Origin of the sequence: Pseudomonas sp. B23(2017) (genome assembly GCF_002113725.1) — a bacterium.
Classification (GTDB): domain Bacteria; phylum Pseudomonadota; class Gammaproteobacteria; order Pseudomonadales; family Pseudomonadaceae; genus Aquipseudomonas; species Aquipseudomonas putida_Z.
Map to the genome: position 1 here is coordinate 401669 of NZ_NEJM01000001.1, position 110425 is coordinate 512093.

General features: G+C 63.9%; 106 protein-coding genes, 1 other RNA gene and 1 pseudogene (2 of these 108 cut by a window edge). 36 read left to right on the forward strand and 72 right to left on the reverse strand.

Features of this window, described 5'->3' with window-relative positions; translation table 11 throughout:
- Positions 1-59: the start of a heavy metal translocating P-type ATPase gene (locus tag CAG46_RS01750; protein ID WP_085614579.1), read on the reverse strand. Its footprint begins 2155 nt before the window's first position; 59 of the gene's 2214 nt are visible here — the first part of the coding sequence; its start codon is at positions 57-59; the stop codon falls past the left edge of the window.
- Between the two features lie 84 nt (positions 60-143).
- Between CAG46_RS01750 and cadR the strand changes: the two genes are divergently transcribed.
- Complete coding sequence (cadR, locus tag CAG46_RS01755) at positions 144-587, forward strand: cadmium resistance transcriptional regulator CadR (RefSeq protein ID WP_085614578.1); 444 nt, start codon at positions 144-146, stop codon at positions 585-587.
- Positions 588-704: 117 nt separating this feature from the next.
- On the opposite strand, the gene CAG46_RS01760 is transcribed toward cadR, so the two are convergent.
- Genes CAG46_RS01760 through CAG46_RS01770 form a run of 3 tightly spaced genes read right to left on the reverse strand, consistent with a single transcriptional unit; the run spans position 705 to position 3333 of the window.
- Positions 705-1676, reverse strand: coding sequence for a thymidylate synthase (locus CAG46_RS01760; RefSeq protein WP_013974664.1), 972 nt, complete (start codon positions 1674-1676; stop codon positions 705-707).
- Between the two features lie 51 nt (positions 1677-1727).
- Positions 1728-2534: a prolipoprotein diacylglyceryl transferase gene (gene lgt, locus CAG46_RS01765; RefSeq protein WP_013974665.1), complete on the reverse strand. Its 807-nt coding sequence runs from the start codon at positions 2532-2534 to the stop codon at positions 1728-1730.
- A 16-nt stretch (positions 2535-2550) separates the two neighbouring features.
- Positions 2551-3333 carry a sulfite exporter TauE/SafE family protein gene (locus CAG46_RS01770; RefSeq protein WP_024087873.1) on the reverse strand — a complete coding sequence of 261 codons (783 nt, stop codon included), beginning with the start codon at positions 3331-3333 and terminating at the stop codon, positions 2551-2553.
- Positions 3334-3462: 129 nt separating this feature from the next.
- On the opposite strand from CAG46_RS01770, the gene CAG46_RS01775 reads away from it, so the two are divergent.
- The gene (locus CAG46_RS01775) at positions 3463-4209 is read left to right on the forward strand and encodes an NRDE family protein (protein WP_085592453.1); all 747 of its coding nucleotides are present in this window, start codon (positions 3463-3465) and stop codon (positions 4207-4209) included.
- A gap of 133 nt (positions 4210-4342) precedes the next feature.
- Here CAG46_RS01775 and ptsP read toward each other — a convergent pair whose 3' ends face one another.
- Together ptsP and CAG46_RS01785 are read right to left on the reverse strand one after the other, a co-directional pair.
- Entirely contained in the window at positions 4343-6622 is a 2280-nt protein-coding gene (gene ptsP, locus CAG46_RS01780; protein WP_013974668.1) for a phosphoenolpyruvate--protein phosphotransferase, read from the reverse strand.
- A 22-nt stretch (positions 6623-6644) separates the two neighbouring features.
- Complete coding sequence (locus tag CAG46_RS01785) at positions 6645-7124, reverse strand: RNA pyrophosphohydrolase (protein WP_003249017.1); 480 nt, start codon at positions 7122-7124, stop codon at positions 6645-6647.
- A 141-nt stretch (positions 7125-7265) separates the two neighbouring features.
- Between CAG46_RS01785 and CAG46_RS01790 the strand changes: the two genes are divergently transcribed.
- Positions 7266-7922 carry an HAD family phosphatase gene (locus CAG46_RS01790; protein WP_075046680.1) on the forward strand — a complete coding sequence of 219 codons (657 nt, stop codon included), beginning with the start codon at positions 7266-7268 and terminating at the stop codon, positions 7920-7922.
- A 130-nt stretch (positions 7923-8052) separates the two neighbouring features.
- Here CAG46_RS01790 and CAG46_RS01795 read toward each other — a convergent pair whose 3' ends face one another.
- Both CAG46_RS01795 and ilvA read right to left on the reverse strand, forming a co-directional pair.
- Positions 8053-8478 (reverse strand): DUF2269 domain-containing protein, encoded by a 426-nt coding sequence (locus CAG46_RS01795; protein ID WP_085592449.1) that lies wholly within the window; start codon positions 8476-8478, stop codon positions 8053-8055.
- A gap of 148 nt (positions 8479-8626) precedes the next feature.
- Complete coding sequence (gene ilvA / locus CAG46_RS01800; protein ID WP_013974671.1) at positions 8627-10141, reverse strand: threonine ammonia-lyase, biosynthetic; 1515 nt, start codon at positions 10139-10141, stop codon at positions 8627-8629.
- Between the two features lie 134 nt (positions 10142-10275).
- Between ilvA and rpiA the strand changes: the two genes are divergently transcribed.
- A complete protein-coding gene (rpiA, locus tag CAG46_RS01805; RefSeq protein ID WP_013974672.1) occupies positions 10276-10950 on the forward strand; it encodes a ribose-5-phosphate isomerase RpiA in 675 nt (224 codons plus the stop codon).
- A gap of 104 nt (positions 10951-11054) precedes the next feature.
- Here the strand turns inward: rpiA and CAG46_RS01810 are convergent, their stop codons facing one another.
- From CAG46_RS01810 to CAG46_RS01825, 4 genes are all read right to left on the reverse strand, one after another.
- Positions 11055-11957: an SdiA-regulated domain-containing protein gene (locus CAG46_RS01810; RefSeq protein WP_085614577.1), complete on the reverse strand. Its 903-nt coding sequence runs from the start codon at positions 11955-11957 to the stop codon at positions 11055-11057.
- A gap of 90 nt (positions 11958-12047) precedes the next feature.
- Positions 12048-12968: an SdiA-regulated domain-containing protein gene (locus CAG46_RS01815; protein WP_085614576.1), complete on the reverse strand. Its 921-nt coding sequence runs from the start codon at positions 12966-12968 to the stop codon at positions 12048-12050.
- A 182-nt stretch (positions 12969-13150) separates the two neighbouring features.
- A complete protein-coding gene (locus CAG46_RS01820) occupies positions 13151-13816 on the reverse strand; it encodes a fumarylacetoacetate hydrolase family protein (RefSeq protein WP_024087876.1) in 666 nt (221 codons plus the stop codon).
- 25 nt (positions 13817-13841) lie between these two features.
- On the reverse strand, positions 13842-15239 hold the full coding sequence (locus CAG46_RS01825) for an FAD-binding oxidoreductase (protein ID WP_085614575.1): 1398 nt from the start codon (positions 15237-15239) through the stop codon (positions 13842-13844).
- 170 nt (positions 15240-15409) lie between these two features.
- Here CAG46_RS01825 and serA point away from each other — a divergent pair, with 170 nt between their 5' ends.
- The gene (gene serA / locus CAG46_RS01830) at positions 15410-16639 is read left to right on the forward strand and encodes a phosphoglycerate dehydrogenase (protein WP_003258542.1); all 1230 of its coding nucleotides are present in this window, start codon (positions 15410-15412) and stop codon (positions 16637-16639) included.
- Positions 16640-16805: 166 nt separating this feature from the next.
- On the opposite strand, the gene CAG46_RS01835 is transcribed toward serA, so the two are convergent.
- A complete protein-coding gene (locus tag CAG46_RS01835; protein WP_025341008.1) occupies positions 16806-17282 on the reverse strand; it encodes a DUF4399 domain-containing protein in 477 nt (158 codons plus the stop codon).
- A 223-nt stretch (positions 17283-17505) separates the two neighbouring features.
- On the opposite strand from CAG46_RS01835, the gene CAG46_RS01840 reads away from it, so the two are divergent.
- Positions 17506-17994: an ABC transporter substrate-binding protein gene (locus tag CAG46_RS01840; RefSeq protein WP_085614574.1), complete on the forward strand. Its 489-nt coding sequence runs from the start codon at positions 17506-17508 to the stop codon at positions 17992-17994.
- A 122-nt stretch (positions 17995-18116) separates the two neighbouring features.
- Here the strand turns inward: CAG46_RS01840 and CAG46_RS01845 are convergent, their stop codons facing one another.
- The gene (locus tag CAG46_RS01845) at positions 18117-18620 is read right to left on the reverse strand and encodes a DUF523 domain-containing protein (protein ID WP_085707962.1); all 504 of its coding nucleotides are present in this window, start codon (positions 18618-18620) and stop codon (positions 18117-18119) included.
- Positions 18607-19239, reverse strand: coding sequence for a 2OG-Fe(II) oxygenase (locus tag CAG46_RS01850; protein WP_085616070.1), 633 nt, complete (start codon positions 19237-19239; stop codon positions 18607-18609). Before CAG46_RS01850 ends, CAG46_RS01845 begins: the two co-directional genes overlap by 14 nt.
- A 113-nt stretch (positions 19240-19352) precedes the next feature.
- On the opposite strand from CAG46_RS01850, the gene CAG46_RS01855 reads away from it, so the two are divergent.
- Positions 19353-20105: a DUF2059 domain-containing protein gene (locus CAG46_RS01855; RefSeq protein WP_003258544.1), complete on the forward strand. Its 753-nt coding sequence runs from the start codon at positions 19353-19355 to the stop codon at positions 20103-20105.
- Here the strand turns inward: CAG46_RS01855 and CAG46_RS01860 are convergent, their stop codons facing one another.
- Positions 20106-21032, reverse strand: coding sequence for an alpha/beta hydrolase (locus CAG46_RS01860; protein WP_085615843.1), 927 nt, complete (start codon positions 21030-21032; stop codon positions 20106-20108).
- A gap of 233 nt (positions 21033-21265) precedes the next feature.
- Here CAG46_RS01860 and CAG46_RS01865 point away from each other — a divergent pair, with 233 nt between their 5' ends.
- A complete protein-coding gene (locus CAG46_RS01865) occupies positions 21266-21835 on the forward strand; it encodes a DUF6436 domain-containing protein (protein ID WP_085615845.1) in 570 nt (189 codons plus the stop codon).
- Here the strand turns inward: CAG46_RS01865 and CAG46_RS01870 are convergent.
- Complete coding sequence (locus CAG46_RS01870) at positions 21814-22380, reverse strand: sugar O-acetyltransferase (RefSeq protein WP_085615847.1); 567 nt, start codon at positions 22378-22380, stop codon at positions 21814-21816. The two genes, CAG46_RS01865 and CAG46_RS01870, sit on opposite strands and share 22 nt — an antisense overlap.
- 86 nt (positions 22381-22466) lie before the next feature.
- On the opposite strand from CAG46_RS01870, the gene CAG46_RS01875 reads away from it, so the two are divergent.
- Positions 22467-24830 carry a penicillin acylase family protein gene (locus CAG46_RS01875; protein ID WP_085615849.1) on the forward strand — a complete coding sequence of 788 codons (2364 nt, stop codon included), beginning with the start codon at positions 22467-22469 and terminating at the stop codon, positions 24828-24830.
- Positions 24831-24989: 159 nt separating this feature from the next.
- Positions 24990-25808 (forward strand): alpha/beta fold hydrolase, encoded by an 819-nt coding sequence (locus CAG46_RS01880; RefSeq protein WP_085616072.1) that lies wholly within the window; start codon positions 24990-24992, stop codon positions 25806-25808.
- A gap of 129 nt (positions 25809-25937) precedes the next feature.
- Here CAG46_RS01880 and CAG46_RS01890 read toward each other — a convergent pair whose 3' ends face one another.
- From CAG46_RS01890 to CAG46_RS01980, 19 genes are all read right to left on the reverse strand, one after another.
- A complete protein-coding gene (locus CAG46_RS01890) occupies positions 25938-26810 on the reverse strand; it encodes a transporter substrate-binding domain-containing protein (protein ID WP_015272203.1) in 873 nt (290 codons plus the stop codon).
- A complete protein-coding gene (locus CAG46_RS01895; protein ID WP_054573408.1) occupies positions 26807-27580 on the reverse strand; it encodes an amino acid ABC transporter ATP-binding protein in 774 nt (257 codons plus the stop codon). The genes CAG46_RS01890 and CAG46_RS01895 overlap by 4 nt, the downstream gene beginning before the upstream one ends.
- Positions 27577-28236 carry an amino acid ABC transporter permease gene (locus CAG46_RS01900; protein ID WP_025341019.1) on the reverse strand — a complete coding sequence of 220 codons (660 nt, stop codon included), beginning with the start codon at positions 28234-28236 and terminating at the stop codon, positions 27577-27579. The genes CAG46_RS01895 and CAG46_RS01900 overlap by 4 nt, the downstream gene beginning before the upstream one ends.
- Positions 28217-28882, reverse strand: coding sequence for an amino acid ABC transporter permease (locus CAG46_RS01905; RefSeq protein ID WP_085616074.1), 666 nt, complete (start codon positions 28880-28882; stop codon positions 28217-28219). The genes CAG46_RS01900 and CAG46_RS01905 overlap by 20 nt, the downstream gene beginning before the upstream one ends.
- A 303-nt stretch (positions 28883-29185) precedes the next feature.
- Positions 29186-29971, reverse strand: a complete 786-nt coding sequence (locus CAG46_RS01910) for a MetQ/NlpA family ABC transporter substrate-binding protein (protein WP_025341021.1) — start codon at positions 29969-29971, stop codon at positions 29186-29188.
- 175 nt (positions 29972-30146) lie between these two features.
- A complete protein-coding gene (locus CAG46_RS01915) occupies positions 30147-30977 on the reverse strand; it encodes a sigma 54-interacting transcriptional regulator (RefSeq protein WP_025341022.1) in 831 nt (276 codons plus the stop codon).
- Positions 30978-31041: 64 nt separating this feature from the next.
- Positions 31042-31623 carry an alpha/beta hydrolase gene (locus tag CAG46_RS01920; RefSeq protein ID WP_085615851.1) on the reverse strand — a complete coding sequence of 194 codons (582 nt, stop codon included), beginning with the start codon at positions 31621-31623 and terminating at the stop codon, positions 31042-31044.
- Positions 31624-31895: 272 nt separating this feature from the next.
- Entirely contained in the window at positions 31896-32297 is a 402-nt protein-coding gene (locus CAG46_RS01925; RefSeq protein ID WP_025341024.1) for a biopolymer transporter ExbD, read from the reverse strand.
- 1 nt (position 32298) lies between these two features.
- Positions 32299-33018, reverse strand: a complete 720-nt coding sequence (locus tag CAG46_RS01930) for a MotA/TolQ/ExbB proton channel family protein (RefSeq protein ID WP_085615853.1) — start codon at positions 33016-33018, stop codon at positions 32299-32301.
- A 30-nt stretch (positions 33019-33048) separates the two neighbouring features.
- Positions 33049-33840: an energy transducer TonB gene (locus CAG46_RS01935; RefSeq protein ID WP_025341026.1), complete on the reverse strand. Its 792-nt coding sequence runs from the start codon at positions 33838-33840 to the stop codon at positions 33049-33051.
- Positions 33841-34242: 402 nt separating this feature from the next.
- Positions 34243-35232 (reverse strand): sulfate/molybdate ABC transporter ATP-binding protein, encoded by a 990-nt coding sequence (locus CAG46_RS01940; protein ID WP_013974693.1) that lies wholly within the window; start codon positions 35230-35232, stop codon positions 34243-34245.
- 3 nt (positions 35233-35235) lie between these two features.
- Positions 35236-36108, reverse strand: a complete 873-nt coding sequence (cysW, locus tag CAG46_RS01945) for a sulfate ABC transporter permease subunit CysW (protein WP_025341027.1) — start codon at positions 36106-36108, stop codon at positions 35236-35238.
- 11 nt (positions 36109-36119) lie between these two features.
- Complete coding sequence (gene cysT / locus CAG46_RS01950) at positions 36120-36938, reverse strand: sulfate ABC transporter permease subunit CysT (RefSeq protein WP_025341028.1); 819 nt, start codon at positions 36936-36938, stop codon at positions 36120-36122.
- Positions 36939-37122: 184 nt separating this feature from the next.
- The gene (locus tag CAG46_RS01955) at positions 37123-38130 is read right to left on the reverse strand and encodes a sulfate ABC transporter substrate-binding protein (RefSeq protein ID WP_025341029.1); all 1008 of its coding nucleotides are present in this window, start codon (positions 38128-38130) and stop codon (positions 37123-37125) included.
- 48 nt (positions 38131-38178) lie between these two features.
- A complete protein-coding gene (gene oscA, locus CAG46_RS01960) occupies positions 38179-38361 on the reverse strand; it encodes a sulfur starvation response protein OscA (protein WP_003258557.1) in 183 nt (60 codons plus the stop codon).
- A 249-nt stretch (positions 38362-38610) separates the two neighbouring features.
- On the reverse strand, positions 38611-41664 hold the full coding sequence (locus CAG46_RS01965) for an efflux RND transporter permease subunit (protein WP_085615855.1): 3054 nt from the start codon (positions 41662-41664) through the stop codon (positions 38611-38613).
- The gene (locus tag CAG46_RS01970) at positions 41661-42728 is read right to left on the reverse strand and encodes an efflux RND transporter periplasmic adaptor subunit (RefSeq protein ID WP_025341031.1); all 1068 of its coding nucleotides are present in this window, start codon (positions 42726-42728) and stop codon (positions 41661-41663) included. The genes CAG46_RS01965 and CAG46_RS01970 overlap by 4 nt, the downstream gene beginning before the upstream one ends.
- On the reverse strand, positions 42725-43813 hold the full coding sequence (locus CAG46_RS01975) for an efflux RND transporter periplasmic adaptor subunit (RefSeq protein ID WP_075046698.1): 1089 nt from the start codon (positions 43811-43813) through the stop codon (positions 42725-42727). The genes CAG46_RS01970 and CAG46_RS01975 overlap by 4 nt, the downstream gene beginning before the upstream one ends.
- A 215-nt stretch (positions 43814-44028) precedes the next feature.
- Positions 44029-44301 (reverse strand): DUF3077 domain-containing protein, encoded by a 273-nt coding sequence (locus tag CAG46_RS01980; protein WP_085615857.1) that lies wholly within the window; start codon positions 44299-44301, stop codon positions 44029-44031.
- Positions 44302-44810: 509 nt separating this feature from the next.
- On the opposite strand from CAG46_RS01980, the gene CAG46_RS01985 reads away from it, so the two are divergent.
- Entirely contained in the window at positions 44811-45266 is a 456-nt protein-coding gene (locus CAG46_RS01985; RefSeq protein WP_085615859.1) for a transposase, read from the forward strand.
- Between the two features lie 105 nt (positions 45267-45371).
- On the opposite strand, the gene CAG46_RS01990 is transcribed toward CAG46_RS01985, so the two are convergent.
- From CAG46_RS01990 to CAG46_RS02020, 7 genes are all read right to left on the reverse strand, one after another.
- Positions 45372-46265 carry an ABC transporter permease subunit gene (locus CAG46_RS01990; protein WP_003258560.1) on the reverse strand — a complete coding sequence of 298 codons (894 nt, stop codon included), beginning with the start codon at positions 46263-46265 and terminating at the stop codon, positions 45372-45374.
- A complete protein-coding gene (locus tag CAG46_RS01995; protein WP_013974703.1) occupies positions 46262-47182 on the reverse strand; it encodes an ABC transporter permease subunit in 921 nt (306 codons plus the stop codon). Before CAG46_RS01995 ends, CAG46_RS01990 begins: the two co-directional genes overlap by 4 nt.
- Positions 47179-48321 (reverse strand): polyamine ABC transporter ATP-binding protein, encoded by a 1143-nt coding sequence (potA, locus tag CAG46_RS02000; RefSeq protein ID WP_013974704.1) that lies wholly within the window; start codon positions 48319-48321, stop codon positions 47179-47181. The genes CAG46_RS01995 and potA overlap by 4 nt, the downstream gene beginning before the upstream one ends.
- Before the next feature lie 71 nt (positions 48322-48392).
- Complete coding sequence (locus CAG46_RS02005) at positions 48393-49487, reverse strand: polyamine ABC transporter substrate-binding protein (protein WP_085615862.1); 1095 nt, start codon at positions 49485-49487, stop codon at positions 48393-48395.
- A gap of 158 nt (positions 49488-49645) precedes the next feature.
- Positions 49646-50743: a polyamine ABC transporter substrate-binding protein gene (locus CAG46_RS02010; protein ID WP_085615864.1), complete on the reverse strand. Its 1098-nt coding sequence runs from the start codon at positions 50741-50743 to the stop codon at positions 49646-49648.
- 170 nt (positions 50744-50913) lie between these two features.
- Positions 50914-52275: an aspartate aminotransferase family protein gene (locus tag CAG46_RS02015; RefSeq protein WP_085615866.1), complete on the reverse strand. Its 1362-nt coding sequence runs from the start codon at positions 52273-52275 to the stop codon at positions 50914-50916.
- Positions 52276-52321: 46 nt separating this feature from the next.
- Entirely contained in the window at positions 52322-53680 is a 1359-nt protein-coding gene (locus CAG46_RS02020) for a glutamine synthetase family protein (RefSeq protein WP_085615868.1), read from the reverse strand.
- A gap of 574 nt (positions 53681-54254) precedes the next feature.
- Between CAG46_RS02020 and CAG46_RS02030 the strand changes: the two genes are divergently transcribed.
- Positions 54255-55631 carry a glutamine synthetase family protein gene (locus CAG46_RS02030; protein WP_085615870.1) on the forward strand — a complete coding sequence of 459 codons (1377 nt, stop codon included), beginning with the start codon at positions 54255-54257 and terminating at the stop codon, positions 55629-55631.
- A gap of 151 nt (positions 55632-55782) precedes the next feature.
- On the opposite strand, the gene argA is transcribed toward CAG46_RS02030, so the two are convergent.
- Positions 55783-57081: an amino-acid N-acetyltransferase gene (gene argA / locus CAG46_RS02035; RefSeq protein WP_013974710.1), complete on the reverse strand. Its 1299-nt coding sequence runs from the start codon at positions 57079-57081 to the stop codon at positions 55783-55785.
- Between the two features lie 124 nt (positions 57082-57205).
- Positions 57206-58348: an acetylornithine deacetylase gene (argE, locus tag CAG46_RS02040; RefSeq protein ID WP_085592402.1), complete on the reverse strand. Its 1143-nt coding sequence runs from the start codon at positions 58346-58348 to the stop codon at positions 57206-57208.
- 220 nt (positions 58349-58568) lie between these two features.
- Here argE and CAG46_RS02045 point away from each other — a divergent pair, with 220 nt between their 5' ends.
- Complete coding sequence (locus tag CAG46_RS02045; protein WP_085615872.1) at positions 58569-59936, forward strand: inorganic triphosphatase; 1368 nt, start codon at positions 58569-58571, stop codon at positions 59934-59936.
- 101 nt (positions 59937-60037) lie between these two features.
- On the opposite strand, the gene CAG46_RS02050 is transcribed toward CAG46_RS02045, so the two are convergent.
- Positions 60038-60508, reverse strand: a complete 471-nt coding sequence (locus CAG46_RS02050) for an Lrp/AsnC family transcriptional regulator (protein ID WP_015272225.1) — start codon at positions 60506-60508, stop codon at positions 60038-60040.
- Between the two features lie 126 nt (positions 60509-60634).
- On the opposite strand from CAG46_RS02050, the gene CAG46_RS02055 reads away from it, so the two are divergent.
- The 3 genes from CAG46_RS02055 (at position 60635) to CAG46_RS02065 (ending at position 63236) form a co-directional block, all read left to right on the forward strand.
- Positions 60635-60940 (forward strand): hypothetical protein, encoded by a 306-nt coding sequence (locus CAG46_RS02055; RefSeq protein ID WP_085615874.1) that lies wholly within the window; start codon positions 60635-60637, stop codon positions 60938-60940.
- Between the two features lie 206 nt (positions 60941-61146).
- Entirely contained in the window at positions 61147-62832 is a 1686-nt protein-coding gene (locus CAG46_RS02060) for a GspE/PulE family protein (RefSeq protein WP_085615876.1), read from the forward strand.
- An 89-nt stretch (positions 62833-62921) separates the two neighbouring features.
- Entirely contained in the window at positions 62922-63236 is a 315-nt protein-coding gene (locus tag CAG46_RS02065) for a DUF2388 domain-containing protein (protein ID WP_003259356.1), read from the forward strand.
- 119 nt (positions 63237-63355) lie between these two features.
- Here CAG46_RS02065 and gcvP read toward each other — a convergent pair whose 3' ends face one another.
- The 10 genes from gcvP to CAG46_RS02115 all read right to left on the reverse strand — a co-directional run bounded on the left by gcvP (position 63356) and on the right by CAG46_RS02115 (position 75869).
- Positions 63356-66229: an aminomethyl-transferring glycine dehydrogenase gene (gene gcvP / locus CAG46_RS02070; RefSeq protein ID WP_085615878.1), complete on the reverse strand. Its 2874-nt coding sequence runs from the start codon at positions 66227-66229 to the stop codon at positions 63356-63358.
- Positions 66230-66423: 194 nt separating this feature from the next.
- A complete protein-coding gene (gcvH, locus tag CAG46_RS02075) occupies positions 66424-66807 on the reverse strand; it encodes a glycine cleavage system protein GcvH (protein WP_046613622.1) in 384 nt (127 codons plus the stop codon).
- Positions 66808-66858: 51 nt separating this feature from the next.
- Positions 66859-67941: a glycine cleavage system aminomethyltransferase GcvT gene (gene gcvT, locus CAG46_RS02080; protein ID WP_085615880.1), complete on the reverse strand. Its 1083-nt coding sequence runs from the start codon at positions 67939-67941 to the stop codon at positions 66859-66861.
- Between the two features lie 125 nt (positions 67942-68066).
- The gene (locus tag CAG46_RS02085) at positions 68067-69689 is read right to left on the reverse strand and encodes an iron ABC transporter permease (protein WP_085615882.1); all 1623 of its coding nucleotides are present in this window, start codon (positions 69687-69689) and stop codon (positions 68067-68069) included.
- A gap of 160 nt (positions 69690-69849) precedes the next feature.
- Positions 69850-70851 (reverse strand): extracellular solute-binding protein, encoded by a 1002-nt coding sequence (locus CAG46_RS02090; RefSeq protein WP_085615884.1) that lies wholly within the window; start codon positions 70849-70851, stop codon positions 69850-69852.
- Between the two features lie 202 nt (positions 70852-71053).
- Positions 71054-72271, reverse strand: a complete 1218-nt coding sequence (locus tag CAG46_RS02095; RefSeq protein ID WP_167506578.1) for a 2-octaprenyl-3-methyl-6-methoxy-1,4-benzoquinol hydroxylase — start codon at positions 72269-72271, stop codon at positions 71054-71056.
- A gap of 9 nt (positions 72272-72280) precedes the next feature.
- Positions 72281-72766 carry a DUF4442 domain-containing protein gene (locus tag CAG46_RS02100; protein ID WP_085615886.1) on the reverse strand — a complete coding sequence of 162 codons (486 nt, stop codon included), beginning with the start codon at positions 72764-72766 and terminating at the stop codon, positions 72281-72283.
- Entirely contained in the window at positions 72763-73962 is a 1200-nt protein-coding gene (gene ubiH / locus CAG46_RS02105; RefSeq protein WP_085615888.1) for a 2-octaprenyl-6-methoxyphenyl hydroxylase, read from the reverse strand. The genes CAG46_RS02100 and ubiH overlap by 4 nt, the downstream gene beginning before the upstream one ends.
- Entirely contained in the window at positions 73959-75293 is a 1335-nt protein-coding gene (gene pepP / locus CAG46_RS02110; protein ID WP_025341052.1) for a Xaa-Pro aminopeptidase, read from the reverse strand. The genes ubiH and pepP overlap by 4 nt, the downstream gene beginning before the upstream one ends.
- Before the next feature lie 21 nt (positions 75294-75314).
- A complete protein-coding gene (locus tag CAG46_RS02115) occupies positions 75315-75869 on the reverse strand; it encodes a YecA family protein (RefSeq protein WP_003259367.1) in 555 nt (184 codons plus the stop codon).
- A 181-nt stretch (positions 75870-76050) separates the two neighbouring features.
- Between CAG46_RS02115 and CAG46_RS02120 the strand changes: the two genes are divergently transcribed.
- The 4 genes from CAG46_RS02120 to CAG46_RS02135 all read left to right on the forward strand — a co-directional run bounded on the left by CAG46_RS02120 (position 76051) and on the right by CAG46_RS02135 (position 77435).
- On the forward strand, positions 76051-76233 hold the full coding sequence (locus tag CAG46_RS02120; protein WP_029886233.1) for a TIGR02449 family protein: 183 nt from the start codon (positions 76051-76053) through the stop codon (positions 76231-76233).
- Positions 76230-76550 carry a cell division protein ZapA gene (locus tag CAG46_RS02125; protein WP_003259368.1) on the forward strand — a complete coding sequence of 107 codons (321 nt, stop codon included), beginning with the start codon at positions 76230-76232 and terminating at the stop codon, positions 76548-76550. The genes CAG46_RS02120 and CAG46_RS02125 overlap by 4 nt, the downstream gene beginning before the upstream one ends.
- Before the next feature lie 17 nt (positions 76551-76567).
- Positions 76568-76747, forward strand: a non-coding RNA gene (ssrS, locus tag CAG46_RS02130) — 6S RNA.
- A 79-nt stretch (positions 76748-76826) separates the two neighbouring features.
- On the forward strand, positions 76827-77435 hold the full coding sequence (locus tag CAG46_RS02135) for a 5-formyltetrahydrofolate cyclo-ligase (RefSeq protein ID WP_003259369.1): 609 nt from the start codon (positions 76827-76829) through the stop codon (positions 77433-77435).
- Positions 77436-77453: 18 nt separating this feature from the next.
- Here CAG46_RS02135 and CAG46_RS28850 read toward each other — a convergent pair whose 3' ends face one another.
- Positions 77454-77606, reverse strand: coding sequence for a hypothetical protein (locus CAG46_RS28850; RefSeq protein ID WP_013974724.1), 153 nt, complete (start codon positions 77604-77606; stop codon positions 77454-77456).
- Positions 77607-77784: 178 nt separating this feature from the next.
- On the opposite strand from CAG46_RS28850, the gene CAG46_RS02140 reads away from it, so the two are divergent.
- The 4 genes from CAG46_RS02140 (at position 77785) to CAG46_RS02155 (ending at position 83272) form a co-directional block, all read left to right on the forward strand.
- Positions 77785-78234 (forward strand): EVE domain-containing protein, encoded by a 450-nt coding sequence (locus CAG46_RS02140; protein ID WP_085615890.1) that lies wholly within the window; start codon positions 77785-77787, stop codon positions 78232-78234.
- A 247-nt stretch (positions 78235-78481) separates the two neighbouring features.
- The gene (locus tag CAG46_RS02145; RefSeq protein ID WP_085615892.1) at positions 78482-79441 is read left to right on the forward strand and encodes an HlyD family secretion protein; all 960 of its coding nucleotides are present in this window, start codon (positions 78482-78484) and stop codon (positions 79439-79441) included.
- On the forward strand, positions 79438-82158 hold the full coding sequence (gene rbbA / locus CAG46_RS02150) for a ribosome-associated ATPase/putative transporter RbbA (RefSeq protein WP_085615894.1): 2721 nt from the start codon (positions 79438-79440) through the stop codon (positions 82156-82158). The genes CAG46_RS02145 and rbbA overlap by 4 nt, the downstream gene beginning before the upstream one ends.
- A gap of 1 nt (position 82159) precedes the next feature.
- Complete coding sequence (locus tag CAG46_RS02155) at positions 82160-83272, forward strand: ABC transporter permease (RefSeq protein ID WP_085615896.1); 1113 nt, start codon at positions 82160-82162, stop codon at positions 83270-83272.
- A gap of 181 nt (positions 83273-83453) precedes the next feature.
- Here the strand turns inward: CAG46_RS02155 and CAG46_RS02160 are convergent, their stop codons facing one another.
- Positions 83454-83858, reverse strand: coding sequence for a flagellar basal body-associated protein FliL (locus tag CAG46_RS02160; protein ID WP_025341058.1), 405 nt, complete (start codon positions 83856-83858; stop codon positions 83454-83456).
- 169 nt (positions 83859-84027) lie between these two features.
- Between CAG46_RS02160 and CAG46_RS02165 the strand changes: the two genes are divergently transcribed.
- A complete protein-coding gene (locus tag CAG46_RS02165; RefSeq protein WP_075046718.1) occupies positions 84028-85005 on the forward strand; it encodes an NADPH:quinone oxidoreductase family protein in 978 nt (325 codons plus the stop codon).
- 114 nt (positions 85006-85119) lie between these two features.
- Here the strand turns inward: CAG46_RS02165 and CAG46_RS02170 are convergent, their stop codons facing one another.
- The 5 genes from CAG46_RS02170 to trxA form a co-directional block, all read right to left on the reverse strand.
- A complete protein-coding gene (locus CAG46_RS02170) occupies positions 85120-85770 on the reverse strand; it encodes a gamma-glutamylcyclotransferase (protein ID WP_025341060.1) in 651 nt (216 codons plus the stop codon).
- Between the two features lie 245 nt (positions 85771-86015).
- Positions 86016-86984 (reverse strand): CDP-6-deoxy-delta-3,4-glucoseen reductase, encoded by a 969-nt coding sequence (locus tag CAG46_RS02175; RefSeq protein WP_085615898.1) that lies wholly within the window; start codon positions 86982-86984, stop codon positions 86016-86018.
- Complete coding sequence (gene ubiD / locus CAG46_RS02180) at positions 86984-88450, reverse strand: 4-hydroxy-3-polyprenylbenzoate decarboxylase (protein ID WP_025341062.1); 1467 nt, start codon at positions 88448-88450, stop codon at positions 86984-86986. The genes CAG46_RS02175 and ubiD overlap by 1 nt, the downstream gene beginning before the upstream one ends.
- 205 nt (positions 88451-88655) lie before the next feature.
- Positions 88656-89915, reverse strand: a complete 1260-nt coding sequence (gene rho / locus CAG46_RS02185) for a transcription termination factor Rho (protein ID WP_003253661.1) — start codon at positions 89913-89915, stop codon at positions 88656-88658.
- 328 nt (positions 89916-90243) lie between these two features.
- Positions 90244-90570: a thioredoxin TrxA gene (gene trxA, locus CAG46_RS02190; protein WP_012274768.1), complete on the reverse strand. Its 327-nt coding sequence runs from the start codon at positions 90568-90570 to the stop codon at positions 90244-90246.
- A 256-nt stretch (positions 90571-90826) separates the two neighbouring features.
- Between trxA and ppx the strand changes: the two genes are divergently transcribed.
- Positions 90827-92329, forward strand: a complete 1503-nt coding sequence (ppx, locus tag CAG46_RS02195) for an exopolyphosphatase (RefSeq protein WP_085616076.1) — start codon at positions 90827-90829, stop codon at positions 92327-92329.
- Here the strand turns inward: ppx and ppk1 are convergent.
- Complete coding sequence (ppk1, locus tag CAG46_RS02200; protein WP_084785300.1) at positions 92316-94559, reverse strand: polyphosphate kinase 1; 2244 nt, start codon at positions 94557-94559, stop codon at positions 92316-92318. The two genes, ppx and ppk1, sit on opposite strands and share 14 nt — an antisense overlap.
- 213 nt (positions 94560-94772) lie before the next feature.
- On the opposite strand from ppk1, the gene CAG46_RS02205 reads away from it, so the two are divergent.
- On the forward strand, positions 94773-95417 hold the full coding sequence (locus tag CAG46_RS02205; RefSeq protein ID WP_085704029.1) for a DedA family protein: 645 nt from the start codon (positions 94773-94775) through the stop codon (positions 95415-95417).
- A gap of 549 nt (positions 95418-95966) precedes the next feature.
- On the opposite strand, the pseudogene CAG46_RS29010 reads toward CAG46_RS02205, so the two are convergent.
- A pseudogene (locus tag CAG46_RS29010) lies at positions 95967-96545 on the reverse strand (sterol desaturase family protein); the annotation flags it as partial.
- 112 nt (positions 96546-96657) lie between these two features.
- Here CAG46_RS29010 and elbB point away from each other — a divergent pair.
- Positions 96658-97317 (forward strand): isoprenoid biosynthesis glyoxalase ElbB, encoded by a 660-nt coding sequence (elbB, locus tag CAG46_RS02215; protein ID WP_025341066.1) that lies wholly within the window; start codon positions 96658-96660, stop codon positions 97315-97317.
- A gap of 179 nt (positions 97318-97496) precedes the next feature.
- Here elbB and CAG46_RS02220 read toward each other — a convergent pair whose 3' ends face one another.
- Entirely contained in the window at positions 97497-97949 is a 453-nt protein-coding gene (locus CAG46_RS02220) for a YaiI/YqxD family protein (RefSeq protein ID WP_013974739.1), read from the reverse strand.
- Between the two features lie 172 nt (positions 97950-98121).
- Here CAG46_RS02220 and CAG46_RS02225 point away from each other — a divergent pair, with 172 nt between their 5' ends.
- On the forward strand, positions 98122-100977 hold the full coding sequence (locus tag CAG46_RS02225; RefSeq protein WP_085615902.1) for a class I adenylate cyclase: 2856 nt from the start codon (positions 98122-98124) through the stop codon (positions 100975-100977).
- Between the two features lie 116 nt (positions 100978-101093).
- Here the strand turns inward: CAG46_RS02225 and rnk are convergent, their stop codons facing one another.
- From rnk to cyaY, 3 genes are all read right to left on the reverse strand, one after another.
- Positions 101094-101504 carry a nucleoside diphosphate kinase regulator gene (rnk, locus tag CAG46_RS02235; protein ID WP_025341069.1) on the reverse strand — a complete coding sequence of 137 codons (411 nt, stop codon included), beginning with the start codon at positions 101502-101504 and terminating at the stop codon, positions 101094-101096.
- Between the two features lie 146 nt (positions 101505-101650).
- A complete protein-coding gene (locus CAG46_RS02240) occupies positions 101651-101875 on the reverse strand; it encodes a DUF1289 domain-containing protein (protein ID WP_085615904.1) in 225 nt (74 codons plus the stop codon).
- 1 nt (position 101876) lies between these two features.
- Positions 101877-102209, reverse strand: a complete 333-nt coding sequence (gene cyaY / locus CAG46_RS02245; protein WP_004575827.1) for an iron donor protein CyaY — start codon at positions 102207-102209, stop codon at positions 101877-101879.
- 297 nt (positions 102210-102506) lie between these two features.
- Between cyaY and CAG46_RS02250 the strand changes: the two genes are divergently transcribed.
- From CAG46_RS02250 to CAG46_RS02275, 6 genes are read left to right on the forward strand one after another with little or no spacing between them, the layout of a single operon-like run.
- Entirely contained in the window at positions 102507-102713 is a 207-nt protein-coding gene (locus tag CAG46_RS02250) for a lipoprotein (RefSeq protein ID WP_075046725.1), read from the forward strand.
- 9 nt (positions 102714-102722) lie between these two features.
- A complete protein-coding gene (gene lysA, locus CAG46_RS02255) occupies positions 102723-103970 on the forward strand; it encodes a diaminopimelate decarboxylase (RefSeq protein WP_085615906.1) in 1248 nt (415 codons plus the stop codon).
- Positions 103971-103974: 4 nt separating this feature from the next.
- Positions 103975-104805, forward strand: a complete 831-nt coding sequence (gene dapF / locus CAG46_RS02260) for a diaminopimelate epimerase (protein ID WP_085615908.1) — start codon at positions 103975-103977, stop codon at positions 104803-104805.
- Between the two features lie 13 nt (positions 104806-104818).
- Positions 104819-105529 (forward strand): DUF484 family protein, encoded by a 711-nt coding sequence (locus tag CAG46_RS02265; protein WP_015272252.1) that lies wholly within the window; start codon positions 104819-104821, stop codon positions 105527-105529.
- The gene (gene xerC / locus CAG46_RS02270) at positions 105529-106428 is read left to right on the forward strand and encodes a tyrosine recombinase XerC (RefSeq protein ID WP_013974746.1); all 900 of its coding nucleotides are present in this window, start codon (positions 105529-105531) and stop codon (positions 106426-106428) included. Before CAG46_RS02265 ends, xerC begins: the two co-directional genes overlap by 1 nt.
- Positions 106425-107120: an HAD family hydrolase gene (locus CAG46_RS02275; protein WP_085615910.1), complete on the forward strand. Its 696-nt coding sequence runs from the start codon at positions 106425-106427 to the stop codon at positions 107118-107120. The genes xerC and CAG46_RS02275 overlap by 4 nt, the downstream gene beginning before the upstream one ends.
- A gap of 181 nt (positions 107121-107301) precedes the next feature.
- On the opposite strand, the gene sutA is transcribed toward CAG46_RS02275, so the two are convergent.
- The 3 genes from sutA to glnK all read right to left on the reverse strand — a co-directional run bounded on the left by sutA (position 107302) and on the right by glnK (position 109777).
- A complete protein-coding gene (sutA, locus tag CAG46_RS02280) occupies positions 107302-107631 on the reverse strand; it encodes a transcriptional regulator SutA (RefSeq protein WP_013974748.1) in 330 nt (109 codons plus the stop codon).
- Between the two features lie 429 nt (positions 107632-108060).
- Positions 108061-109392, reverse strand: a complete 1332-nt coding sequence (locus CAG46_RS02285; protein ID WP_025341075.1) for an ammonium transporter — start codon at positions 109390-109392, stop codon at positions 108061-108063.
- A 46-nt stretch (positions 109393-109438) separates the two neighbouring features.
- Positions 109439-109777 (reverse strand): P-II family nitrogen regulator, encoded by a 339-nt coding sequence (gene glnK / locus CAG46_RS02290; RefSeq protein WP_002555808.1) that lies wholly within the window; start codon positions 109775-109777, stop codon positions 109439-109441.
- 515 nt (positions 109778-110292) lie between these two features.
- On the opposite strand from glnK, the gene CAG46_RS02295 reads away from it, so the two are divergent.
- Positions 110293-110425, forward strand: the 5' portion of a protein-coding gene (locus CAG46_RS02295; protein ID WP_025341076.1) for an accessory factor UbiK family protein. The gene runs 134 nt beyond the window's last position; only the first 133 of its 267 coding nucleotides appear in the window; the start codon lies at positions 110293-110295; its stop codon lies off the right edge, out of view.

Below are 110425 nucleotides of genomic sequence, written 5' to 3' on the forward strand. Positions count from 1 at the left end.
CCACAGCAGCTGTGGGCGTGGTGATCGTGCTTGTGTTCGTGGCTGACAGGCTGGTTCATGGGGTCATCCTTAATTTGAGCCTGTTGCCAAGTGAACACCCTGTAGCCACTATAGGGTCAAGCCACTTGCTGGAGAATTTCGTGATGAAGATCGGAGAACTGGCCAAAGCCACCGACTGCGCCGTGGAAACCATCCGCTACTACGAGCGTGAACAGCTGCTGCCGCAGCCGGCGCGCAGCGACGGCAACTACCGGCTGTACACCCAGGCCCATGTCGAGCGGCTGACGTTCATCCGCAACTGCCGCACCCTGGACATGACCCTGGATGAAATCCGCAGCCTGCTACGCCTGCGCGACAGCCCCGATGATTCGTGCGGCAGCGTCAATGCGCTGATCGACGAGCATATCGAGCATGTACAGGCACGGATCGATGGTCTGGTGGCGTTGCAGGAACAGCTGGTGGAGCTGCGGCGGCGCTGCAATGCGCAAGGGGCGGAATGCGCGATCTTGCAGCAACTGGAGACGAACGGGGCGGTATCGGTGCCGGAAACCGAGCATTCGCATGTGGGGCGAAGCCACGGGCATTAAGCCAAAAGCTTCGCGGGTAAACCCGCTCCCACAGGTACTGCACAGGCCTGAGCTTTGTGCGGTCCCTGTGGGAGCGGGTTTACCCGCGAAGAGGCCGGTACAGGCAATAGAGATCTGTCACACCGCCATCGGCGCCGTCATCGGCGCATGGTGCTCATACCCTTCCAGCCAGAAATCGCTCGGCTCGATCTTCTCCAGCCACTCCGGCTCGTACTTGCCCGTCTCGGCAAACGCCGGCACGCGGTCGCTGATCACCAGCTTCGGCGCTTCCAGCGGCTCACGCTTGAGCTGCTCGTTGAGCATGTCCAGGTGGTTCTCATACACATGGGCATCGCCGATGAAGTAGGTGAACCAGCGCGGGGTGTAGCCGGTCAGGCGGCCGAACAGCGACAGCAGCGCCGCGCCTTCGGTGAGGTTGAACGGCGTACCCAGGCCCAGGTCGTTGGAACGGATGTAGAGGGTCAGGGAAATCTCCCTGGTCTCCACATTCGGGTGGAACTGGTACAGCAGGTGGCACGGCGGCAGGGCCATTTCGTCCAGCTGCGCGCAGTTCCAGCCGTGGAACAGGATACGGCGGCTGCCCGGGTCGTTGGCGATGGTGTCCAGGCACTGGCGCACCTGGTCGATGGCCTTGTACAGGATGACGAACGCGACGCCGTCCTCCTCGTCCTGGGCGATGCGGCGGAAGCCCGCCTTCTCGGCCATTTCGATGGCCGCCGGGTTGCTCAGCGGGATGCGCTTGTAGCCCGGCCACTGGCGCCATTGCACGCCGTAGATCTCGCCAAGGTCGTCATGGCCCTGACGGAACGGGTTGGCCAGCCACTGGGCGTTCTCGTTGGCGTTCTGGTCCCAGACCTTGCAGCCCAGTTCGCGGAATTCACCGGCGTTCTTCACGCCACGCAGGAAACCGACCATTTCGCCGATCGCCGACTTGAACGCCAGTTTGCGCGTGGTAATGGCCGGGAAGCCCTTCTGCAAGTCGAAACGCAGCATGGCGCCCGGCAGGCTGATGGTGCGGATGCCGGTGCGGTTGCCCTGCAGCGTGCCGTTGTCGATGACGTCGCGGACCAGGTCCAGATACTGTTTCATGGCTTACCTGTAGCAAAAACGGCAGGGGGATCGCCCCTGCCGTGGGATTAATCAGGCGGGTTTCGCCGTAGGCTTGCGATTATAAGCCCACCAGATCAGGCCAAGGCCAGCCAGGATCATCGGTACGCACAGAATCTGACCCATGGTCAGCCAGCCCCAGGCCAGGTAGCCAAGCTGGGCATCCGGTACGCGGACGAATTCGACGATGAAGCGGAAGATGCCGTAGAACAGCGCGAACATGCCGGATACCGCCATGGTCGGCCGCGGCTTGCGCGAGAACGCCCAGAGAATCAGGAACAGCGCCACACCTTCGAGTGCGAACTGGTAAAGCTGCGATGGGTGACGCGGCAGCTGCGCCGGGTCGCTGAACGGCGGGAAGACCATCGCCCATGGCACGTCGGTGGCCTTGCCCCACAGCTCGGCGTTGATGAAGTTGCCGATGCGCCCGGCCCCCAGGCCGATCGGCACCAGCGGCGCGACGAAGTCCATCAGCTCGAAGAACGACTTGTTGTTGCGCTTGCCGAACCACAAGGCCGCCAGCATCACGCCGATGAAACCGCCGTGGAACGACATGCCACCCTTCCACACCTCGAAGATCAGCGTCGGATTGGCCAGGTAGGCGTGCAGGTCGTAGAACAGCACGTAGCCCAGGCGACCACCGACGATCACACCCATCGACAGCCAGAACACCAGGTCGGAGAGCTTTTCGCGCGTCCAGGTGGGGTCGAAGCGGTTCAGCCGGCGCGAGGCGAGCAGCCAGGCACCGCCGATGCCGACCAGGTACATCAGGCCGTACCAATGGATTTTCAGCGGCCCGATGGCCACGGCCACGGGGTCTATCTGCGGGTAAGGCAGCATGGAACTTCCTCTCGATTCAAATCAAAAAGCTGAGGCCGACACAGAACAGCAGGGCTGCGAACAGGCGTTTCAACAAACGTGGCGACAGCTTGTGCGCCAGGCGCGCGCCGAAGCGGGCGAAAAACATGCTGGTCACGGCAATGCCGAGCAGCGCCGGCAGGTACACGTAACCCAGGCTGTGGGCCGGCAGATGCTCCTCGTGCCAACCCAGCAGCATGAAACTCAGGGCACTGGCCAAGGCAATCGGCAGGCCACAGGCCGAAGACGTGGCCACTGCCTGCTGCATGGGCAGGCTGCGCCAGGTCAGGAACGGCACGGTCAGCGAACCGCCGCCGATGCCGAAAATGGCCGAAGCCCAGCCGATCACCCCACCTGCACCGATCAGCGCGGGCTTGCCGGGGATGCCGCGACTGGCCTTGGGCTTGAGGTCCAGGGCCATCTGCGCGGCGATGACCAGGGCGAACACACCGATGATCTTTTGCAGCAGTGGCCCCTGGATCAGCGAGGCGGTCTTGGCGCCGACACCGGCCCCGAGGAGGATGCCGAGGGTCATCCAGGCGAAGATCGGCCATTGCACCGCGCCCTTGCGATGGTGCTCGAGCACGGCGTTGATCGAGGTGAAGACGATGGTTGCCAGCGACGTACCGACAGCCAGGTGGGTCAGCACCGAGGCATCGAAACCCTGCAAGGTGAAGCTGAACACCAGCACCGGCACGATGATGATACCGCCGCCCACGCCGAACAGCCCGGCCAGCACACCGGCGCAGGCGCCCAACAGCAGATAGAGCACGAATTCCATTCGTCTTCCCCGAAAAAACAATGCGGCATGGTAACGGAAGCCGGGCTCGGGGCTCTAGTGAACAGTGTGTCAGGATGGATCCTCCCCGCCGCTGTGGGTACAGTGGCAAAAAACCCAGAGGCCCGACCGATGTGCCTGATCGTATTCGCCTGGCGGCCGGGGCATGCCCTGCCGCTGATCGTGGCGGCCAACCGCGATGAGTTCTATGCCCGCCCCACCCAGGCCCTGGCGGCCTGGGAGGATGCACCCGGGGTATATGCCGGGCGCGACCTGGAGGCCGGCGGCACCTGGCTGGGCGTCGGCCCGCAGGGGCGGTTCGCGGCGCTGACCAATATTCGCGACCCGGCGCAGGCTTTGGGGCCGCGCTCGCGGGGCGAGCTGGTGGCGGCGTATCTGCAGGGGGAGTTGGGGGTCGAGGCCTATCTGGACCAGGTGGCCAGCCGCAGCAGGCAATATTCAGGGTTCAACCTGCTGGTGGGCGATGGGCGGCAGCTGGGCTATCTGCATGCCCGGGACGCAGCGCCGCGCTTGCTGGAGGCCGGGGTTTACGGGCTTTCCAATGCCGGGCTGGATACGCCTTGGCCGAAGCTGGTGAAGGCGCGCAGTGGGCTGGAAGGGTTACTGGAGACGCCAGAGCCACAGCGCTTGCTGGCGTTGCTGGCCGATGCCGAACCGGCGCCGGAGGGCGAGTTGCCGGAGACGGGCGTGGGGTTGGCGACCGAGAAGCTGCTGTCGAGTGTGTTCATTGCCAGCCAGAACTATGGGACGCGGGCGAGCACGGTGCTGATTGTGGATGATCAGGGGAAAAGGCGACTGGTTGAACGCAGTTTCGGGCCCTTTGGTGGGCATTTGGGGGAAGTTGAGTTGCTGGTCTGATAATTTGATGTTGCTTGCTCCGGCCTCTTCGCGGGTAAACCCGCTCCCACAGGTACTGCGCCGCATCTGAAGGCTGCGCTGTACCTGTGGGAGCGGGTTTACCCGCGAAGAGGCCGGAACAGGCACCCCACATTCAGAGGGTTTTATTGGCCCCAGGCCCGATCATCCGCGCCAACCCAAGGTTTTTCAGGGCCAGTTGCAGCGAGCTGTGGATAACCTGCGGGTTGTCATGACTCAAGGCCTCGACCAGCAGCTCCTTGGCCTTGCTCATATTCACCTGTCGCAGCATCCACTTCACCTTCGGCAGGTTGGTGGCGTTCATCGACAGGCTGTCGAAGCCCATGGCCATCAACAGGATCGCCGCTGCCGGGTCACCGGCCATCTCACCGCAGATACTCACCGGCTTGCCTTCGCCATGGGCGTCGCGCACCACCGTGTTCAGCGCCTGCAACACCGCCGGGTGCAGGTAGTCGTACAAGTCGGCGACCCGCGGGTTGTTGCGGTCCACCGCCAGCAGATACTGGGTCAGGTCGTTGGAACCGACCGACAGGAAGTCCACCTGCCGCGCCAGTTCCTTGGTCTGGTACACCGCCGCAGGAATTTCCACCATCACGCCAACCGGTGGCATCGGCACATCGGTGCCTTCGTCACGCACCTCGCCCCAGGCGCGGTGGATCAGGTGCAGCGCCTCTTCCAGCTCATGGATGCCGGAAATCATCGGCAGCAGGATACGCAGGTTGTTCAGCCCCTCGCTGGCCTTGAGCATGGCGCGAGTCTGTACCAGGAAGATTTCCGGGTGGTCGAGGGTGACGCGAATGCCGCGCCAGCCGAGGAACGGGTTTTCTTCCTTGATCGGGAAGTATGACAGCGACTTGTCGCCACCGATGTCGAGGGTACGCATGGTCACCGGCAGCGGGTGGAAGGCCGCCAGCTGCTCGCGGTAGATGGCCAGCTGCTCTTTTTCGCTGGGGAAGCGCTGGTTGATCATGAACGGCACTTCGGTGCGGTACAGCCCCACCCCTTCGGCGCCACGCTGCTGGGCACGGGCCACGTCGGCGAGCAGGCCGGTGTTGACCCACAGCGGCATGCGGTGGCCGTCCGGGGTAACGCACGGCAGTTCACGCAGGGCATCCAGGCCCTGGGCCAGCTGGCGCTCCTCCTCGACCACGTCGCTGTACTGCTTGCGCAGCACTTCGCTGGGGTTGGTGAACACCTCGCCCTTGTAGCCGTCGACGATCATCTCGATGCCGTCGACCTTGGAATAAGGCAAGTCGACCAGGCCCATCACCGTGGGGATACCCATGGCGCGAGCCAGGATGGCGACGTGGGAGTTGCCCGAGCCCAGTACCGAGACCAGGCCGACCAGCTTGCCTTCCGGCACTTCGCCGAGCATCGCCGGGGTCAGCTCTTCACTGACCAGGATGGTGTTGTCGGCATACACCAGCGACTGCGCGCGGGCTTCCTGCAGGTAGGCCAGCAGGCGCCGGCCCAGGTCCTTGACGTCGGAGGCGCGCTCGCGCAGGTAGTCATCGTCCATCAGCTCGAAGCGGTTGACGTGCTCGCCCACCACCTGGCGCAGTGCGCCCTGGGCCCACTGGCCGGTCTTGATGACCTCGGTCACCTCACCGCCCAGGGCCGCGTCTTCGAGCATCATCAGGTACACATCGAACAGTGCACGCTCCTCCGGGCGCAGCTGGGTGGCCAGCTTGGCCGACAGCTTGCGCATATCGTCGCGCACACCTTCGAGGGCGTTCTGGAACAGCTTCAGTTCGGCGTCGATGTCATCGACGGTCTTGTCCGGTACCACTTCCAGATCGGCTGGCGGCAGCATCACCACTGCGCGCCCCACGGCGGCGCCAGGCGAGCCCGGTACACCGACGAAGCGCGCCTCCTGGATACCCTTGCCCTGGCGGCCCAGGCCACGGATCGAGCCGGTGGCCTCGGCGTGGGCGATAACCCCTGCGAGCTGGGCGCTCATGGTGACCAGAAAGGCTTCTTCGCCCTCGTCGAACTGGCGGCGCTCCTTTTGCTGGATGACCAATACCCCGACCACGCGGCGGTGGTGGATGATCGGCGCGCCGAGGAAGGAGGCGAATTTTTCCTCGCCGGTTTCGGCAAAGTAGCGGTAACGCGGGTGGTCGGCAGCGTTTTCCAGGTTCAGCGGCTCTTCCCGGGTACCGACCAGGCCGACCAGGCCTTCGTTGGGGGCCATGCTGACCTTGCCGATGGAGCGCTTGTTCAGGCCTTCGGTGGCCATCAGCACGAAGCGGTTGGTTTCCGGGTCGAGCAGGTAGACCGAGCAGACCTGGCTGCCCATGGCCTCCTTGACACGCAAGACAATGATCCCCAACGCCGACTTGAGATCTTTGGCGGAGTTTACTTCCTGGACGATCTTGCGCAGCGTATTGAGCATGGCTCGGGGTCGAACTCCGTCGTCAGTCGCGCGTCAGCAGACGCGGTGCTAGCTCTTTCAGGGCGCGTCGGTAGACCTCGCGCTTGAATGTCACAACCTGGCCCAGCGGGTACCAATAGCTGACCCAGCGCCAGCCGTCGAATTCCGGCTTGCCGGTCAGGTCCATCCGCACCCGTTGTTCGTTGCTGACCAGACGCAGCAGGAACCATTTCTGCTTCTGGCCGATGCACAGCGGCTGGCTATGCGTACGCACCAGTCGCTGGGGTAAACGATAACGCAACCAGCCACGGGTGCAGGCAAGAATTTCCACATCATCGCGTTCAAGGCCAACTTCTTCGTTCAGCTCGCGGTACAGGGCATCTTCCGGCGTCTCGTCAGGGTTGATGCCACCCTGGGGAAACTGCCAGGCATCCTGGTTGATCCGTCGAGCCCATAGCACCTGCCCGGCATCATTCGTGAGAATGATCCCGACATTGGGGCGAAAACCATCCGGGTCGATCACGGCAGCAACCTCGCAAACGCATGTCACCGCATTGTTCCACAAAGCTTGCGAGCGCAGCAACGCGCCCGCCAAGCTTATGTGCAGCAGCGTGAAAACTCCGTATTCTGCGGGCCTACCCTGTGGCTTATGCGAGTGACCGCGATGCGCCTGGCTTTATTCGACCTGGACAATACCCTCCTCGGTGGCGACAGCGACCATGCCTGGGGTGACTACCTTTGCCAGCGCGGCATCCTCGACCCGGTTACCTACAAGCAACGCAACGATGGCTTCTATCAGGAATACCTGAACGGCACCCTGGACCTGCAGGCCTACCTGGCCTTTTCCATGGAAATCCTTGCGGCAACACCGGTAGCCCAGCTCGACGAATGGCACCGCGACTTCATGCGCGACTGCATCGAGCCGATCATCCTGCCCAAGGCGCTGAGCTTGCTTCAGCAGCACCGCGAGGCCGGCGACCAGCTGGTGATCATCACCGCCACCAACCGCTTCGTCACCGCACCGATTGCCCGGCGCCTGGGGGTTCGCGTGTTGCTGGCGACCGAATGCGAGATGCGTGATGGCCGCTATACCGGGCGTAGTACCGATATACCGTGTTTCCGTGAAGGCAAGGTGACGCGGCTGGAGCGCTGGATGCTGGAGAACGGCTTCGATCTTGAAGACAGCTATTTCTATAGCGACTCGATGAACGATTTGCCGTTGTTGCAGCGAGTGGCGCATGCGGTGGCGGTGGACCCCGACCCGAAGCTGCGGGCGGAGGCCGAGATGCGCGGGTGGCCGGTGGTTTCGCTGCGGGATTGAGGTTTTCCTGTGCCGGCCTCTTCGCGGGCATGCCCGCTCCCACAGGGATCACCACAAGCCTGGAGGGCTGCGCCGTACCTGTGGGAGCGGGCGCGCCCGCGAAGAGGCCGGCACATACAGCACAAGCCTGTCAGACCGGCTTGGCCCCCATCAGCCCGGCGATGGACAGGAAGCAAACCCCACTGAACACCGCCAGTGCCAGGGTAAAGCGCAACCCCACCACCTCGGCCTTGCGCAGCCGGTTCAGCCGCACCAGCAGCCACCACACGGCAAACGCGCCCAGCGTATAGATGACGCTGGACGCCAGCACCCAGGTCTGCCCCAGCGGCCAGCCCACCAGGTGCACCAGCCACCAGCCGGTAAATGGCATGCTCACCAGGCACAGGCCCATCACCAGCCAGACGAACACCAGCGGCCGACGCAGCAGCTTGGCGTAGGCCTCGGCATCGCCCTGGCGGCGGGCGCGCACGGTCCAGAGCGCCAGGCCCAGAGCACCCAGCAGCAGGAGCGCGGTGGCGAGGATATGCAGGGTCTTGAGGGTGGTCAGGTGTTCCATGTCTCGGTTGTCCTTAAGCAGGCCATTTTGTGCAGGCTTCTTCGCGGGCTTGCCCGTTCCCACAGGGATATCACAGGCCCTGAAGCCTGCGCATTACCTGTGGGAGCGGGCAAGCCCGCGAAAGGGCCATCAGCCCCAGCTTAGCCGCTCAGCCCAGGAACAGCTTGTAAGCCGGGTTGTCAGTCTCGTCCCAGTACGGGTAGCCGATCTTCGCCAGCGCCGCCGGCACCAGATGGCGCTCGTCTTCCGGCACCTGCAACCCCGCCACCACGCGCCCGTCAGCGGCACCATGGTTGCGGTAATGGAACATCGAGATGTTCCAGCGCCCGCCCAGCTTGTTGAGGAAGTTGAACAGCGCCCCCGGCCGCTCGGGGAACTCGAAGCGCAGCACCATCTCGTCACTGGCACCGGCCGAATGGCCACCGACCATGTGGCGAATATGCAGCTTGGCCAGCTCGTTGTCGGTCAGGTCGGTAACCGGGAAGCCCTGCTCGGTCAGTTGCTGTACCAGTGCCGCACGCGGGTCGTTTTCCGGGTGGGTCTGCACGCCGACGAAGATATGCGCCTCGTCGGAGGTGTGCTTGCGGTAGTTGAATTCGGTGATCTGGCGCTTGCCGATAGCCTCGCAGAAGGCCTTGAAGCTGCCCGGGCGCTCAGGGATGGTCACGGCGATGATCGCTTCGCGCTTTTCACCCAGCTCGGCACGCTCGGCCACATGGCGCAGGCGGTCGAAGTTGACGTTGGCACCGGAGTCGATGGCCACCAGGGTCTGCCCGGTCACGCCGTACAGCTCGACGTACTTCTTGATGCCCGCCACGCCCAAGGCGCCGGCAGGTTCGGTGATCGAGCGGGTATCATCGTAGATATCCTTGATAGCCGCGCAGATCTCGTCGGTACTGACGGTGACCACTTCATCCACATGATGGCGGCAGATATCGAAGGTGTGCTGGCCGATCTGCGCCACCGCCACGCCGTCGGCGAACAGCCCGACCTGCGGCAGCACCACGCGCTCGCCGGCCGCCATGGCCGCCTGCAGGCAGTTGGAGTCGTCCGGCTCGACGCCAATCACCTTGATTTCCGGGCGCAGGTACTTCACGTAGGCAGCAATGCCGGCGATCAGGCCGCCGCCACCCACCGGCACGAAGATCGCGTCCAGCTGGCCTGGGTGCTGGCGCAGGATCTCCATGGCCACGGTGCCCTGCCCGGCGATGGTGTGCGGGTCGTCGTAGGGGTGCACGTAGACGAAGCCCTTTTCATCGACCAGTTTCAGCGAATAGGCCAGCGCCTCGGGGAACGAGTCGCCATGCAGCACCACCTTGCCGCCCCGCGAACGCACGCCTTCAACCTTGATTTCCGGGGTGGTCTTGGGCATCACGATAGTGGCCTTGATGCCCATCTCGCGCGCTGCCAGGGCCAGGCCCTGGGCGTGGTTGCCGGCGGAGGCGGTGACCACGCCACGGGCCAGTTCTTCCGGGGTCAGTTGAGCCAGCTTGTTGTAGGCCCCGCGGATCTTGAACGAGAACACCGGCTGCAGGTCTTCGCGCTTGAGCAGAATCTGGTTGCCCAGGCGCTTGCTCAGCTGCCCGGCGCTCTGCAGCGGGGTTTCGACCGCAACGTCGTAGACGCGCGAGGTGAGGATCTTCTTGACGTACTGTTCGAGCATCGGGAATGCATCACTGGGCCGCGGGACAAGGGCTGGGAGTCTACCCCAGCGCTACGTCGGGCGACCACAGCAAAGCCGCCCGAGCCGTTATACTAGGCTCTTTTCAAAACCGCCCTGCCCCTCTCGGAGCCCGCATGACCCAGGACCAACTCAAACAGGCCGTCGCCCAGGCCGCTGTCGACTTCATTCTGCCCAAGCTGGATGAAAAGAGCGTCGTCGGCGTCGGCACCGGTTCGACCGCCAACTTCTTCATCGACGCCCTGGCTCAGCACAAGACCGCCTTCGACGGCGCGGTCGCCAGCTCCGAAGCCACTGCCCAGCGTCTGAAGGGCCATGGCATCCCGGTCTACGAGCTGAACAGCGTCAGCGAACTGGAGTTCTACGTGGACGGCGCCGACGAGAGCGACGCGCACCTGAACCTGATCAAGGGCGGCGGCGCAGCCCTGACCCGCGAGAAGATCGTCGCCGCCGTGGCCAAGACCTTCATCTGCATCGCCGACGCCAGCAAGCTGGTACCGGTGCTGGGCGCCTTCCCGCTGCCGGTAGAAGTGATCCCGATGGCCCGCAGCCACGTGGCGCGCCAGCTGGTCAAGCTGGGTGGTGACCCGGTGTACCGTGAGGGCGTGGTTACCGACAACGGCAACGTGATCCTCGATGTGCACAACCTGCAGATCACCAACCCGGTGGAGCTGGAAGCACAGATCAACGCCATCGTTGGCGTGGTGACCAACGGCCTGTTCGCGGCGCGTCCGGCGGATTTGCTGCTGCTGGGTACCTCTGAGGGCGTGAAGAGCCTCAAGGCCGAGTGACCTTCTTCGCGGGCGCGCCCGCTCCCACAGGTATTGCACAGGGTCCAAAACCTGTGGCGTACCTGTGGGAGCGGGCATGCCCGCGAATAGGTCCTCACAGGCACTCACTCCGCTGGCTGTTTGAACACATAGAACAAGTTCGGCTCACTGACCATATAGATGGTCCCTGCCTCATCCATCGCAATCCCCTCCGCCTGCGGCACCGTCTCCTGCAACCCCTGGAACCCCTTGCGCAACGACAAGGTACTCAGCGGCCGGCCCTCCACATCCAGCTCCAGCACCAGCCGCGACTCGTCCGACAGCGCCAGCAGGTGCCCGCTGCGCTCATCGAACTGCAAGCTCGACAGGTCCCGCACGAACAGCCGCGAATCGCGCTTGCGGTCCTGCACCACATGCACCGCATAGGGCTGCTCAGGGTTGTCGTGCGGGAAGCCATGCACCTCGTAGATCAGCATCGGGTCACGCTCCTTGGCCACGAACAGGCGCTTGCCCGCCGAATCGTAAGCCAGCCCCTCGAAACCCTTGTTGCCGTTCAGGCCAATGCCCAGGGTCAGCTGCTCGGCATCGCCGGCATCGAGGAACATCGTGTCGTCCTCCAGGCGCACGCGAATCAGCCGCTGCTGACGCTCGTCGGTGATCACATAGCTGTTGGGCCCGACGTACTCCACGGCTTCCGGGTCGCCGAAGCCGGTCAGCGGCACCCGGCGCAGGATGCGGCCGTCCAGCGACAGCTCGATCAGCTCCGAGCGGGCATTGGTGACGGTAAACAGGGTCTTGCGGTCGGGGTCGTAGGTCAGCGCCGATATGTCGTCATCCAGCCCTTCGACCGGCTGCGCCTCCACCACCACCCGGTAGCGGTCCAGGCCGATGCTCTGCTCGGCGGGCTGCCACCAGGCCTTGAGGTTGAACCAGCCACGCTCGAACAGGCGGAACTCCTGCCCGGCCAGGCCGAGCAGCAGCAGGCCGATGGCGGCCAAAACAAGGAACAGGCGAACAGAACGGCGCATGAGGGCAGACTCGACATAGGGGTGGCGAATCTAACCATGAACCACTGAATTAAAGCTTAATGCCAGCATCCGAAAAGTCGGATGTTGGGCTCAGTTCTTTCTGAAGCGATAGAACAGGGCCGGCTCGCTGACCATGTACAAATTGCCCTTGTCGTCCATGGCCACCCCTTCGGCACGCGGAATGGTGTCCTGCAGGCCGTTGAAACCGCCGAGCAAGGTCATGAAGCTGACCTGCTGCCCCTGCTCGTCCAGCTCCAGCAGCATGTTGGAATCGGCCGACAACGCCAGCAGGTGGCCGGTACGCGGGTCGACGCCCAGCGCCGAGAGGTTGCGCAGGTCCAGTTCATCGTTGGGCAACGGCTGCTTTTCGCCCGTGAGCGGGCTGCGGCCATCGGTGTTCCAGGTGTACAGCCTTGGCGGGCGCTCCTCGCCGATGACCAGGCGCTGGCGCAGCGGGTCCCAGGCCACCGCCTCGAAGCCCTTGTTGCTCTTCACCGACTGGCCCAGGTCGTGGCTCTGGAAATCATCATGGTTCAAAGAGGTGGTCTGCGCATCCACCTTGACCACGGTCAGGTCGTGCAGGCGCTCATCGGTGATTGCCAGGAAGCCGTCTTCCAACACGGCGACGCCTTCCGGGTTGTTCCAGCCATTGAGGGGGATCTTGCGCAGTACATCGCCATCCAGGCTCAGTTCGACCAGGATCGGGTTCTTGCCCATGACTGCGAACAGGGTGCGGGTACGCGGGTTGAAGGCCACATCCGAAGCTTCATCGTCGTCCATGCCCGGCAGCGGCTTGGCATCGATGTCGACCTGGTAGTCCGGCAGCCATACGCTTTCGCTGCGCTCGGCGGTGCTTTCGAAGCTTTCCTTGACCCACAGCGCGCCGCGGTCATCCCAGTGCATGGCCACGGCCACGCCATAGCCAATTACCGCCGCCGCGGCCAGGCCGAAGGGCCAGCGCAGGAAGAAACGACGCTTGGGGGTTGCCGGGGCGCTGGAGGGAGATGGCATGCAGGGGTCCTGGGGAAATGGGCGTAGGTTCGCGCATTATCCGGATCAGGTGTGAAAAATCGGTAAACAGGACCGGCCTCTTCGCGGGTGAACCCGCTCCCACAGGGTTCTCCACAGGTTTGAAGCTTGTGATATTCCTGTGGGAGCGGGCGTGCCCGCGAAGAAGGCGACGCGGTCTCGAATCAGAGCACCCGGCTTTCGAAGCGGCTCACACCCGGCAGCTCCAGCACCAGTTCGTCACCGACATTGAACGGCCCCACACCCGCCGGGGTGCCGGTGAGAATCACATCCCCCGCCTGCAGCGAGAAATGCGCGGCCATGTACTGAATCATCGGCACGATCGGGTTCAGCATCATCGCGCTGTTACCGTCCTGGCGAACTTCGCCGTTGACGGTCAGGCGCACCGGGATGTCGGTCACGTCCTCGAAGCTGGCGGCCGACACGAACGGCGGCAGTACGCAGGCGCCGTCGAAGCACTTGGCCAACTCCCATGGCAGGCCCTTCTCTTTCAGCTTGGCCTGCACATCGCGCAGGGTGAGGTCCAGCGCCGGGGCGTAACCGGAAATGGCGTCCAGCACCTCTTCCTCGCTCGGATGAGTCGACAGCGGCTTGCCCAGCAGCACGGCAATTTCCGCCTCATAGTGCACCGAGCCACGTTCCGTCGGAATCTTGAAGCCGCCCTCGGCCGGCACTACGCAGCTGCCCGGCTTGATGAATAGCAGCGGTTCGGTGGGGATCGGGTTGTCCAGCTCCTTGGCATGCTCGGCATAGTTACGGCCGATGCACACCACCTTGCCCAGCGGGAAGTGAATGCGTGTGCCGTCTACGTACTGGTGCTGGTAACTCATGGCCGACTCCTCTGGATACTGCTTTCTATTCAGGTGCGAAGATCTTACCCGGATTCATGATGCCGTTAGGGTCGAACACGGCCTTTATTGCCTTCATGCAGGCGATTTCTTCGGGCGAGCGGCTGTAGCCCAGGTAGTCTCGCTTGGTCATGCCCACGCCGTGCTCGGCCGAGATCGAGCCGTTGTAGCGTTTGACGATATCGAACACCCACTTGTTGACCTTGGTGCACGAAGCGAAGAAGTCATCCTTGCTCATGTGCTCGGGCTTGAGGATGTTCAGGTGCAGGTTGCCGTCGCCGATGTGGCCGTACCACACCACTTCGTAATCCGGGTAATGTTCGGCGACGATGGCATCGATATCGCGCAGGAACGCTGGCACTTTCGATACCGTGACAGAAATGTCGTTCTTGTACGGGGTCCAGTGCGAGATGGTTTCCGACAGGTACTCGCGCAGTTTCCACAGGTTTTTCAGCTGGGTCTCGCTCTGGCTCATCACCCCGTCCAGCACCCAGCCTTGCTCGACGCAGTGCTCGAAGGTGGCCAGGGCTTCGTTGGCCACCTCCTCGGTGCTGGCCTCGAATTCCAGCAGCGCATAGAACGGGCAGTCGGTCTCGAACGGCGCCGGCACATCGCCACGCGCCAGGATCCTGGCCAGGCCCTTGTCGGAAAAGAACTCGAAGGCGGTCAGGTCCAGCTTGCCCTGGAAGGCATGCAGCACCGGCATGATCGAGTCGAAATCCGGGGTCCCCAGCACCATCGCGGTGAGGTTGCGCGGCGCACGGTCCAGACGCATGGTGGCCTCGACCACAAAGCCCAGGGTACCTTCGGCACCGATGAACAGCTGGCGCAGGTCGTAGCCGGTGGCGTTCTTGATCAGGTCCTTGTTCAGCTCCAGCAGCTCACCCTTGCCGGTGACCACTTTCAGCCCGGCCACCCAGTTGCGGGTCATGCCGTAGCGAATCACCTTGATTCCGCCGGCATTGGTGCCGATATTGCCGCCAATCTGGCTGGAGCCGCTGGAGGCGAAGTCCACCGGGTAATACAGGCCCTGTTCTTCGGCGTAGGCCTGCAACTGGCGGGTAATCACCCCTGGCTGGCAGACCACGGTGCGGTCGAAGGCATTGAAGCCGAGAATCTGGTTCATGTAGTCGAAGGCGACCACCACTTCGCCATTGGCCGCCACGGCGCCTGCGGAAAGCCCGGTACGCCCGCCCGACGGCACCAGCGCCACCTTGTGCGTATTGGCCCAGCGCACGATCGCCTGCACCTGCTCCACCGTCTTGGGGAAGACGATGGCGCTGGGCGCCGGTGGGTAATGCTTGGTCCAGTCCTTGCCATAGGCTTCCAGGGAAGCTGCGTCGGTCAGGACCTTGCCAGGGTCGACAAAGGTCATCAGTTCATCAATAGCAGCGGGGTGGGTCATCGCTGGAACTCTCGACTTATTCATAGTCACCCTGAGCACTCTTCACCTGTCGGGATAAGCTCAGATTGTGTCGCGTATGCTAGCATAGCCCTCCCGCTGTTCATGCTAAGGCTGCCTTTGCGCCTGGCATCACCCTCGCCATTTTTTCTCCGGGATACAGGTTTACGCAGATGAGCAAGACTTCTCTCGACAAGAGCAAGATCCGGTTCCTTCTTCTTGAAGGTGTGCACCAGAACGCGGTCGATACCCTCAAGGCCGCCGGCTACACCAACATCGAATACCTCACTGGTTCGCTGCCGGAAGCCGAGCTGAAGGAAAAGATCGCCGATGCCCACTTCATCGGCATCCGTTCGCGCACCCAGCTGACCGAAGAGATCTTCGACTGCGCCAAGAAACTGGTCGCCGTTGGCTGCTTCTGCATCGGCACCAACCAGGTCGACCTGGAAGCTGCCCGCGAGCGCGGTATCGCCGTGTTCAACGCGCCATACTCCAACACCCGTTCGGTAGCCGAACTGGTACTGGCCGAAGCCATCCTGCTGCTGCGCGGCATCCCCGAGAAGAACGCTTCCTGCCACCGTGGCGGCTGGATCAAGAGCGCGGCCAACTCCTTCGAAATCCGCGGCAAGAAGCTGGGTATCGTCGGTTACGGCTCGATCGGCACCCAGCTGTCGGTCCTGGCCGAGAACATGGGCATGCAGGTGTATTTCTACGACCCGCTGACCAAGCTGCCACTGGGCAACGCCGTGCAGGTCACCAGCCTGCACGAGCTGCTGGGCCTGGCCGACATCGTTTCGCTGCACGTGCCTGAGCTGCCGTCCACCCAGTGGATGATCGGCGAGAAGGAAATCCGCGCGATGAAGAAGGGCGCGATCCTGATCAACGCCGCACGCGGCACCGTGGTCGAGCTGGACCACCTGGCCGCCGCCATCAAGGACCAGCACCTGATCGGCGCCGCCATCGACGTGTTCCCGGTGGAGCCGCGCTCCAACGACGAGCAGTTCGAAAGCCCGCTGCGTGGCCTGGACAACGTGATCCTGACCCCGCACATCGGTGGTTCCACCGCTGAAGCCCAAGCCAACATCGGCCTGGAAGTGGCCGAGAAGCTGGTCAAGTACAGCGACAACGGTACCTCGGTATCCTCGGTCAACTTCCCGGAAGTGGCCCTGCCGGCGCACCCAGGCAAGCACCGCCTGCTGCACATCCACGAAAACATCCCGGGCGTGCTCAGCGAGATCAACAAGGTCTTCGCCGAGAACGGCATCAACATCTCCGGTCAGTTCCTGCAGACCAACGAGAAAGTCGGTTACGTGGTGATCGACGTTGACGCCGAGTACTCCGACCTGGCGCAAGAGAAGCTGCAACAGGTCAAGGGCACCATCCGTTCCCGCGTCCTGTTCTAAGTTCGCTGGCGGCATGAAAAAGGGAGGCCCCGGTGGCCTCCCTTTTTTTGCCTGTGACATTGGTGTCGCTTGCTTCGCGGGCTTGCCCGCTCCCACAGGGTCCTCACCAGCCTTGAAGCCAGTGGTGATCCTGTGGGAGCGGGCAAGCCCGCGAAGAACCCGACACCTATTTCACGTCGACAGTAATCTTCTGCGACACGACGCTCGGCTTGAACGGCACGTGATACTGGTCACCCAGCACCAACTGCAGGGTGTGCTTGCCCGGGGTCAGCGTAATGCTGGTCTCGGTCTGCGCCTTGCCGAAGTGCAGCACTTGCGGGCCATCCGGCAATGCGGTGCCGGCCTGTGGCATAAGGCTGGATGGCAGCGCCATGTCGGCCACCGGCTCTTTATCCACGTCCACCAGCAGGTGGTGGTGCCCGGTGTGCGGGGTGCTGTCGCCCGCAGGCTTGAGCGCCATGCCCTCGATGCCGAACTTGACGGTGAAGGTCTTGTCGACCGTGGCGCCATCGGCGGGGGAAACGATGAAGACCTTGGCATCCTTGGGCGGCTCCTGGCTCTTCAGGGCATCTGCGGCACTGGCGAACATTGACGCTCCCATCAACAGACCAGCAACGGCAGCACGCGAAAATAGGCTGTTCATTCACTTCTCCTGTGATTCACTTATTGACCGCCGCCAGTATTCCAGTGGCGGCGGTGGTTCACCTTAGTTGATATGTTTGCCCAGATGTTCACATCGTCAGGCAGAAATATTTCAATCCGGGTTAAACAATGCCGAGGCTTCAAGGTCATAGGCTGCGCTCGACCACGGCGAGGAAGAAAGCCGTGGCGAAGGTTATTCATCTGCCAAAGAGAAAGGGGCTTTAATGCGTTCGATCATCGGAGTAATGCTGGCGGTACTGATCACGCCATTGGCTCAGGCCGAGCTGATAGACGAAATTGCCGACCGGGGCGAACTGCGCATTGCCGTACAGGCCGACAACTCGCCGTACGCATTCAAGGAAAATGACCACCTGACCGGTTTCGAGATCGAGTTTGGCCAGGACCTGGCCAAGGAACTGGACCTGCGCGCCGAGTTCATCGAAGCCCCTGCGGCAGAGGTACTGCCCGGTGTCGAGAGTGGCAAGTACGACATCGCACTGACCCCGTCGAGCGAATCGCCCAAAGGTGACGGCCAGCTCGATGTGAGCCTGCCGTTTGGCGAGAAGCAGCTGGTGATCCCGTTCCAGAAGGACAACCCGGCGTTCGAGAGCGCGGTGAACAATGCACTGCAGCGGCTCAAGGACAGCGGGCGGACTGCCGAGCTTGAGCAGAAGTGGTTCAAGGGTGTGCCTGAGACTGCGGCCGGGCAGTAAGCGCTTTATTGCCTGTACTGGCCTCTTCGCGGGCACGCCCGCTCCCACAGGTTAATCACAGGCCCGGGAGCGGGTGCTATCCCTGTGGGAGCGGGCGAGCCCGCGAAGAGGCCGGTACAGGCTCAAGCTGAAAGCCCGGCCAGAGCCTGCTGTGCCTCGTCCAGCTCCAGCTCGCTGAACACCAGCACCCCCGCCCGCCGCAGCAATGCCGTGGTCACCCCTTCCCCGGCCACCTTCACACCACCGAACGTGCCGTCATAGGTCAACCGGTTGCCACACGAAGGGCTTCCGGCCTTCAGCACGGCCACACGAATGCCATGCCGGCGCACCAGCTCCAGCGCCCGCTGCGCCCCGGCCAGGAACTCGGCGCTGACATCCTCGCCCGTCACCGTCAGCACCTGCGCGCCACCGTCGAGCACCTCCCCACCCTGCCCGCCCGGTATCTCTGCAGGCGGCCGTGGGGTCGGCAAGCCACCCGCCACTTCCGGGCACAACGGCACCACGCGCCCTTCGGCCTGCCAGCGCTGCAACAGGTCGGGGTGGCCACTGGCGCGGCCGTCATAGCGCACCGGTTGCCCCAGCAGGCAGGCGCTGACCAGCACCTTGGGCAGGTCAGAACGGGTCATTGCCACGGCGCCGGAACCAGCCGGTCAACGAAAGCCGCTCACGCCCTGCCGGCAGCACCTCATGGGGCAACTCGCCCGACAGGAACACTACCAGGCAGCCCGCCACCGGCTCGACATCATGCTCGACACCGTCCGCCAGGAACATGCGCAACTGGCCACCGTCCTGCGGCTGCCAGCCTTCATTCAGGTACAGGACTGCCGACACCATGCGCCGGTCATCGTCGCGGAAGCGGTCCAGGTGCCGGCGATAGAACGCCCCTGGCGGGTACAAGGCAAAATGGCACTCGAAGTCTTCCAGGCCGAGGAACAGGCCCTGGTTGATGGCCTGGCGCAGCTGGTCCATGGCGCTCAGGTACTGGTCGCAGGCCTCGGCCTGGCCAGGGTCGATCCACTGGATCTGGTCGCCGCGAATGGCCTCGCGCACCTCCTGGGCAGCACCGCGCCCAACCCCTGCAGGGTTGAGTTCGCCTTCGGCATCACGGCGCCGGCACTCAGCCGCGAGCGCGCGCACCAGGTCGGCAGGCAGAAAAAGCGCCTGCTGGGACCAGCCATGGGTGACCAGATCGTCGACGACGGCCGCAAGCATCGGGTGTTCAGGGGAGATGTGCATGGCGCGCATCATATCCATTAGCCATGCCGGCGCACAGCGCCACTTGGCCGAGAAGCACGCGGATATCTCGACAAACCGGCGCCCGGCCACGGACAATAGCCACCTGCCGACAGGAGTCCTGAATGCGCCGTCTGTTTTCCCTGATTCTGCTGATGATCTGCACCGTGCCTGTCTGGGCAGACAACCTGGATCAACTGTACAAGGCCGCCGGCTGGCCCGACCAGCGCGCCCATTTCAATGATGCCCTGACCGCTGCCCAGGAACGCTACCGCAACAGTTTGCCACCCGCCGTGTACCAGGCGCTGGTAAACAACAGCAACCAGCGCTTCCAGGCCCAGGCGGTGGACCGTCGCGCCCAGGCGCAGCTGCGCGCAACCCTGGCCAACCCGGCACCAGCGCTGGCCTTCTTCCGGTCGCCGCTGGGGCGCAAGGTGGTGGCTGCGGAGCTCAAGGCCACACGCAAGGACGAACTGGCCAGGAATGCCAAGGGCTTGCCGAAGATCCAGGCCAGCGATGACCGCCTGCTGATAATCGGCCACCTGGCCCAGGCCCTGCCGGCGCGCGAAGCCGGCGCCGAAGTGAGCCTGGCCATCGCCGGCGTGGCGGCCGACAGCCTCAGCTCGATGATCCCCGGCCTGTTCGGCGGCGGTCAGGCCCAGAACCTGCTCGACGGCCAGCGCCAGCGCCTGATGGGCCAGATCGGCGAAGACCTCAACAACACCCTGCTGTATGTCTATCGCGACCTGTCCGATGCCGAGCTGGAAGAGTTCGCCACCTTTGCCGAGTCGCCAGACGGCAAGGCTTACTACCAGGCCGCCCTGGCCGCCGTTCGCGCAGGCCTGGCGGTTGGCCAGAGCAGCAGCGACCTGAAGTGATCAGCCCAGGCGCTGGTCGATGAAGTCGAAGTAGCGCTGGCGAATGCCCGGCAGCTCGTTGGCCAGGTGGTGACGGGCCTCGGGCAGCATCAGAATCTGCGGCTCGGCAAACTTGGCCTTGAGCACTTCGAGGTTGTAGGGCCAATCCACTGTGCCATCCGCTTCTCCTTGCACGATCAACGGCCGCCGCGTGCTGCGCGGCGCGGCCTCGATGCGTTTGACCCAGGCAATCAAGGCACCCACCCAGGCTGTAGGCAGGCGGCGCGGTTGCAGCGGGTCGGCTTCGAGGAACGGCAGGAAGGTCGGGTCATTGGTGTTCTCGCTGAAGCGCCGCTCGATGCCATTCACGAAGTGACGCAACACGCGATAGCTCAGCTTCGACCAGCGCCAGGCACAGGGCCGCACCAGCGGCGCCAACAGGATGACCTGGCCATCGATGGGGCTGCGCGTGCCCTGGTACAACAGGTGGTCCACGGCGATGGCGCCACCGGTGCTTTGCCCGCACAGGTGCCAGGGGCGCGGCAGTTGCAGCGTGCGCGCCTGTTCGAACAAAGCCTCCAGCACTTGCTGGTAAACCGCGAAATCACTGATGCTGGCCCGCTCGCCGCTGGACAGGCCATGGCCGGGCAGGTCGCAACTGATCACGGCGAAACCCTGTTTGAGCGCCCAATCGATCACATGCCGGTAGAGGCCCATATGGTCGTAATAGCCGTGCAGCAGGAACAGCGTCGCGCTCGGCTGCTCGGGTAGCCAGGCCTGCCCGACCAGCTCGAAGCCTACGGCCTGGAAGCCGCCCAGCCAGCTGCGGGCCGACAGGTTCAGGCCATAGAAGCGCTGGTAGTCCTGCGCCTGCGCCGACAACGGCTGGCGAGCGGTCAACGGCGCCAGACTGGTGCGCAGGAGGTCGGGGTGAAAGGCAGCGGGCATCGGGTACATCCACAGTGAAGCAAGTATTGATCTGGGATATTCAGCTCTGGCTGGCGTCGTGGCAAGCTTGCTCACCATCGAACATCAACCACCGATCCCCTGTAGGAGCGGCCTTGTGTCGCGATAGGGCCGCACAGCGGCCCCGGCAATCTCAGCGTGGGGCACAAATCCTGGGGGCGCTTCGCACCCCATCGCGACGCAAGGCCGCTCCTACAGGGGGCCGCGGAACCTTCATGAAGACTCGGATCATCAAACCACTGTGCACGGCAATCGCCCTTCTGGTCGGCGTGGCCATCCTCTGGCAGGCCTACACCACCTTCCAGGCCCGCTACCTGCGCCCGTTCGACAATCAAACCACGCTGTTCGACGGCAGCCAGCTGCAGTTGCCCCCCGAGCTGGCCGGCCCCGGCCCGATCCGGGTAGTGCATTTCTGGGACCCTGCCTGCCCGTGCAACGTCGGCAACCAGCAGCACTTGGGCGACCTGGTCAACCAGTTCGCCAGCCAGGGCGTGACCTTCCACGTGCTGCAAAAGCCCGACAGCCACGGCCAGCTGCCCGCCAACCTCACCGCCCTCAAGCCACTCGCCGGCGTGCCCGGCAGCGAACACCTGCCCGCCTCCCCGGCCGTGGCCATCTGGGACCGGCAAGGCCACTTGGCCTACTTCGGCCCCTACAGCGAAGGCGCAGTGTGCAATGCCAGCAACAGCTTCATCGAGCCGATCCTCAAGGCACTGCTCGACGGCCGCCAGGTGAGTGCCTCCAATACCCTGGCGGTAGGCTGCTACTGCCCCTGGGCCGGCTGACGCACTCGCGCAGGGTTGCCCACCACCACCGCCCCAGCCGGCACATCCCGAGTCACCACACTACCGGCACCCACCACGGCGTTATCGCCAATGGTCACCCCCGGCAGGATGATCGCCGCGCCGCCGATCCACACGTTGTTGCCGATGGTCACCGGCCGGCCACTCTCCAGCCCAGTGCGACGCACCTCGGGGTCGAGCGGGTGGTCGGCGGTATAGATCTGCACGTTGGGGCCGATCTGGCAGTCATCACCGATACGCACCGGCAGCACATCGAGGATCACGCAGTTGAAATTCATGAAGGTGTTGCGGCCGACGCTGATGTTGTAGCCATAGTCGCAATAGAACGGCGGGCGGATCACCGCGCCTTCGCCGACCTGGCCAAAGTGCTCTACCAAAAGCCCATGACGTGCGTCGTTGAGCAATTCGATACTGCTGTTGTAGCGGTGCATCCAGTGCTTGTTGGCGATCTGCTCGGCCTGCAGCTCGGGGCAGCCAGCGTGATAGAGCTGGCCTGTAAGCATTTTCTGTTTTTCGCTGAGGGACATGGAAACTCCTTCCTGGGGCTATGCTCTGTTCGCGAATCCGCCGATCATCGGACCACATTTTTCGCTTGAACGCACAAGGAGCCTGCATGAAGCGCAGCCTGACCCTGTTGGCCGTGGTGGTTGCCGTGGCCGCCGGCGCCGGATACTGGTACGTGCAGGGCAAGCTGCCGCAACGCGAGGGCGAGGTGGCCATCGCCGGCCTGCAGGCGCCGGTCAGCGTGCGCTACGATGCCCGCGGCGTGCCGCACCTGCAGGCGCAGAGCGAGCCGGACCTGTACCGTGCCCTCGGTTACGTGCATGCCCAGGACCGGCTGTTCCAGATGGAGATCCTGCGCCGCCTGGCCCGGGGTGAGCTGGCCGAGGTGCTGGGCGACAAGCTGGTGCCCACCGACACCCTGTTCCGCAGCCTGCGCATTCGCGAACAGGCAGCACTGATGGCCAAGCGTCAGGACCGGCAATCGCCCGCCTGGCAAGCCCTGCAAGCCTACCTCGATGGGGTGAACAGCTGGCAGGCCAGCCACCCCAAGCCCATGGAATTCGACCTGCTCGGCATCACCCCGCGCCCATTCAGCGCCGAAGACACCCTGAGCATCGCCGGCTACCTGGCCTACAGCTTTGCCGCCGCGTTTCGCACCGAGCCCGCGCTGACCTACATCCGCGACCAGCTGGGCCCTGAGTACCTGAACATCTTCGATCTTGCCTGGCAGCCCGAGGGCGCCTTGAGTACACCGCTAGCCGCTGCCGACTGGCAAAGCCTGGAGGCCCTCGCCCGCCTCAGCCATGACGCGCTGGGCGATGCGGGCATCCCGCAATTCGAGGGCAGCAACGCCTGGGCCGTGGCCGGCAGCCGCACCCGCAGCGGCAGGCCGCTGCTGGCCGGCGACCCGCACATCGGTTTTGCGGTGCCGGCAGTGTGGTACGAGGCAGAGCTGTCGGCACCGGGCTTCAACCTGTATGGCTACTTCCAGGCGCTAAACCCGTTCGCCCTGCTCGGCCACAACCGCGACTTCGGCTGGAGCCTGACCATGTTCCAGAACGACGACGTCGACCTGATCGCCGAGCGCACCAACTCGGCCGACGCCAACCAGGTGATGGTCGATGGCAGATGGCAGGCGCTGGAAAAGACCGAGCAACAGATTGCCGTCAAAGGCGAAGCACCGGTCACCCTCAGCCTGCGCCGCTCGCCCCATGGCCCGATCGTCAACGACGTGCTGGGCGCCACTGCCGGGCCCACGCCAATCGCCATGTGGTGGGCGTTCCTGGAAACCGAAAACCCGATCCTCGACGGGTTCTACCAGCTCAACCGCGCCGATACCCTGGGCAAGATGCGCGAGGCCGCGGCCAAGGTGCATGCGCCGGGGCTGAACCTGGTGTGGGCCAATGCCCGTGGCGATATCGGCTGGTGGGCGGCGGCGCAGTTGCCGATCCGCCCCGACGGCGTCGACCCCGCGTTCATCCTTGACGGTGCCAGTGCGCAGGCCGACAAGCTCGGCTTCTATCCCTTCAGCGTCAACCCGCAACAGGAGAACCCGGCGCGCGGCTACATTGTCTCGGCCAACTACCAGCCTCCGGCGGCGGTGCCGATACCCGGTTACTACAACCTGCCGGACCGAGGCCGCCAGCTCGACCGCCACCTGGCCAACCCCGAGGTGAAGTGGGATACCCAAAACAGCCAGGCGCTGCAGCTGGACACTGCCAGCGACCATGGCCCGCGCACCCTTGCACCACTGCTGGCAACGCTGCGCGCAGTGGCCGAAGGTGACGAAGAGAAGGAGCTGGTCGAGCAACTGGCAGCCTGGAGCGGCGACTACCCGCTCGACTCGACCAGTGCCACGCTGTTCAACCAGTTCCTCTACGAGCTGGCATTCGCGGCCCTGCATGACGAGCTGGGCGACACCTGGTTCCCGGTGCTGATCAGTACCCGCGCCATCGACGCAGCCCTGCCGCGCCTGGCGGCGGATGCCGATTCGCCGTGGTGGAACACCCGCGGAGCCAACCAGCGCACCGACCGTACCGCCGTGGTGCGCACGGCGTGGCAGAACAGCTTGAAGCACCTGCGGGAGACCTTGGGTAGTGACCCGGCCAGCTGGCAGTGGGGCAAGGCCCATACCCTGACCCACAACCACCCGCTGGGGGTTAAAAAGCCGCTGAACCTGCTGTTCAACGTCGGCCCGTTCGCCGCACCGGGCACCCATGAAGTGCCGAACAACCTCTCGGCAAAGATCGGCCCGGCGCCATGGCCGGTGACCTATGGGCCGTCGACGCGGCGGCTGGTCGACTTTGCCGATGCCGGGCAGGCGCTGACCACCAACCCGGTCGGGCAGAGTGGCGTGCCGTTCGACAGGCATTTTGCGGATCAGGCCGAAGGGTATGTGCAGGGGCAGTACCAGAAGGCGCAGATGGGGGTGATTCCGGCGCAGAGTACCTTGCGTCTGGTGCCAGCACCGTAGGGGCTGCCTTGCAGCCCATCGCGACACAAGGCCGCTCCTACAGGCGGCCGCGCAACTCAAGGCGCATCCCTGTAGGAGCGGCCTTGTGTCGCGATGGGCCGCAAAGCGGCCCCCGACAATTTCGAATACCCTACAGCACTCCCAGCCGAGACCCATTCCATGCAAAGACACTTCATCGAAATCGACGGCGCCCGCATGAGCTACATCGACCAGGGCCAGGGTTTTCCGGTCCTGCTCGGCCACAGCTACCTGTGGTCCGCCGAGATGTGGCAGCCACAAATCGAAGCCTTGTCAGCACACTTCCGCGTCATCGTCCCCGAGCTGTGGGGCCACGGCAGCTCCGACGCTCCGCCTGCCACGACCATCGACATGAACAGCCTGGTCCGCCAGCACCTGACGTTGCTGGACAAACTGGAAATTACCAAGTGCCACCTGGTCGGGCTGTCGGTAGGCGGTATGTGGGGGGCACCGCTGGCTGCTACCCACCCTGAACGAATTGATCGCCTGGTGCTCATGGACACTTACCTGGGCGCCGAGCCGGAGGAGACTCGGCTCAAGTACTTCGCCTTGCTGGATGCCGCCAGCGAAGCCGGCGAATTCAGCGACCTGCTGCTCGACATCATCGTGCCTATTTTTTTCCACGCAGGCGGCCAGACCGTGCCTGAAATCCGTGAGCGGTTCCGTGCTCAGCTGAAGGCAAGCAGTGCAAAAACCATTCGCGAGAGCCTCGACCCCATGGGGCGGATAATCTTTGGACGACACGACCTGCTGGAGCAACTCGAGCAGCTGCCGAGCGAGAGAACCATCCTGATGTGCGGCGACCAGGACATTCCGCGGCCGCCGGAAGAGTCCAATGAAATGGCGCGGATCATTGGCTGCCTGGCGGCGCAGATTCCGTTTGCGGGGCATATCTCCAGCCTGGAGAACCCGCGGGTGGTGAATGAATTCTTGCTGAATTGGCTGCCGCGTAACCAGTGAGATTACCGGGGCTGCTTTGCAGCCCTTGTGGGAGCGGGTTCACCCGCGAAGCAGGCAACGCGGTGCATGGCACCGGCTTCGCCGGTGTTCGCGGGTGAACCCGCTCCCACAATGGCCTTATTTACCTGACTAACCCTGCCACTTGCCCCCTTCCACAATCACGCTTTCCGGCTTGGTGTCATCGCTCAGTTCCTTGCGCACATACTGGTCATACAGCTTCAGCAGAAACTTCTCCTCCCCCAGCTTGGCCAGCTCGGCATTCACCCAGTCACGCAGCTCGGTGTTGCCCTTTTTCACCGCCGGTGCAATCGGTGCCTCGTCACCCAGCAGCTCAGGCAGCACGCGGTACCCCGGGTTCTGCTTGGCCCAGCTGAACAGAATCAGGTTGTCCTGCGCATAGGCATCGCCACGCCCGGTGGCCAGCGCCTGCAGCGACTCGCTGTTCTTCTCGAACTTGAGCAGTTTCCAGTCCGGGTGGTTCTTGGTCAGCCAGATATCAGCGGTAGTGCCGGTGGTGACGATGATGGTCTTGTCGGCCAGGTCGTCGAGCTTCTGCACCGGGCTGCCATCCGCGACGATGGCCTGCACGGCAACGCGCAGGTTGGGGTTGGTGAAGTCCACCGCTTCCTTGCGCTCCGGGGTCACGGTCATGTTGGCGAGGATCAGGTCGACCTTGTCGCTCTGCAGGAACGGGATACGGCTGGCCGGCTCCACGGCAACGAACTCGACCTTGTTTTCATCACCCAGCAGGTCCTTGGCCAGGCGCCGGCCGATATCGGTGTCAAAACCCACGTAGCGGCCCTGCTCATCGACGAAACCGAACGGTGGCTTGTCGGTGAACACCCCGACAATCAGCTTGTCGCGGGCCTTGATGGTTTCCAGGTAGCTGGTGGCCGGCGAGGCCGCCGCGGGCTTGGGTGGTTCTTCAGCCTTGTTGCAGCCGGCCAGCAGGGCCAGGCCGAACAACGGCGCCAGCAGTTTGGTGAGGTTGGCAGTTTTCATGACAGTTCCTTGTGCAGTGTCTTCGGCAGGCTTTCTACGAAGGAGAATTTCTCCAGGAACTGCTGCGCGCGTGCGGTCCGCGGTCGTGTGAAGAAGCTCTCGGGGTCGCCCTGTTCAAGGATCCTGCCGGCCTCCATGAACACGATGCGGTCGGCCACCGCGCGAGCGAAGGCCATTTCGTGGGTAACGATGAGCAAGGTCATGCCGTCGCGGGCAAGGCCCTGGATCACCTGCAGCACCTCCTTGACCATTTCCGGGTCGAGGGCTGCGGTAACCTCGTCGAACAGCATTACCTCGGGGTTCATGCACAGCGAACGCACGATGGCGATGCGCTGTTGCTGGCCCCCGGACAACTGCCGGGGAAAGGCGTCGCGCTTGTCCAGCAGGCCGACCCGCGCCAGCAGCGCCTCGGCCTGGGCCTGGGCTTCGGCGCGCTCGCGCCTTTGTACCTTGAGCGGGCCAAGCAGCAGGTTGTCGATCACGCTCATGTGACCGAACAGGTGATAGCTCTGGAACACCATGCCGACCCGCTGGCGGATCTCGCGCCAATCGGTGCGCGGGTCGAGCAGCTCCTGCCCGGCCAGGCGCAGGTGGCCGCCGTGGGCCTGCTCCAGGCCGTTGAGGCAGCGCAGCAGCGTGCTTTTGCCACAACCGCTGGGACCGAGGATGACTACCACCTCGCCGGCCGCCACCTGGAGGTCGACGTCCTTGAGCACCTGGTGCTCGCCAAAGAACTTGTTGAAACCCTGGAATTCGATCAATGCGCTCATGAGTGGGCCCAGCGGCGTTCCAGCACGCGTGAAGCGGCGGACAGCGGATAGCAGACGATGAAGAAGAACAGGAACAAGGCGCCGTAGATCAGCACCGACTCATAGGTGCGCTCGATGATCTGCTGGCCGGCCTTGATCACCTCGACCACGCCGATCAGCACCGCCAGCGAGCTGGTCTTGATGATCCGCGTGTAGATGTTGATGGTCGGTGGGGTCATGCGCTTGAGCGCCTGTGGCAACAGCACGTAGCCATACAGCTGCCAGCCGGCCAGGCCGATCGACAACCCCGCCTCGCGCTGGCCGCGCGGCAGCGAGCGCAGCGCGCCACGCACCACCTCGCCCACCTCGCTGGCGCCCCACAGGCCCAGCACCAGCACCGCGCACCAGAAGCTGGGGATGCTCAGGGCCAGGAAGATCGGCAGGCCGAAGAACACCAGGTACAGCCAGACCAGCACGGGGATGGCACGGAACAGCTCCAGGTACACCTGCAAGGCAATGTTCAGGGCCCGGTTGCCCAAGGTTGCCAGCACGCCATAGAGCACACCGCCCAGCGTCGCGAAGAGGATGCCCAGCGCAGAGATGGCCAGGGTCTGCGCCGCGCCGCCAGCCAGCTGCGGCAATGCCTGCAGCAGCAGTTCAGACGCCGAACTGGCCATGTTGCAGCCTCCTTTCGACATAGCGCAGCAACAACGACAGCGGCAGGAACAGCAGCACACAGAGCAGGGTCAGCACGGTGAGCATTTCATAGGTCTTGTAGTACAGCGCGATGTAGTTCTTGGTGGTGTAGAGAATTTCCGGCACGGCCACCGCCGACACCACGGTGGTTTCCTTGAGCAGGAAGATGAAGTTGGCGAACAGTGCCGGCAGGCTGAGGATGCCGGCCTGGGGCAACACCACATGGCGCAGTAGCTGGCCTTCGGACAGGCCGATGGAGCGCCCGGATTCCAGCTGGGCACGGGGCACGGCCTCGATGCCGGCACGCAGCACCTCGGTGAGGTAGGCACCGCCCATGAAGGTCATGGTGATGATCGCTGCGGCAAAGCCGGAAATCTTCAGGCCCAGGCTGGGCAAGGCGAAGTAGACGAAGAACAGCTGGATCAGCAGCGGCGTGTTGCGGGCCAGCTCCACGTAGGCTTTTACCAGGCGCCACAGGTACGGGGTGCGTAATACCAGCAGTGTGGCGTTGACCAGGGCGACCAGCAGCGAGGTGGCGATGGCGATCAGACCGACCTGCAGGGTCACGCCCACGGCCTTGAGGAAGGCGGGCAGCGTGCCGAGGATGAATGCGGTGTCGAGGGTCATGGTGAAGCAGGTCTGCAGGGTGCGCGTGGGCACGATAGCTAGACTCTAATGATCTAAAAACTTTTTGATAAATACCTTTGTAGCATATGCATATCACTGAGAGTTCCGCGCTGGATGCATGTACTGACGGCGTACGCAGGACCTTGTGGGAGCGGGTTTACCCGCGAAGCAGACAACGCGGTGGATGGCACGGGCTTCGCCCGTGTTCGCGGGTAAACCCGCTCCCACAGGTAACTATGCCCACACATGAAAACGCCGACACAAGGGTGTCGGCGTTGGGTCATGCAAGGTAATGCAAGCGCATCAGAACGCCGGCAGCACCGCACCTTGGTACTTCTTGGCGATGAACTCCTTCACTTCCGGGCTGGTCAGGGCCTTGGCCAGTTTCTGGATGGCTTCGCTGTCCTTGTTGTCCGGGCGGGCGACCAGGAAGTTCACGTATGGCGAGTCGCTGCCTTCGATCACCAGCGCGTCCTTGGCCGGGTTCAGGCCGGCTTCCAGGGCGTAGTTGGTGTTGATCATGTCCAGGTCGACCTGGTCCAGCACACGCGGCAGCATGGCCGACTCAAGCTCGCGGAACTTCAGCTTCTTCGGGTTCTCGGCAATGTCCTTGGGGGTGGCCAGGGCGTTCTTCGGGTCCTTCAGGGTGATCAGGCCAGCCTTCTGCAACAGCAGCAGGGCGCGGCCGCTGTTGCTGCCCTCGTTAGGGATGGCAACAGTAGCGCCTTCTTTCAGTTCGCTCAGGCTCTTGACCTTCTTCGAGTAACCACCGAAGGGTTCGACGTGCACGCCGATCACGGTATCCAGGTGGGTGCCCTTGCCTTCGTTGAAGTTCTGCAGGTACGGCAGGGTCTGGAAGTAGTTGGCGTCCAGGCGCTTCTGGTCAACCTGCACGTTCGGCTGCACGTAATCGGTGAAGACCTTGATCTGCAGGTCCACACCTTCCTTGGCCAGGGTCGGCTTGATCAGCTCGAGGATTTCGGCGTGCGGTACCGGGGTGGCGGCAACCACCAGTTTCTCGGCGGCGGCAGCCAGGCCGGCAAACGACAGGGCAGCAGCCAGGGCAGTGGTCAGCAGGGTCTTTTTCATGGTGGTCCTTGTTCTGGTTCTGGGCCATCGACGATGGCGAATCGGGTGCCCAACCGGTTCACCAGCGGGCGTGAGGCGGACAATACCCAGATTTTTTATTCCGGAACAATATCTTTTATTTAGCTTCTTATTCCAAAAACAAACTGCCATCAGCCACTTTGCTTATGAGCGATGTCTAGCGCGCGGGGTTTGGCAGGTCGAGGTCTTCAGCCAGGATCTCTTCGCCGTCATTCACCAGCAAGGCGAAGTGGATGACGTTCTCCAGTTCACGGGTGTTGCCGGGCCAAGGGTGTGCCTCCAGCACCTGCTGCGCCGCCTCGCTCACCAGCGGCACAGGCCGTTGCAGGCGCACGCTGTAGATGCCCACGAAGTACTCGGCCAACGGCAGGATATCGCCCGGCCGCTCGCGCAGTGGCGGCAGCTCCAGCGCCCCCTCGCGCAGGTATTGGTACAGGCGCTCGTTGAAGCGCCCCGCGCGCACTACCCGCGCCAGGTCAATACTGGTAGCGGCCACAAGGCGCACGTCCACCGGTTGCGGCTGCTGCGCGCCCACCCGGGTAACCTCGCGGTTTTCGAGGGCGGCCAGCAGCTTGCCCTGGATGGCCAGCGGCAAGTCGGCGATCTCGTCCAGGTACAACGTGCCGCCGTTGGCCGAGCCGAACCAGCCGGCACGGCTGCTGGCTGTGCCGCCCTGGCTGCCGGCGCTGTAGCCGAACAGCTCGGCATCGGCGTAGGTGGGGCTGATGGCAGCGCAGTTGACCGACACGAACAACCCGCTGCGGTCACTGGCACGGTGGATCTGCCGAGCCAGCAGTTCCTTGCCGGTACCGGTTTCGCCACGGATCAGCACTGGCAAGGGTTGTGGCGCCAGGTGCTCGAGCTCCTCGCGCAGCTGCTGCGAACGTGGGTCGATGAACACCAGCGCCTTGGCGCGGATGCTCAGCGGGCTCTTGTCCAGCTCAGGGAAGGTCAGCAACGGCTGGCCAAAAGGGTTTTGAAAAGTCATGACGAACTCCCGCCCCAGGCCTTCAATGGCCGGGCGTCAGGCAAACGGTAAACAGTAAGGGCGATCAGGCGCGGCGCAGTGCGCGCTGCTCGACCCGGCTCTGCAAGCGATACAAGTAGGCGAAACCCTGTTCCCAGCGCTCATGGCCGGACTTGACGTTGATGTGCCCGGCGTTGGTCAGCAGCCCTGCTTCGGCGCCCCAGACCTGGGCCAGGTACAACGCCCTTGGCACACTTACGGCCGGGTCGTTGTCCGAGCTGACCAGCTGGCTGGGGAATGGCAGTGCTTCGGTCGGGATCGGCGCGAAGTTGCGCAGAGCCGGCGCGCAGGTTGGCCGCTCCACGTCAGCGGGCGCCACCAGCAGCGCGCCACGTACCCGCCGCAGCAGGGCCGGGCTGGCTTGCGCGGCCCAATGAGCGACGGTTATGCAGCCCAGGCTATGGGCAATCAGAATCACCGGCGAGCGCTCGGCGGCAATCGCCTGCTCCAGTGCCTGCACCCAGTCCTTACGTTGCGGGGTAAGCCAGTCGTGCTGCTCGACCCGGGCACTGTTGGGCAGGGTGCGCTGCCAGTGACTTTGCCAATGGTTGTCTGGCGATCCTTGCCAGCCCGGCACAATCAGGTAACGAATCGACTCATTGCGCATGGGGACGCCTCCAGTGAGTTTGCGTGCTTGGAGACAAGTATAGGGAGGGAGTTATATCAGTAAAGGAATAAGAAGCTATTTATTAATAACCAAAATGCAATCCTTGTGGGAGCGGGTTTACCCGCGAATGCGTCGGTGATGCCTACATCGCATTCGCGGGTGAACCCGCTCCCACAGGGGGCATTGATAGCCATGAAATCCGGCAAAAAAAAGGGCCATCCCCTGCCAAGAGATATGGCCCCTAAGCACTTGCCTGAAGAAAGTTGACGGGTTCAGCGCGCGGTAATCACCGCCAGCTTGCTGATCCCCGCACGTTCGATAGCCGCCATGGCCCGCGCCACTTCGCCGTAGTTCACGCCGTCATCGGCCTGCAGCTGTACGCGCACGTCCACGTCCTTGTCCTTGGCGGCCTTGAGGCTGGTTTCCAGCAGGTCGGGCTGGATCTCGTCCTTGTTGATGAACAACTTGCCGTCACCATCGATGCTGACCACCAGCGGGTCCTTCTGCTCCACCGGGGCCACGGCCTCGGTCTTGGGCAGGTTGATGGGGATGGCATTGGTCAGCAGCGGCGCGGTGACGATGAACACCACCAGCAGCACCAGCATGACGTCCACCAACGGCGTGACGTTGATTTCACTGAGGACTTCGTCGCTGTCCTGGGTCGAAAAGGCCATATCAGGACGCCTCCTTCACCGGTTGGGTGAAACCGGCCTGGGGCCTGTGCACGGCCGGGTGCACCAGCACGCGGAAGGCACTCTTCTGCGCCAGGCTGTAGAAGTCGTGGGCGAAGTCATCGAGGTCGGCCGCGGTGAGCTTGAGGCGGCGCAGGAAGTAGTTGTAGACCAGCACCGCCGGCACCGCGACGGCGATACCCACGCCGGTGGCCACCAGTGCCGCGCCAATCGGCCCGGCCACGGTTTCCAGGCTGGCGGAACCGGCCGCGCTGATGCCCTTGAGTGCTTCCATGATGCCCCAGACGGTGCCGAACAGGCCGATGAAGGGCGAGGTACTGCCAATACTGGCGACCACCGCCAGGCCGGTTTCCAGCGAACGGCGCTCACGCACGATCTGCTGGCGCAGGGCGCGCTCCAGGCGGTCCTGGTGGTTGATGGCGTGGCTCAGGTCATTGGCCTGGCTGTCACCTACGGCGATGGCGGCATAACCGGCCTGGGCAACACGGGCGGCAGGGCCAGGCAGGTCGTGGCTGGGCTCGGCAGCCGAGTCCAGGCTCGAGGCGGCCCAGAATTGCTGGTGGAAGCGTTTGTCCTGGTTCTTCAGCCGCACGAACTGCACGACCTTGACCAGGGCCAGGGCCCAGGTGGCGACAGAAAAACCGACCAGCAGCCAGATAACTGCGCTTTCAACGGATTCGAGGGGGGATGCCAGCAGGCTCATGATGATGTCTTCCTGTGTTCTGCGAAAAAGTTAGCGAAGCTTGAAATCGATCGGCACGCTGACCCAGCCGGTCTGGGCCACGTCGCCCTGCTTGGCAGGCACGAAACTCCAGCGCTTGACCGCGGCCAGTGCGGCAGCGTCGAGGGCATCACGGCCGCTGCTCTTCTGGATCTGGATCTGCCCGGGCTTGCCGCTGGGCAGCACCTCGACGCGCAGCAGCACTGTGCCTTCCCAACCGCGGCGCTGGGCCATCTGCGGGTACTCCGGCGCCGGGTTCTTCAGGTACGCCGCGTTGGCCGATGCCGGGGTGACCGGGGCCGGCGCGGGTGGCGCTGGCGGTGCCGGAGCGGCCACAGGCGCTGGCGGCGGCGCTTCGACCGGCTTGGGCTGCGGTTTGGGCTGTTGCTTGACCACCGGCTTGGGCACGGGCTTTGGCTTGGGTTTGGGCTTGGCGGCCAGTTCGTCGACCACGGGCGGCGGTGGCGGCTGGACCACCGGCGGTGCCGGGGCTGGTGGCGGTGGTTCGACCACAGGCGGTGCTGGCGCGGCGAACTCGATGGTCATCGGCGGTACTTGCGGTGGCACCACCGGCAGCTCGGGCGTTGGTGCCTGGCTGACCCAGTACGCTGCAGCGCCATGCAGGGCCAGCACCAGCAGGCCCAACACCAGCTTGTCGCGGCGCTTGAGCCCGCTGACAGGCGTGCGTTGCAGGCGCAGCTGGCCAAGCGGGAGGCGAAGCGTGCGTCCAAGGTCGACCAGGTCGCCCGGGGCCGGGCGCCATGGCTGGTCGTAGGCCCTGACGGCCGACTGGACATTACCCATTGATCAAACTCCTGGGACTCGATTCAGGTGTGTGGCTGAATCATCGGGGTCAGGGGCTTATCTCTAAAAGTAACGTTTAAAATTATGGTTAGAACTTTACCGAATATGTTTTTTTATGGATTGTGGCAAAGCCGCGGAATTCGCGGGCTGTGGCCGATCGGGTTTTCAATCATGCATTGCCGGCATGCGAAATATTCGCGCAAGGCATGAGATTGCCGCGAGGGCTGCGCCCTCGATCGCGACACAAGGCCGCTCCTACACGGACCGCGCAAGCCCCAGGCATTACGCGATCCCCTGTAGGAGCGGCCTTGTGTCGCGATGGGCTGCAAAGCAGCCCCGGCAATCCATCAGGCATAAAAAAGCCCAGGAGCAACCCCGGGCTTTTTCATCATCAAAGGCGACTCAGATATCCGCCACCTTCTGCCAAACCTTCGGCCGGAAGAACAATGTCTCCCCCCGCGCCAACCCGGTCAGGCTGTCATGGTCCTTGACCACCTCTGCCTCGATCAGCTCGCTCTGCCCTTCCACCTTCAAGGTCACCCGCGTGGTCGCGCCCAGCGGCCGGATATCCCGCACCTCGGCCGCATGGTGCCCTTCGGTCTCGTGCCGCGACAGCGACACTTCGTGCGGGCGGAACAGCACATGATGCCCTTCGCTCAGGGCCAGGCGGTTGGAATCACCGAGGAAGTGGTAGACGAAATCGTTGGCCGGGTGCTCGTACACCTCGCCCGGCGAGCCGATCTGCTCGATCACACCCTTGTTCATCACCACGATGCGGTCAGCCACCTCCATGGCTTCTTCCTGGTCGTGGGTGACGAACACCGACGTCAGGTTGATATCCTCGTGCAGGCGCGCCAGCCAGCGGCGCAGCTCCTTGCGCACCTTGGCATCCAGCGCACCGAAAGGCTCGTCCAGCAGCAGCACCTTGGGCTCCACCGCCAGCGCACGGGCCAGGGCGATACGCTGGCGCTGGCCTCCGGACAACTGCTCGGGGTAGCGGTCGGACAGCCAGTCCAGCTGCACCATGTTCAGCAGTTCATGCACCTTCTCGGCAATCTTGCTCTCGCTCGGGCGCTCGCCCTTGGGCTTCATGCGCAGGCCGAAGGCAACGTTGTCGAACACACTCATGTGGCGGAACAACGCGTAGTGCTGGAACACGAAACCGACGTTGCGGTCGCGCACGTCATGGCCGGACACGTCCTCGCCATGGAACACGATATTGCCCTGGTCGGGGGTTTCCAGGCCGGCGATGATGCGCAGCAACGTGGTCTTGCCGCAGCCGGACGGGCCGAGCAGGGCCACCAGCTCGCCGCTGTTGATGTCCAGGTTGATGTTGTCCAGGGCCTGGAAGCTGTTGAAGCGCTTGCTGACGTTACGAACTTCGATCGACATGAATCATTCCTCCGCGGCGCTGTGGCGCAGGCGGTTAATACGGTTCTCGCTCCACTGCTTGAGCAGCAGGATGAAGAGCGCCAGGATCAGCAGCAGGCTGGCCACGCTGAAGGCCGCGACGTGGTTGTACTCGTTGTAGAGGATCTCCACGTGCAGCGGCAAGGTATTGGTCACGCCGCGAATGTGGCCGGACACCACCGACACCGCGCCAAACTCGCCCATCGCCCGCGCAGTGCACAGCACCACGCCGTAGATCAGGCCCCATTTGATGTTCGGCAGGGTCACGTGCCAGAACATCTGCCAGCCATTGGCGCCGAGCAGGCGCGCGGCCTCCTCTTCCTGCGTGCCCTGCTCCTGCATCAGCGGGATCAGCTCACGGGCCACGAACGGTACGGTGACGAAGATGGTGGCCAAGACGATGCCCGGCAGGGCGAACACGATCTGGATATCGTGGTCCTGCAGCCACGGCCCGAACAGGCCTTGCGCACCGAACATCAGCACGTAGACCAGGCCGGCGATCACCGGCGATACCGAGAACGGCAGGTCGATCAGGGTGACCAGGATACTCTTGCCACGGAAGGTGTACTTGCTCACGCACCAGGCGGCGCTGACGCCGAACACCAGGTTCAGCGGTACCGAAATGACCACGGCGAGCAGGGTCAGCTTCAGCGCCGACAACGCGTCAGGCTCGAAGATCGCCTCGAAGAAGGTGCCAAAGCCGTTCTTCAGTGCCTGCGATACCACGATCACCAGTGGCAGCAGCAGGAACAGCGCGAACACCAGCCAGCCAAGGCCGATCAGGATACGCCGCGAAGTGGCACTGCCCCGGCGGGCGGCGTTGGCGGCGGCGGTTGCATTCAGGGATGAACTGGACATGCCGGCCTCCTTCAAGGGGTTTCGATGCGGCGCTGCAGCAGGTTGATCAGCAGCAGCAGGATGAAGGAAACCACCAGCATGAGCACGCCGATGGAGGTCGCGCCGGTGTAGTCGTACTGGTCGAGCTTGACCATGATCAGCAGCGGCAGGATCTCGGTCTTCATCGGCATGTTGCCGGCAATGAAGATCACCGAACCATACTCGCCCACGCCGCGGGCGAAGGCCAGGGCAAAGCCTGTCAGCCAGGCAGGCAGCAGCGCTGGCGCCAGCACATGGCGGAACACCTGCAGCGGCTTGGCGCCCAGGCAGGCGGCGGCCTCCTCCACTTCACGCGGAATGTCGGCCAGTACCGGCTGCACCGTCCGCACCACGAACGGCAGGGTGACGAAGGTCAGCGCCAGGGTAATGCCCAGCGGGGTGTAGGCGATCTTGAAACCCAGGTCGGTGGCGAACTGACCGACCCAGCCCGAAGGCGCGTACAGGGCGGTCAGGGCGATACCGGCTACGGCCGTGGGCAGGGCGAACGGCAGGTCGATCATCGCATCGATGATCTTGCGCCCGGGGAAGGTGTAGCGCACCAGCACCCAGGCCAGCAGGGTGCCGATTACTCCGTTGATGATGGCGGCGAACAGGGCGGTGCCGAAACTCAGCTTGAGCGCGGCGATCACCCGCGGCGCACTGATGACGTTCCAGAACTGCTCCCAGGTAAGCTGCGCGGCATGCACGAACATGGCGGCCAGCGGTATCAGCACGATCAGGCTGAGGTACACCAAGGTGTAGCCCAGCGTCAGCCCGAAGCCGGGTATGACGGGGGAAATGCGGCGTGACATAAATATCCCTGGTTGAACGCACTTGGCCCGGGAACGATCCCGGGCTGGTGCTAGCTTCTGAAATCCTGGGGCTGCTTTGCAGCCCATCGCGACGCAAGGCCGCTCCTACAGGGGTGCGCGTACCTCTGTAGGAGCGGCCTTGTGTCGCGATGGGCCGCATGGCGGCCCCGCTTTTCCTTGGCCCTTACTGTGCCTGATAGATCTGGTCGAACACACCGCCATCATTGAAAAATTTCGGTTGTGCAGTCTTCCAGCCACCAAAGTCCTTGTCGATGGTCACCAGGTCCAGTTTCGGGAACTGCTTGCCGAACTCGGCTGCGACCTTCTCGTCACGCGGGCGGTAGAAGTTCTCGGCGGCGATCTTCTGCCCGGCCGGGCTGTACAGGTGCTTGAGGTATTCGCTGGCAATCTCGGTATTGCCCTTCTTTTCGGCATTCTTGTCCACCACCGCCACCGGCGGCTCGGCGAGGATCGACAGCGACGGCACGACGATCTCGAACTTGTCGGCGCCACCGTCTTCCTTCAGTGCCAGGAAGGCTTCGTTTTCCCAGGCCAGCAGCACATCGCCCTGGCCGTTGTTGACGAAGGTGATGGTCGAGCCACGGGCGCCGGTGTCCAGCACCGGCACGTGCTTGAACAGCTCCTGCACGTAGGCCTTGGCTTTCTCTTCGCTACCGCCGGTCTTCAGGCCATAGGCCCAGGCAGCCAGGAAGTTCCAGCGGGCGCCGCCGGAGGTTTTCGGGTTGGGGGTGATGACCGACACGTCCTTCTTGATCAGGTCGCCCCAGTCCTTGATGCCTTTCGGGTTGCCCTTGCGCACCAGGAACACGATGGTCGAGGTGTACGGGGTGCTGGCATCCGGCAGGCGGGTCTGCCAGTTGTCTGGCAGGGTCTTGCCGAGCTTGGCGACTTCATCGATGTCGCCGGCCAGGGCCAGGGTCACCACGTCGGCACGCAGGCCATCGATCACCGCACGGGCCTGCTTGCCCGAACCGCCGTGGGATTGCTGGATCTTCACCTTGTCGCCCGGGTGGGCCTGTTGCCAGTGCTTGATGAACTCGGCGTTGTACTGCTGGTACAGCTCGCGGGTCGGGTCGTAGGACACGTTCAGCAGTTCGTAGTCCTTGGCGATGGCGGAACCGGCAAAAACAGCACTGGCCAGGGCGGCGAGCGCATAACGGCGGATGGACATGGTGAAGCTCCCGATTGGCATTTTTCTAGTTTTGAATGTGTGGTGCGATCAGCCGGTCTTGTTGCCGGGCTGCTGCAGGCGGAACTTCTCCTTGCGCTCGATCTGCACGACCTGAGCGTTGTGCACGGTAATCTCCACCGCACCGAATCGCAGGTCGCGCAGAGCGCTCTGGATTTCACGCAGAATGGTGGCTTCGTCCTGACCGTCGATGCTACGCAGAGATGCACTCATGCTCGTTCTCCTTGGAGTGAGGGTGCCGGGCTGAGGTTTGAAGGGGATTTGCGCCTGGCTTGAGGGCAATAGTAGTGAGGCGGGGTTATTCTTAAAAATACTGTTTAAGAATGTTTATATAACCAAAAACAAAAGACAATTTCGAAGGCGACGGAAGGCCCTGTGGGAGCGGGTTCACCCGCGAATGCGGCGGTGGTTCCACCATCGCATTCGCGGGTAAACCCGCTCCCCCAGGATCCGTGCAGGACTTCAGTTGTGTTTCTGTGGCTCGCGGATCTTGTACCAGGCCACATACAAGGCCGGCAGGAACAGCAGCGTCAGCAGGGTCGCCACGATGATCCCGCCAATCATTGCGTAGGCCATCGGCCCCCAGAACACTTCGCGGGCAATCGGGATCATGCCCAGGCTCGCCGCCGCCGCGGTCAGCAGAATTGGCCGGCGCCGGTGGTTGGTGGCCTCTACCACCGCATCCCACGGCGACAAGCCCTGGGCCTCGAACTCGTCGATCTGGGTCACCAGGATCACCGAGTTACGAATGATGATGCCCGCCAGCGCGAGAATGCCGAGAATCGCCACGAAGCCCATGGGCGTACCTGTGGGCACCAGCGCAATGATCACGCCAATCAGCCCCAACGGCGCCACGCTGACCACCAGGAACAGCTTCTGCACGCTGTGCAGCTGGATCATCAGGAACGTCGCCATCAGGAACAGCATCAGCGGGATGACCTTGCGGATCGGCCCCTGCGCCTTGGCGCTCTCCTCCACCGTACCGCCGGTGGCCACTTCGAAGCCCACCGGCAACTTGCTGGCGAACTCGTCGATCTTCGGCTTCAGCTGGGCCACCAGGTCGGTGGGCTGGATGTCGCCGTTGACCGAGGCCTTGATGGTGATGGTCGGCTTGCGGTCACGGCGCCACACCAGCGGCTGCTCCAGCTCGTAGCGCACGGTGGCGAACGCAAGCAGCGGGATCGAGGTGCCGTTGGGCGTCAGTATCTGCAGGTTCTGCAGGGTATCGGGCGAGCCACGCTCGCTGTCTTCGGCACGGGCGACCACGTCGACCAGGTAGATGTTGTCGTTGACCTGGGTGATCTGCACGCCGCTGACGATGCTGTTCATCACATTGGCCACGTCCTCCGACGACAGGCCCAGCTGGCGCGCCTTGTCCTGGGCGATTTCCACGCGCAGCACCTTACCCGGCTCGTTCCAGTCGTAGATCATCTCGCCGATGTGCTCGTTCTGGTCGAGCAAGGTGGCCAGCTCGATGGCGTGCTTGCGTACCTGGTCGATATTGGCGCCGCTGACCCGATACTGGATCGGCCGGCCCACTGGCGGGCCCATCTCCAGCGATTGCACGTTGGTGCCGACGCCAACGAACTCTTCATGCAGGATCTTCTGCAGGCGGTCCATCATGGCCTGGCGTTCCTCGAAGCCCTTGCTGACGATGACCAGCTGCGCGTAGTACGGGTTCTGCAGCTGCTGGTCGAGGGGCAGGTAGAAGCGGATCGCGCCTTGGCCGATGTAGGTACTCCAGTGCACAAGGTCCGGGTCGTCCTTGATCCGCGCCTCGAAGCGGTCGACCACCTTGCGCGTCTCCTCGATCGAGGCGTTCTGCGGCAGGTTGAGGTCGACGAGGATTTCCGGGCGGTCCGAGGACGGGAAGAACTGGTTCTGCACGAAACGCTCGCAGAAGATCGCCAGGGCGAACAGCACCACGGTGCCGATGATGGTCAGCCAGCGGTTGCGCATGCACCACAACAAACCATGCTCGAAGATTCGGCCGACACGGCCCGGCTCGGCTTCGTGGGGCTTGAGCTTGGCGCTGCTGAGAATGTGCACGCCGAGCACCGGGGCGAAGAACACCGCTACCACCCACGACACCATCAGCGCCACGGCAATTACCGCAAACAGCGTGTAGGTGTACTCGCCCGCCGAACTGGCGTTGAGGCCGATCGGCACGAAGCCGGCCACCGTCACCAGGGTGCCGGTAAGCATGGGGAAGGCTGTGGAGGTATAGGCAAAAGTCGCCGCCTGCTCCTTGCTTTCGCCCATCTCCAGCCGTGTGACCATCACCTCCACGGTGATCATCGCATCGTCCACCAGCAGGCCCAGGGCGATGATCAGCGCCCCCAGCGAAATCCGCTGCATGGTGATGCCGCTGTATTCCATGAACACGAACACCATGGCCAGCACCAGCGGGATCGAACAGGCCACCACCAGCCCGGCACGCACGCCGAGGCTGACGAAGCTCACCGCCAGCACGATCACCACCGCCTCGAACAGCGCACTGGTGAAGCCGCCCACCGCTTGCTTGACCACCACGGCCTGGTCGGAAACAGTGTGCACCCCGACGCCCACCGGCAGGTCTTCGATCACCTTGTCCATGCGCTTTTTCAGCGCCGCGCCGAACACCTGGATATTGCCGCCGGCCTTCATGCCGATGGCCAGGCCCAGCGCCGTCTGGCCGTTGTAGCGAAACATCGGCGAAGGAGGGTCGACGTAACCACGCTCGATATCGGCGATATCGGCCAGGCGGAAGAAGCGGTCGTTGATCTTCAGGTTGACGGTTTGCAGGTCCTTTTCCGAGGTGAACTGCCCGGAGGTACGCACCGAGATACGTTCCGGCCCGGCCTCGATCACACCGGCAGGGGTCACGGCGTTTTGCGATTGCAGGGCCTGCATGACCTGGCGCTGATCGATGCCCAGGGCTGCCAGCTTGCGGGTGGAGAAGTTCAGGTAAAGCACTTCGTCCTGGGTGCCGATCAGCTCGATCTTGCCGATGTTGGGCACATCGCGCACTTCGGCCCGCGCCTGTTCCACGTAGTCGCGCAGCTGGCGCAGGGTCAGGCCGTCGGCGGTGAAGGCATAGATAGAACCGAACACATCGCCGAATTCATCGTTGAACCCGGGCCCCTGGATGCCCGCAGGGAATTCACCGCGAATGTCCTGGATCTTCTTGCGCACCTGGTACCAGATTTCCGGGATGTCCTTGGCCTTGGTGGTGTCGCGCAGGTACACGTAGACCGTGGATTCGCCGGGGCGGGTGTAGCTTTTGGTGTAGTCGAGGGAGTCGAGTTCCTCGAGCTTCTTCTCGATACGGTCGGTGACCTGGTACAGGGTTTCGTCCTGGGTCGCGCCGGGCCAGCGGGTCTGGATGACCATGGTCTTGATGGTGAACGACGGGTCTTCCTCACGGCCCAGGTTGAAGTAGGAGAAGATCCCCATCAGCAGGCCAACGAACATCAGGTACCAGACGAACGATTGATGCTTGAGTGCCCAGTCGGACAGGTTGAAGCTTCCTTTCATTGCGCATCCTCGTCGAAGGTGACCTTCTGGCCAGGCTTGAGGCTGTTCACGCCCGCAGTCACCACCCGCTCGCCGGGCTGTACGCCCGAGCTCAGGACGACACTGTCGGCGGTGCGGCCGATCAGGGCCACGTCACGAGTGGCCACGGTCTTCTGCTGCGTATCGATCACCCATACCTGGGTCTTGCCGTCGCGCTCGAGCAAGGCACTCAAGGGCAGTTCGCTGCGCGGCGACACCTCCGAACTCAGGGTCACGCTGATGGCGGTGCCCAGGTGGAAGGCCGCCGGGGTGCTGGCCAGGGTCAGGCGCGCGCGACGGGTGCGAGTGGTGGCATCGGCCTGGGGTTCCAGTTCCCGCAGGCTGGCGGTGGTGTTGATGGTCGGGTCCAGCTGCGAAGCAACGGTAAAGGTCAGGCCTTTGCTCAACTGCTCGGCCAGGCCGATCGGCAGGTCGATCACCGCTTCCTTCACATCCGGCCTGGCCAGGGTTACCACGGCCTGGCCGGCGGTGACGGTTTGCCCGGCTTCGGCCTGCCAGGCAGTGATTACCGCGGCGTGGTCGGTGCGCAGGGTGCTGTAGTCGAGCTGGTCACGCGCCTGGCTGAGCGCAGAGCGCGCCTGCTCCAACGCCGCGCTGGTGGTTTTCAGGTTGGTCTGGGCGATATCCAGCTGGGCCTGGGCGCCTACGCCACGGTCGTACAGCTGTTGCTGGCGGCGGGCATCGGCCTGGGCGTTGATCCACTGCGCCTGCACCTTGGCCAGGTCGCCTTCGGCGGCACGAAGCTGGTTCTGCTGGTCGGTCGGGTCGAGGGTGGCCAGGGTGTCGCCCGGTTTCACCTGGGCGCCCACATCCAGCCAGCGCCGGGCAATACGCCCGGAAACCCGGAAGCCCAAGGTGCTTTCGAAACGTGCCTGGATACTGCCGGCGAAACGGCCCAGCTGCGACTGCACCTGGGGTTCGACCTTGACCGACAGCACCGGCCGAATCGGCTCCGGCACTTCATCCTCGCTACTGCAGCCAGCCAACAGCACGCCGGCCGACAGCATCAGCAGCAGGCGCTTCATAGCTCACCCCCGTTGCCCTTGGCATCGATCTTCAGCACCTGCATGCCGGGGTGCAGCAACTGCCCGCCATTGACCACCACGGTCTCGCCGCCTTTCAGGCCACTGGCGACCACGATCCTGCCGGTGAGGTAACGGCTGACCTCGACCTTGCGCAACTCTACCTTGTCACCCTCGCCCACTACCCAGACGGCGGGCTCATGCAGGGCCTTGGTCAGTGCCGACCATGGCAGCTCGATACTTGGCCGGCCCTGGGCATTGGTGGTGGCCGTCACCGGTGCACCCAGTTGCATCCCTGGCGGCACATCCCTCAGCCCGACCTTGACCTGTACCGTGCCGCTTTGCGCAGACACCGTGGGGGTGATTTCGCGCACGAAGCCACGGGCCTGGACCTTGGGGTCGTCCAGCAGGCTGACGATCACGCCGGCGTCGCTTGGCGGAGCCACCAGCAGCGATTCGTAGACATTGAACACGGCATCACGGTCGCCATCGGTGGCCAGGCTGAAGATTGGCATGGTCGCCTGCACCACCTGGCCGACCTCGGCCTGGCGCTCGGTAATGACCCCATCGGCCTCGGAGACCAACGCGGTATAGCTCAGTTGTTCGTTGGCATTGGCCAATTGCGCCTGCGCGGCCTTGAGCGCGCTCTGGTTGCTGCGCAGCGCGGCTTCGGCGGAATCGTATTCGCTCTGGCTGGTGTAGCCCTTGGGCAACAGCTTTTGCTGGCGCACGAACGCGGCACTGGTCTGGGTGACCCGCGCCTGCGCGGCGAACACCTCGGCCTTGGCCGAGTCGACATTGTTCTGCAGGTCTTTCGGGTCCAGCCGCGCCAACACCTGGTTGGCCTTTACGTGGTCGCCGACATCGACACTGCGCGAAATGATCTTGCCGCCCACACGGAACGACAGGTCGGTCTGCACCCGCGCCTGCACATCGCCAGTCAGGGTGACCCTGGCAGCGAAATCGGTGGGTGATACCTGTTGCACGCCTACGCGTGGCAGTGTTTCGGTGGTTTCTTCCTTACTACAGCCCGACAGCAGGGACACAAGCCCCAGGCAGACGACCAACAGCGGACGTATCAACGTCATGCAGGCTCCTTGCTTGCGCGCAAATGATTCGTGGGATGCGACTGTTAGCGTAGATCAGGGTTCGATAAACGGCACTGACCGCGATCAAGCTGGCATTTTCGGCGCCTGCGCGGGCCTTTTCGCGGGTAAACCCGCTCCCACAGGGCATGCGCAAGCCCTGAAGGCTGCACAGTCCCTTGTGGGAGCGGGTTTACCCGCGAAAGGGCCGGTACAGGTCAGAGCTGAACTGAAGCCTTGTTCAGTCCCAGTTCGATGTCATCGATCAGTGCTTTGGCAAACCCACTGAGAATTCTCGCGGCACTACCGGCCAGCCGGTCATTTTCCATCTCGGCTTCGGTCGTCAGGTGATTGATGCAACCGAGCATTACGGAGAGTTCGGAGAAGGCATGGTTGAAGGGGATATTGGCCTGGACGCGGAAAAGGTCCATGCAGGTTTCTTTACCGACGGTGCTGCTGTTTTTTGGGTGATTTGGAACGTGCGTTGTCATGGTCGGGATCCAATGTCGTTTATGGAACCGCCAGCTCATCTTTCTCACGGATAAGGGGTGGCAGCCGTACGCGGGGTGAGAAAACCGAGGACATTGAACCCGGCCAGGCCGAGGCCTGCCCACGCAAGGCCGCCATGACAGGAAGCCTGTTCAACATCGAGCGGGTTTCTCACACCCGGTCACCTTGATTGGCGACTCGACGACGTTATCCCTGGGGCATTTCCCCAGCAACAGAGCAGCTTCCACACGGCTCGTAGGATAATTCCCAAGCCGATTCAACTGAAGCCTTTGGTTTGAGTTGATGAAAAGTCGTACGCCTTGCGGGCCTCTTCGCGGGTGAACCCGCTCCCACAGGGTTATGTGCAGCCTTCAGGACCTCTGCAATACCCGCGAATGGGCCGGTACTGCCATCCGCAAGTTTCTGCCATATCCAGAAACCATGATCTACACAGCACCTGCATCTCAGCCACTACCTTTGAAAAGTCACCTGCTTTTCAAGGAAGAAGCCAATGTCGCGAGCCCAGTCTCACCTGCTTCGCCGTGGTCGCTATTCAGAACTTGGCCGGCTCTATCTGCTGACCACCGTCACCCACCAGCGCAAGCCGCTGTTCCATGATTTTCACCATGCCCGGCTGGTCATTCACCAACTGCGACAATCAGACCAGGAACATGCCTGCCGATCACTGGCCTGGGTGCTGATGCCGGACCATCTGCATTGGCTGATCGAGTTGAAAGGTACGACGTTGGGCACCTTGATGCGCAGGTTCAAGTCCAGGTCCAGTCTGGTTTTGCATCAGGCGGGGGTTGAGCAGGATCCGGTATGGCAGCCTGGGTATCAGGACCGGGCACTGCGGCGGGAGGAAAGCACGGTGCATGTTGCCAGATACATTGTTGCCAACCCCTTGCGGGCTGGCTTGGTCAGAAGTGTCAGGGACTATCCACATTGGGATGCAGTCTGGCTTTAAATTAGAGTTGAGGCATTCGCGGGTAAACCCGCTCCCACAGGGATTAACACAGGCCCGAGGCAGTGATATTCCTGTGGGAGCGGGTTCACCCGCGAAGAGGCCAGGTCAGGCCGACGCAGCCACCTGCGCCGGGCGCTTGACCTGTGGCTGCGAAGCATTCGCCGCAGCGCCCTCTTCGATCGCCTGCTGTATCGCCTTGCGACGGCGCTCTTCGGCCTGGCGGCTGAAGTACCAGACGAAGAAGGTCACCAGCGACACCGACAGCAGGATCAGGCTTGCCACGGCGTTGATCTCCGGCTTCACGCCCAGGCGCACCGCCGAGAACACTTCCATCGGCAAGGTGGTCGAACCAGGGCCTGACACGAAGCTGGCCAGTACCAGGTCATCCAGCGACAGGGCGAACGACATCATGCCGCCCGCCGCCAGCGACGGCGCGATCATCGGGATGGTGATCAGGAAGAACACCTTCCACGGCTTGGCCCCCAGGTCCATCGCCGCTTCCTCGATCGAAAGGTCCAGCTCCCGCAGGCGTGCTGACACCACCACCGCCACATACGCCGCACAGAACGTGGTATGGGCGATCCAGATGGTGACGATGCCGCGCTCCTGCGGCCAGCCAATCATCTGCGCCATGGCCACGAACAGCAGCAACAGCGACAGGCCGGTGATCACCTCAGGCATTACCAGCGGCGCGGTGACCAGGCCACCGAACAGCGTGCGGCCCTTGAAGCGGGTAACCCGGGTCAGCACGAACGCCGCCAAGGTACCCAGCGCCACCGCCGCCACCGCCGTGTAGCAGGCGATTTCCAGCGAACGCATCACCGAACCCATCAACTGGGTGTTGTCGAGCAGGCCGACGTACCACTTCACCGACCAGCCACCCCATACCGTCACCAGCTTGGAGGCGTTGAACGAGTAGATCACCAGGATCAGCATCGGCAGGTAGATGAACAGCAAGCCTAGCACCAGCATCAGCTTGGAGAAACTGAAGCGCTTCATGCCCTGCCCTCCATTTCTTTGGCCTGGCTGCGGTTGAACAGCAGGATCGGCACAATCAGGATCGCCAGCATCACCACCGCCAGCGCAGAGGCCACCGGCCAGTCTCGGTTGTTGAAGAACTCTTGCCACAGCACCTTGCCGATCATCAGGGTTTCCGGGCCGCCAAGCAGTTCAGGGATCACGAACTCGCCCACCACCGGGATGAACACCAGCATGCAGCCGGCGATGATGCCGTTCTTCGACAGCGGTACGGTGATCTTCCAGAAGCTGTTGAAGGTGCTCGAACCCAGGTCCGAAGCGGCCTCGAGCAGGCTCGGGTCGTGCTTCACCAGGTTGGCGAACAGCGGCAGGATCATGAACGGCAGGTACGAATAGACCACGCCGATGTACACCGCCAGGTTGGTGTTGAGGATCTGCAGCGGCTGGTCGATCAACCCGGTCCACAGCAGGAAGCCGTTGAGCAGGCCGTTGTTGCTGAGAATGCCCATCCAGGCATAGACGCGGATCAGGATCGCGGTCCAGGTCGGCATCATGATCAGCAACAGCAGGACCGTCTGGGTCTCCTTCTTGGCATTGGCAATGGCATAGGCCATCGGGTAGCCGATCAGCAGGCACAGCAGGGTGCTGAAGAAGGCCATCTTCAGCGAGCCCAGGTAGGCCGAGATATACAGCTCATCCTCGGTCAACAGGCCATAGTTGGCCAGGTTGAGCACCAGCTGCAGCTTGTCTTCGACGTAGCTGTAGATCTCGGTATACGGCGGGATAGCCACGTCGGCTTCGGCGAAGCTGATCTTCAGCACGATGAAGAACGGCAGCATGAAGAACAGGAACAGCCAGATGAACGGCACGCCGATCACCAGGTGCCGCCCCTCCGGGGTAATACGCTGGAAGGCTCGCTTGAGCTTGCGCAGCTTCATGACCGCAGTACCACGCCGCTGTCGTCTTCCCACCATACGTACACTTCATCGCCCCAGGTCGGGCGCGTGCCCTGGCGCTCGGCGTTGGCGACGAACGACTGGACGACCTTGCCACTCGGCAACTCGACGTAGAACACCGAGTGGCCACCCAGGTAGGCAATGTCGTGAACCTTGCCGCGCGACCAGTTGTGCTCGCAGGTCGGTTGCTGGGTGGTGACCAGCATCTTTTCCGGGCGCAGCGCATAGGTGATGTGCTTGTCTTCCACCGACGTGGTGATGCCGTGGCCGACATAGATCTTGCGCTCCAGCTCCGGGCTGGCAATGATCGCGTGGCCTTCGGCGTCGTCGACCACTTCACCTTCGAACAGGTTGACGTTGCCGATGAACTCGCACACCAGGCGGCTGGTAGGCGTCTCGTAGATGTCCACCGGCGAACCGATCTGGGCGATCCAGCCCAGGTGCATGATGGCGATGCGCTGGGCCATGGTCATGGCCTCTTCCTGGTCGTGGGTCACCATTACGCAGGTCACGCCCACGCGCTCGATGATCTCCACCAGTTCCAGCTGCATCTGCGAACGCAGTTTCTTGTCCAGTGCACCCATCGGCTCATCGAGCAGCAGCAGCTTGGGGCGCTTGGCCAGCGAGCGGGCCAGGGCCACGCGCTGGCGCTGGCCGCCGGACAGCTGGTGCGGCTTGCGCTTGGCGTACTGGGTCATGTGCACCAGCTTGAGCATCTCGGCCACGCGGGCGTCGATCTCGGCCTTGGGCATCTTGTCCTGCTGCAGGCCGAAGGCGATGTTCTGCGCCACGGTCATGTGCGGGAACAGCGCGTAGGACTGGAACATCATGTTGATCGGCCGCTCGTAGGGCGGCATGTCGGTGATGTCGACGCCATCGAGGAAGATCCGCCCTTCGGTCGGGCGTTCGAAGCCGGCCAGCATGCGCAGCAAGGTGGACTTGCCGGAACCGGAGCCACCCAGCAGGGCGAAGATCTCGCCCTTGCGGATTTCCAGGGACACATCGTCCACGGCTACCGTTTCGTCGAACTTTTTCGTGACCCGGTCGATCTTGACCAGCACCTGCTTGGGTTGCTGGCCACCCTCGAGGGCTTTTTTATAGGCACCGGAGGCAACTGCCATGAGTGAAACTCCCAACAAGATTTTTGTGCCCGCGAGCCCTGTTCTACAGGTGCCGCCACGGGCCTGGATTTTTACTTGCCCGACTTGACCTTGGTCCAGCTACGGGTCATCAGCCGTTGCACCTTGGGTGGCAACTCTGAGTTCACGAACATCTTGTCCAGCACTTCCTGCGGTGGGTAAACCGCGGCGTCAGTCCTCACGGCCTGGTCCATCAGGTCGCCAGCCTTGGGGTTCGGGTTGGCGTAACCGACGTAATCACTGACCTGGGCGATAACCTCAGGCTTCAGCAAATAGTTGATGAAGGCATGCGCCTCTTTGACGTTTTTGGCGTCCTTGGGGATCGCCAGCACGTCGAACCAGAGGTTGCCGCCTTCCTTGGGAATGGCGTAGGCCAGGTTCACGCCCTTCTTCGCTTCTTCGGCGCGGGCCTTGGCCTGGAACACATCACCCGAGAAACCTGCCGCGACGCAGATGTCGCCGTTGGCCAGGTCGGTGATGTACTTGGACGAGTGGAAGTAGGTCACGTACGGGCGTACCGCCAGCAGTTTCTTCTCGGCGGCCTGGTAGTCCTTGGCATTGGTGCTGTTGGGGTCCAGCCCCATGTAGTTGAGCACCGCCGGCAGCATTTCGTCCGCCGAGTCGAGGAAGGCCACGCCGCACTTGGCGAGCTTCTTCATGTTCTCGGGCTCGAACAGCACTGCCCAGGAGTCGATGGTGTCCACGCCCAGCGCGGCCTTCACCTTGTCGACGTTGTAACCGATGCCGTTGGTGCCCCACAGGTAAGGCACGGCGTAATGGTTGCCCGGGTCGTTCTTTTCCAGGCGTTTCATCAACGCCGGGTCCAGGTTGGAATAATTGGGCAGCAGGTTCTTGTCGAGCTTCTGGAACGCGCCCGCCTTGATCTGCTTGCCGAGGAAATGGTTGGATGGCACTACCACGTCATAGCCGGTGTTGCCGGCCAGCAGCTTGCCTTCCAGGGTTTCGTTGGAGTCGAACACGTCTTGCACGGGCTTGATGCCCGTGGCTTTCTCGAAGTCCGCGAGTGTGGTCGGGCCGACGTAGTCGGACCAGTTGTAGAAGTGCACCGTAGGCGCCGCTTGGACGCTGCATGCCAGCGTCAGGCCCGCTCCAGCCATCAAGGCCTTGCGGAATACAGAAATGGACAAGTGGGTGGTCCTCACAATCAGTGCCTGGGTAGCGACAATGCTGCCGCACACGCAAAACCGGCGCGCAACTTACCTTCGCAGCTTCGATGCCGCAATCATCAATTGCCTTTCACTGGCTCTGGGCCGGGATTCCCCGGCCCAGAGGTACCGCATCGGGCTTACTTGCCCGACTTGATCTTGGTCCAGCTGCGGGTGATCACACGCTGGGCAGACGCTTCAGGCGCAGCGATCGCGTACAGCTGCTTCTTCACTTCAGCTGGCGGATAGATGCTCGGATCGCTGGTGATTTCCTTGTCCACGAACTGGGTGGCGGCAGCGTTGCCGTTCGGGAAGCGCACGGCGTTGGTGATCTCGGCCATGATTTCCGGCTGCATCAGGAAGTTCATGAACTGATAGGCGGCGTCTTTATGCTCGGCATCCTTGGGGATGGCGACCATGTCGTAGAAGGTACCGGCACCTTCCTTCGGAATGACGTAGTCCACCTTGACCTTGTCGCCGGCTTCGTGGGCACGGGCCTTGGACTGCTCCAGGTCACCCGAATAACCGACGGCTACGCAGATATTGCCGTTGGCCATGTCGCCGATGTACTTGGACGAGTGGAAGTAGGTGATAGAAGGACGGATCTTGAGGAACAGGTCCTCGGCGGCCTTCAGGTCTTCCTTCTTGGTGCTGTTGCTCGGCAGGCCCAGGTAGTGCAGCGCAGCCGGCAGCATTTCGGTCGGGGCATCCAGGAAGCTCACGCCGCAGCTCTTGAGCTTGGCGATGTTCTCAGGCTTGAACACCACGTCCCACGAGTCGATCTTGTCCACGCCCAGCGCGGCCTTGACCTTCTCCGGGTTGTAGCCGATGCCGATCGAGCCCCACATGTACGGGAAGGCGTGCTTGTTGTCCTTGTCGCTGGCATCGCCAACGGCCTTGAGCAGGTCTGGGTCGAGGTTCTTCCAGTTCGGCAGCTTGGAGCGGTCCAGTTCCTCGTACACGCCAGCCTTGATCTGCTTGGCCAGGAAGTTGTTCGAAGGCACGACGATGTCATAGCCCGACTTGCCTGCCAGCAGCTTGGCTTCGAGGGTTTCGTTGCTGTCGAAGACGTCGTACTTGACCTTGATGCCCGATTGTTTCTCGAACTTGGCGATGGTGTCCGGAGCGATGTAGTCCGACCAGTTGTAGACGTTCAACACCTTGTCTTCAGCCTGAACAGCGGTAGCCATGACACCCATCAGGGCGGCGGCCAGCAACGTCTTGCCCATTTTATTCATGCGTAATGCTCCAGAATTTTTTATTTAGCCATCTGTTCAGCAGCCAGGACCTACGGTGCAGAGCGCGCGGCGACTGAAACAGTCGCTAGTCTGGCAAGTTACAAGGCTCTGTATCAAGGAAAGCAGGGCCTTGTAACGACTTAATGTCACATCGCTAGCCTAGCAAACTGTCAGCGGATCGCTTCGAGCGTCAGATCAAGGCATTTACGTGCCTTTTCCACCAGTTCGTCGATCTCTGCATGGCTGATCACCAGCGGCGGCGCAATGATCATGGTGTCACCCACCGCGCGCATGATCAGGCCGTTTTCGAAGCAGAAGGTGCGGCAGATCATGCCCACGCCCTTGCCCTCGTAACGGCTGCGGGCGGCCTTGTCCTTGACCAGCTCGATCGCGCCGAGCAGGCCCAGGCCGCGTACCTCGCCCACCAGAGGGTGGTCCTGCAGTTCACGCAAACGCTTTTGCAAATACGGTGCCGCTTCGCTGCGCGCCTTCTCGACGATTTTCTCGTCACGCAGGATGCGCAGGTTTTCCAGGCCCACGGCGGCCGCTACCGGGTGGCCGGAGTAGGTGAAGCCGTGGTTGAAGTCGCCGCCTTCGCTTAGTACCTGGGCCACGGTGTCACGCACGATCACACCGCCCATGGGGATGTAACCGGAAGTCAGGCCCTTGGCGATGGTCATCAGGTCGGGCTTGAGGTCGTAGTAGTCGGAACCGAACCACTCGCCGGTACGGCCGAAACCGCAGATCACTTCGTCGGCGACGAACAGGATGTCGTACTTGGCGAGGATCTCCTTCACCTTCGGCCAGTAGGTTTCCGGCGGGATAATCACGCCGCCGGCGCCCTGGATCGGCTCGGCGATGAAGGCGGCGACATTGTCTTCGCCGACTTCGAGGATTTTCTTCTCCAATTGCTCGGCCGCCCACACCCCGAACTCATCCGGAGTCATGTCGCCGCCTTCGCCGAACCAGTAAGGCTGCGGGATATGCACGATGCCCGGGATCGGCAGGCCGCCCTGCTCGTGCATGCCGCTCATGCCGCCCAGACTGGCACCAGCCACGGTGGAGCCGTGGTAGCCGTTGATGCGGCCGATGATGGTCTGCTTCTGTGGCTTGCCTTTCAGCGCCCAGTAATGGCGGACCATGCGCAGCACGGTGTCGTTGCCTTCGGAGCCGGAGCCGGTGAAGAACACATGGGTCATGCCTTGCGGCGCCACGTCGGAGATTGCCTTGGCCAGTTCCAGCGCAGGCGGGTGGGCAGTCTGGAAGAACAGGTTGTAGTACGGCAGCTCGCGCATCTGCTTTTCTGCCGCCTGAACCAGTTCTTCACGGCCATAACCCACTGCCACGCACCACAGGCCAGCCATGCCGTCGAGGATCTTGTGCCCCTCGCTATCCCACAAATGCACACCCTGGGCCTTGGTGATGATGCGCGGCCCCTTCTCCTTCAGCTGCTTGTAGTCGCTGAAGGGCGCGAGGTGATGCTCCCCGCTCAGGGTTTGCCATTCACGGGTTTGCGGGTTGTTGACGCTCATGTGCTTCTCCGTTGTTCGACAGCCGCGTCCTGCGGCACCAAGTTGATCAGACAGCAAACAGCAGGAACTCACGCTCCCAGGAACTGATGACTCGCTTGAAGTTCTCGTGCTCGGCGCGCTTGGTAGCGACGTAGCCGGTGATGAACTTCTTGCCCAGGTACTGCACCAGTGCACGGCTGTTTTCCATGCGTTCCAGGGCATCTTCGATGGTCAGTGGCAGGCGCAGGTTGCGGCGTTCGTAGCCACGCCCCTGCACCGGCGCGCTGGCATCGATGCCTTCGACCACGCCGATATAGCCACACAGCAGGCTGGCGGCGATGGCCAGGTAAGGGTTGGCGTCGGCGCCTGGCAGGCGGTTCTCGACCCGGCGGCTTTGCGGGCCGGCGTCCGGCACGCGCAGGCCGACGGTACGGTTTTCCTCGCCCCATTCCACGTTCACCGGCGCCGAGGTGTCGGGCAGGAAGCGGCGGAACGAGTTGACGTTGGGGGCGAACAGCGGCAATGCCTCGGGGATGAACTTCTGCAGGCCACCGATGTGGTGCAGGAACAGTTCGCTCATGCTGCCGTCGTCGTTGCTGAAGATGTTCTTGCCGGTAGCCACGTCGACCACGCTCTGGTGCAGGTGCATGGCACTGCCTGGCTCGCCGGTCATGGGCTTGGCCATGAAGGTGGCGGCCACATTGTGCTTGAGCGCGGCCTCGCGCATGGTGCGCTTGAACACCAGGATCTGGTCGGCCAGGTGCAGGGCGTTGCCATGACGGAAGTTGATCTCCATCTGCGCCGTGCCGTCTTCATGGATCAGCGTGTCGAGGTCCAGCTGCTGCAGTTCGCACCAGTCGTAGACGTCTTCGAACAGCGGGTCGAATTCGTTGGCGGCTTCGATCGAGAACGACTGGCGACCGGTTTCCGGGCGGCCCGAACGGCCTACCGGGGGCTGCAGCGGGAAGTCCGGGTCTTCGCTGCGCTTGGTCAGGTAGAACTCCATCTCCGGCGCGACGATCGGCTGCCAGCCCTTGTCGGCGTATAGCTTGAGGACTTTCTTCAGCACGTTGCGCGGCGACAGTTCGACCGGGTTGCCCTTCTTGTCGTAGGTGTCGTGGATCACCTGGGCGGTCGGCTCGATGGCCCATGGCACCAGGAACACGGCGTTCTCGTCGGGGCGGCAGATCATGTCGATGTCCGCCGGGTCCAGCAGTTCGTAATAGATGTCGTCGTCGACGTAGTCGCCGGTCACGGTCTGCAGCAGCACGCTCTCGGGCAGGCGCATGCCTTTTTCGGCGATGAATTTGTTGGTAGGCGAAATCTTGCCGCGCGTGATGCCGGTCAGGTCACTGATCATGCATTCGACTTCGGTGATCTTGTGCTCTTTCAACCAATCGGTGAGCTGGTCGAGGTTGTTACTCATAAATACCTCAGGAGGTAAGGTGGTCCGCGCACTGATTCTGGATGGAGTACATTGCTAAAGCAAAAACCCCCGCGCAGAGCCACAGTGGATACACTGAAAACAGGTGCGTCCGTAATGAGTTCGAAAGGCAGGAAGACGAAACGAAGGGCGGCAAGCCGCTACGAGGGCAGGTCCGGGAGCGCCAAACGTCAATTATTGCGGCCAGGGCGGCCACGCCATTGACGAAGCTTGCAAAAAAGACGGATGTACCCGATGGCACTGCGCAGGCAGTGCTTTCAGGTCTCGGCAAGCGGACCATGTGACCCTCGTATTATTGTGTTCTGGGTTGAGACCGAGCTTAGCCTTGTTCATTTTTTTACACAACACCTCCGTAAAAAATAAAACACGGTTGGTCGGAGATAGCCCTTTGCGCGGGAAATAGCGGATAATGGTTTGCCCCGAGATGCAGCAAATCTGCCGTCGATGTGCCATTTCAGGGCATCATGGGGTTGGCTTGACATCAGTTTGTCTTTTCGATTGACTGGTCTTGCAAGCCCCCCTTGATTGATATTTTTAACAACAAAGGTGTTGCATCATGTCGGTACCCCCGCGTGCCGTTCAGCTTAACGAAGCGAACGCGTTCCTTAAGGAACATCCTGAGGTTCTCTACGTTGACCTTCTGATTGCAGATATGAATGGTGTGGTGCGTGGCAAGCGCATAGAGCGCACCAGCCTCCACAAGGTTTACGAGAAAGGCATCAACCTGCCTGCCTCCCTCTTCGCCCTGGACATCAACGGCTCCACCGTTGAAAGCACCGGGCTGGGCCTGGACATCGGCGATGCTGACCGCATCTGCTATCCAATCCCTGACACCCTCTGTAACGAGCCGTGGCAAAAGCGCCCTACCGCTCAGCTGCTGATGACCATGCACGAGCTCGAAGGCGAGCCGTTCTTCGCCGACCCGCGTGAAGTGCTGCGTCAGGTGGTGAGCAAGTTCGACGAACTGGGCCTGACCATCTGCGCCGCGTTCGAGCTGGAGTTCTACCTGATCGACCAGGAGAACGTGAACGGCCGCCCGCAGCCGCCGCGCTCGCCAATTTCGGGCAAGCGTCCGCAGTCGACCCAGGTGTACCTGATCGACGACCTCGACGAATATGCCGACTGCCTGCAGGACATCCTGGAAGGCGCGAAGGAGCAAGGCATCCCGGCCGACGCCATCGTCAAGGAAAGCGCCCCGGCGCAGTTCGAAGTCAACCTGCACCACGTGGCCGACCCGCTCAAGGCCTGCGACTACGCGGTACTGCTCAAGCGGTTGATCAAGAACATCGCCTACGACCATGAAATGGACACCACCTTCATGGCCAAGCCCTACCCGGGCCAGGCAGGCAACGGCCTGCATGTACACATTTCCGTGCTGGACAAAGATGGCAACAACATCTTCACCAGCGAGGATCCCGAGCAGAACGCCGCGCTACGTCACGCTGTCGGCGGTGTGCTCGAGACCCTGCCCGCGTCCATGGCGTTCCTTTGCCCGAACGTCAACTCGTACCGCCGCTTCGGCGCGCAGTTCTATGTGCCGAACGCGCCAAGCTGGGGCCTGGACAACCGCACCGTGGCCCTGCGCGTGCCGACCGGTTCGCCGGACGCCGTGCGCATCGAGCACCGCGTGGCCGGTGCCGACGCCAACCCGTACCTGATGATGGCCGCCGTACTGGCCGGCGTGCACCATGGCCTGACCAACAAGGTCGAGCCGGGTGAGCCGATCGAAGGCAACTCGTACGAGCAGCTGGACCAGAGCCTGCCGAACAACCTGCGCGATGCCCTGCGCGAGCTGGACGACAGCGAGATCCTGAACAAGTACATCGATCCGAAGTACATCGACATCTTCGTCGCGTGCAAGGAGAGCGAGCTGGAGGAGTTCGAGCACTCGATCTCCGACCTCGAGTACAACTGGTACCTGCATACCGTGTAAACAAAAACGCCGCCCACAAGGGCGGCGTTTTCGTTCGAGATTGGTGTCGCCTGCTTCGCGGGTAAACCCGCTCCCACAGGGACCGCGCCGGCCTCAGGTCCGGTGAAGATCCTGTGGGAGCGGGTTCACCCGCGAAGAGGCCAGTACAGGTTTACAAGGGCTTCTCGAAGATTTTCGAATTGCGCTGGTAGTTGTACAGCGAAGCCCGCGCCGCTGGCAGGCGCTCGACCCCGCTCGGCGCAAACCCGCGTTCGCGGAACCAGTGCGCAGTACGCGTCGTCAGCACGAACAGGGTGTTCAGCCCCAACTGCCGCGCCCGGCTTTCGATGCGCTCCAGCAGCTCGTCGCCACGCCCGCCATGGCGGTACTCCGGGTTCACCGCCAGGCACGCCAGTTCGCCGGCATCGGAGTCGGCAATCGGGTACAACGCCGCACAGGCGATGATCATGCCCTCGCGCTCGACCACGCTGAATTGCTCGATCTCCCGCTCCAGCACCTCACGCGAACGGCGCACCAGGATGCCCTGCTCTTCCAGCGGGCTGATCAGTTCCAGCAAACCGCCCACGTCCTCGATGGTCGCCTCTCGCACCACTTCGAACTGCTCCTGCGACACCAGCGTGCCGCCACCGCCACGGGTGAACAGCTCGGTCAGCAAGGCACCGTCCTCGGCATAGCTGACGATATGGCTGCGCGCCACGCCGCCTTTGCAGGCTTCGGCCGCGGCATCCAGCAATTCGCCCTGGTAATCGCTGCCCAGGCGCTGCAGATGCGGGGCAACCTGCTGCGGGCGCAGCTCACGCACCAGCTTGCCATCGGCATCCAGCAGGCCCGGCTCGGCACCGAACAGCAGCAGCTTGTCGGCACCCAGTTCTATGGCGGCGCGGGTGGCCACGTCTTCGCAGGCCAGGTTGAAGATTTCCCCCGTGGGCGAGTAGCCCAGCGGCGACAACAGCACGATGGAGCGCTCGTCGAGCAGGCGGCTGATGCCCTTGCGGTCGACCCGGCGCACTTCGCCGGTGTGGTGGTAGTCCACGCCTTCGAGCACGCCGATCGGCCGCGCCGTGACCAGGTTGCCGGACGCCACTCGCAGGCGCGAGCCCTGCATCGGCGAAGCGGCGATGTCCATCGACAGGCGTGCCTCGATGGCCAGGCGCAAGGCGCCGACGGCATCGATCACGCAATCCAGGGTGGCGGCATCGGTGATGCGCAGGCCACGGTGGTAGTGCGGGGTCAGGCCGCGATCAGCCAGGCGGCTTTCGATCTGCGGGCGCGAGCCATGCACCAGCACCAGGCGCACGCCCAGGCTGTGCAGCAGCACCAGGTCGTGGACGATGTTGCCGAAATTAGGGTGTTCCACCCCATCGCCAGGGAGCATGACCACGAAGGTGCAGTCGCGATGGGCATTGATATACGGGGAGGCATGACGCAGCCAGTTGACGTAGTCGGGCATGACAGGGCCTGTGGATAAGTGGACGGAGAACGGCGATACAGGGGGCGTTCAGGATCATCGTCGGAACAGGCTTGCGGTCACGCGCGGTCTCCTCTAGGCAGGAACGAAACAGTTCGGTTGACGTTTAGTCCAGGCAATAGTGCCGGATCAGGTCACGCAATAGACGCACGGTAGGCTCGATTCGTGACATTTCAAGGTATTCGCCGGGCTGGTGGGCACAGGCGATGTCGCCGGGGCCCAGCACGATGGTCTGGCAACCCAGTTGCTGAAGATAAGGCGCTTCGGTGCCGAACGCCACCGCTTCGGCGCGATGGCCGGTCAGGCGCTCCGCGACTTGCACCAGCTCGGCGTCGGCTGCCTGCTCGAATGGCGGCACCTCCGGGAACAGCGGCGCATAGTCGATGCGCACCTCAAAACGCTCTGCCACCGGCACCAGCTTGGCGCGGATGGCTGCGCGCAGTTGCTCCACGTCCATGCCTGGCAGCGGGCGCAGGTCGAATTCCAGGGCGCACTGGCCGCAGATACGGTTGGGGTTGTCACCGCCGTGGATGCAGCCAAAGTTCATGGTCGGGGTCGGTACGGTGAATTGCGGGTTGCGGTAGGTTTGCTGCCATTGCTGGCGCAGGCCCATCAGCTCGCCCATCACCGCGTGCATGGCCTCCATGGCGCTGCGGCCCAGGCTTGGGTCCGAGGAGTGGCCGCTGCGCCCGAGGATGTCGATGCGGTCCATGAGGATGCCCTTGTGCATGCGGATCGGCCGCAGCCCGGTGGGCTCGCCGATCACCGCCGCACGGCCGAGCGGCTGGCCGGCCTCGGCCAGGGCACGGGCGCCGGACATGGAGCTTTCTTCGTCACAGGTGGCGAGGATCAGCAGCGGTTGCTTGAAATCGTGCTCCAGCAGCGGGATGACCGCCTCGATGACCAGGGCGAAGAAGCCTTTCATGTCGCAGCTGCCCAGGCCGACCCAGCGGCCATCGGTTTCGGTCAGCTTCAGCGGGTCGCTGGCCCACAGCTGTTCGTCATAGGGTACGGTGTCGCTGTGCCCCGCCAGCACCAGGCCACCCGGGCCGGTGCCACGGCTGGCCAGCAGGTTGAACTTGCCGGGGCTGACCTGCTGGATGTCGCACTTGAAACCCAGGTCGCCCAGCCAGCCGGCCAGCAGGTCGATGACCTGGCGGTTGGACTGGTCCAGCGCAGGCTGGGTGCAACTGACCGAGGGCGCGGCGATCAGGGCGGCGAACTGGTCTTTCAGCGTCGGCAACGGCATGCGCGTACTCCTCGGAAGCGTTGCCCATCATAGCAATGCCGTCCAACCGTGTGGGCTTCTTCGCGGGTAAACCCGCTCCCACAGGGAAAGCGCTACACCTGAGGGCTACACAGTACCTGTGGGAGCGAGTTCACCCGCGAAGAAGGCCACCACGATCCAACAGACGAGAGCCGACTCCTGTAGACTGCTGGGCAACCACGCCCCCTCCTTCGAGCCTGTGATGCACAAAGAAACCGAACTCAAGCTCCGCGCCAGCCGCGAGACCCTTGCCGCCCTGCGCGAGCACCCTCTGCTGAAAAAGCGCAACAAGTCCGGCTGGCAGACCCGCGAACTGCTCAACCAGTACTTCGACACCCCCGAGCGCGAGCTCTCCGCCGCCCGTGTCGCCCTGCGCCTGCGCCGCGATGGCGAGGCCATCATCCAGACCCTCAAGTGCCGCGGCACCAGCGTGGCCGGCCTGTCCGAGCGCAACGAGCACGAATGGCAGCTGGACAAGGTCAAGCTCGACCTGAAGAAGCTCGACGACAGCTGCTGGCCCGCGCAACTGGCCAACCTGGACAAAAAGACCATCAAGCCGCTGTTCACCACCGACTTCAGCCGTGAATACGCCGAAATCGCCTGGGGCCGTGGCAAGAGCAAGGTGGTGATCGAGGCCGCGCTGGACCAGGGTTTCGTGATCGCCGGCAAGCGCAAGGAAGAAATCTGCGAGCTGGAACTGGAACTGCGTGAAGGCGAGCCGCAGGCACTGCTGGAACTGGCCGCCGAGCTGGCCGCCAGCCTGCCGTTGATGCCATGCGACATCAGCAAGGCCGAGCGTGGTTACCGCCTGCTGGAGCCGGACAGCTACGAGCTGGGCCTGCCGCACACCGAGCTGGAAGCCGAAATGGCCGTGGACGACGCCTACGCCGCACTGGCCTGGCAACTGCTGGGCAGCAGCCAGCGCCTGGCCGAGCAATACCGCCACAACGGCCACTGGCGCCTGCTGCAGGACTGGGTCGAGTGCCTGAGCGAGCTGCGTGCCATTACCGCCAGCCTGGGCCAGGCCGCGCCGCGCGCCACCACCCGCGACCTGCGCAGCAGCCTTGACGCCCTGCTCGAAGACTGGCGCCCGCTGGTGCAGGCTGGCAACGAAGACGAAGATATCCGCCGCGCCGCCCCCGAGCAGTTCGCCGAAGAGCTGGAGGACGTGCGCTGGGGCCAGTTCTCGCTGGAAACCTCGCGCTGGCTGCTGGCCCGTGCCTGGACCGTGGAGCGCAAAGGCCGTGGCGAGCGCCAGGGCAAGGCGCAGATGGCAAGCTGGCTGGCGCACCTGCTGGGCGAAGAAGGCCGAGCGTTGAAGCTGCCGCTGTACACCCAGCGTCCGGAAGACCTGGCCGAGCAACTGCCGCGTATCGAACAGCTGCTGGCCTGGCTGCACCATGCCCGTCAGGTGCTGGAAGCGCCGCAGATGGACCGCCTGTATGGCGACCTGAAGAAGCTGCATGAGCTGGCTGAACAGCCGATCAGCGATGAAGTGCTGGAAGCGCGTATCGAACAGGCTCGGGCGGTGGATCAGAGCCGTGGCTGGAAGCACCTGCTCAAGGCGTGATACCGCGTCGCATTCTTCGCGGGTAAACCCGCTCCCACAGGGGTCGCGCTGCTCTCTGGCTCACTGATAACCCTGTGGGAGCGGGTTTACCCGCGAATGCCTCAACGCGACAGTGGCAGGCTGGTGGTGGACTTGATTTCAGACAGCGCCACGATCGAGTTCACCTCCTGTATCCCCGGCACGTTCGACAGTTTTTCGAAGAAGAACCGTTCATAAGCCTCGATATCCGGGGTGACGATGCGCAACAGAAAGTCCACCGACCCCATCAGCACATAACACTCCAGCACCTCCGGAAACCCGCGGATTGCGTCGGTGAACTCGGTGAAGTTGGAGCGCCCGTGGGCGTTCAGTTTTACCTCGGCGAATATCTGCGTGTTCAGGCCGACCTTCTTGCGGTCCAGCAAGGTCACCTGCCCGCGAATCACCCCCTCCTCCTTCAACCGCTGGATACGCCGCCAGCACGGCGATTGCGACAGCCCCACGCGTTCGGCGATCTGCGCGCTGGACAGCGAAGCGTCCTCCTGCAGCAGTTCGAGGATACGGCGGTCGTAGGCGTCCAGCTCGCTGTGCATCAATAATTCTCCAGAACAGTACTTCATGAATAGAGCAATTCGCCAATGCAGCGAAATGATCAAATCATAGCGAAAAAATACCGCCACCAACGTGCAAGAATTTCTCCCACATTTGCGGAGACCAGCATGAACGCACAGCCCCGTACCGACGCCTGGGCCGCCAGCAGCGCCCACAGCACCGTGCACTATCGCCTGCAGGCCGAGGCCGAGCCTGACAGCCTGTGCCGGGTGCTCAACCTGTTTGCCCTGCAGTTCCTGACCCCGCACAGCGTGCAGGTCAGCCAACAGGATGACTGGCTGGATATCGAGGTCGGCATCGGCGGCCTGAGCTGGCACCGGGCCGAGGTGATTGGGCAGAAACTGCGTAACCTGGTGTGTGTGGGTGAAGTGAGCCTGAGCAACCTGCAGCGGGTGGAGCTGGCGGTGGTCTGAGCCATCCGCTTTGGCCCCTTCGCGGGCTCGCCCGCTCCCACAGGATTACCACCGACCTCAGCCCTGTGGTGTACCTGTGGGAGCGGGCGAGCCCGCGAAGAGGCCAGTACAGGCACTGCAAGATTCCGAAACCTTTCACCCTCGGTAACCCTCCCTCGCCCGGCTAGCCTTGATCAGCACTCCCCTATCAGGCACGGACGCCAACCATGCACACCCCCGACAACCCGGCACTCGACCTCAAGCGCGTGCTCCAGGCCCTGCTCGCCGACCAGCACCTGCACGCCAACGACACCCTGCAGGTACTCGAGCACGCCGCCAATTACCCCACCGCCCACCCGCTGGAACAGATCGCCGCCTGCGCCCTGGAAGACCGCCGACACCCTGGCCAGCCCCTGGACCTGGACCGCCTCTGCCAATGGCTGGCCAACAAGGTCGGCCAGCCCTACCTGCGCATCGACCCGCTGCAACTGGACCTGCCCCAGGTCACCGGCCTGATATCCCCGGCCTTCGCCCAGCGCCACGGCATTCTTATCGTCGCCGCCGACGCATCCAGCGTCACCGTCGCCAGCGCCCAGCCCTACCAGGACGACTGGCTGGCCGACCTCACCCGCAGCCTGGGCCGGCCGATCCATCGCGTGCTGGCCAACCCGCAGCAGGTCCGCCAGGCAGGGCAGTCGTTCCACCGCCTGGCCCAATCGGTAAAGGGCGCGCAACACCAGCAGTCAGCCAGCCTGGGCGAACTCGAACAGCTGCTGGAGCTGGGCAAGCGCCAGGCCGAGGCCAGTGCGGACGACGCGCACATCGTGCATATCGTCGACTGGCTGCTGCAGTACGCCATCGAGCAACGCGCCAGCGATATCCACCTGGAACCACGCCGCGAGCAGGGCCAGCTGCGCTACCGCATCGACGGCCTGCTGCACAACGTCTATGCCTTCCCCGCCGGGGTGACCCTGGCGCTGGTCAGCCGCCTGAAACACCTGGGGCGCATGGACGTCGCGGAAAAGCGCCGGCCGCAGGATGGCCGGCTGCAAAGCCGCCTGCCTGGCGGCGGCGAGGTGGAACTGCGGCTGTCGACCTTGCCGACCCCGTTCGGCGAAAAACTGGTGCTGCGCCTGTTCGACCCGCAACAGCTGCAAGAAGGCTTCGACCGGCTGGGCCTGGATGGGCCACAACTGGACCAGTGGCAAGGCCTGCTGCGCCAGCGCCAGGGCATCATCCTGGTCACCGGCCCCACCGGGTCCGGCAAGACCAGCACGCTGTACGCCAGCCTCAAGCTGCTGGCCACGCCGCAGGTCAACCTGTGCACCATCGAAGACCCGATCGAGCGCCTGGATCCCACCTTCAACCAGCTGCAGGTGCAGCCCGCCCTGGACCTGGGTTTCGCCAACGGTGTGCGGGCCATGCTGCGCCAGGACCCGGACATCATCATGATCGGCGAAATCCGTGACCGCGAGACCGCCCTGGTGGCGGTGCAGGCAGCCCTGACCGGGCACCTGGTGCTGTCGACCCTGCATACCAACGACGCCTGTGGCGCGATCACCCGCCTGCAGGAACTGGGTGTGGCCGACTACCTGATCAAGGCAACGCTGGTGGGGGTAATGGCCCAGCGGTTGGTGCGCACACTGTGCGCGGATTGCCGGGGTGGTGCAGCGCTGCCCGAAGGCCAGCCGTGCCGTACCTGTCGTGGCACGGGGTTCCATGGCCGCACAGGGTTGTTCGAGCTGCTGGTGCCCAGCGACAGCCTGCGCGCCCTGATAGGCCCGGGCAGCGATCTGGCCAGTTTGCGGCGCCAGGCCGTGGCCGATGGCTTGCTCGATCTGCGCCGCTGCGGCGAAGCCAAGGTAGCCTGCGGGCACACCCGCCAAGAGGAAGTGCTACGGGCCTGTTCCTGAGCAAAAATCCTTTGTATTCAAGGAACTTGCCCCCCTGTGGCAGGATCAAACCGCGCATCTTCAACCCTCACCCTTCGAGGTGTTTCAACATGCGTTTCAAAACCGCCATCGCTGCCGCTGCCTTGCTTTCGCTGCCTATCGGCTCGGCCATGGCCGATACCTTCTGGCGTAACGTGATGACTACCGGTGCTACCACGGCATCGAGCTACCTGACTTCCGGGGATCACAAGCTGGTGATGGCGGCGCAGGATGACGCCGGCAGCTTCGTGGCCAGCGAAGGCGCGATCCGCGGGCCGTTCCTTGAAGCGGCGATTCGCCAGGCCCGCGCGGAGAACCCGGGGATGCAGGCTTCCGACATGGAACTGGCCAATGCCATCCTGGCCAAGAATGCAGTAGCCGAGTAACCGCGTCGCCTGCTTCGCGGGTAAACCCGCTCCCACAGGTACTGCACAGTATTCAAAACTTGTACAAGCCCTGTGGGAGCGGGTTTACCCGCGAAGAGGCCGGCACAGGCAAACCACAATTAGCGGTAAGCCTCCACCGGCACACAAGCACAGAACAGATTCCTGTCCCCATACACGTTGTCGACCCGGTTCACCGCTGGCCAGTACTTGTGCTGGCGCACGTGAGCACTGGGCGCCACCGCCTGTTCCAGGCTGTAGGGCCTGTCCCACACCGCCAGCACATCGGCCAGGGTATGCGGCGCATGCTTGAGCGGGTTGTTCTCCGCCGGCCAGTTGCCCTCCTGCACTTCGCCAATTTCCGCCCGAATCGCCAGCATCGCTTCAACAAAGCGGTCCAACTCGGCCTTCGACTCACTCTCGGTCGGCTCGACCATCAGCGTGCCCGGAACCGGGAACGACATGGTCGGCGCGTGGAAGCCATAGTCCATCAGGCGCTTGGCCACGTCCTCTTCGCTGATGCCGGTCAGCGCCTTCAGCGGCCGCAGGTCGAGAATGCACTCATGCGCCACCCGCTGGTTGCGCCCGCGGTAGAGCACCGGGAAGGCGCCACCCAGCTGGCTGGCCAGGTAATTGGCCGAGAGGATCGCCACCTCGCTGGCATCGGCCAGCTGCGGCCCCATCATGGCTATGTACATCCAACTGATCGGCAGGATGCTCGCACTGCCCCAGGGCGCCGCACTGACCGCGCTGTTGTTCGGGTCCAGGCCGGGTACCGGCACCACCGGGTGGCTGGCGACGAACGGCTTGAGGTGCGCGCGAATGCCGATCGGGCCCATGCCCGGGCCGCCACCACCGTGGGGAATGCAGAAGGTCTTGTGCAGGTTCATGTGTGAAACGTCGGCGCCGATATCCGCCGGCCGCGCCAGGCCCACCTGGGCATTGAGGTTGGCGCCATCCATGTACACCTGGCCACCGTGCTGGTGGACCTCTTCGCAGATTTCGCGAATCCCCTCTTCATACACGCCGTGGGTCGAAGGGTAAGTGATCATCAGGCACGACAACCGATCCCCGGCCGAGTGGGCCTTGGCCTTGAGGTCGGCCAGGTCGACGTTGCCATCGTCGTCGCAATCGACGATCACCACCTCCATACCGGCCATTTGCGCCGACGCCGGGTTGGTGCCGTGGGCCGACGACGGGATCAGGCACAGCGTGCGTTGCGGCTGGTGGCGGCTACGGTGGTAGCGGGTAATGGCCATCAGGCCGGCGTACTCGCCCTGGGCACCGGAGTTGGGCTGCATGCAGATGGCATCGAAGCCGGTAATGGCGCACAGCCAGCTTTCCAGTTCGTCGATCATCGCCTTGTAGCCGGTGGCCTGGGCCGCCGGGGCAAACGGGTGCAGCTGGGCAAAGCCAGGCCAGGTGATGGGGATCATCTCGCTGGTGGCGTTGAGCTTCATGGTGCACGAACCCAGCGGGATCATCGACTGGTTCAGCGCCAGGTCCTTGTTCTCGAGCTGCTTGAGGTAGCGCAGCATCTCGGTTTCGCTGTGGTGCAGGTTGAACACCGGGTGGGCGAGGAACGGCGTGCGCCGCACCAGGCTGGCGGGGATGCCTTCGGGCAGGGCCAGCTGGTCGAGTGCGGCTATATCCAGGCCGTGGTCCACCCCCAGGAAGATGTCGAACAGGCGCAGCACCGTCTGCTCCGAGCAGGTCTCGTCCAGGCTCACGCCCAGATGCCCGCGGCCAAGGATGCGCAAGTTGATCTGCGCGGCTTCGGCGCTTTCGATGATGGCCACCTGGGCACCGCCGACGTCCAGGGTAAGGGTGTCGAAGAAGTGCTGGTTTAGGCGCTTGATGCCCTTGGCCTCGAGGCCGGCGGCCAGGATGAAGGTCAGCCGGTGCACGCGCTGGGCAATGCGCTGTAGGCCTTCCGGTCCGTGGTACACCGCGTAGAAGCCGGCAATGTTGGCCAGCAGCACCTGGGCCGTGCAGATGTTGGAGTTGGCCTTCTCGCGGCGGATATGCTGCTCGCGGGTCTGCAGGGCCATGCGCAACGCGGTGTTGCCACGGGCATCGCGCGACACGCCAATGATGCGCCCCGGCATGGCTCGCTTGTAGTCATCGCGGCAGGCGAAATAGGCCGCGTGGGGGCCGCCATAGCCCATCGGTACGCCAAAGCGCTGGGTCGAGCCCAGCACCACATCGGCACCCAGCTCCCCAGGCGGTGCCAGCACCACCAGGCTGAGCAGGTCGGCGGCTACGCAGGCCAGGGCATGCTGGCTGTGCAAATGGTCGATTTGCGGGCGCAGGTCGCGCACCTCGCCGTGGGTATCCGGGTACTGCAGCAAGGCCCCGAAAACCGCGTGTTTGCCAAGGTTATCCACAGAGTCGACGATCAGCTCGAAGCCGAAGCCCTCGGCACGGGTCTTGAGTACCGACAGGGTCTGCGGGTGACAGTGCTCGTCGGCAAAGAAGGCATTGCTCTTGTTACGCGCCACCCGCTTGGCCAGGGCCATGGCCTCGGCGGCGGCGGTGGCTTCGTCGAGCAGCGAGGCATTGGCCAGGGCCAGCCCGGTGAGGTCGATGACCATCTGCTGGAAGTTCAGCAGCGCCTCCAGCCGGCCTTGGGCAATCTCGGGCTGATAAGGCGTGTAAGCGGTGTACCAGCCCGGGTTTTCCAGCACGTTGCGCAGGATGACCGTGGGGGTGATGGTGCCGTGGTAGCCCATGCCGATCAGGCTGGTCCAGACCTGGTTCTGCCCGGCGTAACCGGCGAGCTTGGCCAGGGCGGCCTGTTCGTCCAGTGCCGGCGGCAGGTCGAGGGGGCGATTGAGGCGGATGTCTGGCGGTACGGTCTGCTCGATCAGTTCACTGCGGCTGGCGACACCCAGCGCATTGAGCATGGCCTGCTGCTCCGTGGCATCCGGGCCCAGGTGGCGACGCAGGAATGGGTTGAGCTCTTGCAGTTGATGCAGGGATGGCGACTGGGACATGACGACGCTCTCTTCCTGGAACAGCTCTCATGGAGACTTACAAGTCTAGGAAGGGATTGCCGATTCTGCGGGGAAAGTTGCTCGCAGGCCCGGCCTCTTCGCGGCTAAAGCCGCTCCCACAGGGACCGCACAGGTATCAGACGCTGTGCAGTCCCTGTTGGAGCGGCTTTAGCCGCGAAGAAGGCGACGCGGTCTTACTCGCCGATGGCGGCTGCGTAACCAGCAGCATCCAGCAGCTTGTCCAGCTCGGCCGGGTTGCTTGGCTTCAGCTTGAAGATCCACGACTCGTAAGGTTCTTCGTTGAGCAGCTCAGGGCTGTCAGCCAGCTCTTCGTTGACCGCGATCACTTCGCCACCGACCGGGGCATAGATGTCCGAGGCGGCCTTGACCGACTCGACCACACCGGCAGCGTCGCCAGCGGCGAATACCTTGCCGACTTCAGCCAGCTCGACGAACACCACGTCACCCAGGGCTTGCTGGGCGTGGTCGCTGATACCCACGGTCACGGTGCCGTCGGCTTCCAGGCGAGCCCACTCGTGGCTTTCGGCAAAACGCAGGTCGGCGGGGATATTGCTCATGTCTTGAATTCCTCGATTGGCTCAGCGGTACGCCCGCCGGTTAAAAATTGTTCAGATCAGGATCTTGCCGTGGCGCACGAAGGTCGGTTTGACCACCCGCACCGGGTACCACTTGCCGCGGATTTCCACCTCGGCCCGGTCGCCGGTGGCCATGGGCACGCGTGCAAGGGCAATGGACTTGCTCAGCGTAGGCGAGAAACTACCACTGGTGATCTCCCCTTCGCCAATCCCGGCTACACGCACCACCTGGTGGGCACGCAGCACGCCGCGCTCTTCCAGCACCAGGCCGACCAGTTTTTCCTGCACGCCGTGCTCGATTTCCGCCAGCAGCCCGGCGCGGCCGATGAAGTCGCGCTCGGCCGGCTCCCAGGCGATGCTCCAGCCCAGGTTGGAGGTAAGCGGGGTGTGGGTTTCGTCGATGTCCTGGCCGTACAGGTTCATGCCGGCTTCCAGGCGCAGGGTATCGCGGGCACCAAGGCCGCTGGGGGCGATACCGGCACCGACCAGGTCGTTGAAGAAAGCCACGGCCTGCTCGCCGGGGAGGATGATCTCCAGGCCGTCTTCACCGGTATAACCGGTGCGGGCAATGAACCAGTCGCCTTCGGCAACGCCTTCGAACGGGCGCAACTCGCGGATCAGCGCGGCACGTGCGGAGCTGAGCAGGGCCGCAACCTTTTCTCGGGCATGCGGGCCCTGGATGGCAAGGATGGCAAGGTCTGGGCGGACCTCGAAGTCCACGGCAAAACCGTCACGCTGCAGCTGCAGCCAGTCGAGCACCTTGGCGCGAGTGGCGGCGTTGGTGACCAGACGATAGCCATCTTCCGTGCGGTAGACGATCAGGTCATCGATCACCCCGCCATGCGCCTGCAGCAGCGGGCTGTAAAGCGCCTTGCCGGTATCGTCGAGACGGGCCACGTCGTTGGCCAGCAGACGCTGCAACCAGGCAGTGGCGTCGCTACCATCGACATCGATCACGGTCATGTGGGAAACATCGAACACCCCGCAATCGCTGCGCACCTGATGGTGCTCCTCGACCTGCGAGCCATAGTGCAGGGGCATGTCCCAGCCACCGAAATCGACCGTCTTGGCGCCAAGCGCCAGGTGCAGGTCATACAAAAGCGTGCGCTGTCCCATGGGTTTCTCCTTCCGGGCGTGGCGAAGCGGCGGCGGTCGATGACGTCGGGTCGTCAGCTCTTCTTGTGTAGGACCCGCCGCGCGAATGCCGCGCATTGTAGCCGCAAGGGCGCGGGCTGGCACCCTCAGTGACTGTGACCGGGTCGACGTGCCGAACGGCGGATCAGGCCGATGACCGGCAGCAGGCCCACCAGCACCAGGGTCAGTGCCGGCAACGATGCACGCGCCCACTCGCCCTCGCTGGTCATCTCGAACACCCTCACCGCCAAGGTGTCCCAGCCGAACGGGCGCATCAGCAAGGTGGCCGGCATTTCCTTGAGCACGTCGACGAACACCAGCAGAGCGGCGCTGAGCGCGCCAGGCACCAGCAGCGGCAGATACACCTTGAAAAACAATCCCGCGCCACCGACGCCCAGGCTGCGGGATGCCTCGGGCAGTGACGGGCGGATCCGCTCCAGGCTGCTCTCCAGCGGCCCGTAGGCCACCGCGATGAAGCGCACCAGGTAGGCCAGCAGCAATGCGGCCAGGCTGCCCAGCAGCAGCGGCTTGCCGGCACCGCCCAGCCAGCTGGACAGCGGGATGACCAGGTGGTTGTCGAGGTAACTGAAGGCCAGCATGATCGACACCGCCAGCACCGAGCCGGGCAAGGCATAGCCCAGGTTGGCCAGGCCTACCCCGGCGCGGATACCGCCCGTCGGCGCCTGGCGCCGGGCAAAGGCCAGCAGCAACGCCACACACACCGTGACCAGCGCCGCCATGCCGCCCAGGTACAGGGTGTGCAGCACCAGGCCGACATAGCGCTCGTCCAAGTCATGCCGGCCGCGCTGCCAGAACCACGCCAGCAGTTGCAGCAGCGGGATGACGAAGGCGCAGGCGAACACCAGCAGGCACCAGCCACTGGCCAGCAATGCCTTGAACCCGCACAGGTGATACAGCGCCTGCCCGCGCGGCCGCTCGTTGCCGCTGCGGCTGGCCCCCCTGGCACGGCGCTCGCCATACAGCACCAGCATCACCGCCAGCAGCAACAGGCTGGCCAGCTGGGCCGCGCTGGACAGGCTGAAGAAGCCGTACCAGGTCTTGTAGATGGCCGTGGTGAAGGTGTCGAAGTTGAACACCGCCACCGCGCCGAAGTCGGCCAGGGTTTCCATCAGGGCCAGGGCAATACCGGCGCCGATCGCGGGCCGTGCCATGGGCAGGGCCACACGCCAGAACGCTTGCAACGGGGACAACCCCAGCACCCGTGCCGCTTCCATCAGGCCCTTGCCCTGGGCCAGGAATGCGCTGCGTGCCAGCAGGTAGACATAGGGGTAGAACACCAGCACCAGGACGACGATCACCCCGCCGGTTGAGCGCACCCGCGGCAGGCGCATCGGCCCGAATACCTCGCGCAGGGCGCTCTGCACCGGGCCGGCGAAGTCCAGCAGGCCGACGAAGACGAACGCCAGCACATAGGCCGGGATGGCGAACGGTAGCATCAGCGCCCAGTCCAGCCAGCGCCGGCCAGGGAACTCGCAGAGGCTGGTCAGCCAGGCCAGGCTGACGCCCAGCACGGTGACGCCGATGCCCACACCCACCACCAGCGTCAGGGTATTGCCCAGCAGGCGAGTCATCTGGGTGTCGAGCAGGTGCGACCAGATCTGCAGGTCGATCGACTGCCAGGACAACAGCAGGACGCTCAGGGGCAGGAGCACCAGGGCGGCGACCAGGGTGACCGGGAGGTACCAGCGGCGTTGGGGGGTGTGGGGCAAGGCTTGATTCTCGATTGCGATGGCGACCGCTGCGCGGTCGTTCGCGGGTGAACCCGCTCCCACAGGATCTGCACTGCCTTTGAGGGTTGTGCGGTCCCTGTGGGAGCGGGTTTACCCGCGAAAGGGCCCTTGCAGGCCCCGGAAGGATAAAGCCTGGCGCTTAGTTCCAGCCAGCCCGATCCATCAAGCGAATCGCTTCAGCCTGGCGCTTGCCGGCGATTTCCACCGGAATGCTGTCAGCCTTGAAGCTGCCCCACGCTGCCACTTCTTCCGATGGTTTGACCTTCGGGTTGGCCGGGAACTCCTGGTTGATGTCGGCGAACAGCTTCTGCGCCTCTTCACCGGTCATCCATTCCACCAGCTTCTTCGCCGCCTCCGGGTGTGGCGCATGCTTGGTCAGGCCGATGCCCGACAGGTTCACGTGCACGCCACGGTCACCCTGGTTGGGCCAGAAGATCTTCACCGGCAGTTTCGGGTTCTGGTTGTGCAGGCGGCCGTAGTAATAGGTGTTGACCACGCCCACGTCGCACTGGCCGGCCTCGATGGCCTGGATCACTGCGTTGTCGTCAGAGAACACGTCGGTGGACAGGTTGTTGACCCAGCCTTTGACGATCTGCTCGGTCTTCGCCTCGCCGTGGGTTTCGATCAGGGTGGCGGTCAGCGACTGGTTGTACACCTTCTTCGCCGTGCGCAGGCACAGGCGGCCTTCCCACTGCTTGTCGGCCAGGGCTTCGTAGGTGCTCAGCTCCTGCGGCTTGACCCGCTCGGTGGAGTAGATGATGGTGCGGGCGCGCAGGCTCAGGCCGGTCCAGTCGTGGGACGAGGCGCGGTACTGCGACGGGATGTTCTGGTCGATGATGTCGGACTTGATCGGCTGCAGGATGCCCATCTGCTCGGCCTGCCACAGGTTGCCGGCATCGACGGTCAGCAGCAGGTCGGCCACGCCGTTTTCGCCCTCGGCCTTGATGCGCTGCATCAGCGGGGCTTCCTTGTCGGTGATGAACTTGATCTTGACCCCGGTCTTGGCGGTATAGGCATCGAACACCGGCTTGATCAGCTCGTCGATGCGCGAGGAGTACACCACCACTTCGTCCGCTGCGTGGGCGGTGCCGCCAAACAGGGTCAGGGCCAGGGCGGCCAGTAGGGGCTTGCGTGGCAACATGGAAAGCACTCCTCGGATCGTATGAGAGGCGCAAATGGTAGTGAATCCCATTTTCCGACTCATCTACATAGGCGTTACCGGATGTTGCAGAGGGGGCTGCTGTGCAGCCCATCGCGACACAAGGCCGCTCCTACAAGAGATTGCGTCCCCCTGTAGGAGCGGCCTTGTGTCGCGAAAGGGCCGCAAAGCGGCCCCGACAATCTCAAGCCTTGGCCAGATCCGGCAGATCACCGCTCAAACCCAGCGCCTGCCGCACGAACAGCGCCTTGGCCTCCGGCATCTGCTCCACCAGCTTCAACCCGCTGTTACGCAACCAGCGCAACGGCAACGGGTTGGCCTGGAACAACCGCTCGAACCCTTCCATCGCCGCCATCAGCGCCAGGTTGTGCGGCATGCGCCGTCGCTCGTAACGGCTCAGTACCTTCACATCCGCCAGCCGCTCGCCACGCTCGCAGGCGTTGACCAGCACCTCGGCCAGCACCGCAGCATCGAGGAAGCCCAGGTTCACGCCCTGCCCGGCCAGCGGGTGAATGGTGTGCGCGGCATCGCCGATCAATGCCAGGCCTTCATCCACATAGCGCTTGGCGTGGCGCTGGCGCAGCGGCACGCACAGCCGCGGGTCGGCCTGCAGCACATCACCCAGGCGCCCCTCGAAAGCCCGCTCCAGGGCTTTCAGGAAGGCCGCTTCATCCAGCGCCATCAACTGCTCGGCATGCTCGGGGGTGGTCGACCACACGATCGAGCACCAGTCCTGCTGGCCATCGCGGGTCAGCGGCAGGAACGCCAGTGGCCCTTCATCGGTGAAGCGCTGCCAGGCCGTGGCTTGGTGCCCGGCGCTGCAACGCACGCTGGTGACGATGGCGTGGTGCAGGTAATCCCACTCGCGGGTTTCGCAGCCGGCCAGGCGCCGCACTGCCGAGTTGGCACCGTCGGCCGCGATCACCAGCGGCGCACGCAACTGGCGGCCATCGGCGAGGGTCAGCAGCCACTCGTCGCCGGAGCGGCGCAGCTGTTCGAGCCGCGCGTTGGGCAGCAGGCCGATGTCGCTGTCATGCAGGCGCTCCAGCAGGCCATCCTGCACCACCCGGTTCTCGACGATGTGGCCGAGCACCTGGGCATGCACGCTGGCCGCCGAGAAGTGAATCTGCCCGGTGCCGCTGCCATCCCACACATGCATGTCCGAGTATGGCGTGGCACGCCGCCGGGCAATGCCATCCCAGGCGCCAAGGCGCTCGAGAATGCGCTGGCTGGCTGCCGACAGCGCGCTGACACGCGGCTCGAACGGGGCCTGGGCATCGAACGGCTTGACCGTCAGCGGGCCGCCGTCGAGCAAGAGGATTTGCAAGCCACTGTGGCGCAACGCCAGGGCCAGGGCGCTGCCGACCATACCGGCACCGACAATCAACAGATCTGCGCGCATTTCCATGCCTTACGCCAGCCTCGCTTGCGGCTTGAGCCGCACATATAGGGTTTTATCGACCCGCGCCACCAGCTCGCCGGCGCCGTCGCGGATATCGACCTGCAAACGCGGCAGGCACTTCTTGCCGGTGGCGGTCTGCTGGCGGATTTCGTCCAGCAGCGCGTCATCGACGTGGAGTTCGGCATACACCGGGCCTTTGCCCGGCGAAATGAAATCGATGCTGGCAGCCTTGTCCCAGACGATGTAGTCACGCCCCAGCTGCTCGATCAACAGCAGCATGTAGAACGGGTCGACCATGCCGTACAGGCTGCCGCCGCATTGGGTGCCGACGTAGTTGCGGTTCCAGCGGGTCAGTTTCATCGCCACCTTGACGCTGCGCAGGTCCGGGCTGATGTGCTGCACGCGGATGCCAGCCCCGAGGTGCGGCGGGAACAGGTTCAGCCGCCAGCGCAACAGGCACGCCCGGCGCGCCAGCCTGCGCGCGTCGTCACTCATGCCTGACCTCGCGGATCGGGGCGGGTGCCCAGGCCCATGGCCTGGCGGGCGAACCAGCTTTTGGCCGGTGGCAGCAGGTCGAGCCCGAGCAGGCCAAGGTTGCGCCCGGCAGCCAGCAATGGCTGGCTGCTGCCGAACAGGCGGGTGACCTGGTCGGAAAAACCGATGGTCATGGCCTGGTCCAGGCGCTGGCGCTGGTGGTAGCCCTGCAACGTGGTCAGGTCGCCAGGCTGCTGCGGCCCGGCCAGCAGCGCCTCGGCCAGCGCCTGCACGTCACGCAGCGACAGGTTGAAGCCCTGGCCGGCAATGGGGTGCAGGCTGTGCGCGGCGTTGCCCAGCACCACCAGATGCGGCCGCACCTGCTCCTGGGCCTCGATCAGCGACAGTGGGTAGAGGTGCCGCGCGCCGACCTGGCGCAAGGCGCCCAGGCGATAGCCGAACACGCCCTGAAGCTCGCGCAGGAAACTGCGCTCGTCGATGTCGGCCAGGCGTCGCGCGTCCATGCCCTGGCGGGTCCAGACCAGCGCGCAGCGGTTATCCGGCAGCGGCAGCAGGGCCATGGGGCCTTCTTCGGTGAAACGCTCGAAGGCCTGGCCACCGTGGGCCTCGCCCGGGGTGATATTGGCGATCAGCGCGCTCTGCTGGTAGGGCGTGTGGCGCACATGGATGCCCAGCTGTTCGCGCAGGCCGGAGCGGCCACCGTCGGCCAGTACCGCCAGGTCGCACTCCAGCTGGGTGTCGTCGTTCAGCAGCAGGCGGTAGCCACCGTCGATGGCCTGCATCGCGGTCACCTCCGCCGGGCAGCGCCAGCTCACCACCTCGCTGTCCAGCCCTTGCCACAGGCACTGGCCCAGCCAGGCGTTTTCCACCACGTAGCCAAGCGCCGGCACGCCCTCTTCCAGGGCATCCAGGCGGGTGGCGCCGAAGCGGCCGCGGTCGGATACGTGAATCTGCCGGATCGGCTCGGCGCGATGGCCGATGGCCTGCCACAGGCCCAGCTGCTGGTAGATCTGCTGGGTACCGAACGACAGTGCCGACGAACGTGCGTCGTAGCTGGGCTGGAAGCTGTCACCGGGGGCGAAGGGCTCGATCAGCAGGATCTTCCAGCCTCGCGCCTTGGCCCCCGCCTGCAGGGCCAGGGCCAGGCTCGCGCCCACCAGGCCGCCACCGATGATCGCCAGGTTTACCCGATTCATGCCGCGTCCTTGCGGGCGGCCTGCATCAGCGCCTCGATCTCGGCGACCGTGCGCGGCACGCCCGAAGTCAGGATTTCACAACCTTGCCTGGTCACTACCACATCGTCCTCGATCCTTACACCAATGCCGCGCCATTTCTTGGCCACGGCCTGATTGTCGGCGCCTATGTAGATGCCCGGCTCGACGGTCAGCGCCATGCCGGGTTCAAGCACCCGCCACTCGCCGCCCACCTTGTACTCGCCCACATCGTGCACATCCATGCCCAGCCAGTGCCCGGCGCGGTGCATGTAGAAGGCACGATAGGCCTCGCTGTCGATCAGCGCCTGCACCTCGCCCGTCAGCAGGCCCAGTTCCACCAGGCCCTCGGTGATGACCCGCACGGTCGCCTCATGGGCGTGGTTCCAGTGCTTGCCGGGGGCGATTTCGGCAAACGCCGCGGCCTGGGCCTTGAGCACCAGCTCGTAGATGGCCTTCTGCTCGGGCGAAAAGCGCCCGCTGACCGGGAAGGTACGGGTGATGTCGCTGGCGTAGCAGTCGATCTCGCAGCCGGCGTCGATCAGCACCAGGTCGCCATCCTTGAGCGGGGCGTCGTTCTGCTGATAGTGCAGGATGCAGCCATTGCGCCCGGCCGCGACGATAGAGCCGTAGGCCGGCATCTTCGCCCCGCCCTTGCGGAACTCGTAGTCCAGCTCGGCTTCCAGGCTGTATTCGTGCAACCCGGCCCGGCAGGCCTGCATGGCCCGCACGTGGGCCCGCGCCGAGATGTCTGCGGCAGCGCGCATCACCTTCACTTCCGCTGCCGATTTATACAGGCGCATGTCGTGCAGCAGATGATCCAGCGCAACGAACTCGTTCGGCGGCTGGGCGCCCAGGCGGGCCTTGGAGCGGATCACGTTGATCCAGTCCATCAGCCGGCGGTCGAACTCGGGGTTGCTGCCCATGGCGCTGTACACCCGCTCACGGCCTTCGATCAGGCCCGGCAGGATCTCGTCGATGTCGGTGATGGGGAAGGCATCGTCTGCACCAAAATCGCGCACCGCACCTTCCTGGCCGGCCCGCAGACCATCCCACAGCTCGCGCTCGGGGTTGCGTTCACGGCAGAACAGCACGTATTCGCCATGCTCGCGCCCCGGGATCAGCGCAATCACCGCTTCCGGCTCGGGGAAACCGCTGAGGTACTGGAAGTCACTGTCCTGGCGGTAAACGTGCTCGACGTCGCGGTTGCGGATGGCAACCGCGGCGGCGGGCAGGATGGCGATGCTGTTGGGGACCATCTGCGCCATCAGCGCCTTGCGCCGACGGGCATACTCGGCCTTGGGAATGTGGCTCATGGGCAGACTACCCCTGGTTGATCAGTGCAGCGATGGCTTGGGTGCGGGGGCGGCCGGCTTGGCCAGCTCGGAGAACAGCAGCAACGGCGCCACGCGCAGGTATTCCATGACTTCCATGTAGTCGCTCTCGCCGTCCTCGGACTCCTCGAGGGCTTCCTGGACCTGGGAAATCGCCACCAGGTCCTGCAGCACTTCCTTGGCCTCGTCGGACAGGTCCTTGCCACCGGCATTCAGGCCGAAACCGGTAATGAAGCCTTGGCACCACTGGCCCAGCGCGGTGGCGCGGTCGCTCAGGGCGGCGTCGTCGGAAGGCAGCAGCAGGACGATGGCCATGTCGTCGCTGGTCAGCTCGCCCTTGACCATTTCCTGCAGGCCGACCAGGGCGTTGCGCACGGTGTCACCGGGCTCGGTTTCCAGCAGCTGGGCGGCATCGGCCAGCCAGCCGTCGGCGTCGAAGCCGGCACCGGCGCAGCTGCGGCCGATCAGCAGGCCGTGCAGTTCGGCCGGGGTGACAGGATGACCATTGCTGGACAGCAGCATGGCGAAGGCGATGTAGGGCGATTGGGTATTGGGCATGGGCAGCTAGGCGCCAGACGGCGCAATGACTAGAATGGAGACCTTGTATCCTAGCACCGGCAGGCGCGCCAAGACCATCGGCACTGGCCGTCGCCGCCCAGAGAGAGGCATCATCGCCAGGTGACTCAACGACGGAGCGAATCGAGTGCAACCCACGCAAGAGAACGACCTGCAGGCACTGATGAGCCGATTCGAGTTGCTGATCGAACGTGTCGAGCAACTAAAACGGCAAAATGCACTCCTAGTAGCTCAGGAAAAATCCTGGCGCGAAGAGCGCGCCCACCTCATCGAAAAGAACGAGATCGCCAAGCGCAAGGTCGAGTCGATGATTTTACGCCTCAAGGCTCTGGAGCAAGACTCATGAGTTCAAGCAATAGCGTCACCGTGCAGATCCTCGACAAGGAATATTCGATCATCTGCCCGCCGGAAGAGCGCAACAACCTGGTCAGCGCCGCGCGCTACCTGGACGGCAAGATGCGCGAGATCCGCAGCAGCGGCAAGGTGATCGGCGCCGACCGCATCGCGGTCATGGCAGCGTTGAACATCACCCACGAAATGCTGCACCGCCAGGAAGACCGCAACGATGCCCCGGCAGGCGGCACCACCCGCGAACAGGTGCGCGACCTGCTGGAACGGGTCGACCAGGCACTGTCCGACGACGCGGATACCAAAATCGGCTGAGATTGGTATACTGGCGCCACTCCCTGGGGGATGCGCCAGTCGGTTATGTCCCTGAGCCGATACGCACAACCACGGGGGTTGCACGCTGGGGCCGGTGTGCATGTCCGCCCGACGGAAAGCCTTAACGCCCCCTGCAATCTCCACCTTGAACTTTCGGGTTCAAGGGCTACACCGATAGCGGTCTTATCGGGGAGCCTGAATTCTCTTGCCCGCCCCTTCCGGCGGGCAATTCGTTTTGGCCGACCACGTCGGCCAGCACCTGGGATCGCCCGTGCCATGACCGACACCGCGCAGCTCACCCGCCCCCAGCTCCGTCGCCTGCTCCGCAATGCCCGCCGCGCCCTTACCCCTGCCCAGCAACGCCAGGCCGCCCTTGGCCTGTACCGCCAGCTGGCGCAGCACCCGCTGTTCCGACGCGCCCGGCACATTGCCCTGTACCTGCCCAACGACGGCGAGATCGACCCTTACCTGCTGCTGCGCGAGGCCCAGCGCCGCGGCAAGCGCACCTACTTGCCGGTGCTGCACGCCTGGCCGCGCACGCGCATGGTGTTCCAGCGCTTCGAGCAGGGCGAGAAGCTCAAGCCCAACCGCTTTCGCATTCCCGAGCCGGTCACCGAGCGCAAGCGCCAGCGCCCGATCTGGTCGCTGGACCTGATCCTGCTACCGTTGGTCGGTTTCGACGAAGTGGGCGGTCGCCTGGGAATGGGCGGTGGTTTCTATGATCGCAGCCTGGCCTACCAGGCACGTCGCCAGACCTGGAAAAAACCATTGCTGTTGGGGCTGGCACATGAATGCCAGAAGGTCGAGCGGCTGGCTCAGGCCAGTTGGGATGTACCGCTGCAGGGGACGGTCTCGGACCGTGGCTGGTACCTGGCGCCGCGTTGAGCGGCGCCGGCGGGGGCATCAACGTTGCGGCTGGCTGGCGTCGACCGGCATCTGATAGGCGTTGTCCAGCTTGCGCTCCCAGATCCCTTGCGCATAACCGGTCGTGACCACACCCAGGCCGAAAATGAACACCAGGATCCACAGCAGATCCGGCTTGTTACGTTGATTCATCGAAGATTGCCCCCCAGGCAAACTGTTCAGGCTCGGCAATTTTCTGGGTATCGCCGGAGCATCGCGCTTTAAACGGGGCGCATTTTCCGACAACCTGCGTCTGCACGCAAACCTTGACGCCAACCGACTGTCGGTTTCATGCAACAGGTTATTTCAAACCTTTTCAGGAGCAGCACCCATGGCCTACTGGCTGATGAAATCCGAGCCCGACGAGCTCTCCATCGAAGCCCTCGGCCGCCTCGGCGAAGCGCGCTGGGACGGCGTGCGCAACTACCAGGCGCGCAATTTCCTGCGGGCCATGAGCGTTGGCGACGAGTTCTTCTTCTATCACTCCAGCTGCCCGCAGCCGGGCATCGCCGGCATTGCCAAAATCACCCGCGCCGCCTACCCCGACCCGACCGCGCTGGACCCGCAAAGCCACTACTACGATGCCAAGGCCACGGCCGACAAGAACCCGTGGAGCGCGGTGGATGTGGCCCATGTGCAAACCCTGCCACGGGTGCTGGAGTTGGGCTGGCTGAAACAGCAGGCAGGCCTGGCCGAACTGCCGCTGGTGCAGAAGGGCAGCCGCCTGTCGGTGATGCCGGTGACGCCAGAGCAATGGGCGGTGATTGTCGCTTTGCGTTGAAACTGCGGCTAAGGTCAGTCTTTGCACAGTTACTCGGTACTGTGGGAGCGGCCTTGCGTCGCGAAAGGGCTGCGAAGCAGCCCCATAGATTTGTGCAGAGGCGCGAAAATCCTGGGGCCGCGTTGCGGCCCTTTCGCGACACAAGGCCGCTCCCACAGGCACCGCATAAGGACTTTGACCGGCATCAACACATCGCCAATGGCCGCAGGCCATGATGCAGTGTGCATGACCGCAAGGATGCAGACCGATGAACCGATACGCCCCCAGGATCTTCGCCACCGCGCTGATCGCCCTACTCGCAACAGCCGGTGGGCTGGGGTACTGGAAGTCGCTCCACGACCAGCTGCCCGAAGGCCTGAGCATGGGCAACGGCCGCCTGGAAGCCACCGAAGTGCAGATCGCCAGCAAAATCCCCGGCCGCCTGGCCGAAGTGCTGGTCGACGAAGGTGACAAGGTAACTCGCGGCCAGCTGCTGGCGCGCATCGACACCCGTACCATGGAAGCCCAGCGCAGCCAGGCCGAAGCCGAAGTGCTGCGCGCCCGGGAAAACTACGCCGCCGCCCAGGCCAGCGTGCAGCTGCGCCAAAGCGAACTGCTGCTGGCCAGCCAGGAGCTCAAGCGCGTGCGCGAGATCTTCCAGCGCAAATACGCCAGCCAGCAGTTGCTCGACCAACAGCAGGCGCGCTTCGACACGGCCAACGCCGCCGTGGTCGCCGCCCGCGCCCAACTGGCGGCGATCAAGGCCGCCATCGGCGCCGCCGAGGCCCAGGTGGCGCAGCTCACCAGCGAGATCGACGACAGCAGCCTGCGCGCACCGATCGACGGCATCATCCAGCTGCGCCTGGCCGAGCCCGGTGAAGTGCTGGGTGCCGGCGGCCGCGTACTGATGCTGATCGACCCCAGCGACCAGTACATGAACCTCTACTTGCCCGCCTCCACCAGCGGCCGGCTGACCGTCGGCGACCAGGCGCGGATCTTGCTCGACGCCCTGCCCGAGCGGGCGCTGCCAGCGAAGGTGGCCTTTGTCGCGGCCAAGGCCCAGTTCACCCCCAAGCAGGTGGAAACCCGCGACGAGCGGCAGAAGCTGGTGTTCCGGGTCAAGTTGCGCCTGACCGACCCGGGCGCCGTGCCGCAGGCCAAGCCGGGCATGCCAGGCGCCGGCTATGTCCGCACGGCTGAGGTGGACTGGCCGGCCAACCTGCAATGAACGCCCCGGCACTGCTGGCCGAGGGTATCAGCCATCGCTACGGCGACCTGGTGGCCCTGCACCCCCTCGGGTTCAGCCTGCCGGCGGGCACCCGCTGCGCGCTGATCGGCCCTGACGGGGCTGGCAAATCGACCCTGCTGGGGCTGATCGCCGGCGTCAAGCGCCTGCAACAGGGCGAACTGCAGGTGCTGGGTGGCTCGATCCGCCAGCGGCGCCATCGCGCGGCGCTGTACCCGAAAGTGGCGTTCATGCCGCAGGGGCTGGGCAACAACCTGTATCCGGAGCTGTCGATCAGCGAGAACATCCGCTTTTTCGCCACCCTGTTCGGCCTCGGCCGCCGCGAATGCGAACAGCGCATGGCCAACCTGCTGCAGGCCACCGACCTGCAGCGCTTTGCCGAGCGCCCGGCGGGCAAGCTGTCGGGCGGCATGAAACAGAAGCTGGGCCTGTGCTGCGCGCTGATCCACGAGCCGGACCTGCTGATCCTCGACGAGCCGACCACCGGCGTCGACCCACTGTCACGGCGGCGTTTCTGGGAGCTGGTCGAACAGGTGCGCGCGCAGCGCCCGCAACTGACCCTGCTGGTGGCCACCGCCTACATGGAGGAGGCCGAACAGTTCGAGCATTGCCTGATGCTCGATGGCGGCCGCCTGCTGGCCGCCGGCCCCAGCCATGAACTTGCCGCAGTCACCCCCAGTGGCAAGCTGGACGACGCCTTCACCCATTACCAAGGTGCGGGAAAGGCACAACACCCTCCGCTAATCATTCCACCGCGCCCGGCCACTGACACCTCGGTCGCCATCGAGGCCCACGACCTGACCCTGCGCTTTGGCGATTTCACTGCAGTGAACAAGGTCAGCTTCGCCATTGGCCGCGGGGAGATCTTCGGCTTCCTGGGCTCCAACGGCTGCGGCAAGACCACAACCATGAAAGTGCTCACCGGCCTGATGCCGGCCAGCGAAGGCAGCGCCAGCCTGCTCGGCCGCCCGGTGGATGCCAGCGACCTGGCCACGCGCAAGCGGGTCGGTTTCATGTCGCAGAGTTTTTCGCTGTATGGCGAGCTCAGCACCCGGCAGAACCTGATCCTGCATGCCCGCCTGTTCGACCTGCCCAAGGCCGAGAGCGCCCAGCGTATCGACGAGCTGATCGAGCGCTTCGACCTGGGTGCCATCGCCGACCAGCCATCCGGCGCCCTGCCCCTCGGCCTGCGCCAGCGCCTGTCGCTGGCGGTGGCGGTGCTGCACCGCCCGGAAGTGCTGATCCTCGACGAACCCACCTCCGGCGTCGACCCGGCTGCCCGTGACGACTTCTGGCGCCTGCTGGTGGAGCTGTCACGCGAGCAGGGCGTGACCATTTTCCTTTCTACCCACTTCATGAACGAAGCCCAACGCTGCGACCGCATCTCGCTGATGCATGCAGGCCGGGTACTGGCCTGCGACACGCCGGGTGCCCTGCAACGCCAGTACCAGGGCAACACCCTGGAAGACGCGTTCGTACGCTGCCTGGAACAGGCCCAGGAACTGGCGCCGCAAGCCACCGACAACGCCGTGCTGGAACAGGCCGCCACGCCTGCGCCGGCGCTGCGCCAGGGTTTCAGCCTGCGTCGCCTGCTGGCGGTGGCCAGCCGTGAGGGCAAGGAGCTGCTGCGCGACAAGGTACGCCTGGCCTTCGCCCTGCTGGGGGCGGTGTTCATGATGGTGATCTTCGGCTATGGCATTTCGCTGGATGTGGAAAACCTCGCCTTCGCCGTACACGACCAGGACCAGAGCCCACAAAGCCGGGCCTATCTGGAAGCCTTCCGTGGTTCACGCTATTTCGCCGAACAGGCGCCCATCCGCGATACCCGCGAAATGCACCAGCGCCTGCAGCGCTCGGAAATCAAACTGGCGCTGGAAATCCCCCCCGGCTTTGGCCGCGACCTGTACGCCGGGCGTCAACCGGTGGTGGCTGCCTGGCTCGATGGCGGCATGCCGTTCCGCGCGGAAACCAGCCGCAACTACGTGGAAGCCGTGCATCAGGCCAACCTCGAGCAACTGGCCAAGGCCAGCCCACAGCCGCAGCCGCGCCAGGACCTGGTGCGCCTGGAAACCCGTTTTCGCTACAACCAGGATGTGGTCAGCGTGAACGCCATCGGCCCGGGGGTAATGGCGCTGATCCTGGCCTTCATCCCGGCCATGCTCACCGCGCTGGGTATCGTCCGCGAGAAAGAGCTCGGCTCCATCACCAACTTCTACGCCACACCCCTCACCCGCCTGGAGTTTCTGCTTGGCAAGCAGATGCCCTATCTGGCCGTGAGCCTGGTCAACCTGGCGTTGCTGGTGGCGATGAACCGCTGGCTGTTCGCCGTGCCGCTCAAGGGCAGCGTGCTGGCCCTGGCCTGTGGCGGCGTCGCCTACCTGCTGGCGACCACCAGCCTGGGCCTGCTGATCTCGGCCTTCACCCGCACCCAGATCGCCGCCATCCTGGGCACCATGATCATCACCAGCCTGCCGACCATCCAGTTTTCCGGGCTGATCGTGCCACGCTCGTCGCTGGACGGCGCGGCGGCGGTGATGGGCCAGCTGTTCCCGGCGGGCTACTTCCTCGACATCGCGGTCGGCACCTTCACCAAGGCGCTGGGCCTGCGCGAGCTGTGGCCGCAGTGCCTGATCCTGCTCAGTTTCTTTGTCGTGTTCACTGGCCTGAGCCTGGCCATGCTGAAGAAGCAGGAGGCCTGAGATGTCGCGCCTGAACCACACCCTGCGCCTGGGCCTGAAAGAGCTGACCAGCCTGCGCCATGACAGCGTGCTGCTGTTGTTCCTGCTGTATGCCTTCAGCGTGGCCATCTACATGCCCGCAGCCGGCTCGGTGATCGGCGTGCACAACGCCAGCGTCGCGGTGGTGGACGAAGACCACAGCCTGCTGTCACGCAAGCTCGGCGAAGCCCTGCAACCACCCGAATTCCAGCCCGCCGTACCGCTGGCCCCGGGGCGCCTGGACCAGGCCATGGACAGCGGCCAGTACACCTTCGTGATCAACGTGCCGGTGAATTTCCAGAGCGACCTGCTGGCCGGGCGCTCGCCGGAACTGCAGATCAATGTCGACGCCACGGCCATGAGTCAGGCGTTCATGGGGGCCGGCTATATCGGCCGCATCTTCGAACGCGAGTTGCTCGACTACAGCCAGCGCAACAACACGCAGAGCCCGGTGCTAATCAACGCCAAGGCCCTGTTCAACCCCAACCTGGAGGGTGGCTGGTTCCTGGCGGTGATCCAGATCGTCAACAACATCACCATCCTGGCGATCATCCTCACCGGCACCGCGTTGCTGCGCGAGCGCGAGCATGGCACCCTCGACCACCTGCTGGTGCTGCCGCTGACCGCGCTGGAAATCATGCTGGCGAAAATCGCCAGCAACGCGCTGGTAGTGGTGATCTGCACCTGGACTTCGCTGGTGGTGGTGGTCAAGGGCGCGCTTGGCGTGCCGCTCTCCGGTTCGATGGGCCTGTTCCTGGCCGTGACCGCGCTGTACCTGTTTGCCAGCACCGCACTGGGCATCTTCCTCGCCACCCTGGCGCGCTCGACGCCACAATTCGGCCTGCTGGCAATCCCGGTGATCATCCCGATGCTGTTGCTGTCCGGCGGCAGCACACCGCTGGACAGCATGCCGCAGTGGCTGCAGTGGGTGATGCAAGGGTCGCCGTCGACGCACTTTGTCAGCCTTGGCGCCGCAATCCTGTTCCGTGATGCCGGATGGACGGTGGTGTGGCCGGACATCCTGGCACTGGCCGTGATCGGGCTGGTGTTCTTCGGTGTGGCGCTGGCGCGGTTTCGCCGAAGCCTGGCGTCCTGATCCGCGCATACCCGGCTCAAAATCTGAAAGATTGCGCGATTCCTGTGGGAGCGGGTTTACCCGCGAACACCGGCGCAGCCGGTGCCATGCACCGCGTTGGATTCTTCGCGGCTAAAGCCGCTCCCACAGGGATCGCGCCACAGTGCGGATTGCGCTGTTCCTGAGAGAGCCGGCTTGCCGGTCACTGCACGATCAGGTTGTTGAACAGCAGGTCTTCAACGATCGGCTTGCCCTCTTCGGCTTCCATTACCTGCTGCACCTGTTTCAGCGCTTCCTGGCGAAGATGCTCCTTGGCCTCGACGTTGCTCATGCTGTCCACCGACTGTTGGGTGAACAGCGCCACCAGCTGGTTGCGGATCAGCGGCTCGTGGTGCTTCACCGCCTTGGCGGCTTCGTCGCCGGTCACGCGCAGGGCCACGTCGGCTTTGTACACGCGCAGCCGCGGGCTGCCGTCGAGGGCGTAGTTGCCGACAAAGGGCGGGCTCAGGCTGATGTAGGCGACTTTCGGCGCCCCTTCCTTGGCTTCCTCAGCCATGGCCGCAGCCGGCAGCAGCAGCGCCAGCACCATCAAGATCCACGCTTTCACGAATTTGCTCCTCAATACAGTTGGCGCCAGCTTACCCAGCATGCCGCTCAAACCCAAGCCCGGGCTTGTGCCGCCACTTATGCCTGCACATCAGGGCGCCCCATGCTCGTTGACCGGGCAGGCGGCCCTCCTACACTTATCGGCCACGACCCGCAAAGGAATAGCCCCGATGAAAGCTGTGTTGTGCAAAACCCTGGGCCCGGCGCGCGACCTGGTGCTGGAAGAGGTGGCCAGCCCGGTGCCGAAGAAAAACGAGATCCTGCTCGATGTGCAGGCCGCCGGGGTCAACTTCCCCGACACCCTGATCATCGAAGGCAAGTACCAGTTCCAGCCACCGTTGCCGTTCTCCCCCGGCGGCGAGGCAGCGGGCGTGGTGGCCGCCGTCGGGGAAAAGGCCGGCGCGTTCAAGGCCGGCGACCGGGTCATGGCGCTGACCGGCTGGGGTGCATTCGCCGAGCAGGTGGCGGTGCCGTTCTACAATGTGCTGCCGATCCCGCCGAGCATGGACTTCACCACCGCAGCGGCATTCGGCATGACCTACGGCACCTCCATGCACGCCCTGCGCCAGCGCGGCCAGCTGCAGGCGGGCGAGACCCTACTGGTGCTGGGCGCATCCGGCGGGGTCGGCCTGGCAGCGGTGGAGATCGGCAAGGCCATGGGCGCGCGGGTGATCGCGGCCGCCAGCAGTGCGGAAAAACTGGCCGTGGCCAAGGCAGCCGGCGCGGATGAACTGATCGACTACAGCCAGGCCAGCCTGCGTGACGAGATCAAGCGCCTGACCGGCGGCCAGGGCGTGGACGTGATCTACGACCCGGTGGGTGGCGAGTTGTTCGAGCAGGCAGTGCGCGGGCTGGCCTGGAATGGCCGGTTGCTGGTGGTGGGTTTTGCCAGCGGGACCATCCCGCAGCTGGCGGCCAACCTGGTGCTCCTCAAGGGCGCGGCGGTGCTCGGGGTGTTCTGGGGGGCGTTTGCCCAGCGCCAGCCGGAGGACAATGCGGCCAACTTCCGGCAGCTGTTTGCATGGCATGCCGAAGGCAAGTTGAAGCCGCTGGTGTCGCAGACTTATCCACTGGCAGAGGCAGGGGCTGCCATTGAAAAGTTGGGGCAGCGTCAGGCTGTGGGTAAGTTGGTGGTGCTGGCCAGGTAAGACAGTTCCGGCCTTTTCGCGGGCACGCCCGCTCCCACAGGAATACCATGCCGTTCGAGGCTGTGGTGATCCTGTGGGAGCGGGCGTGCCCGCGAAGAGGCCGGTGCAGGCTAATCAAACTTCGCGCAGGTTATGGCAGCGCCTGAACCGCGCCTCCAGGTTGCGATCGGGCATCTGGTGGCTGCGCAGGGCATTCAAGGTCTGTTCGACATAATCACGCGTGGTGCCATAGCGCCCCTTGGCACTGGCCAGGATCTGGCTGAGCAGGGTGTCCGGCAGGTTCCCTGCATAGCACGGCAGATGCCGCTCCAGCACGAAGCCCAGGGCCTGCACCTTGCTGCCATCACCCAACCGGCAACTGAGCCAGTGCGGCCGGTACGCCGGGTACGGCATCTCGCGCTGCCACAGGGCCATCAGCGACTCGTCCAGGCTGCTTTCATCCAGCCGGTAGGCAAAACCACTGCAGGAGCCACCACGGTCCAGGCCGAACACCAGCCCGGGGGTTTCCGGGGTGCCGCGGTGTTCGTGCGACCACAGGTACAAGCCACGGTGGTAACCATGTACCCGCGCGCGTTGCCGTTCCACCGAGTTGCACTCCGGTCGCCAGATCAACGAACCATAGGCGAACAGCCACACCGGCCCACCCTGATGGCGAGACATGGTTGTCTTCATGGAATTGAACAACTGTTCGCGAGTATGTTGCTGACCGAAGTCGAGTGTCGGTGGATATGAAACTTCCCAGGACATACTTTCAAGTGCCGACATAAGCTGCCGCCATTATCCCTGTGAACTACGGATGTAGCGAGATTCGATTACGATGCGCCCCCAGCCTCTGTACCAAGGGCGCTTGCAGTAACCATAGGACAGAAGTGCAGGAATACTCAAGCCCTTGCGCCAGAGTTTCATCCGCGCTCCCGACGACTGGAAAGTACTGTTTCGGCAACTGTGAAAGTTATTAGCCAAGGCGGTAACAATTACCGCCTTATACCCATACTTTCAAACTTCGGTTATTAGCCGCGTGGTGCGTAGGCAAACACATCGGCGCGCATGCGGTGCGCATCCATGCCGGCTTCGACCAGGGCGTCGAGAGTGGCATAGATCATGTTCGGCGAGCCGCTGGCATATACATGCACGCTGTTGAGGTCGGCGATGTCCTCGCAGACCGCCTCATGCAGCATGCCGCAACGGCCTTCCCAACCGCACAGGTCGCTGACCACCTGATGCAGGAACAGGTTGGGCAGGCGCTGCCATTCGTCCCAGTGCTCGATCTGGTAGAAGTCCTCGGGCCGGCGCACGCCCCAGTACAGGTGCACCGGGTGCTTGAAACCCTGAGCCCGGCAATGCTCGACCAGGCTGTGCATCTGGCCCATGCCGGTGCCAGCAGCGATCAGCACCAGCGGCCCGTCGGGCAACTCGGCCAGGTGGGTGTCGCCGAACGGCATTTCGATGCGCGCCAGGCCGTCGCGCTTGAGCTGCTCGATAAGTTGCACCGCACTGGGCTCGCGCGCCAGCACATGCAGCTCCAGCTCGCGCCCGGCATGGGGTGCGGAAGCCAGCGAAAACGCCGCCTGCTTGCCGCCTTCGCGCTCGATCATCAGGTACTGCCCCGCGTGGTAGCGCGGCGGCTTGCCAGCCGGCGCGCGCAATCGCACGCGCCAGACGTCGCCACCGACCTCGACGCACTCACTGACACTGCACGCCAGTTTGCGCACCGGCAGCTCGCCAAGGGCGAGCACACCATCCCAGAGCAACACGCAGTCCTCCAGCGGTTCGGCAATGCAGGTGAACAGCTCGCCATGGTCGCGGACTTCACCGTCCTGGCGTACCCGGCCTTCGACCAACAACGCGGCGCAGACATGGCAATTGCCATTGCGGCAGCTGTTCGGGCAGTCATAGCCCAGCCGCCGCGCTCCATCCAGGATCCGTTCCCCGGGTTCGAGCGCCAGCACCGCCCCGGACGGCTGCAACGTTACCTGCATCAATCTATTCCCAACTGATCCCACAGCTCATCGATACGGCGGGTGACGGCTTCGTCCTTGACGATGACCCGTCCCCATTCGCGTGTAGTCTCGCCCGGCCACTTGTGCGTGGCGTCCAGGCCCATCTTCGACCCCAACCCGGATACCGGCGACGCGAAGTCCAGGTAGTCGATCGGGGTGTTGTCAATCATCACCGTATCACGCTTGGGGTCCATGCGCGTGGTGATGGCCCAGATCACATCGTTCCAGTCGCGGGCATTGATATCGTCATCGGTGACAATAACGAACTTGGTGTACATGAACTGTCGCAGGAACGACCACACACCCAGCATCACGCGCTTGGCGTGGCCCGGGTACTGCTTCTTCATGGTCACCACCGCCATGCGGTAAGAGCAGCCTTCCGGCGGCAGGTAGAAATCGACGATTTCCGGGAACTGCTTTTGCAGGATCGGCACGAACACTTCGTTCAGCGCCACGCCGAGGATCGCCGGCTCATCTGGCGGGCGGCCGGTGTAGGTGCTGTGGTAGATCGGTTTCTGCCGGTGGGTGATGCGCTCGACGGTGAACACCGGGAAGCTGTCCACTTCGTTGTAGTAGCCGGTGTGGTCGCCGTACGGGCCTTCCGGGGCCATTTCGCCCGGGTGGATCACACCTTCCAGGATGATTTCGGCGGTGGCCGGTACCTGCAGGTTGCTACCCCGGCACTTGACCAGTTCGGTGCGGTTGCCGCGCAGCAGGCCGGCGAAGGCGTACTCGGAGAGGGTGTCCGGCACCGGGGTCACGGCGCCGAGGATGGTGGCCGGGTCAGCGCCCAGGGCCACGGCGACCGGGAACGGCTGGCCAGGGTTCTTCTCGCACCATTCGCGGTAGTCCAGGGCCCCGCCACGGTGGCTGAGCCAGCGCATGATGACCTTGTTGCGGCCGATCACCTGCTGGCGGTAGATGCCCAGGTTCTGGCGGTCCTTGTTCGGGCCGCGGGTGACGGTGAGGCCCCAGGTGATCAGCGGCGCCACGTCGCCCGGCCAGCAGTGCTGTATCGGCAGAGCGCCGAGGTCGACATCGTCCCCCTCGACCACCACTTCCTGACACACCGCGTCCTTGACCACTTTCGGCGCCATCGACACGACTTTCTTGAAGATCGGCAGCTTGGACCAGGCATCCTTCAGGCCCTTCGGCGGCTCAGGCTCCTTGAGGAAGGCCAGCAGCTTGCCGATTTCCCGCAGTTCATCGACCGACTCGGCGCCCATGCCCATGGCCACGCGCTCCGGGGTGCCGAACAGGTTGCCCAGCACCGGGATGTCGAAGCCGGTGGGCTTTTCGAACAGCAATGCAGGGCCCTTGGCACGCAGGGTGCGGTCGCAGACCTCGGTCATTTCCAGGACGGGGGAGATCGGAACCTGGATGCGCTTGAGCTCGCCGCGCTGTTCCAGGCCACGGATGAAGTCGCGCAAGTCGCGATACTGCATGCAGGAGCCTCGTGTTGGCCGTATCGGTCGGGGGTGCAGAGTGTAGCGCCGTTCGGGCTTTGTTTGGGGGCAAAAATGCATTGGGGCCGCTTCGCGCCCCTTCGCGGGCACGCCCGCTCCCACAAGGATCACACTGAACCTGTGGGAGCGGGCGTGCCCGCGAAGGGCCGCAAAGCGGCCCCAATTACTGCCTGGCCTGAAACGCTTACTTGCGCTTCATCGACAGGAAGAACTCGTCGTTGGTCTTGGTCTGCTTGAGCTTGTCGACCAGGAACTCGATGGCGGCGATTTCGTCCATCGGGTGCAGCAGCTTGCGCAGGATCCACATGCGCTGCAGTTCGTCGTCGGCGGTCAGCAGCTCTTCGCGGCGGGTACCGGAACGGTTGATGTTGATGGCCGGGAACACGCGCTTCTCGGCGATGCGGCGGTCCAGCGGCAGCTCCATGTTGCCGGTGCCCTTGAACTCTTCGTAGATCACTTCGTCCATCTTCGAGCCGGTTTCGACCAGCGCGGTGGCGATGATGGTCAGCGAACCGCCTTCCTCGATGTTACGCGCGGCACCGAAGAAGCGCTTCGGCTTCTCCAGGGCGTGGGCGTCGACACCACCGGTCAGTACCTTGCCGGAGCTCGGGATCACGGTGTTGTAGGCACGCGCCAGACGGGTGATGGAGTCCAGCAGGATGACCACGTCCTTCTTGTGCTCGACCAGGCGTTTGGCCTTCTCGATCACCATTTCGGCAACCTGCACGTGGCGGGTTGGCGGCTCGTCGAAGGTGGAAGCAACCACTTCGCCGCGCACGGTGCGCTGCATTTCGGTCACTTCTTCCGGGCGCTCGTCGATCAGCAGAACGATCAGGTGGCACTCGGGGTTGTTGCGGGTGATGTTGGCCGCGATGTTCTGCAACATGATCGTCTTGCCCGCTTTCGGCGGAGCAACGATTAGGCCACGCTGGCCTTTGCCGATCGGGGCGCACAGGTCGATGACGCGGCCGGTCAGGTCTTCGGTGGAGCCGTTACCGGCTTCCATCTTCAGGCGCTTGTTCGGGAACAGCGGCGTCAGGTTTTCGAACAGGATCTTGTTCTTCGCGTTTTCCGGGCGGTCGAAGTTGATGGTGTCGACCTTCAGCAGGGCGAAGTAACGCTCCCCTTCCTTCGGCGGGCGGATCTTGCCGACGATGGTGTCACCGGTACGCAGGTTGAAGCGGCGGATCTGGCTGGGCGAGACGTAGATATCGTCAGGGCCGGCCAGGTAGGACGCATCAGCCGAACGCAGGAAACCGAAACCATCCTGGAGAATCTCCAGCACGCCGTCACCCGAGATCTCTTCGCCGCTTTTCGCGTGCTTCTTCAGCAGGGCGAAAATCACGTCCTGTTTGCGCGAACGGGCCATGTTTTCGATGCCCATCTGTTCGGCCATTTCCAAAAGATCGGTAATCGGCTTTTGCTTGAGTTCAGTCAGGTTCATAAGGGGAGTGACGTAATCATGTAAGAAGGGAGAATTAAGCTTCTGGCTTAATGAGGCCGCGCCGCTAGATGGCGACAGGATCGCGTACTGATTCGAATTAGGGATGCTTCGGCGACGGCGTGTAGAGGGCACTGGAGAAGCAGTGCGAGGCCGAATGTAACACTTGCTTTTTTCGACGTCTAGTGGTTTTGACCGGGTAAATCGTGCCATGTGGGAGCGGGTTTACCCGCGAAGGCGGCAGCGGGTTCGGCATCGAATTCGCGGGTAAACCCGCTCCCACAGGCCCTTCGGGCAAAGAAAAGCCCCGCATCTGCGGGGCTTTTTTCCATCACAGGTGGGCGTCGAGGAACGCGGCCAGCTGCGATTTGGACAGGGCGCCGACCTTGGTGGCTTCGACGTTGCCGTTCTTGAACAGCATCAGCGTCGGGATACCACGCACGCCGTGCTTGGCCGGGGTTTCCTGGTTCTCGTCGATGTTCAGCTTGGCGACGGTCAGTTTGCCCTCGTAGGTAGCAGCGATGTCGTCCAGAACCGGAGCGATCATCTTGCATGGGCCGCACCATTCAGCCCAGTAGTCGACCAGCACCGGGCCTTGAGCCTGCAGTACGTCGGCTTCGAAGCTGGCGTCGGTGACGTGTTTGATTTTGTCGCTCATGGAAATCTCCAAGGTCGTAAGCAATAAAAAACGTTGCCCATCATAGCCGCACCCGTCTCCTACAGGAAGCCGCGGACGATTGAGTGTAACTATAGTTGTGCAAGACGCCACGAATCGAAACTGTCATGCAAACGTCATAGCATCGAATGGCACATTGCCTTGCATCAAGGCCAGCTCAACGGCTATGTACCACGCGTTGGCGACAGCCTGCTATCGTGGCACGATTGCCGGGTTAACGACCGAGAACAACCAGATCATGCCGCAAACCATCGCGAAGAACCTGTCCCTGATCGCCGCCATCGACCTTGGCTCCAACAGCTTTCACATGGTCGTGGCCAAGGCCCACCATACCGAAATCCGCATTCTCGAGCGGCTCGGCGAGAAGGTTCAGCTGGCCGCTGGCATCGACGAAGAACGCAAGCTCAGTGAAGAGGCAATGGAACGAGGCCTGGATTGCCTCAAGCGCTTTTCCCAACTGATCAACGGCATGCCGGCAGGCTCGGTGCGCATCGTCGGTACCAACGCCTTGCGCGAAGCGCGCAACCGCAACGAATTCATCCAGCGCGCCGAAGCCATCCTTGGCCACCCGGTCGAAGTGATCTCCGGCCGTGAAGAAGCGCGCCTGATCTACCTGGGCGTGTCGCACACCCTGGCCGATACACCCGGCAAGCGCCTGGTGGCCGATATCGGCGGCGGCAGTACCGAGTTCATCATCGGCCAGCGCTTCGAGCCGCTGCTGCGCGAAAGCCTGCAGATGGGCTGCGTCAGCTTCACCCAGCGCTACTTCCGCGACGGCAAGATCACCCCGGCCCGCTACGCCCAGGCCTACACCGCCGCGCGCCTCGAGCTGATGAGCATCGAGAATGCCCTGCACCGCCTGACCTGGGACGAGGCCATCGGCTCGTCCGGTACCATTCGTGCCATCGGCGCCGCCATCAAGGCAGGCGGCCTGGGCAATGGCGAGGTCAACGCCGAGGGGCTGGCCTGGGTCAAGCGCAAGCTGTTCAAGCTTGGCGAGGTCGACAAGATCGACTTCGAAGGCGTCAAGCCGGACCGCCGCACCATCTTCCCGGCGGGCCTGGCGATTCTCGAAGCGATCTTCGATGCCCTGGAACTGCAGCGCATGGAACACTGCGACGGCGCCCTGCGCGAAGGCGTGCTGTTCGACCTGCTGGGCCGCCACCACCACGAAGACGTGCGCGAACGCACCCTGAACTCGCTGATGGAGCGCTACCACGTGGACCAGGGCCAGGCTGCGCGCGTCGAGCGCAAGGCATTGCACGCCTTCGACCAGGTGGCCGACGCGTGGGACCTCAAAGACGGGAATTGGCGCGATCTGCTGGGCTGGGCGGCGAAAGTGCACGAAATCGGCCTGGATATCGCCCACTACCACTATCACAAGCACGGCGCCTACCTGATCGAACACTCCGACCTGTCGGGCTTCTCCCGCGAGGACCAGCAAATGATGGCCTTGCTGGTGCGCGGCCACCGCCGCAACATCCCCAAGGACAAGATCGCCGAGCTGGGTGAGGAAGGGGTCAAGCTGCTGCGCCTGTGCGTGCTGCTGCGCTTCGCCATCCTGTTCCACCACATCCGTGGCAACCAGCAGATGCCGAAGGTCGAGCTCAAGGCTGCCGACAGCAGCCTCGATGTGGCCTTCCCTGAGGGCTGGCTGGAACAGAACCAGCTGACCCAGGCCGACTTCGCCAACGAGGCGGAGTGGCTGGCCCGGGTCGGCTTCGTCCTCAGCGTACGTTGAGGACCGGGTTGCTCAGGCGCTCCAGCAGGGTCGCCTGGGCACTGCGCGGGTTCTGGTTGCCGGTCGGCGTGCTGCGCACGTAGCGCCCGTCCGGCTGCAGGGTCCAGGCGTGGGTGTTGTCGGTCAGGTAGCCTTCCAGCTCCTTCTTCACCCGCAGCAACAGCTTCTTGCCTTCCACCGGGAAGCAGGTCTCGACACGCTTGTCGAGGTTGCGCTCCATCCAGTCGGCACTGGACAGGTAGATCTGCTCTTCGCCGCCATTGAGGAAGTAGAACACCCGCGTGTGCTCGAGGAAGCGGCCGATGATCGAGCGCACCTGGATGTTGTGCGAAACCCCCGGAATGCCTGGGCGCAGGCAGCACATGCCACGCACCACCAGGTCGATCTTCACGCCCGACTGGCTGGCCTTGTACAGCGCCTTGATGACCTTGGCGTCGGTCAGCGAGTTGAACTTGGCGATGATATGCGCCGGCTTGCCTTCGAGGGCGAACTGGGTTTCCCGCGCGATCATGTCGAGCATGCCCTTCTTCAGGGTGAACGGCGCGTGCAGCAGTTTCTTCATGCGCAGGGTCTTGCCCATGCCGATCAGCTGGCTGAACAGCTTGCCGACGTCCTCGGTGAGGGCGTCGTCGGAGGTCAGCAGGCTGTAGTCGGTGTACAGGCGGGCGTTGCCGGCGTGGTAGTTACCAGTGCCCAGGTGCGCATAACGCACGATCTCGCCCTGCTCGCGGCGCAGGATCAGCATCATCTTGGCGTGGGTCTTGAAGCCGACCACGCCGTAGATCACCACCGCACCGGCCGCTTGCAGGCGGCTGGCCATCTGCAGGTTGGACTCTTCGTCGAAGCGCGCCCGCAACTCGATCACCGCAGTGACCTCCTTGCCGTTACGCGCCGCGTCCACCAGCGCGTCGACGATTTCCGAGTTGGCCCCGGAACGGTACAGGGTCTGGCGCACGGCAAGCACGTGCGGGTCCTTGGCGGCCTGGCGCAGCAGGTCGATCACCGGGGTGAAGGACTCGAACGGGTGCATCAGCAGGATGTCCTGCTTGCCGATCACGCTGAAGATGTTGTCGGCGTTCTGCAGCAGCTTGGGGATCGCCGGGGTGAACGGCGTGTACTGCAGCTCGGGGTGGCTGTCCAGGCCGGTGATGCTGAACAGGCGGGTAAGGTTGACCGGGCCGTTGACCTGGTACAGCTCGCTTTCGCTGAGGCTGAACTGCTTGAGCAGGTAGTCCGACAGGTGTTTCGGGCAGGTGTCGGCCACCTCCAGGCGCACAGCGTCACCGTAGCGGCGCGAGAACAGCTCGCCGCGCAGGGCGCGGGCCAGGTCGTCGACCTCTTCGGAGTCCAGCGCCAGGTCGGCGTTACGGGTCAGGCGGAACTGATAGCAGCCCTTCACCTTCATGCCCTGGAACAGGTCGTCGGCGTGCGCGTGAATCATCGACGACAGGAACACATAGTTGGCGCCCGGGCCACCCACCTCCTCCGGCACCCGGATGACCCGCGGCAGCAGGCGCGGGGCCGGGATGATCGCCAGGCCCGAATCGCGGCCGAAGGCGTCGACACCCTCGAGCTCGACGATGAAGTTGAGGCTCTTGTTCACCAGCAGCGGGAACGGGTGGGTCGGGTCGAGGCCGATCGGGGTGATGATCGGGGCGATTTCGTCGCGGAAGTAGCGGCGCACCCAGGTCTTGAGCTTGGGTGTCCAGTAACGCCGGCGGATGAAGCGGATATGGTGCTTTTCCAGCTCTGGCAGCAGCACGTCGTTGAGGATCGCGTACTGGCGCTCCACTTCGCTGTGCACCAGGTCGCTGATGCGTGCCAGCGCCTGGTGCGGCTGCAGGCCGTCGGCACCGGCCTGCTCACGGGCGAAGTTGATCTGCTTCTTCAGGCCGGCGACGCGGATCTCGAAGAACTCGTCGAGGTTGCTGGAGAAGATCAACAGGAACTTGAGGCGTTCGAGCAGCGGGTAGCTCTCGTCCAGCGCCTGTTCCAGCACACGGATATTGAACTGCAGCTGCGAGAGCTCGCGATGAATGTACAGGCTGCTGTCGTCCAGGCCTGGGATGATGATTGCCGGGGCCGGCGCGGGTGCCGGAGCCGCAGTTTCTGCCACCGGTTCCGCGGCAGGCAGGGGCGCCGGCGGCAGGTCTGGCGGGGTCTGCACCATCTCTTCGGGGAGCTCCTGAGCATCCTTGATCGCGACAGGGGTTAGCACTTCATTATTCATCTGGCGTTCCTGAGGACGTTAACGCCCTATCATCTATTGAGCGGCAAGATAAGCGCCCATTATGACGCCTGTGTTACATGCCAGGGCAAGCCATGGCGCGTGGCTTCTGGCATTCTCCGAGCAGGAATTGTTCATGTCGAGACACATTTGGACACTTTCACGAACGCGCGCGAAGGGGTAGGCTTCGCGTTCATTTCGCCAGCACCTCAGAAAATGCTTCAACAATTCCTGCAGGATTTCGGCTACTTCGCCCTTTTTCTAGGCACCTTCTTCGAAGGCGAGACCATTCTGGTGCTTGCGGGATTCCTTGCGTTCCGCGGTTACATGGACATCAACCTGGTGTGCCTGGTGGCGTTTTTCGGCAGCTATGCCGGCGACCAGCTGTGGTACTTCATGGGCCGTCGCCACGGGCGCAGGATCCTGGCACGCAAACCGCGCTGGCAGGCGATGGGTGACCGGGCGCTGGACCACATCCGTCGCCATCCCGACATCTGGGTACTGAGTTTCCGCTTCGTCTATGGCCTGCGCACGGTCATGCCGGTGGCCATTGGCCTGTCCGGCTACCCGCCACGCCGCTATCTGCTGCTGAATGGTCTTGGCGCTGCCATCTGGGCAGTGGCCCTGGGCGCGGCCGCGTATCACTTCGGCGCCATCCTCGAAGGCCTGCTGGGCAACGTGAAGCGCTACGAGCTATGGGTGCTCGGTGGCCTGTTGGCGCTGGGCGGCCTGCTGTGGCTGCGCCGGCGCTTCCGCACGTTGCGCGCGGAGCGCAAGGCGGCGGGCAAGGCCCAGGCCCCAGAGGCTGAGCAGGCTGTAAGCCACGAGCAGCAACCAGGCCAGCGGCACGACCACCGCTAGGCCCAGTGCGCCGGCCAGGTACAGCGCCGGCGCATTCGCCAGCAGCCGTAACAGCTCCAGGCGCACGGCCCATGGCCGGTTCTCCAGCAACGCGCCCAGCACGAACAAGCCAAACGCCATCAGCGCCCAGCCGAGTACCAGGGCGGCGGTTGGCACGCGCTCGGCCACCTCCATCAGATAGCTGCCCAGCGCCACGTAACCCACGAATTGCGCCGCCACATAGGCCTGCTGCGCACGGCCCAGGGCAACCTCGAACTTGCGAAACATCGCCAGGTCCTGCTTGGCCTGCGGGTAGCGTGCAGCCACATCGGCCGGGCGCCAGCCGGTGGGCATGAACCAGATGCGCAGTTTGTCCCACAGGCTGCCGGCGCGACGGGCGTCGTGCCAGAGCTGGGCATAGAACTGCAGGTTGGCCCACAGCGGGTTCCAGCTGGCCAGCGGCGTGGTCACCCCGAACACCACCGGCTCGGCCGGGTCTTCCTCTTTGAAGGTGCCGAACAGACGATCCCAGAGAATGAACACGCCGCCGTAATTGCGATCCAAGTAAGCAGGATTTTGCGCATGGTGGACGCGATGGTTGGATGGCGTGATCAACACCCACTCAAGCCAGCCCAGCTTGGGAATGTGCCGGGTATGCACCCAGAACTGGTACAGCAGGTTGAGCGACGCCACCGTGATGAACACCAGCGGCGGCACACCGAGCAACGCCAGCGGCAGGTAGAACAGCCACGAGAAGATGAACCCGCTGCTGGTCTGGCGCAGCGCCGTGGTGAGGTTGTATTCCTCGCTCTGGTGATGCACCGAGTGCGCAGCCCACAGCACGTTGCGCTCGTGGCCAAGACGATGCAGCCAGTAGTAGCAGAAGTCGTACAGGACAAAGGCCAGCAGCCACACCCACCAGGCCTGCGGCGGCAGGCGCAGCAACGCCATGTGCTCGAACGCCAGGGCATAGGTCACCAGCCCCACCCCTTTGGTCAGCAACCCGGTACTGGTCGACAGCGCACCGGTGCTGAGGCTGTTGATCGAGTCAGCCAGGGTGAAGTTGCGCTGGCCGCGCACACGGTCGGCCAGCAGTTCGACGGCGATCAGCACGAAGAAGAACGGCACGGCCAGCAGGATCAGGTCCATGGGTACGACCTCAGGTGTTATCCGCCAAGATTAGGCCGCGCTTGCAGGAATCCCTATGGCTACATCTGCCAAACTAGAGGACATTTAGCGCCTCGACACTGGAGTAAAAAGCATGACAAAAAAAGTAGCGGTGATTCTTTCCGGCTGTGGCGTTTATGACGGCGCCGAAATCCACGAAAGCGTGATCACCCTGCTGCGCCTCGACCAGCGTGGTGCGCAGGTGCAGTGCTTCGCGCCGAACATTGCGCAGATGCATGTGATCAACCACCTGACCGGCGAGGAAATGCCCGAATCGCGCAATGTGCTGGTGGAGTCGGCGCGCATTGCCCGCGGCGAGGTCAAGGACATCCGCGAGGCCAAGGCCGAAGACTTCGATGCGCTGATCGTGCCGGGCGGTTTCGGGGCGGCGAAGAACCTGTCCAACTTTGCCGTGGAAGGCGCCAACTGCAGCGTCCACCCGGATGTGCTGGCCCTGGCCGAAGCCTTTGCCGACGCCTGCAAGCCGGTTGGCCTGATCTGCATCTCGCCGGCGCTGGCGGCGAAGATCTACGGACCAGGCGTGGTCTGCACCATCGGTACCGACGCTGGCACTGCGGCGGCCGTGACGAAGATGGGTGGCACCCATGAAGAGTGCGATGTGCACGATATTGTCGAGGACACCCAGCGCAAGCTGGTGACCACCCCGGCGTACATGGAGGCCAAGTCGATCAGTGAAGCGGCTGGCGGGATCTACAAGCTGGTGGATCGGGTGCTGGAGCTGACTCACGAGTAACGGGTGCAAGATTCAGAATCTGACGCGGTCCCTGTGGGAGCGGCCTTGTGTCGCGAAAGGGCCGCAGCGCGGCCCCGGCAACTTATGCGGCGAAGCTGAAATCCTGGGGCCGCTTCGCGGCCCTTTCGCGACACAAGGCCGCTCCCACACGTCGTGTCCATCCCGCCAGCCGGGTCGCTTCAGGGTTTGGACAACCGGGCAATGATCCGGTCCAGCGCATTGGCAAACGCCTGTTTCTCGCGCTCGCCATAAGGCGCCTGCCCTCCCCCCACCTGGCCCTGCTCGCGCAGCTCGGTGAACAGGTTGCGCGCCGCCAGCCGATCACCCATGTTGCGCTCGTCGAACTCGCGCCCGCGCGGGTCCAGTGCCGCCACGCCCTTTTTCACCAGGCGGTCGGCCAACGGCACGTCACTGCAGATCACCAGCTCGCCAGGCACGGCGTGCTCCACCAGGTAATCATCGGCCGCGTCCATGCCGCTGGGCACCACGATCAGGCGCACGATCGCGAACGCCGGCTTGGCCACAGCCTGGCCCGCCACCATCACTACCTCGAACTTGCGCTTGAGGGCGAACTTGACGATCAGATCCTTGGCCGCCTTGGGGCAGGCGTCGGCATCGATCCACACACGCATCGGAAAACCTCGCAATCAGCTTGAGGCCCCCATCATGCCTCAAGCGCAACGAAAGCTGCAGCCGCCGCCCACGCGCGCTGGGAAAATGGCGCCAATATTTCAATTGCCGCTTATCCGACCCCGCCACTCAGGCTACACTCGCCACAGCTCCGCTGGCCTGCCCGAGTGCGCAATGAACCACCCCCACGAAATCCGCCCCGACCTGGACGAAGGCATCGACCGCAAGGTCCTGGCGACATTGCGTGCGCGCTTCCTGCGGCTCAACCAGGGTCGGCTGCAGCGGGCCCTGGAGGGCCTGTCGACGCGCCAGCAACAGGTGCTGACGCTGCTGCCGCTGCTGTTTCATGTGAACCACCCGTTGCTGCCGGGCTATGTCTCCGGCAGCACCCCCGCCGGCGTATCGGGCTACGAGCCAAGCGCCGACCTGGTAGTCGAGGCCCAGCGCCTGGCCCGCTCGTTCACCTACAAGGCCCGCCATGGCAACCCGCCGCGGCCGATCCACGGCCTGTTCCTGATGGGCAGCCTGGGCTCGCTGGCCCAGGCCGAGCACAGCGACATGGACCTGTGGGTGTGCCATGCACCCGGTCTGGCCGACGAGCTGCTGGGCGAGTTGCGCCGCAAATGCCAACTGCTGGAGGCATGGGCGGAAAGCCTGGGTGCCGAGGCACATTTCTTCCTGATCGACACGCAAGGTTTCGCCCAGGGCCAACGCGAGGGCCAGCTCGGTTCCGACGATTGCGGCACCACCCAGCACTACCTGCTGCTGGACGAGTTCTACCGCACCACTATCTGGCTGGCCGGGCGCACACCACTGTGGTGGCTGGTGCCGGTCTACCAGGAACACGATTACCACACCTATACCCAGACCCTGCTGTCCAAGCGCTTCATCCGCAGCCAGGACGCCCTCGACCTCGGCAACCTGGCGCACATTCCGCCCGGCGAGTTCGTCGGCGCCGGCTTGTGGCAACTGTTCAAAGGCATCGACTCGCCCTACAAGTCGCTGCTCAAGCTGCTGCTGACCGAGGCCTATGCCAGCGAACACCCCGCAGTACGCTGCCTGAGCCTGGACTACAAGCAGGCAGTGTTCGCCAACCAGCTCGACCTCGACGAGCTGGACCCGTACGTGATGGTGTACCGGCGCATCGAGCGCTACCTGCTGCAGCGTGGCGAACACGCGCGCCTGGAGTTGGTGCGGCGCAGCCTGTACCTGAAGGTGAACAAGAAGCTCAGCGACCCGGCCCGGGCCAATGGCTGGCAACGCCGGCTGTTGCAGCGCCTGGCCGACGAGTGGGGCTGGGACGAGCGCCAGTTGGCCCTGCTGGACAGTCGCAACCAATGGAAAGTGCAGCAGGTTGCCGTCGAGCGCCGCGAGCTGGTGGCCGAACTGAACCACAGCTACCGCTTTCTCAGCCAGTTCGCCCGCACCCAGAACGCCAGCAGCCGCGCCGACCAGCGCGATCTCAATGTGCTGGGCCGGCGCCTTTACGCGGCCTTCGAGCGCCGCGCCGGCAAGGTCGAAGTGATCAACCCTGGTATCGCCCCGGACCTGGCCGAAGGCACCCTGACCCTGGTCCAGGCGCCTAACCGCAAAGAGCCCGGCAGCCACCACTGGGAGCTGTACACCGGCAACCTGAGCCCCCATGAGGTGGACCACTTCAGCCCGCTCAAGCGTTGCCGCGAACTGCTCGAGCTGCTGACCTGGGCCCATCGCAACGGGGTGATCGACAGCAGCACGCGCCTGGCGCTGCACCCGGGTGTCAGCGACCTCAGCGAATTCGAGCTGTTCAACCTGGTCGGCTGCCTGCAGCAAAGCATCCCCCTGCCCTTGCCGACCGTCAGCGAAGTGCGCCTGCTGCAACCCAGCGTTGCCGACGAGGTGCTGCTGCTGGTCAACGTCGCCATCGACCCGCTGCGCCACCACCGCGACCTGAACATCCTGATGACCACCGAGCGTACCGACTCGTTGAGCTATGCAGGCGTGCGCGAAAACCTGGTCCTGACCCTGGACCAGGTCACCCTCAACAGCTGGAACGAGGTACTGGTCCAGCGCTATGACGGCGAGCACGCGCTGGTGCGCTGCCTGCGCGACTTCCTCAACAGCCCCGTACTGCGCGGCCACCGGCCGAGGGTGCGGGTGCGCTGCTTCTGCCACAGCCGCGCGCAGGCCATCGGCCAACGCGTGGAGGAAATCTTCGACACCGTGCAGCTGCTGCTGGACCAGGGCCTGAACCACCGCTACCTGCTGCAGGTGGCCCAGCACACCCATGTGCTGGAGCTGCTGGCCGGGCATGTCGGCCTCACCACCCTGGCCGAGCACGAGGCACTGCTGGACCACCTGGGCGAAGAGCGTAGCGCCTACAGCCCGCTGTACCTGGATGCCAACGCCCTGCAGGACCACGACCTGCACCTGGTGCTGGAGCAGGGCCGACCGGCCTGCATCCAGGTGTTCTACCGCCTGCAGGGTGACTGGGCCGAGCTGTACGTGCTGGATGAATACAATGCCCTGTGGCAGCAACGCCTGCCTCTGCACGACGAAGCCCACCTGCTGTTGCCGCTGCAGCGCTTTCTGCGTTCGGTGGTGATGCGCCGTGATGCCCGGCTGCCGCTGGACACCCAGCGCGCGGCCTCACTGGACATCCACTACGCGCAACTGTTGCCTTCCGGGCCAGGCAAGGCGCGCAGCATCGAGCCGCGCCAGGCCCCGCTCGAGGGTAGCGACCAGCCTTACTATGAGGTGCAGGCGATCATCCAGGCCGGAGTGGCGGGTGCGGCGCACGTGACGCTGTATTGCGACCAGCAGGAGTTTTCCGAACTGGAGCATGGTGAACAGCTGTATGCGGTAGCCGCCCGGCAGATCATCGGGCAGCGACATGGTGCAGGGCAGTACCGCTGCTACATCACTGACCTGGATTTGTCCGAGTTGCTGGATGACCAGCTGGGGTCGACGCAGCTGTACCTGCGCTACAAGCGGGAGCTGGAGCAGGCTTTGAACGAGGGGTTGGAGCAGGTTTTGGCAGAAGGATCCTGAGTTGCCGGGGGACACATGTGGGAGCGGGTTCACCCGCGAACACCGGCGAAGCCGGTGCCATACACCGCGTCGCCTTCTTCGCGGGTAAACCCGCTCCCACAGCGGCCCCCTGGCCCTTACAGGTCGAAATCGCCCGCCGCTTCCGGCTGGTATTCCACTTCCAGCAGCTTCAGCTTGAGGGTCTTGCCCCCCGGCGCCGGCCAGTCGATCTGCGCGCCCACCGACAACCCCAGCAAGGCGCAACCGATCGGCGCCAGGATCGAGACCTTGCCTTCCGGCCCGGCATCCTTCGGGTACACCAGGGTCAGGTGGTAGTCCTTGCCGCTGGCTTCCTCACGGCAGTGCACGCGCGAGTTCATGGTCACCACTCCAGCCGGGACTTCCTCGTGACCGACCACCTGCTCGGCGCGGTCCAGCTCGTCCTGCAGGGCGAGCACACCCGGCGTACTCTCGTCGAGGCTGTCGATCAGACGCTCCAGACGTTGTACGTCCAATCGGGTGAGGATGAGGGAAGGCTTGGTGCTCATGATCCAGTCAGACTCCTTTGAACAGGCGGTTTTCATCGTGCAGATAAAGCAAAACCCCGCCCAAGGGCGGGGTTTGTGAAGGCTTTGGCGTCACCGACGCAGAACCCGACGTTACCACAGCCGGGTAAATACTCAAGCCCCTGCGATCAGTGTGCCTTAGCCTGGTCGCGCAGGGCCTGGGCCTCGCGGCAGATCTGCCGGCGCCGTTGGTCATCGGCCGAACGCCATTCGCGGATGTGCTCGACATGCCGGTGGCAACCCGTGCAGACCCGCTGTTCGTCCAGCCGGCAAACGCTGATGCAGGGCGACGGTACTGCGGGGCTGACGTTGCTGTAGAGCGGCTTGGGCGGCCGGGCCTGGGTGCTGCTCATGTCAGATCTCGTCGAAGTCCAGCTTCTCGCCGGCCCGCTCCCAGACGATGCGCTCGAGCATTTCGCCCAGCAGCTCCTCGCTCTTCTCGCACACCCACTTGCCGCTGTCTTCGTCGTAGTCGAAGTGGAAACCGCCGGATCGGTCGGCCAGCCACAGCTGGCGCAGCGGCTCCTGGCGGCTGAAGATCAGCTGGGCGCCGCCTTCGAACTTGACGGTGAGGACGCCAGCGGAGTTCTCCATGTCCAGGTCCAGGCCGCTCTCGTCGAACAGGTCTTCCAGGGCCTGTTGGGTCGCGTCGACCAGATCATGGAAACGCGCTTCACTCAAACTCATTGCAGGAACCTCGAAATTGGCTGCGTTACAGGCAAGCCCGGCAAGATACGGGCGCTTGCCGCCGAATGCAAAGGTTTAGCCGCTACCTTCACTTGCCCCTTCGCGGCTAAAGCCGCTCCTACAGGTACTGCACATGGCGTGAGGCCGATGCGGTCGAGGTGGGAGCGGCTTCAGCCGCGAAAGGGCCCTTGCAGGCGGTAAGAATAGCCCGCCCGGCGGGCCGGCCCTTGCATAGGCAAGCCGTCGGTCGCTCGGTATACTCGGGCGCAATACCGCATATTTCTAAGGATTTCACCCATGAAGCGCCTGATTTCCTCCCTCGCGGCGCTGGTCGCTGTTGCCTGCCTCGTTTCGGCCTGCGGCCAGAAAGGCCCGCTGTATCTGCCAGAAGACGGCGATAACGGCAAAGCGCACAAGTCGCACCAGCACCAGCCAAAAGCCAAGCCGGCCCCGGTACAAGAGCAGCAGCCGGAGCTCGAGCCCGAGCAGTCGCCAGCGCAGTAAGGAAACCAGATGAACGCTTTCAACTACCGCGACGGCGAGCTGTTCGCGGAAGGCGTGGGCCTGTCGGCCATCGCCGAACGCTACGGCACCCCGACCTACGTGTACTCGCGCGCCCACATCGAGGCCCAGTACCGTAGCTACGCCGACGCCCTGCAAGGCACCGAGCACCTGGTGTGTTTCGCGGTCAAGGCCAACTCCAACCTCGGCGTACTGAACGTGCTGGCGCGCCTGGGCGCAGGCTTCGACATCGTCTCCGGCGGTGAGCTGGAGCGCGTGCTGGCCGCTGGCGGCCGTGCCGACCGCGTGGTGTTCTCCGGCGTCGGCAAGACCCGCGACGACATGCGCCGTGCCCTGGAAGTCGGCGTGCACTGCTTCAACGTCGAATCCACCGACGAACTGGAGCGCCTGCAAGTGGTGGCCGCCGAGATGGGCAAGGTTGCCCCGGTCTCGCTGCGGGTCAACCCGGACGTCGACGCCGGCACCCACCCGTACATCTCCACCGGCCTGAAAGAGAACAAGTTCGGCATCGCCATCGCCGACGCCGAGGCCATCTACGTGCGCGCGGCGCAGCTGCCGAACCTGGAAGTGGCCGGTGTCGACTGCCACATCGGTTCGCAACTGACCACCGTCGAGCCTTTCCTCGATGCCCTCGACCGCCTGCTGGTGCTGGTCGACCGCCTGGCCGAGTGCGGCATCCACCTGCGCCACCTGGACCTGGGTGGCGGTGTCGGCGTGCGTTACCGCGATGAGGAGCCGCCGCTGGTGGCCGACTACATCAAGGCGATCCGCGAGCGCGTCGGCGACCGCGACCTGGCCCTGGTGTTCGAGCCGGGCCGCTACATCGTGGCCAACGCCGGCGTCCTGCTGACCCGCGTGGAATACCTCAAGCACACCGAGCACAAGGACTTCGCCATCATCGATGCGGCGATGAACGACCTGATCCGCCCGGCCCTGTACCAGGCCTGGATGGGTGTCAGCGCGGTCAAGCCACGCGCAGGCGAAGGCCGTGCCTACGACCTGGTCGGCCCGATCTGCGAGACTGGCGACTTCCTCGGCAAGGACCGCGTGCTGAACCTGGCCGAAGGTGACCTGCTGGCCGTACAGTCCGCGGGCGCCTATGGTTTTGTCATGAGCTCCAACTACAACACCCGTGGCCGTTGCGCTGAAATCCTGGTCGACGGCGACCAGGCCTTCGAAGTACGCCGCCGCGAGACCATCGCCGAATTGTACGCTGGCGAAAGCCTGCTGCCGGAGTAAGCCCATGCTGCTGCGTTTTACCAAGATGCATGGGCTGGGCAACGACTTCATGGTCCTCGACCTGGTCAGCCAGCACGCGCACATCCAGCCCAAGCACGCCAAGCAATGGGGTGACCGCCACACCGGCATCGGCTTCGACCAGTTGCTGATCGTCGAGGCGCCGAACAACCCGGAAGTGGACTTCCGCTACCGCATCTTCAATGCCGACGGCTCCGAGGTCGAGCAGTGCGGCAACGGTGCGCGCTGCTTCGCCCGCTTCGTGCTGGACAAGCGCCTGACCGCGAAAAAGCGCATCCGCGTGGAAACCAAGAGCGGCATCATCGAGCTGGACGTGCAGAACGACGGCCAGATCAGTGTCGACATGGGCCCACCGCGCTTCATCCCTGCCGAAATCCCCTTCGTCGCCGACGAGCAGGCGCTGAGCTACCCACTGGAAGTCGACGGCCAGGTGTATTCGATTGCCGCCGTGTCCATGGGTAACCCGCATGCCGTGCTGCGTGTCGACGACGTGCGTACCGCCCCTGTGCACCAGCTGGGCCCGAAGATCGAAAACCACCCACGCTTCCCGCAGCGGGTGAATGCCGGCTTCCTCCAGGTCATCGACCGCCACCGCGCCAACCTGCGTGTGTGGGAACGTGGTGCGGGCGAAACCCAGGCCTGCGGCACCGGCGCCTGCGCCGCCGCCGTGGCGGCGATCAGCCAGGGCTGGATGGACTCCCCGGTGTCCCTCGACCTGCCCGGTGGCCGCCTGCACATCGAATGGGCCGGCCCCGGCAAGCCCGTACTGATGACCGGCCCGGCCGTACGCGTCTACGAAGGACAGGTTCGTCTCTAAGCGAGTAACCGCCATGACCGATCAGCCCCAGGTTGTACCCCAGCAGTCCGCCGAGCTCGATGCCGAAGCGGTGGTCGCCTACCTGCGCGCCCACCCCACCTTCTTCGCCGAGCACGACGAGCTGCTGATCGAACAGCGCATCCCGCACCAGCGTGGCGACAGCGTGTCGCTGGTGGAGCGCCAGCTCAAGCTGCTGCGCGACCGCAACATCGAGATGCGCCACCGCCTGTCACAACTGATGGACGTGGCCCGCGACAACGACCGGCTGTTCGACAAGACCCGCCGGCTGATCCTCGACCTGCTCGACGCCGGCAGCCTGGAAGAAGTGGTGATGGCGGTCGAAGACAGCCTGCGCCAGGAGTTCCAGGTGCCCTTCGTCAGCCTGATCCTGTTCGGCGAAAACGTCGCGCCGGTCGGGCGCTGGGTCAGCAACGCCGAAGCGCAGCAGGCCATCGGTGCCCTGCTGGGCGGCGGCAAGACGGTCAGCGGCAACTTGCGCGAGCACGAGCTGGCCTTCCTGTTCGGTGAAGAACAGCGCCGGGAAGTGGGCTCCAGCGCCGTGGCTGCCCTGGAATACCAGGGCCTGCACGGGGTGCTGGCGATCGGCAGCCGCGACCCGCAACACTACAAGAGCAGCGTCGGCACCTTGTTCCTTGGCTACATTGCCGAGGTGCTTGGCCGCGTTGTGCCACGCGTTACCCAGACCCTGCGCCCGGTACGCTGATGGAACGCCAGCTGGAGGCTTATTGCGCACACCTGCGCAACGAGCGCCAGGTGTCCGAGCACACCCTGCTGGGCTACCGTCGCGACCTGGACAAGGTGGTCGCCTACTGCAAGGAGCACGGCATTGCCGATTGGCAGGCGCTGCAGATCCAGCAACTGCGCCAGCTGATCGCCCGCCAGCACCACCACGGCCAGTCCTCGCGCAGCCTGGCCCGGCTACTGTCGGCGGTGCGTGGCCTGTACCGCTATCTCAACCGCGAAGGCCTGTGCCAGCACGACCCGGCCAGCGGCCTGAGCGCACCCAAGGGCGAACGCCGGCTGCCCAAGGTGCTGGACACCGACCGCGCCCTGCAACTGCTGGATGGCGGTGTCGACGATGACTTCATCGCCCGGCGCGACCAGGCCATCCTCGAACTGTTCTATTCGTCGGGCCTGCGCCTGTCCGAGCTGACCAACCTCGACCTCGATCACCTGGACCTCGCCGCCGGCCTGGTGCAGGTGCTGGGCAAGGGCGGCAAGGCCCGCGTGCTGCCGGTCGGCCGCAAGGCCCGCGAAGCGTTGCAGGCCTGGTACCGCCTGCGCGGCATCGGCAACCCGCGCGACCGCGCGGTGTTCATCACCCGCCAGGGCAACCGCATCAGCCCACGGGCCGTTCAGCAACGGGTGAAGGCTGCCGGTGAGCGCGAGCTGGGCCAGCACCTGCACCCACACATGCTTCGCCATTCCTTCGCCAGCCACGTGCTGGAATCGTCTCAGGACCTGCGCGCAGTGCAAGAGATGCTCGGCCATGCCGACATCGGCACCACGCAGATCTATACCCACCTGGACTTCCAGCACCTGGCCGCGGTGTACGACAGCGCCCACCCTCGGGCCAAACGCAGCAAAGGCACAGACTCATGAGCATCAAGCTGATCACCTTCGACCTCGACGACACCCTGTGGGATACCGCGCCGGTGATTGCCAGCGCGGAAGTCGTGCTGCGCGACTGGCTCGAAGCCAACGCCCCAATCCTTGGCGGCGTGCCGGTGGAGCACCTGTTCGCCATTCGCGAGCGCCTGGTGCAGGCCGAACCCGGCCTGAAGCACCGCATCAGCGCCCTGCGCCGACGGGTGCTGTTCCATGCCCTGGAAGAAGTCGGCTACAGCGAAAAGCATGCGCAGGAGCTGGCCAACGAAGGTTTCGAAGTATTCCTGCATGCCCGTCACCAGGTGGAGATCTTCCCGGAGGTACAGCCGGTGCTGGAGATCCTGCGCCATCACTACACCTTGGGCGTGGTCACCAACGGCAATGCCGACGTGAGCCGGCTGGGGCTGGCGGACTATTTCCGCTTTGCCCTGTGTGCCGAGGACCTCGGCATCGGCAAGCCGGACCCGGCGCCGTTCCGCGAAGCCCTGCGCCGCGGTGCCGTTGAGGCCAGCGCGGCGGTGCACATCGGTGACCACCCGGGCGATGACATCGCCGGCGCCCAGCGCGCCGGGCTGCGTGCGGTGTGGTTCAACCCGCAGGGCAAGGCGTGGGTAGGCGAACAGGCGCCTGATGCCGAGATCCAGCGCCTGTCGCAGTTACCCGACATCCTCGCGCGCTGGCGCTGACAGGGGCCGCTGCGCGGCCCATTCGCGGGCACGCCCGCTCCCACATGTTCACCACCGCCCTCAGGTCCTGCGCCGTCCCTGTGGGAGCGGGTTTACCCGCGAAGAGGCCGGCACAGGCAACCCATAACCCACAGGCACAAAAAAGCCCGCAGCGACGGCGGGCTTTTTTTCGATCAGCCACTCAGATAGGGCGGCTGCCGTACTTGTTGTCCGGCTTCTTGGGCGGGTCGGCGACCACGTTGGCCTCGACTTCCTGAACCTTGCCGCCACGAGCGAGGAACTCTTCCATGGCCTTGGCCAGGGCGTCACGCTCCTTCTGCTTGGCTTCCATGCTCGGCATCTCGTCTACCGAGACCGCGGCCTTGGATTTGCCCTTGGCAGCGGGTGCCGGGCTGCTGTCGTCATCGCCAGCGTCTTCGGCGCCGTCATCAGCTGCCGCTTCGAGGCCTTCATCGCCCTCGTCTTCGTCGCCTACTTCGAGGTCATCATTTTCCAGATCGTCGTCGCTCATGTTCTACCTCATGACTTGCGAAAAGCAGGTTAGTTATAGACCAGTGCAGCCGTAGACCGGCAGCCACCAGTGAAAATTCAACTGGCCGTGGGTTAGGCCACTGCCCTAGGGTCGGCGCTCCTGATGGGAGGCGGCACCCAGCAGGCCCTGCTCCTGGCAGGACCTGACAAATCCTTTAGCCCCTGCTGGCCACACGCTATTGGCAAGCCTAGCAAAGGCTGGCGAAGCGTGTGGACTACTCGTCAAACACCCTTCGGCGCGCATTCTAGCGCGCCAGCAGAAAAAGCAAAGCACCATGAATGCTCTGCGTTTTGTAAGATTTCCGCCTACGTCGCGAACGTGTCGGATAAACCGTTTGCCGTGCGGGAAATGCTAAAAATCTGGCAAAAAAATGCCCGGCAAGCCGGGCAAGTTTTTACCGCGTCGCAGTTACAGGTTGTAGCCGCGCTCGTTGTGCTGAGCCAAGTCGAGGCCGACCGACTCTTCTTCTTCGCTGACCCGCAGGCCCATCACCACATCCAGCACCTTGAGGATCACGTAGGTGACGATGGCGGTGTAGACCACGGTGAAAATCACGCCCTTGGCCTGGATCCAGACCTGCATGCCGATGTCGGTGACGGCACCGAAGCCGCCCAGCGCCGGGGCTGCGAACACGCCGGTGAGGATGGCGCCGATGATACCGCCGATGCCGTGCACGCCGAAGGCATCCAGCGAGTCGTCATAGCCCAGCTTGCGCTTGAGGCTGGTGGCGCAGAAGTAGCAGACCACACCCGAGACCAGGCCGATCACCAGGGCACCCATCGGGCCTACGGTACCGGCAGCCGGGGTGATGGCGACCAGGCCGGCGACCACGCCCGATGCGATGCCCAGGGCGCTCGGCTTGCCGTGGCCGATCCACTCGGCGAACATCCAGCCCAGGGCCGCGGCGGCGGTGGCGATCTGGGTCACCAGCATGGCCATGCCGGCGGTGCCGTTGGCGGCAGCGGCAGAGCCTGCGTTGAAGCCGAACCAGCCGATCCACAGCATGGCCGCGCCCATCAGGGTGTAGCCCAGGTTGTGCGGGGCCATCGGGGTGGTCGGGTAGCCCTTGCGCTTGCCCAGCACCAGGCAGCAGACCAGGCCCGCGATACCGGCGTTGATGTGCACCACGGTGCCGCCGGCAAAGTCCAGCACGCCCCAGTCCCACATCAGAGCACCGTCACCGCTCCAGACCATGTGCGCGATCGGCGCGTAGACCAAGGTGAACCAGATGCCCATGAACACCAGCATCGCGGAGAACTTCATGCGCTCGGCGAAGGCACCGACGATCAGCGCCGGGGTGATGATGGCGAAGGTCATCTGGAAGGTGATGAATACCGCTTCAGGGAACAGCGCGGCAGCCGAGGTCAGGTTCGAGGGCGTGACGCCGCTGAGGAACGCCTTGGAGAACCCGCCGACGAAGGAATTGAAGTTGAGCACGCCCTTTTCCATACCAGTGGTATCGAAGGCCATGCTGTAGCCGTAGACGACCCAGAGAATGCTCATCAGGCCAGTGATTGCAAAGCACTGCATCATCACCGACAGCACGTTCTTGGAACGCACCATGCCGCCATAGAACAGGGCCAGGCCCGGAATGGTCATGAACAGCACCAGCGCCGTTGCGGTCAGCATCCAGGCGGTGTCGCCGGAGTTCAGCGCTGGGGCAGCTTCCTCTGCCAGGGCAAGCCCGGGCATTACGAGGGACAATAGGGCTCCTAGCCCTGCGATCTTACGCAGAGTCATGTTGTTTTCTCCTGGGGCGTTGGGTTTGGTGAGGCTTTGTTGCTGCTTAGATCGCGTCGGTATCGGTTTCGCCGGTACGGATACGGATCGCCTGCTCCAGATTCACCACGAAAATCTTGCCGTCACCGATCTTGCCGGTGTTGGCTGCCTTGGTGATGGCTTCGATTACCCGATCAAGGTCCTTGTCATCGATGGCGACATCGATCTTCACCTTGGGCAGGAAATCGACCACGTATTCAGCACCGCGATACAGCTCGGTATGGCCCTTCTGCCGACCGAAGCCTTTGACTTCGGTGACGGTGATGCCCTGCACGCCGATTTCCGACAGCGACTCGCGCACGTCGTCCAGCTTGAACGGCTTGATGATGGCTGTGACTAGCTTCATGAAACTCTCTCCCGATTTGGTGGACTTGCCCCAGGAAAACAAACCCGTCTCAAGTCTAAGCGCAGCGCTTGGCTTTGTAACGCGTCGTCGGCATCCGGCTCCGCGTGCGCACTGCCTGGTCACAAGGAACTGCATCAGTGCATGGCTCGCAGTGGTCTTTGCAGAAACCTTGCCAGTTCCGTCAAAGCACGGGAAAACAGCGAGTTATGTGAATCAGTCGGGATTGGCCAGTCGCCAGCATGGGAAACATGCACAATTTCGGTGCATCCCGGCCTGGCGCATTGCTCGAAAAATGTGCAGTTTCAGAGGTGCGCTGCTTTCTGTAGGAGCGGCCTTGTGTCGCGATAGGGGTGCGAAGCGCCCCCACGATTTGTGCCTGGATACTGATATCGCTGGGGCCGCTGTGCGGCCCTTTCGCGACACAAGGCCGCTCCTACACAAGCCCGCGACCGGATCAGATGCGCATGTGTGCGTGCTACACTGCCGGCCATTTCCCAGTATCAGTGGACAGCCCCATGCTCGCGCCCAAAGCCCTTCTCGATGCCCTGAGCGACCAGGCCTCGCGCCTGTTCAGCAGCGATACCGCCCAGCCCCGCGCCGAACTGGAAAGCCAGTTCAAGGTGCTGATGCAAGGTGCCTTCAGCAAGC

What these genes read in the sequence shown, in the direction of transcription:
- CAG46_RS01880 (WP_085616072.1), top strand. Translation starts at nt 24,990, where the DNA reads ATGCAAAGACACTTCATCGAAATCGACGGCGCCCGCATGAGCTACATC.
- CAG46_RS02275 (WP_085615910.1), top strand. Translation starts at nt 106,425, where the DNA reads ATGAGCATCAAGCTGATCACCTTCGACCTCGACGACACCCTGTGGGAT.
- cysW (WP_025341027.1), bottom strand. Translation starts at nt 36,108, where the DNA reads ATGTCCAGTTCATCCCTGAATGCAACCGCCGCCGCCAACGCCGCCCGC.
- CAG46_RS02125 (WP_003259368.1), top strand. Translation starts at nt 76,230, where the DNA reads ATGAGTTCAAGCAATAGCGTCACCGTGCAGATCCTCGACAAGGAATAT.
- CAG46_RS01810 (WP_085614577.1), bottom strand. Translation starts at nt 11,957, where the DNA reads ATGCGCCGTTCTGTTCGCCTGTTCCTTGTTTTGGCCGCCATCGGCCTG.
- ilvA (WP_013974671.1), bottom strand. Translation starts at nt 10,141, where the DNA reads ATGCTCGAACAGTACGTCAAGAAGATCCTCACCTCGCGCGTCTACGAC.
- gcvH (WP_046613622.1), bottom strand. Translation starts at nt 66,807, where the DNA reads ATGAGCAATATCCCCGCCGACCTGCGTTTTGCCGAAAGCCACGAGTGG.
- argA (WP_013974710.1), bottom strand. Translation starts at nt 57,081, where the DNA reads ATGCCCGACTACGTCAACTGGCTGCGTCATGCCTCCCCGTATATCAAT.
- CAG46_RS02100 (WP_085615886.1), bottom strand. Translation starts at nt 72,766, where the DNA reads ATGAGTGACGACGCGCGCAGGCTGGCGCGCCGGGCGTGCCTGTTGCGC.
- ppx (WP_085616076.1), top strand. Translation starts at nt 90,827, where the DNA reads ATGCCGCAAACCATCGCGAAGAACCTGTCCCTGATCGCCGCCATCGAC.
- gcvT (WP_085615880.1), bottom strand. Translation starts at nt 67,941, where the DNA reads ATGGGACAGCGCACGCTTTTGTATGACCTGCACCTGGCGCTTGGCGCC.
- elbB (WP_025341066.1), top strand. Translation starts at nt 96,658, where the DNA reads ATGACAAAAAAAGTAGCGGTGATTCTTTCCGGCTGTGGCGTTTATGAC.
- CAG46_RS02045 (WP_085615872.1), top strand. Translation starts at nt 58,569, where the DNA reads ATGCACAAAGAAACCGAACTCAAGCTCCGCGCCAGCCGCGAGACCCTT.
- CAG46_RS02115 (WP_003259367.1), bottom strand. Translation starts at nt 75,869, where the DNA reads ATGCCCAATACCCAATCGCCCTACATCGCCTTCGCCATGCTGCTGTCC.
- ubiH (WP_085615888.1), bottom strand. Translation starts at nt 73,962, where the DNA reads ATGAATCGGGTAAACCTGGCGATCATCGGTGGCGGCCTGGTGGGCGCG.
- CAG46_RS01845 (WP_085707962.1), bottom strand. Translation starts at nt 18,620, where the DNA reads ATGACCCGTTCTGACCTGCCCAAGGTGCTGGTCAGCGCCTGCCTGCTG.
- oscA (WP_003258557.1), bottom strand. Translation starts at nt 38,361, where the DNA reads ATGAGTGCATCTCTGCGTAGCATCGACGGTCAGGACGAAGCCACCATT.
- gcvP (WP_085615878.1), bottom strand. Translation starts at nt 66,229, where the DNA reads ATGTCCCAGTCGCCATCCCTGCATCAACTGCAAGAGCTCAACCCATTC.
- cysT (WP_025341028.1), bottom strand. Translation starts at nt 36,938, where the DNA reads ATGTCACGCCGCATTTCCCCCGTCATACCCGGCTTCGGGCTGACGCTG.
- CAG46_RS01910 (WP_025341021.1), bottom strand. Translation starts at nt 29,971, where the DNA reads ATGAAAAAGACCCTGCTGACCACTGCCCTGGCTGCTGCCCTGTCGTTT.
- cyaY (WP_004575827.1), bottom strand. Translation starts at nt 102,209, where the DNA reads ATGAGTTTGAGTGAAGCGCGTTTCCATGATCTGGTCGACGCGACCCAA.
- CAG46_RS01855 (WP_003258544.1), top strand. Translation starts at nt 19,353, where the DNA reads ATGCGCCGTCTGTTTTCCCTGATTCTGCTGATGATCTGCACCGTGCCT.
- CAG46_RS02265 (WP_015272252.1), top strand. Translation starts at nt 104,819, where the DNA reads ATGACCGATCAGCCCCAGGTTGTACCCCAGCAGTCCGCCGAGCTCGAT.
- ptsP (WP_013974668.1), bottom strand. Translation starts at nt 6,622, where the DNA reads ATGCTCAATACGCTGCGCAAGATCGTCCAGGAAGTAAACTCCGCCAAA.
- CAG46_RS01955 (WP_025341029.1), bottom strand. Translation starts at nt 38,130, where the DNA reads ATGTCCATCCGCCGTTATGCGCTCGCCGCCCTGGCCAGTGCTGTTTTT.
- CAG46_RS01770 (WP_024087873.1), bottom strand. Translation starts at nt 3,333, where the DNA reads ATGGAATTCGTGCTCTATCTGCTGTTGGGCGCCTGCGCCGGTGTGCTG.
- CAG46_RS02050 (WP_015272225.1), bottom strand. Translation starts at nt 60,508, where the DNA reads ATGCACAGCGAGCTGGACGCCTACGACCGCCGTATCCTCGAACTGCTG.
- CAG46_RS01835 (WP_025341008.1), bottom strand. Translation starts at nt 17,282, where the DNA reads ATGAACAGCCTATTTTCGCGTGCTGCCGTTGCTGGTCTGTTGATGGGA.
- CAG46_RS02055 (WP_085615874.1), top strand. Translation starts at nt 60,635, where the DNA reads ATGAACGCACAGCCCCGTACCGACGCCTGGGCCGCCAGCAGCGCCCAC.
- CAG46_RS02250 (WP_075046725.1), top strand. Translation starts at nt 102,507, where the DNA reads ATGAAGCGCCTGATTTCCTCCCTCGCGGCGCTGGTCGCTGTTGCCTGC.
- CAG46_RS01875 (WP_085615849.1), top strand. Translation starts at nt 22,467, where the DNA reads ATGAAGCGCAGCCTGACCCTGTTGGCCGTGGTGGTTGCCGTGGCCGCC.
- rho (WP_003253661.1), bottom strand. Translation starts at nt 89,915, where the DNA reads ATGAACCTGACTGAACTCAAGCAAAAGCCGATTACCGATCTTTTGGAA.
- dapF (WP_085615908.1), top strand. Translation starts at nt 103,975, where the DNA reads ATGCTGCTGCGTTTTACCAAGATGCATGGGCTGGGCAACGACTTCATG.
- CAG46_RS02090 (WP_085615884.1), bottom strand. Translation starts at nt 70,851, where the DNA reads ATGTTGCCACGCAAGCCCCTACTGGCCGCCCTGGCCCTGACCCTGTTT.
- CAG46_RS01940 (WP_013974693.1), bottom strand. Translation starts at nt 35,232, where the DNA reads ATGTCGATCGAAGTTCGTAACGTCAGCAAGCGCTTCAACAGCTTCCAG.
- CAG46_RS01920 (WP_085615851.1), bottom strand. Translation starts at nt 31,623, where the DNA reads ATGCGCAATGAGTCGATTCGTTACCTGATTGTGCCGGGCTGGCAAGGA.
- CAG46_RS02010 (WP_085615864.1), bottom strand. Translation starts at nt 50,743, where the DNA reads ATGAATAAAATGGGCAAGACGTTGCTGGCCGCCGCCCTGATGGGTGTC.
- CAG46_RS01790 (WP_075046680.1), top strand. Translation starts at nt 7,266, where the DNA reads ATGCGCCTGGCTTTATTCGACCTGGACAATACCCTCCTCGGTGGCGAC.
- CAG46_RS01895 (WP_054573408.1), bottom strand. Translation starts at nt 27,580, where the DNA reads ATGAGCGCATTGATCGAATTCCAGGGTTTCAACAAGTTCTTTGGCGAG.
- lysA (WP_085615906.1), top strand. Translation starts at nt 102,723, where the DNA reads ATGAACGCTTTCAACTACCGCGACGGCGAGCTGTTCGCGGAAGGCGTG.
- CAG46_RS01815 (WP_085614576.1), bottom strand. Translation starts at nt 12,968, where the DNA reads ATGCCATCTCCCTCCAGCGCCCCGGCAACCCCCAAGCGTCGTTTCTTC.
- pepP (WP_025341052.1), bottom strand. Translation starts at nt 75,293, where the DNA reads ATGAGCCACATTCCCAAGGCCGAGTATGCCCGTCGGCGCAAGGCGCTG.
- rnk (WP_025341069.1), bottom strand. Translation starts at nt 101,504, where the DNA reads ATGAGCACCAAGCCTTCCCTCATCCTCACCCGATTGGACGTACAACGT.
- CAG46_RS01760 (WP_013974664.1), bottom strand. Translation starts at nt 1,676, where the DNA reads ATGAAACAGTATCTGGACCTGGTCCGCGACGTCATCGACAACGGCACG.
- CAG46_RS01905 (WP_085616074.1), bottom strand. Translation starts at nt 28,882, where the DNA reads ATGACCCTCGACACCGCATTCATCCTCGGCACGCTGCCCGCCTTCCTC.
- CAG46_RS01900 (WP_025341019.1), bottom strand. Translation starts at nt 28,236, where the DNA reads ATGGCCAGTTCGGCGTCTGAACTGCTGCTGCAGGCATTGCCGCAGCTG.
- CAG46_RS02030 (WP_085615870.1), top strand. Translation starts at nt 54,255, where the DNA reads ATGTCGGTACCCCCGCGTGCCGTTCAGCTTAACGAAGCGAACGCGTTC.
- CAG46_RS02205 (WP_085704029.1), top strand. Translation starts at nt 94,773, where the DNA reads ATGCTTCAACAATTCCTGCAGGATTTCGGCTACTTCGCCCTTTTTCTA.
- CAG46_RS01840 (WP_085614574.1), top strand. Translation starts at nt 17,506, where the DNA reads ATGCGTTCGATCATCGGAGTAATGCTGGCGGTACTGATCACGCCATTG.
- sutA (WP_013974748.1), bottom strand. Translation starts at nt 107,631, where the DNA reads ATGAGCGACGACGATCTGGAAAATGATGACCTCGAAGTAGGCGACGAA.
- CAG46_RS01930 (WP_085615853.1), bottom strand. Translation starts at nt 33,018, where the DNA reads ATGAGCCTGCTGGCATCCCCCCTCGAATCCGTTGAAAGCGCAGTTATC.
- CAG46_RS01860 (WP_085615843.1), bottom strand. Translation starts at nt 21,032, where the DNA reads ATGCCCGCTGCCTTTCACCCCGACCTCCTGCGCACCAGTCTGGCGCCG.
- CAG46_RS02020 (WP_085615868.1), bottom strand. Translation starts at nt 53,680, where the DNA reads ATGAGTAACAACCTCGACCAGCTCACCGATTGGTTGAAAGAGCACAAG.
- CAG46_RS01975 (WP_075046698.1), bottom strand. Translation starts at nt 43,813, where the DNA reads ATGACGTTGATACGTCCGCTGTTGGTCGTCTGCCTGGGGCTTGTGTCC.
- CAG46_RS01990 (WP_003258560.1), bottom strand. Translation starts at nt 46,265, where the DNA reads ATGAAGCGCTTCAGTTTCTCCAAGCTGATGCTGGTGCTAGGCTTGCTG.
- CAG46_RS01795 (WP_085592449.1), bottom strand. Translation starts at nt 8,478, where the DNA reads ATGGAACACCTGACCACCCTCAAGACCCTGCATATCCTCGCCACCGCG.
- CAG46_RS01970 (WP_025341031.1), bottom strand. Translation starts at nt 42,728, where the DNA reads ATGAAGCGCCTGCTGCTGATGCTGTCGGCCGGCGTGCTGTTGGCTGGC.
- CAG46_RS01985 (WP_085615859.1), top strand. Translation starts at nt 44,811, where the DNA reads ATGTCGCGAGCCCAGTCTCACCTGCTTCGCCGTGGTCGCTATTCAGAA.
- CAG46_RS02015 (WP_085615866.1), bottom strand. Translation starts at nt 52,275, where the DNA reads ATGAGCGTCAACAACCCGCAAACCCGTGAATGGCAAACCCTGAGCGGG.
- CAG46_RS02145 (WP_085615892.1), top strand. Translation starts at nt 78,482, where the DNA reads ATGAACCGATACGCCCCCAGGATCTTCGCCACCGCGCTGATCGCCCTA.
- ubiD (WP_025341062.1), bottom strand. Translation starts at nt 88,450, where the DNA reads ATGCAGTATCGCGACTTGCGCGACTTCATCCGTGGCCTGGAACAGCGC.
- CAG46_RS02120 (WP_029886233.1), top strand. Translation starts at nt 76,051, where the DNA reads ATGAGCCGATTCGAGTTGCTGATCGAACGTGTCGAGCAACTAAAACGG.
- CAG46_RS01850 (WP_085616070.1), bottom strand. Translation starts at nt 19,239, where the DNA reads ATGCGCGCCATGCACATCTCCCCTGAACACCCGATGCTTGCGGCCGTC.
- CAG46_RS02165 (WP_075046718.1), top strand. Translation starts at nt 84,028, where the DNA reads ATGAAAGCTGTGTTGTGCAAAACCCTGGGCCCGGCGCGCGACCTGGTG.
- rbbA (WP_085615894.1), top strand. Translation starts at nt 79,438, where the DNA reads ATGAACGCCCCGGCACTGCTGGCCGAGGGTATCAGCCATCGCTACGGC.
- CAG46_RS01775 (WP_085592453.1), top strand. Translation starts at nt 3,463, where the DNA reads ATGTGCCTGATCGTATTCGCCTGGCGGCCGGGGCATGCCCTGCCGCTG.
- CAG46_RS02175 (WP_085615898.1), bottom strand. Translation starts at nt 86,984, where the DNA reads ATGCAGGTAACGTTGCAGCCGTCCGGGGCGGTGCTGGCGCTCGAACCC.
- glnK (WP_002555808.1), bottom strand. Translation starts at nt 109,777, where the DNA reads ATGAAGCTAGTCACAGCCATCATCAAGCCGTTCAAGCTGGACGACGTG.
- CAG46_RS02060 (WP_085615876.1), top strand. Translation starts at nt 61,147, where the DNA reads ATGCACACCCCCGACAACCCGGCACTCGACCTCAAGCGCGTGCTCCAG.
- CAG46_RS01925 (WP_025341024.1), bottom strand. Translation starts at nt 32,297, where the DNA reads ATGGCCTTTTCGACCCAGGACAGCGACGAAGTCCTCAGTGAAATCAAC.
- CAG46_RS02155 (WP_085615896.1), top strand. Translation starts at nt 82,160, where the DNA reads ATGTCGCGCCTGAACCACACCCTGCGCCTGGGCCTGAAAGAGCTGACC.
- CAG46_RS01935 (WP_025341026.1), bottom strand. Translation starts at nt 33,840, where the DNA reads ATGGGTAATGTCCAGTCGGCCGTCAGGGCCTACGACCAGCCATGGCGC.
- trxA (WP_012274768.1), bottom strand. Translation starts at nt 90,570, where the DNA reads ATGAGCGACAAAATCAAACACGTCACCGACGCCAGCTTCGAAGCCGAC.
- CAG46_RS02285 (WP_025341075.1), bottom strand. Translation starts at nt 109,392, where the DNA reads ATGACTCTGCGTAAGATCGCAGGGCTAGGAGCCCTATTGTCCCTCGTA.
- CAG46_RS02135 (WP_003259369.1), top strand. Translation starts at nt 76,827, where the DNA reads ATGACCGACACCGCGCAGCTCACCCGCCCCCAGCTCCGTCGCCTGCTC.
- CAG46_RS01890 (WP_015272203.1), bottom strand. Translation starts at nt 26,810, where the DNA reads ATGAAAACTGCCAACCTCACCAAACTGCTGGCGCCGTTGTTCGGCCTG.
- CAG46_RS02140 (WP_085615890.1), top strand. Translation starts at nt 77,785, where the DNA reads ATGGCCTACTGGCTGATGAAATCCGAGCCCGACGAGCTCTCCATCGAA.
- lgt (WP_013974665.1), bottom strand. Translation starts at nt 2,534, where the DNA reads ATGCTGCCTTACCCGCAGATAGACCCCGTGGCCGTGGCCATCGGGCCG.
- cadR (WP_085614578.1), top strand. Translation starts at nt 144, where the DNA reads ATGAAGATCGGAGAACTGGCCAAAGCCACCGACTGCGCCGTGGAAACC.
- CAG46_RS01825 (WP_085614575.1), bottom strand. Translation starts at nt 15,239, where the DNA reads ATGACCCACCCCGCTGCTATTGATGAACTGATGACCTTTGTCGACCCT.
- serA (WP_003258542.1), top strand. Translation starts at nt 15,410, where the DNA reads ATGAGCAAGACTTCTCTCGACAAGAGCAAGATCCGGTTCCTTCTTCTT.
- CAG46_RS01965 (WP_085615855.1), bottom strand. Translation starts at nt 41,664, where the DNA reads ATGAAAGGAAGCTTCAACCTGTCCGACTGGGCACTCAAGCATCAATCG.
- CAG46_RS02170 (WP_025341060.1), bottom strand. Translation starts at nt 85,770, where the DNA reads ATGTCGGCACTTGAAAGTATGTCCTGGGAAGTTTCATATCCACCGACA.
- CAG46_RS02240 (WP_085615904.1), bottom strand. Translation starts at nt 101,875, where the DNA reads ATGAGCAGCACCCAGGCCCGGCCGCCCAAGCCGCTCTACAGCAACGTC.
- CAG46_RS02225 (WP_085615902.1), top strand. Translation starts at nt 98,122, where the DNA reads ATGAACCACCCCCACGAAATCCGCCCCGACCTGGACGAAGGCATCGAC.
- CAG46_RS02095 (WP_167506578.1), bottom strand. Translation starts at nt 72,271, where the DNA reads ATGCGCGCAGATCTGTTGATTGTCGGTGCCGGTATGGTCGGCAGCGCC.
- potA (WP_013974704.1), bottom strand. Translation starts at nt 48,321, where the DNA reads ATGGCAGTTGCCTCCGGTGCCTATAAAAAAGCCCTCGAGGGTGGCCAG.
- xerC (WP_013974746.1), top strand. Translation starts at nt 105,529, where the DNA reads ATGGAACGCCAGCTGGAGGCTTATTGCGCACACCTGCGCAACGAGCGC.
- CAG46_RS01995 (WP_013974703.1), bottom strand. Translation starts at nt 47,182, where the DNA reads ATGAAGCTGCGCAAGCTCAAGCGAGCCTTCCAGCGTATTACCCCGGAG.
- CAG46_RS28850 (WP_013974724.1), bottom strand. Translation starts at nt 77,606, where the DNA reads ATGAATCAACGTAACAAGCCGGATCTGCTGTGGATCCTGGTGTTCATT.
- CAG46_RS02220 (WP_013974739.1), bottom strand. Translation starts at nt 97,949, where the DNA reads ATGCGTGTGTGGATCGATGCCGACGCCTGCCCCAAGGCGGCCAAGGAT.
- CAG46_RS01820 (WP_024087876.1), bottom strand. Translation starts at nt 13,816, where the DNA reads ATGAGTTACCAGCACCAGTACGTAGACGGCACACGCATTCACTTCCCG.
- ppk1 (WP_084785300.1), bottom strand. Translation starts at nt 94,559, where the DNA reads ATGAATAATGAAGTGCTAACCCCTGTCGCGATCAAGGATGCTCAGGAG.
- CAG46_RS01915 (WP_025341022.1), bottom strand. Translation starts at nt 30,977, where the DNA reads ATGACTTTTCAAAACCCTTTTGGCCAGCCGTTGCTGACCTTCCCTGAG.
- argE (WP_085592402.1), bottom strand. Translation starts at nt 58,348, where the DNA reads ATGCCGTTGCCGACGCTGAAAGACCAGTTCGCCGCCCTGATCGCCGCG.
- CAG46_RS01980 (WP_085615857.1), bottom strand. Translation starts at nt 44,301, where the DNA reads ATGACAACGCACGTTCCAAATCACCCAAAAAACAGCAGCACCGTCGGT.
- rpiA (WP_013974672.1), top strand. Translation starts at nt 10,276, where the DNA reads ATGACCCAGGACCAACTCAAACAGGCCGTCGCCCAGGCCGCTGTCGAC.
- CAG46_RS01870 (WP_085615847.1), bottom strand. Translation starts at nt 22,380, where the DNA reads ATGTCCCTCAGCGAAAAACAGAAAATGCTTACAGGCCAGCTCTATCAC.
- CAG46_RS01865 (WP_085615845.1), top strand. Translation starts at nt 21,266, where the DNA reads ATGAAGACTCGGATCATCAAACCACTGTGCACGGCAATCGCCCTTCTG.
- CAG46_RS02065 (WP_003259356.1), top strand. Translation starts at nt 62,922, where the DNA reads ATGCGTTTCAAAACCGCCATCGCTGCCGCTGCCTTGCTTTCGCTGCCT.